The following is an 83548-nucleotide window of genomic DNA, read 5'->3' as shown; positions in this document are numbered from 1 at the left end:
CGGGCCGTGCCGCCGCGAGAACCCGAGTTTGCCCCTCGCTGGGCCCCCTCCCCCGGGGGGGTGGGCCCGACGCATGGGCATAGATTGAGACGGTGAGCGATGCACGCGTGAACCAGGAGGCAGCGACGGCCGACGTGTTCGGTGCGCGGGGAGCCCACGTCCCCGCACCCGCCACCGTGCACGATGCGCTCCCCGACACACTGCTGCGACGGGTCAAGCAGTACAGCGGACGACTGGCCACCGAGGCGGTCCATTCGATGCAGGACCAGCTCCCGTACTTCGCCGACCTCGACGCCGCCCAGCGCGCGAGCGTTCAGCTGGTCGTCCAGACGGCGGTGGTCAACTTCGTCGAGTGGATTCAGGACCCCGAGGGCAACGTCAAGTTCACCGTCCAGGCCTTCCAGGTGGTCCCGCAGGACCTCGCACGACGCATCACGCTGCTGCAGACCGTCGAGATGGTGCGCGTGGCGATGGAGTTCTTCGAGAAATGGCTCCCACTACTCGCCCGCAACGACGCTCAGCTCCGGGCGCTCACCGAATCGGTGCTGCGCTACGGCCGCGAGATCGGGTTCGCCGCCGCTTCGATCTACGCCTCGGCCGCCGAGTCGCGCGGCGCCTGGGACTCCCGCCTCGAGGCGCTCGTCGTAGACGCCGTCGTCCGCGGTGACACCGGACCGCAGCTCTCGTCCCGGGCCGCTGCCCTCAACTGGGACTCCGACGCACCGGCCACCATCATCGTCGGGACCCCGCCGCCGGAGCAGAACGTCTCGGTGCCGCTCGCCATCCACAACACCGCGAAACAGTTCGACCGGTCGGCGCTCTCGGTGGTCCAGGGCACCTTCCTGGTCGCCATCGTCAGCGGAGCCGTCAAACCCGGCGAACGGTTCGTCACCGAGTTGCTGACCCATTTCGCCGACGGTCCGGTGGTGATCGGACCGACGATGCCGAACCTGGGCAGCGCACACACGAGCGCCAGCGAGGCGATGTCCGGTATCGCGGCAGTGGTCGGCTGGCCGAACGCGCCGCGCCCGGTCCACAGTCTCGAATTGCTTCCCGAGCGCGCGCTCAATGGCGACACGGCGGCGATGGCCGCACTGAACGAGTCGTTGGTCCGTCCGCTGGCGAAGGGTGGCAGCACCCTCAACGCGACCCTCGAGGCCTATCTCGACTCTGGAGGATCGGTCGAGAGTTGCGCCCGCGTTCTGTATATCCATCCAAATACGGTTCGCTACAGACTGAAGAAAATTTCGGAAATCACAGGACGTGATCCAACTAACCCTCGCGACGGCTACGTCCTGAGGGTCGCGGCGACTGTTGGTCGATTGACACACTTCCAAAACGAAACGCACTCATTGGCCACATGAGCCACACCAGCCACAGCCCGGTTTCGACGTTTCCGCTGATCACACTCCCTGGGACACGTTTTGATAACGCATCTCAAAGTGGTGTCGAACCAGGTGTGGGTTAGATCAAGTTTGTGGGAACCCCACAAAAGGTTGCGACAAGGTTCATGGGCCTCGACACCCACAAAGTGCCCTCAGACAGTGTTCTCTGGTCACGTGCTTTCGATGCTTGCGCCCGGCCAGGGCTCACAGACACCCGGGATGCTGTCCCCGTGGTTGGAACTTGCCGGTGCCCGGGACCAACTCTCGACATGGTCGAAGCTGACCGGCCTCGATCTCGAGCGCCTCGGCACCACCGCGACCGCGGACGAGATCACCGACACCGCGGTGACCCAACCGCTGGTGGTCGCGTCGGCGCTGCTGGCGTACCAAGAACTCGCGAGACGTTCGGAACTGGCCGCCGATGCGATCGTCGCGGGCCATTCCGTCGGTGAGCTCGCCGCCGCTGCCATCACCGGTGTCATCAGCAGCGACGAGGCCGTGTCACTGGCCGCCATCCGTGGTGCCGAGATGGCCAAGGCCTGCGCACTCGAACCGACCACGATGGCCGCGGTTCTCGGCGGCGACGAATCCGCCGTCCTCGCGCGCCTCGACGAACTCGACCTCGTCCCGGCCAACCGCAACGCCGCCGGCCAGATCGTGGCGGCCGGCGCTGTGGCCGCCATCGACGAGCTCATCGCCAACCCGCCGGAAAAGGCTCGCACGCGTAAGCTCGCAGTCGCGGGAGCGTTCCATACTCGATTCATGGCCCCAGCGCAGGAGGCCGTCGCCGCGGCCGCGGCAAAGATCACGCCCGCAGACCCCAGTCGGACGCTGTTGTCCAATTTCGATGGCCAACCTGTAACGAATGGCGCCGACGCGCTGACAAGACTAGTGGGACAGGTGACGAAACCGGTCCGCTGGGACCTGTGTTCCGCGTACATGCGCGAGCAGGCCACCACTGCCGTCGTCGAGCTTCCGCCCGCGGGCACGCTCGTCGGCATTGCCAAACGAGAGTTGAAGGGCACGCCGACCCTGGCGCTGAAAATGCCCGACAACCTCGACAACATCACCGAACTTGGATAGCGGTCACGGCGACAGGCCGTGACCCCCGGAAGACCGGATCACCGGTTGTCCAATCACTCATGGGCGGGATGCTCGTGAGTGCTCCGGAGAACATCACAGAGCAAACCAAGAAGGGAACCACATCGTGGCTGCCACCCAGGAAGAACTCATCGCCGGCATCGCCGAGATCATCGAGGAAGTCACCGGCATCGAGCCGTCCGAGGTGACCATGGAGAAGTCGTTCGTCGACGACCTCGACATCGACTCGCTGTCGATGGTGGAGATCGCCGTGCAGACCGAAGACAAGTACGGCGTGAAGATCCCCGACGAGGATCTCGCCGGCCTCCGCACCGTCGGCGACGCCGTCTCCTACATCCAGAAGCTCGAGACGGAGAACCCCGAGGCTGCTGCCGCCATCCAGGCCAAGGTCGAGGCAGACAAGAACTCGTGAGCTCCCCATCCCTCCGCGAATACTCAACGCTGGGCGGGAACTTCCCGAGCGTGGTGGTCACCTCCATGGTGGCCACCACCTCGCTGGGCGAAGATCTCGACACCACGTGGAAGAAGCTGGTGGCGGGTGAGTCGGGCATCCGTGAACTGACTGATGACTTCGTCACCAAGTACGGCGACCTGCCGTGCCGCATCGGCGGTCGTCTGATCAAGGATCCGTCCGAGGAAGTGACGCGCGTCGAAGCACGCCGCATGGCCTACGTCGAGCGCATCGCACATGTCATGAGCAAGCGCCTGTGGGCCCAGGCAGGCGAGCCGGAGGTCGACCCCGACCGTCTGGCCGTCGTCTTGGGCACCGGTCAGGGTGGCGGAGATGCGATGGTCGAGGCCGTCAAGGCGATCGAACAGTCGGGCAACTACCGCAAGGTCTCGCCACTGGCCGTCTCGATGGCGATGCCGAACGGCCCGGCCGCGGTCACCGGACTCAATGTCGGTGCGCGTGCCGGTGTGATCACCCCCGTCTCGGCGTGCTCGTCGGGTGCGGAGGCCATCGCACATGCGTGGCGACACATCGTCATGGGTGACGCCGACATGGTCGTCACCGGTGGCGTCGAGGGTCACATCGACGCGATTCCGATCGCGGCGTTCTCGATGATGCGTGCGATGAGCACGCGCAACGAGGACCCTGCGGGTGCCTCACGGCCGTTCGACAAGGATCGCGACGGCTTCGTGTTCGGCGAGGGCGCGGCGATGATGATCATCGAGCGCGAAGAGCATGCCAAGGCACGGGGTGCACACATCCACGCCCGCCTGCTCGGCGCCGGTATCACCTCGGATGGCTTCCATCTGGTGGCACCGGATCCAAGCGGACAGGGGAACGCCCGTGCCATGACCCGTGCGATCCAGACGGCCGGCCTCACCAAGGCCGACATCAGTCACATCAACGCACATGCGACGTCGACTCCCATCGGCGACACGGCCGAGGCGGCGGGTATCAACGCGGCAGTCGGTCAGCATGCTGCGGTGTACGCGCCCAAGTCGGCGCTGGGGCACTCCATCGGCGCAGTCGGGGCGCTGGAGTCCGTGCTCACCATCAAGAGCGTCGAAGAGGGTGTCATCCCTCCCACGCTCAACCTGCAGAACCAGGATCCGGAGTGCGACCTCGACGTAGTTCACGGTGAAGCCCGTTATGGGCAGATCGACTACGCGTTGAACAACTCGTTCGGATTCGGTGGGCACAACGTCGCGCTCACCTTCGGTCGCTACTGATACACCACCCCGACACACAGGAGACAGCGATGACCACATTGGCTCCCATCACCGGCCATGAGGAAGCTGCGGATCCCCGTGATCCGCTGCTCCGGCTGACCAACTTCTTCGACGAAGGCACGATGTCGCTCCTGCACGCTCGCGACAAGTCGGGTGTGCAGGCCGCCATCGGCTCGGTCAACGGCGTTCGCACTGTCTCTTATTGCACCGATGGCACCGTGATGGGCGGTGCCATGGGTGTGGTGGGTTGCGCTCACATCGTGAACGCAATCGACACCGCCATCACCGAGCAGACGCCGGTCATCGGCATCTGGCATTCCGGTGGTGCCCGGCTCGCGGAGGGCGTCGAGGCGCTCCACGCGGTCGGCCAGGTCTTCGAGGCGATGGTCCGCGCCTCCGGCTACGTGCCGCAGATCTCGGTGGTCGTCGGCTTCGCCGCCGGCGGTGCCGCGTACGGACCAGCACTCACCGACGTCGTGATCATGGCCCCGGCGGGCCGCGTGTTCGTCACGGGTCCCGACGTGGTCAAGAGCGTCACCGGCGAATCCGTCGACATGGAGTCGCTCGGTGGTCCGCTCACCCACGGCAAGAAGTCGGGCGTGTGCCACATCATCGCCGACTCCGAGCCGGACGCATACTGGCGCGCACGCCGACTCGTGTCGACGTTCAGCCGGCAGGGCCACTTCAACCGGGAGCAGGCCGAGGCCGGCGACGTCGACCTCATGGCGTTGTTGCCCGAATCGAATCGTCGCGCCTACGACGTGCATCCGATCGTCGAGCAGATGCTCGACACTCAGATGGCCGCCGACGGCGAGACCGAGATCTCCACTTTCGAAGAGCTGCAGGCGAAGTGGGCTCCGAACATCGTGGTGGGATTCGGCAGGCTGTCCGGGCGCAGCGTCGGCGTCATCGCCAACAACCCGCTCCGCATGGGCGGCTGTCTGAACTCGGAGAGCGCCGAGAAGGCCGCGCGATTCGTCCGACTCTGCGACGCTTTCGGTATCCCGCTGATCGTCGTCACCGACGTCCCCGGCTACCTGCCCGGCGTCGGCCAGGAATGGAACGGCGTGGTGCGTCGCGGTGCCAAGCTGCTGCACGCCTTCGCCGAATGCACCGTTCCCCGTGTCACGCTGGTGACGCGAAAAATCTACGGCGGCGCGTACATCGCGATGAATGCGCGCGCCCTCGGCGCCACGGCGGTCTTCGCGTGGCCGGGCTCGGAGGTGGCCGTGATGGGCGCCAAGGCGGCCGTCGGCATCCTCCACAAGAAGGCGCTCGCCGCCGCACCGGACGACGAGCGGGAAGCCCTGCACGATCGTCTGACGGTCGAGCACGAGGCGATCGCCGGTGGTCTCGGCCGCGCCCAGTCGATCGGTGTGGTCGACGACGTGATCGACCCCGCGACCACCCGCAGCCGAATCGCCGAGGCGCTCGCGGCAGCACCGGCACGGCGTGGTCGTCACAAGAACATCCCGCTCTGACCTTCGGACGCGCGGCACGCGAGGCGATCTCGATACGACGCCTCGCTACGGCTCGGTGCCTACTCGATCAGCGTGAACAGGTCTCGACAGCCGTGAACCCACCGCCGGTCGAACAGGGCGCTTCCTCCGCCCGTCGACCCCTCCGCCCGTCGACCCCTCCGCCCGTCGACCCCTCCGCCGGTCGAGCAGCACGTCCCCTCCGCAGGTCGAGTAGCGGCGACGAAGGAGTCGCGTATCGAGACCTTCGACCGACACAGCACAGCAATTCGGCCCCGGCAGTTCGCTACCGGGGCCGAATCTCGTATCGGCGGTGGGTGGTACCGCCGAGGGGTCTATCCGACGCGCTGTTGGAGCCAGGTCACCTCTGCACCGGCGCCGCCCATGCGGTACGACTCCAGCGCGTCGTCCCATGCCGTGCCGAGTGCGGCCTCCAGTTCGCCGGCGAGTCCGGCGCTGTCGGGCTGGGATTCGATGAGCGCGCGCAACTGCATCTCGCCGATCATGACGTCGCCGTTCGCGCTCGTGGAGCCACGCCACAGCCCGAGGCCGGGCACGTAGCTGAAGCGCTCGCCGTCGACGCCATCGCTGGCGTTCTCGGTCACCTCGAAGCGCAACGCCGACCACTCTCGCAGCGCCGTCACCAGGCGCGCGGCAGTGCCGACCGGGCCGGCCCAGTCAACGGTGGCACGTTGCATACCGGGGTCGGCCTCTTGCGCGGACCACTTCAGGTTGGCCCGCGCATTCAGGGTCGACGACAGAGCCCACTCGACATGCGGGCATAGCGCCACCGGCGCCGAGTGGATGTACACCACTCCTGTCGTCCTGTCCGCAAACTGACTCAGATTGCGCACCTTTTCACCTCCGGTTTCGACGAGGAACGTCTTCCCCAACACACCTCGGAAACCAGATATCACACTTGTGTGGTTAATTGTGCCTCAAGTTGCCCGTGTTGCGCCAGTTTCTGGAGTGCTTTCTCAGGTTTCTCGATCACCGCGACAACTCGGCGACGACCGCGTCGTTGAAGTCGCTCCACAGCGGCTTGGCCCATGCACCGAATGCACGGTCGGTGAGCACGACACATGCCGTGGCGAGGACCGGGTCCACCCAGAGGAATGTGCCGCTCTGACCGAAGTGGCCGAAGGTCGGCGGCGAGTTCTGCGTGCCGGTCCAGTGCGGCTTCTTCTCCGCCCGGATCTCGAACCCCAGCCCCCAGTCGTTGGGGCGGTGTTTCCCGTATCCCGGGACGAAGCCGTCGAGACCAGGGAACTCCACCGACGACGCGCGAGCGGCCAGATCCGTCGACAGCAGAGTCGGCGACAGGAGTTCGGTGGCGAAGCGCCCCAGGTCGGCGGCGGTCGATCGAGCCCCGTGGCCGGCCGGCCCGGCCAACTCCGTCGACAACAGGCCGAGGGGTTCGCACACCGCCTCACCGAGGTAGTCGGCGAAAGCGATGTCGGTGACGTTCTCGACCGTCTCGGCGAGCACCTCGAATCCCGCACTCGAGTAGATGCGCTGGGTCGCCACCGGCGCCGCGACCTCGCGGCTGTCGAAGGCGAGTCCCGACGCGTGGGCGAGCAGGTGCGCGACGGTGGCCCCCGGCGGACCGGCGGCATCGTCGAGTTCGACGGCACCTTCTTCCACCGCGATGAGAACCGCCTCGGCCACAAGGAGTTTGGTGACCGAGGCGAGCTCGAAGACACGATCGGGGTCGCCGAATTGCTCGACGACCCCGTTCGCGGTGACAACTACGGCCGACACGTGGTCGACCGGCCAGTCGGCTAATGCATCAAGTGGCGACACACCGCACGACACTACCGTCCGTGATGGTCAGTGATCCTCGTCGGTGTACCGGATCACGCCGCGGATGTTCCGACCCTCGAGCATGTCCTGGTAACCCTCGTTGATCTGGTCGAGGCGGTACTGACGGGTGATCATGTCCTCGATGTTGAGCTTGCCCATGCGGTACATCGAGAGCAGCTGCGGGATGTCGAGCTTCGGGTTGGCGCCGCCGAAGATCGAGCCCTGCAGGTTCTTCTGCAGCAGGGTCAGCATCGCGAGGTTGAGGGTCACCTCGGATTCCATCATGTTGCCCATGCCGGTCAGCACGCACGTCCCGGCCTTGGCGGTGATCCCCATCCACGTGTCGACGTCCTTGCCGTGCACCTCACCCACGGTGACGATGACCTTGTGGCACATGTGCCCCTGGGTGAGCTCCGCGATACCCATCGCGGCCTCTTCGACCGACGCGAAAGTGTGCGTGGCGCCGAACTTCATCGCCTGCTCGCGCTTCCACTCCACCGGATCGATGGCGATCACGTTGCGCGCACCCGAGATCACGGCGCCCTGCAACGCGGCCGTGCCGACGCCGCCGACGCCGACGATCGCCACGTCTTCGCCGGGGCGGACGTGGCCACTGCGGGTGGACGAGCCGTAACCGGTCGGGATGCCGCATCCGCACAGGGCGGCGACCTCGAACGGGATGTCCTTGTCGATCTTCACGGCCGATGCCTCGTGGACGACCATGTACGGCGAGAAGGTGCCGAGCAGCGTCATCGGGTAGACGTCCTCGCCCTTCGCGGTGTGGATGCGGAAGGTGTTGTCCGACACTGCTTCACCCTGCAAGAGCATCGCCCCGAAGTCGCACAGGTTGGCGAGACCGGCCTTGCACGACGGACACTTGCCGCACGACGGGATGAACGACAGGACCACGTGGTCGCCGACCTCGAAGTCGGTGACGCCCTCCCCCACTTCGGCCACGACTCCGGCGCCTTCGTGTCCACCGAGGATCGGGAATCCCGCCATCGGGATTCCGCCGGTCATCAGGTGATGGTCGGAATGGCACATTCCGGCCGCTTCCATCCTGATCTTGATCTCGCTGCGCTGCGGATCGCCGATCTCGATCTCTTCGATCTCCCACGGCTTGTTGAGTTCGCGCAGCAGCGCACCCTTGGTCTTCAACTTCTCTTCCTCCACTTGTAGACACGCGTCGTCCGACGGATCGACCCCCGACAGACGCAAGACATCCTACGAGAGACCCTAGTCACTCACGGCCAAAAATGAAACGTGTTCTAGTCGCGATTTTCGCCGCCCGTGAGGGCTACGGTCAGTTCGCCAGGCCGGCGTCCTTGCTTCCGTAGGACGAACGCAGCGCCGGCTTGACCACCTTGCCGCCCGCGTTGCGGGGCAGGACGTCGACGATGACCATCTCCTTCGGATGCTTGAACCGGGCCAGATTCTCGTTGAGATACGGCTCGAGCTCGGCGAGGGTGAGGTCGTCGGTGCCCTCGGCGAGCACCACGACGGCGACCGGCACCTCTCCCCATTTCTGATCGGCACGACCGATGACCGCGGCCTCGGCGATCTTCGGGTGGCCGTACAGCGCGTTCTCCACCTCGGCGCAGTAGATGTTCTCGCCGCCGGAGATGATCATGTCCTTGGCTCGATCGACGACGTAGAGGAAACCCTCCTCATCCTCGCGCACGAGATCACCCGAATGGAACCACCCACCGTGGAATGCATCGGCCGTCCCCTGCGGGTTCTGCCAGTACCCCTTCATCATGTTCGGGCCGCGGTAGACGATCTCGCCGACGTCCCCCCGGGGAACGTCCTTCATCTCCGGGTCGACGACCCGCGCGGTCACCGCAGGCACGACCTTCCCGATCGACCCGACCTTGCGCAGAGCATCCCGGCCTTCGAGGACGCAGGTGATCGGAGACATCTCGGTCTGACCGAAGACGGCGACGTTGACGGCGTCCGGGAAGGTCTCGTTCATCGCGTTCAGGACCGTGTCCGAGGCCGGGGCCGCGCCCCAGCTGATCACCCGCAGTTTCAGATCACGCGGATTGGCCTGCTGCGCAGCGCACACCGCCTGCCACTGGGCGGGCACCAAGAAGATCGACGTCGTTCCCTCACGCTCCAGGGTGTCGAGCATGTCGTTCGGGTCGAATGCACCGAGCGGGTGGATCACCGACAGCGCGCCCATGTAGATCAACGGGGTCATGGCACCGAGGCCGGCGATGTGGAACATCGGGGCCACACAGGCACCGATGTCGTCGCGCGAGGTCTGCAGCGCCTGTAGGCAGGTCACCGCCTGCGCCTGCAGGTTGGTGTGGGTCAGCATGGCGCCCTTGGGTTTTCCCGTGGTGCCTGACGTGTACATGATCAGCGACACGGTGTCCTCCGGGATGTCGATCTCCGGCAGATCCGACGAATCCTCGGCCACCAACGCCTCGAAATCCAGGTGGGCATCGTTCTCGGTACCGCCGGCGACGACGATCGACTCGATGGCACCGGTCGAGGCGCTGACCGCATCCGCCAGCGGTGCCAGCATCGACTCGGTGACGATGTGCTTCGCTCCGCTGTCGGTCACCAGGAACGCGATCTCCGCCGGGCTCATCCGGATGTTGACCGGCACGGGGATCGCGCCGATCAGGTTGGCGCCGAGCACCGCCTCGACGTACTCGGCGCGGTTCAACATGAGGATCAGGATGCGGTCCCCGAACTGCACTCCCCGTCGACTGAGCGCCGCGGCGAATCCGCGCGCCCGCTCATCGAGCTCGGCCCATGTGGTGACCGTGCCCTGGAACTTGAGAGCGGGCCGGTCGGGCGTCATGAACGCGTGCCTACGCACCTGGTTGTTCCAATGGTTTCGGCGCGAGCGCAACGGTTCAGTCGTCAGGTCGCGGCCGGGATCGATCGCGGCGGTCATGGGTGTCTCCTGTCCTGTGACGCTGTGGCGGTCACGGTTTCGGTTCGGGTGTGGTCGGTCGAAGGGCGATCCGGCAGACACCGCCGAGGGACGCCGATCAACGCTTGGCGCCGGCGAAAGCCGCCATCGCCGCCTGGAACTCGGCGGACTGGAGCAGGGTCGTCTGCCCCTCGAGCTCGCGGTCGAGCGCCTCGTCGAAATCGGCCATCGTGTGGGCGTCGAGTGCTGCCTTGGTCAGTCGCAGCGCGCTCGACGACGATCCGGCCAGCTTCGCCACCGCCTTCCCGACGGTGGCATCGAGAGTCGCCCGATCGGCGACCACCTTGGTGATCAGGCCGGCGTCGAATGCCTCTGTGGCGGGGAGCTTCTCGCCGAGCAGAGCCATCGCGTTCGCCCTGGCCCGCCCCACCGCTGCGGCCACCGACATGGAGGCCCCGCCGTCGGGCATCAGACCGATGTTGATGAAGGCCAGCAAGAAGTAGGAGCGTTCGGTCGCGTAGATCAGGTCGGAGGCCAAGGCCAGCGAGGCGCCGATTCCGGCGGCCGGACCGTCCACGACGGCCACGACCGGCACCCCCACCCCGCGGACGGCGCGTGCAAGGTCCGATCCCGACGAGATGACACCGCGGGCCTGCGTCGCGTCGAGACCACCACCCGGCCCCCCGGCCGCCTCGGCGATGTCGATGACGTCGGCGCCGGTACTGAAACTCCCACCGACGCCCTCGATCACCACGACACGGACATCCTCACGCGTCGACCATTGGTCGAACGCGTCGATGATGGTGCGACTCGCCGCCCCGTTCAGCGCATTCATCCGATGCGGCCGGTCGATCTCGATCCGGGCCACCCCTCGGTCATCCACACTGACCCGGATCTCGTCCGCACCTGCCGCATTGTCGCTCACGCCGTCTTGCCCCTCACTCGTTCCCGACCCCCTGGGGCCCGTTCGTCGACCACACTACTACCACGGTGCGATCCAGATCACGAGAATACTCATTAACTTATCCTCGCGGAAGATGCCGTTTTACTGGCATTTATCGCCTCGAGGGCCGAATCGCCGTGGTGAACATCAACTCCGACTATGCTCGCACGACATGACCGCCCAGCCGTCCCCACCGGCGACACCCCAGACCGACCGTGCGCGCCGTCGCCGGCCGGCCGACCGGCGCGACGTCATCCTGCGGTCGGCGGCCAAGGCCTTCAGCGCGAACGGCTATCACGCGGTCCGCCTCGACGACATCGCCGACGCCGCCGGGATCTCCGCACCCGCGCTTTATCGCCATTTCCCGAACAAATATGCGCTCTTCGCGGAGACCGCGCGGAATCTCGCCGACGCGCTCGCCGACGCCACCGGATCGATCCCACATGACCCGAACCGTCCCGAGGTGGAACTGCGTGGACTGCTCGCGGCGCTCACCGGCGCGTCGATCGACAACCGCCGCACCGGCGGTCTCTATCACTGGGAGGCCGACTATCTCCACACCGACGACGCCCGATATGTGCGGTCGATCGTCATCGCCCAGCATCGACGGATCCGTGACGCACTGCGCCGGGCGCGGCCTTGCCTCGACGCCGAGTCGGCCGATCTGATCACCGCGGCGATGACGAGTGTCGTCGCCAGCCCGGCCACCCACCGTGCGGCGTTGCCGGCACGCCAGATCGGCGATCTGATCACCGGGGCGGCCATGTCGCTGAGCGATGCCGACCTGCCCACTCGGCCCGACGCCGACACCGGCCCACCTCCGGCCGGCTTGTCACCGACGGCCAAACGCGAGGTGCTCCTCATCGAGGCGATGAAACTCTTCGCGGCACAGAGCTTTCGCGAGGTTACGATCGACGACATCGCACGCGCCGCCGACCTGCCCTCGTCCGGGGTATATCGCCATTTCGAGAGCAAAGCGGCGATTCTGCAGGCCGCGTTCTGGCGGACCTCCGACCGGGTCACCGCCTTGATCGCGGACGCACTGTCGTCGTCGAGTACGCCCCGGGAGGCCATCGTCTCCCTGGTGACCCGGTACGTGGATCTGTGCTGCACCAACACCGCGATGTTGTCGGTGTATGTCTCCGAGATCGGCAACGTGCCGCCCGCCCAGCGGACCGAATTGCGCAATCAACAACGCATCAACGTCGAGGAATGGGCTGCGTGGCTCACCCGGGAGCGGCCCGAACTCAACGCCGTCGCGGCCCGATTCCTCGTCCAGGCCGCACTCAATGTCACCATCGATCTCACCCGCCTGAACCGCCGGCCGACGCCCGAGCGGATCTCCGCACTCGGGCTCCGACTGCTGCTCGGCGGTGTCGGGTCACACGGTGTGGAGGCGGACTCGTTGGCGTCAGACGGTGTCGAGGTCGGCGAGTAGCCACCGACCGTCTCGCCGTTCCAGGGTCACCTTGACCCTGGACTGGTAGGGGATCCCCTCGGGCACTTCCGCACTCACCCTTGGCGACGTCACCGTCTGGTCCAAGGTCACCAACACGACGGCCTTGCCGTCCGAGATGGATTGCAGCCCCGCCTCTTTGGATTCCGCGCGTGAGGTCCCCCGGGCGGCGGCATTACCGCGACGGGCATCTTGGGACGAGATGATGTAGGACTTGGCGAACTCCGGCGTGGCAATGTCGTCTATCCGCCGGTCGAGGTCGCCGTAGTTCGCCGGATCGTAGGTGGCCACCACCGCCGCATAGCGCTTCGCCGAGTCCATCGCGTCCTGACGAGCGACCTCCGCCGGCCCGCTCGCATCCGCGCGTCGGTCGGCCTGCTGCGCCGCGTACGCGAAATAGGCCGTGGTCACGGCCAGCACGACGACCAACACAGACAAGCCGATGACCAGCATGCGTGAGCGTCGGGGCATCGTCGTCCGTCGCGGTCGGGCCACCACCCGGCCGGGTCTCCGGTCGACCGCTGCCGGACCGGACCCGTCCTCCGCGTCTGCGGCGATGTCCGCCGATTCACTGGCGCCTGACCCGTCCGCAGTCCGCCGACCCCGCCGCCGTGAGTCACGCTCTGCCTTCTGCCGGGCTTCCTCCCGAAGCCGTTCCCGGTTGGTGCGATTGACGGCCAGGAAGCCGTCGCCGTCGAGCGGGGTCACCTCGCCTGGCTCACGCGCGTCGTCGCGCGGTGGGTCGACCACCGCGTCGGCGTCGCTCTCGGCCGACGTCGGCCGCTGGGACTTTGGCATGCGACCAATGTAGCGACTCGATTCGGCGCTCCGGTCACGCCTATCAGATATATGTGCGCTACCTTGAGGGTCGGCACAGAACTGAGAAACCGGGTTCGGCTCCGAGGTCCGTTACTCGGCGCGGTCCCATCGACCGGCTACGGTGGCACGAATGAGACCCAGCGCGACATCCTCGCAGAGCCCTGCGGGCACCGAGCGTTCCGCGCCCGCACAACGCCTGCGACGTCGACCGCAACTGTCCGAAGAGGTGGCCACCCACCTTCGGGAACAGATCATGACGGCCGCCATCCGCCCGGGTGACTATGTCCGGATGGACGAGACGGCGGAACGTCTCGGCGTGAGTGTGACCCCTGTGCGCGAGGCCCTGCTGACGTTGCGCGGCGAGGGCATGGTGAACCTCGCGCCACACCGCGGCTACATCGTTGCCGAACTCAGCCGGACCGACGTGGACGATCTGTTCTGGCTGCAGGGTGAGATCGCGGTGAAGCTCGCACTGCGTACGGCCGACGCGATCACCCCGGATCAGATCGTCGAACTCGAGCGTCACAACCAACAACTCCGCGAAGCACTGGAACTCGACGACGGAGAGCAGGTGGCGCTCGCCGAGTTCGGGTTCCACCGGGCACACAACCTGGTGGCCGCCGGCGGCAAGCTCGCCTGGTTCCTGCTGAGCGCGACCCGCTACACGCCGTCACAGCTGTATGCCACCGATCCCGAGTGGGGCAAAGTGGCCGTCGATTCGCACGCGAAACTCATCGAGGCCTACCGCGTCGGCGATCGCGACCAGATCGTCGAGCAGACGCGCCGCCAATTCACCGACGGCGCAACCAGGCTCACCCGGCATCTGGAGAAGACCGGCATCTGGGACGACCCGTCGTAGACTCGCCGGTCGCACCGGGCCGCCGCGATGCACCGCTCCGGGTCGGGTAGTGTTGGCTCGTGGCGCCGCCCAGGGCGGGGCTGGTCACCCCCGACGACCAGCTCCGCCCTGGGCGGCGCTGATACGTTGCGGGACCTGGCGGTCACAGACTGCCGAGGTCGGATGACACCCACTGCTCGACGCGCAACACCACCTTGGTCTGGGCACCGTGGTTCTCCCATGCGAAGTCGACGTAACCCGCAACCTTCTCGGCAGGCAGATAACGGGCCGCCATCTCGGTGAGCTCCGCGCGCGTCCCGTCCGTGTAGCTCTCGATGTCTCCCGAGACCGACACGTACCGGATCGTCGGTTCCAGCGTCTCGACCATGAGGCTGCAGCGCCCCGCCTCCCGGATGAGCGCAAGCTTGCGCGATGACGTCCCGGTGAGGAGCCACACAGATCCCCCGGGCACGTACTGGTACCAGATCGGGACCACGAGGGGCGCACGGTCGGGGCCCGCCTCGGCGGCCAAAGCGGCGATATGGGGCTCGGCCAGGAACAATTCTCGTTCGGATGTGGTGAGTGCCATGGCGCCACGGTAAACCGCTGCCACGACAAGAACGCCCGCCACCGCATTACTGCAGGTGACGGGCGTTCTGTTGCTCCCCCAACTGGACTCGAACCAGTAACCGTTCGATTAACAGTCGAATGCTCTGCCAATTGAGCTATGGGGGATTGTGCTCGAACCGAGTGCTGACTTTAGCGCATGGACACTCCCGACAACAAAACGCCTGCATCGGTACCTCCGCGGCGAGTACGGGCACGACATCATCGACGAATCCGGGCGACCGGATTCAGACAGGAATGCTTCTGCCATGCCATCGATTGTCGACAGAATTGTGGCGTCTGCGGATCTTCTGTGTGTCGGTCGGTTGTCGTCGATGTCTGATCACTCGCCATCTTCAGATCTCTCGCAGTCCAACGGCGCCGCGTCCCGAACCGCCGCGATGGCCCACACGGACGGCGACGCCGGAGCCCGTCTCCCGCGTGCGGTAATGTGCACCGGCGGGTACGCCGTTGCCCCGGGGCGGTAGCTCAGTCGGTTAGAGCCGCGGACTCATAATCCGCTGGTCGTGGGTTCGAGCCCCACCCGCCCCACTCCCCCGGTTCGATCGGCGCGCCCGCCCCTGGCCCGCCCCCGGCCCATGTCCCGTGCCACCGCAGCGTCCCGACGGCCCGGGCACCAGCAGTCGACCGTGCCCACCGACGCAATCTTCCCCGCCGCCAGTCGCAGAGTACGCAAAATCACTGCGGGAGAGTATAGTTCGCCACACTAACGGTTTCCCAGGTTCCGCTGCGGCGGCAGCAACTTGCATCGATCGACGGCAATCGCCATCGAATCTCGGTGCGATGGAACATAGTTCGCGATGCTAACCGAAGCGACCCCAGGGTTAGCGATCGTTCGGTCGCTCGCGGCAGCATACTCAACATGCATAGGCGCCTCACGAGGTACCACTCGTACCGTGAATGCAGCTGTACTGCAGTCAAATACCACACCAGTTGGGAGCCGCCGGGAACGTTCGTTCGACTTGGCAACCGGCACAACCGGACCGCGACTCGGCCAATGGGATGAATTCTCACCTCGGGCGCAGCACATCGCGGTATCGTCTCGACATCATCTCGACGTGATTTCGACGCAGCGCCCGCTCATCGCCACCCACAGAGCATCCGTTCCCCACACCCCGGCGGTGCCCCCGATGTCACGTATCCACTCCTCGAACCGAAACCAATTGTCCTCTCCGCTGTCCGGTGAGTACACCGCGTCCACGCCCGGCCGCCTGCCGTCCGGCCGTCGTCGGTTGCTGGAGCATCCCGCCGCGATGGCGATCGGTACGGTCGGGGTGACCGTGGCCATCGCGCTGACGCCTGCGGCGACCGCCGTCGCCGACTCGTTTCCCACCGAGTCCGGCGCGACGTTCAACCTGTTCATCCCGGGCACGTGGGAGACGAGTGAATCGGCGGATCCGTCGACGCCCATCGGGGCGCTGAAACCCATCGCCGACCGCCTTCGCCACGACCATGGCGATTCCGCGGTCGTCTACTTCCTGCCGTATGTCGCGCGGGCCTTCGACAACGGCGAGAGCTATGGCACCAGCAAGGCGACCGCACTCGAGAATGCCGGCACGGTCTTACGGGACTACGCGTCACAGCATCCCGGCGCCAGGTTCACGATCACCGGCTACAGCCAGGGCGCCGACGCGGCGGGCGATCTCGCCTCGGCGATCGGGAATGAGCTCGGTCCCATTGCCGCCGGTGCCGTGCTCGCCGTCGCCTTGTTGGCAGACCCACGCGCAGGCACCGCGGGTGAAACCGTCGTCGGTCCGCGCGAAGACGGGATCGGGATCGCCGATCCACGCCCGGCGGGCATGGGCAGCCTGATGGGGCGGGTCTCGGCCATCTGCGCCCCCGACGACCTCTACTGCTCCATCGACAAGGCCCAGAACCCGCTACTCGGCCAGCTCGGCACGGTGCTGGGCAAGACGCCGGCCGACGCGGAGGCCGCGGTGAAGAAAGCGGCCACCGCGACGACGGTCCTCGCGTCCGTCGACATCCCGGGCATCATCGATGGGCTGACCGCGCTCCCGCGCGACGTCGCGACCGGCGACCTACGGTCGGCCCACGCTCTCGCCGGAACCCTCAACAATCGACTCCGGCCACTCGTGACCCTCGCCTCGATGATCGACTTCACCGAGGTCTCCACGACATTGGCATTGATCCCGGACGAGACCGGCCTGACCAAAGCAGCCTCGCTGCTCGCCGCCGCGCTCGCGCATGTCGACTTCCAGCGGACCGCCGATCTGGTGGGCAGGCGCCAGGAGATCACCTGGTCAGGGGTGGGGGCGGTGGCCACCCGAGCCGGTGCGAGAACCTTGCCGACCACCGGCACCACACCGTCTGATGTCCGGCAGGTCGCCCGCGAACTCGCTGTCCTCTCCAGCAGCATCGTCACGGTTCGCCCGCGCACCGGCGCGGAGGTGGATGCGGTCTCCCCAGACCTGCGGGGCATGGCGACCGCGGTCACCGGGATCGTCGCGAAACGCGCGATCACCGACCCGGCGACGGTGGTCACGGACGCGGTCAGCGCCGGCACGTTCTACGCATCCGACAGCCACGTGCGCTACGGATCCCTCGTCGTCGACGCCGAGGGGCGTGACGCGATCGACTGGTTCGGGACGTGGCTCTCGGACAGCATCTCCCGGGCCTCGTGAGACGCGGACGAAACCGTCGCATCGATCGCACCAGGTGATCCCGACGTATCGACCTGCCCCGATCCGGACAGGTGCCCGCAAACTTCTCCAAATCGCCGGATCCAAATCGCCGGAGTATGGAGGGAGGGAGGGCGACTCGAGTGGCGTGGGCGCTGCTCGCGACCCTCAGCCCACGTCGACGCTGGGGTCGACGGCCTGCTCGAGCAGGCTGCGCCGGTAGGCCTCCAGCGCCACCAGATCACCGAAGACGGCGTTGTAGCCATCCGGGTCCTCGCCCGGCGCCATCCGCCGCAGCTTGGACTTGATATCGGCGATCTGCGCGCCGACCCACACCTCTTGCAGGCGTGCCATCACGCTGGAGATGTAGCGCGGGATGTTGTTCTCGCTCACCGGCATCGACTCGACGGCGAGCTCGGTGACCAGCGGTCCCACGAGGAGGTCGTCGATCGAGTTGTGCACCGCGTCGACCCATTCGGCTCCGCCCATGCCCGAGGCGGCGCCGCCGAGTGAGATCATCGCGGTCCGGATCATGGCATAGGCCGGTTCGGTGAAACACTGCACCGGTAGCGAGTCGAAGACAGTGCCTGCGATCGCCGGATACTGTAGTGCGGCCTTGAGTGCCTCGCGTTGCGGCCACAGCCGCGGATCGGTGGGCAGCGGACGCGGTGTCAGGGGTGCCGAGGCCGCCTCCGGGCGCTGGCGCCGCATCGAGGTCACCCGATCGCCCCGGCCGGTTGCGCGGGTGTGTCGCGCACCCTCCTCCCGAACCCGGGACAACACCTGGCCGACGTCTTCCCACCCGACCCAGCCCGCCAGTTGCCGGGCGTACTCGTCCCGCAACGCGATGTCCTTGATGCGCGCGACCACCGGCACGGCGTCCCGCAGGGCGTGCACGCGTCCCTCGGCGGTGTCGAGGTCATGCTCGGACAGCAACGCCTTGATCGCGAACTCGAACATCGGCACCCGCCGGGCGATCAGATCGCGGACCGCCGGGTCACCGCTGCGCTGACGGAGTTCGCACGGATCCATCCCGTCCGGGGCGACCGCCACGAACGTCTGGCCGGCGATACTCTGCTCCCCCTCGAAAGCCTTGAGGGCAGCAGCCTTTCCGGCTTCGTCACCGTCGAAGGTATAGATGACCTCGCCGCGGAAGTACGAGTCGTCCATCATCAGCCGGCGCAGGAGCGCAAGGTGATCCTCACCGAAGGCCGTCCCACACGACGCGACCGCGGTCGTCACCCCCGACAGATGCATCGCCATCACGTCGGTATAGCCCTCGACGATGACCACCTGATGCCCCTTGGCGATGTTCTTCTTCGCGTGATCGAGACCGAAGAGTACCTGAGACTTCTTGTACAGCATGGTCTCCGGCGTGTTCATGTACTTGCCGAGATTGTCGTCGTCGAACAATTTGCGGGCACCGAAGCCGATGATGTCGCCACCGAGGTTGCGGATCGGCCACAGCAGGCGTCGGTGGAACCGATCGATCGGCCCCTTGCGCCCCTGCTTCGCCAACCCGGCGGCTTCGAGCTCGGAGAACTCGAAACCCTGGGACAGAAGGGTTTTGGTCATCGTGTCCCAGCCGGCCGGGGCGTAACCGCATCCGAAGGCGGTCGCGGTGGCGGCGTCGAAGTCCCGTTCGGTCAGATAGTCGCGGGCCTTCTGGGCCTCCGGCGACTGCAGTTGCTCGGCGTAGAACCGCTGGGCCGCCGCGTTGGCCGCGACGAGCCGCGCCCGGGTACCGCGATCCCGGACCACGGTGGTGCCGCCGCCCTCGAAGTGGATCTGATACCCGATCCGGTCGGCGAGCTGTTGCACCGCCTCGACAAAGCTGACGTGTTCCTGCTTCTGCAGGAAGCTGTAGACATCACCACCCTCACCGCAGCCGAAGCAGTGGAAGTGCCCATGATTGGGACGCACGTGGAACGACGGCGTCTTCTCGTCGTGGAACGGGCAGAGGCCCTTGAGGCTGTCGGCGCCCGCTCGGCGCAACGCCACGTAGTCGCCGACGATCTCCTCGATATTCGTCTGCTCACGGATCGCCGTGATGTCACGATCGGGGATTCGGCCTGGCACGCGGACCAGTGTAGTGACTGCACGTCGGGAACCGGCAGCCACACGTCCGGCGTCAGCCCAGATGCGCCTGCGCGCCCGAGTTCTGTCGGTCGGTGCGCTCCAGTCGGCCCTCCGTCATCGAGGCGATCTGATCGACGATGACGCGCAGACGGGCGTCATCGTCGGCGGCCTCATGCCAGGACGGCACGAAGATCGGGTCCAGCCCGCCGGGGGCGGCCGCGGTCAGCCAGCCGGCCACCCGATGGATGCGCTCACGCTGACGCTGCTGATGGGCCTTGTGACGGCTGTTGGAGAAGATGAACCGCAACGCCAGGGTCTTGAGGATCGCCACCTCGGCGGCCACCAGCGGTGAGACCGTGAGGTCGGCGTCGTAACGGGCGACCGAGCGACCGCCCACCGCCGCCCGCGTCCCGGTGATCGCCGCGGACGCGAACCGGCCGATGAGCTCGCTCGTCAGCCGTTTGAGCGCGACGGCGCTGTTCAGGCTGCCGTCGTACACACCGGCTTGGCCGACGATCTCCATTCGCGACAGGCGTTGCGCTGCGTCGATGAGCGCACCGGCCTCGAGTCCGGCGAATTCTTTCACCCCGATGTCGGCGAGCGCCCGCTGATCGGACGCATCGGCGAGCGTGCGCAGATCGATGCGGTTGGCGATCACGCCGTCCTCCAGGTCATGCACGGAGTAGGCGACGTCGTCGGACCAGTCCATGACCTGGGCCTCGACGCACTGACGGCCGGACGGGGCGTCGAGCCGAATCCAGTCCAGGGCGTCCGCGTCGTCGTCGTAGGCACCGAACTTGGTCCCCGGCGCGCTGCGGGTCCACGGGTATTTCAACGTGGCGTCGAGCGATGCCCTGGTCAGATTCAACCCGGCACTGCGGCCGTTCTCGTCGAGGAGCTTCGGTTCCAGGCGCGTGAGGATGCGCAGATTCTGGGCGTTGCCCTCGAAACCGCCGATCGCCGCAGCGACCTCGTCGAGAGCCCGCTCACCGTTGTGCCCGTAGGGCGGATGACCGATGTCATGGGCAAGTCCCGCCAGTTCGACGAGATCGGGTTCGCAGCCGAGCCCGATCGCGATCCCCCGCCCGATCTGCCCCACCTCGAGCGAGTGGGTCAGGCGGGTCCTCGGGGTGTCACCCTCACGCGGCCCGACGACCTGCGTCTTGTCCGCCAGCCGACGCAGGGCGGCCGAGTGCAACACCCGGGCCCGGTCGCGAGCGAAGTCGCTGCGATGGTCGGTCCGGGTTCCGGGCAGGCTCGCGACCTTCGGCGCCTCCGGCACGATCCGTTCGACGGCCTCGTCCCGGTAATCCGCCGTGGGCGGTATCGCGGCCGAACGGCCGGTGGGCGGTGCGCTAGTCAAGCACCCATCCCCGGGCGACCGCGAAGTCGGTGATGCGCTGTCGGATCGCCACGATCTGAGCGGCGGTCAGGTCGTCGGACGAGTCGAGCAGCAACTCGGTGACCTCTTCGGTGAACGATGCCGCGTCGAGTGTGCCGCCACTGCGCGGCTTGCGTGAGCGGTCCCGGTCCCGGTCCCGGTCGCGGTCCCGGTCACCGCCGTGCGGACGACCGTGATCGTGGCTGTCGCGACGATGCGGCCGGCCCGCCGGGGCGTCGTCGACCGGTGCCGACTCGGTCACCGCGACGTTGACCGCCTTGGTCCCGCGGTCGGTCTCCTCGATGTCGAACGCGACCTTCGCGCCCGGCTTCAGGGCGTTCTCGTCGATGTCGATGTCGTTGATGTGCAGGAAGACGTCGGCACCGCCCGCATCCGGTGCGAGAAATCCGAAGCCCCGATTCGCGTCGTAATGGACGACTTTGCCGTTGACGGTCACTGCTGCACTCACTCTCCTCGCCGCACACAGCTCCGGACCCCATGCCCGGGCGTGCGACAACTCCACAATCAACTATGACAGAAATACGCAGGTCGCACGTTGCGACAACGACCTCGACCGCTGGTCGGGTGACCTCACCGAGGGATCACGCGCCGAGGAGCTTGCCGCCCAGGAACTCCACCACTTTGTCGAGCGCGACGCGCTCCTGGCTCATGGTGTCGCGTTCGCGCACGGTGACCGCCTGGTCGTCGAGAGTGTCGAAGTCCACGGTCACGCAGAACGGTGTGCCGATCTCGTCCTGTCGGCGGTACCGCTTACCGATGCCCTGCGCATCGTCGAACTCGACATTCCAGTGCTTGCGCAGCTCCGCGGCAAGATCCTTGGCCTTCGGCGACAGCTTCTCGTTGCGGGAGAGCGGCAGAACCGCGACCTTGACCGGCGCGAGTCGCCGATCGAGGCGCAACACCGTGCGGGTGTCGGTGCCGCCCTTGGCGTTCGGCACCTCTTCCTCGGTGTACGCGTCGCACAGGAATGCCATCAGCGAGCGGGTGAGGCCCGCAGCGGGCTCGATGACGTATGGCGTGTAGCGCTCGCCGGAGGCCTGATCGAAGAACGACAGATCCTCGCCGGAGTGCTTGCTGTGGGTCGACAGGTCGAAATCGGTGCGGTTGGCGACGCCCTCGAGCTCACCCCATGGATTCCCGGAGAAGCCGAACTTGTACTCGACGTCGACGGTGCGTTTGGAATAGTGCGAGAGCTTGTCCTTGGGATGGTCGAAGAGTCGCAGGTTCTCCGGGTCGATCCCGAGGTCGACATACCAGTCGTACCGCTGGTCGATCCAGTACTGATGCCAGTCCTCGTCCTCGCCCGGCTTGACGAAGTACTCCATCTCCATCTGTTCGAACTCGCGCGTCCGGAAGATGAAGTTGCCGGGGGTGATCTCGTTGCGGAAGCTCTTGCCGATCTGGGCGATACCGAACGGCGGCTTCTTGCGCGCGGTGGTCATCACGTTCTTGAAGTTCACGAAGATGCCCTGCGCGGTCTCGGGCCGCAGATAGTGCAGGCCCTCCTGGTCGTCCACCGGGCCGAGGTAGGTCTTCATCAGACCGCTGAAGGCCTTGGGCTCGGTCCACTTGCCGGGCTGGCCGGTGTCCGGGTCGTTGATGTCGGCGAGGCCGTTGGCCGGTGGGCGGCCATGCTTGATCTCGTAGGCCTCCAGAAGGTGATCGGCACGGTAGCGCTTGTGGGTGTAAAGCGACTCCACGAGCGGGTCGGTGAACACCTCGACGTGACCCGACGCCTCCCACACGCGCCGCGGCAGGATGACCGCCGAGTCGAGCCCGACGATGTCGTCGCGGCCGGTGACCATGCCGCGCCACCACTGCCTCTTGATGTTCTCCTTGACCTCGACGCCGAGCGGGCCGTAGTCCCACGCGGAGCGGGTTCCGCCGTAGATCTCACCGCTCGGGAACACCAGGCCACGACGCTTGGCGAGGTTGACGACGGCTTCGACGCGGTTGGACTGGGCGGCCACGGTTAACTGATCTCCAACGACTAGGGGTTCGATACGGTGACGCGGCCATTCCGTCGGAACACAGAACGGCAGCCCTTACAGGGTAGCCACAGAGGTGCCGGTCGTCGGAATCGTCACCCCTCTCCGATCGTGCGCGCCGGCGTCACAGCCGCTCCGAGGGCACCGGAGGGCCGCGCTCGGTCCACTCTCGCCACCCCAAATGAAAACGACTTCCTTTAGTATGGAGGGCGATGGACTCCCAGGATCGAGATTGCGCAGCCACCACCTCCGACCGCCGTGTCGTCGGCGCGGTCGAGTGCGCGGCCGCCGGCGACCTCCTGCGGGCCCTGGCATCGCCCACCCGCATTGCCATCGTCCTGCTCCTGCGCGAACGCCCGCAGTGTGTGCACGAGATCGTCGGCGCTCTGGAGGTCAGCCAGCCACTGGTGAGCCAGCATCTCCGCGTCCTCAAGGATGCCGGTGTGGTGCGCGGCCACCGGACGGGTCGGGAGATCGTCTACGAACTCGTCGATCACCACCTCGCCCACATCGTCACCGACGCGCTGGCGCACGCGATGGAGGTCCCCGATGACTCGGCGGCCGAGATCATTCCCGATGACGCGGGCACGGTCCTGGACGCGGGCACGGTGGCCGAATGACCGCCGGTCCGGACCGCCCGGTGACCGGCGTCCGGTCGACCAGGCAGCGAGCGGCGATCGCCGACGCGCTCGCCGCCGGTGACGACTTCGTCTCCGCGCAGGAACTCCACGATCAACTCAAGGCCCGCGGAGAGTCGATCGGGCTGACCACCGTGTACCGAAATCTGCAGGCATTGAGCCAGTCCGGGCAGATCGACGTGCTGTGGGACGGTTCGGGCGAGACGCGGTATCGCCACTGCTCGTCCGGACATCATCACCACCTCGTGTGCCGTCGCTGCGGTACGACGGTGGAGGTGCAGGCGGAGCCCGTCGAGAAGTGGGCCGCGAGTGTGGCCGCACGGCACGGTTTCACCGACATCAACCACACCGTCGAGATCTTCGGCTATTGCGCCGATTGCCGGGCGGCGAACTGACTGCCGTTCACCGCTGTCGACCCACGGGGAGCGAGCCCGCAAGCGCTGCCGGGCCGGCGAGCGCTGCGAAGGGCTAGGCGCCCGAGAGACGGCGAGCGATGTCGGCTCCCGCCGACAACACGATGTGCAGCACCGTCAGCAGCGGGACGTCGTCGAGGGTCCCGGCCGGGAACGTGTAGTACTGCAGCACATCGGTGGTCACACCCTCCGGGTCGGATCTGCGCAATGCACCGAAACTCAGACGGGCGTCGGCGCCTTCCACGTCGTCGCGGAGTGCGGACGTGTTCGGCAGGTTGACCGCGACCAGTTGGGTCATGGTGAGCACGTCGAGTCCGTCCGCGAGGGTCAGGACGCGCAACGACGCACGGGTCGGACCCACCTGCACGATCACCGAATCCGCATCCCCGTCACCGACGTCACCGATCTCACCGACGAGGCGGGCCACCCGGGTCGGAAGGTCTTCGGATCCCGATGCGACGTCGCTCATGTCGGCATCACGCCGCCGAATCGTCGGTCCCGCGACGCGTATTCGAGACACGCCGCCCACAGGTCACGACGATCGAAGTCGGGAAAGAGCTTCTCCTGATACACCATCTCGGCGTACGCGGACTGCCACAGCAAGAAGTTCGAGATCCGCTGTTCGCCGGACGGGCGCAGGAAGAGGTCGACGTCGGGCATGTCGGGCTCGTCGAGATAACGGGCGAAGGACGCCTCGGTGATCCGATCCGGATCGATCTCACCGGCCGCGGCACGGCGGGCGATTTCCTTTGCCGCATCAGCGATCTCGGCGCGGCCGCCGTAGTTGACGCACATCGTGAGGTTCATCACGGTGTTGTCCCTCGTCATCTCCTCGGCAACCTCGAGTTCGCGGATCACACTGCGCCACAAGCGCGGTCGGCGGCCGGCCCAGCGCACCCGGACGCCCATCTCGTGCATCTCGTCACGCCGACGGCGGATCACGTCACGGTTGAAGCCCATCAGGAAACGGACCTCTTCTGGGCTGCGCGACCAGTTCTCCGTCGAGAACGCGTACGCGGACAGCCAGGTGACGCCGAGTTCGATACATCCGCAGACGGTGTCCATCAGGACCGCCTCGCCTTGCTTGTGCCCTTCGGTGCGGGGCAGTCCTCGGTCCTGCGCCCAGCGGCCGTTGCCGTCCATCACCAGGGCCACGTGCTGCGGTATCAGCTCGGGCTGAATCCGTGGTGGCCGCGCGCCGCTCGGGTGCGGGTCGGGTGGGCGTATGGGGGTGCGGTCTGCTCGTGGTTCCGGTGCGGCCTGTCGTTTCCCGGATCGCGAGCCGGGTCGTAACGCCATCAACCGTCTCCTCTCACGCGGTGTCCACCAGCCTATGAGGTGCTTCGCGTTCGATGAGCGGCAGGGTTCGCAACTGACGTTCGAGATGCCACTGCAGGTGGGCGGCGGTCAGCCCGCTCGCCTGGCGCTGCATCGACGAAGTGGCCTCGGCGGTGTGTTCCCACTGGCCACGGAACAGGGCATCCATCAGGTCGAGCACCCCTGGTGACGGGGTGGCCGATCCGGGTGGCCGACAGTGGATGCACACCGCACCACCGGCCGCCACATGGAACGCCCGATGTGGTCCCGGCTGCGTACAGCGGGCGCACACGTCGAGCGTCGGCATCCATCCCGCGCAGTGCATCGCGCGCAGCAGGTAGGCATCGAGGATGAGTTGGTTGGCGCGGCGGTGTTCGGCGAGTGCCTCCAGGGCGCCGACCGTGAGTCGGTGCAACTGCGCGGCCGGTGCGCGCTCCTCACCGGCCAACCGCTCCGCGGTCTCCAGCACCGCGCACGCCGTGGTGTATCGGCCGTAGTCGGCCACGATGGCATCGGCGAAGGCATGGAGGGTGTGCACCTGGGTCACGACGTCGAGGTTGCGGCCGGGATAGAGATGCACGTCGACATGAGCGAAGGGCTCGAGCCGGGCACCGAACTTCGAGCGGGTCCGACGGACGCCCTTGGCCACGGCACGCACCAGGCCGTGGTCCTGGGTGAGCAGCGTGATGATGCGGTCGGCCTCGCCCAGCTTGTGCTGGCGAAGCACCACGGCCTCATCCCGATAGAACCTCACTGGGACATTGTTCCACCGGGCACCGACAGCACCCCACTACGACATGCGTCCAGGGTCCTCTGGTGCCTGTGTGACCTCTGGTGTCTTAGACGCGGCCGGCGGGCCGGGCGCCTCGGGAGGCCGCGGCGATTCATGACCACCCACCGCGGCGACGTGTGCGGGGGACGGTGTGGTGATCGAGGCGGGTCCATCGCCGTCGACCAGCCTGCGCAGCCGCGGCGACAATGTCATCCCGCCGGGGAACCTGTGCCAGCCCTTGCGGTCGTAGAGCTTGGTGCCGCCCAGACCGAGCAGTACACCCACCAGCAGACCGATCGCGCACTGGATGATCGACCGGCCCAGTCCGGCGTCGAGATCCGCGTCGAAATAGAGGATGGCGCGACTACCGAGATAGACCAGGTGCATCGGTTCCACCGCGGCGATCCAGGCGAACAGTCGCGGACTCGCCTCCAGCGGCACCGTGCCACCCGACGACGGGAGACCGAGGATCACGAAGAACACCAGGTTCAGGATGAGACCGGGATTGCCGAACACCGCCATCATCGAACTCGCCGACACCCCGACCGCGGTGATCACCAGCACCGAGAACATCCACAATGCGAACGCATTCGGCAACGACGTACCGACCGCCGTACATACCGCGATGAACAGTGCCGACTGGATCACCGCGACGAGCACCATGATGGTCCACTTGGTCGCGAGCGTTCCCCAGCGAGAGATCGCGAGCCGCTGTCGGAGCTGATAGAACGGGCCGTATTCGATGGGCGTCTGACCGAGGATGCCGTCGACCACGACACTCACCATCATCGCGCCGGTGAACCCTGCCAGGATGAGCAACAACGTGAAGTAGAACGCGGACAACCCGTTTCCGGATCCGTCGGGCAACGGGGTGGGCTCGACGATCCGTACATCCACCGGATTGGACAATGCCAGTTGGGCGGCCCCCGAGAACGACACGTCGGCCTTGACCAGGCTCTGTCGGACGGTGTCCACGAGGCGTTCGCCGACCTGGGCGTTGACCTGCTCCGACATCTCGTCGGCGAAGGTCGTGGTGACCGCCGACGCAAAGGTTCCGGAGCCGCGGTTGATGAACACGTCGATCGCCATCGGGTCGGGTTTGGCCTCGAGCACCGCGGCCCGGCCGAGACTCACCGCGCGATTCGTGAAGTTGGGGCCGATCACCACCACGCCGTAGGCCTTGCCGGAGTTCAGTCGGTTGAGGGCGGTGGTCCGGTCGACCTTCTCCACCGCGATCCCACTCTTGGCCGCCGTCGAGATCACCCCTTCGGCGACCTGGTCGCCGAAGTTCTGTTTCGTGGTACCGCCATCCGGGTTGTCGACGTCACCGCCGCGATCCTCATTGACGAGAGCGATCGGGAAATCGTGCAGGTTGCGCTGCGGGTCCGCGACCGCGCCCATGTAGAGCGCCGCCATGAACGACATGATCACGACGACGAGCAACAGCGGTGCCAGCCAGAATCGCGGTGAACGCAGGACACCGGCGATCGTGGTCCCCGCCGCCGCATCGTGTTCGGGTGCCGCGTGGTCGGCGGCGGAGTATACGGAGACCTCGCGCCCGCCGGGCCCGCTCGGGTCCGCCTCGACGCCTGTTTCGTGCCGCCCCATCCGAACTCCCTCTCGACTCATTCGCACCGACGGCGGGCCGCAGGCGTCAGAAGCCCATGCGCCCCAATTGCTTCGGGTCCCGTTGCCAGTCCTTGGCCACCTTCACATGCAGATCCAGGTACACCCTGGTGCCGAGCAGCTTCTCGATCTGTCCTCGCGCGACGGTGCCGACCTCTTTCAGCCGGGCACCTCGATGGCCGATGATGATGCCCTTCTGGCTGTCCCGCTCGACGTAGAGGATGGCGTGCACATCGACCATCGACGGCCCCTGCCCCTCCTTGTCCTCCTCACGCGGGATGATCTCCTCGATCACCACGGCGAGGGAGTGCGGGAGCTCGTCGCGGACACCCTCGAGGGCCGCCTCGCGGATGAATTCCGCCATCAGCACCTCCTCGGGTTCATCGGTGAGCTCACCGTCGGGGTAGAACGCGGGGCCGGGTTCCATCTGGCCGACCAGCACGTCGGTCAGGATGTCGAGTTGGGCACCCGACCTCGCCGACACCGGGACCACCTCGGAGGTGGGGCCGAGCAGTTCGGACAACGCGACGAGTTGCGCGGCGACGCGATCCCGGGTGACGCGGTCGATCTTGGTGACCACGCCCAGCACCGTGGTGCGCGGGGCCATCTGCCGGACCTGCGACACGATCCAGCGGTCGCCCGGCCCGATCGCCTCGTCGGCCGGGATGCACACGCCGATCACGTCGACCTCCGAGTAGGTGTCCCGGACGAGGTCGTTGAGTCGCTGGCCGAGCAGTGTCCGAGGCCGGTGCAGACCTGGGGTGTCGACCAGGATCAACTGGGCGTCGTCGCGATTGACGATCCCCCTGATGGTGTGCCGGGTGGTCTGCGGCCGGTTCGAGGTGATCGCGATCTTCTCGCCGACGAGAGCGTTGGTGAGGGTGGATTTTCCGGTGTTCGGCCGACCGACGAAGCAGACGAATCCCGACCGGAACCCGGTCATCGGTGCGCGTCCTGACGGCCGGTCGGTGTCCCCGACAGATCCGTGTGCACCGCGTACGCGTCCGAGCCGAACTCGGCGAGGGTTGCCAGGCCAGGGTCGTCGGGGGCGCCGTTCACCAGGACGGCCGCCTCGAAGGCCTGGGCGCCGCTGGACAGCGCACTCGCGAGGGCGACCTGGAGGCCGGACAGTGTCAACGTCTCGGCGGCCACGGGCGCGCCGGCATAGGTTCGGCCGTCGGCGTCGCGGACGGCGGCCGCCGACGAGCTCTCGGCGCGGGCGAGTGCGCCCCGCGCCAAGACGACCAGCTTCTGATCCTCGTCGGACAACTCGGGCTTTCCGCTCGACGGTCCGGTCACGTTCGGTCCTCGCTCCTGGTGTCACCCGTTGTGTCGTCGCCGTGTCGTCGGACCTGCTCCCGGACCTGTGAACGCCCACGGCTGGACATCGAGTATTCCGCACCGCGGTCGGATTCGGCCGGATCGGACGTGGGCATGTCGGTGTCATCGCGGTCACCCTCGGCCGACATGTCGCCGGCCTCGGGGTGGTCGACCCGGCTGACCAGCAGGGTGGTGATGCGCTGGCGGCCTCGCCGGTTCGGGCCGCCCTCGGCGACGAGCAGCAGCCCGTTCGACTCGACCCGGGCACCCGGCAGCGGCACCCGGCCGAGTTCGAGGCCGAGCAACCCGCCGACGGTCTCGATCTCGTCGTCGTCGATGTCGAGGCCGAAGAGTTCGCCCAGGTCCTCCACGGGCAGTCGCGCCGACACCCGATAGGACCCGCCTTCGAGTTCTTCGATCGGCGCCACCTCATCGGTGTCGTACTCGTCGGTGATCTCACCGACGATCTCCTCGAGGACGTCCTCGATGGTCACCAGCCCCGCGATCCCGCCGTACTCGTCAACGAGCAGTGCCATGTGGTTGCGTGTGCGCTGCATGTCCGCCAGGACCTTGTCCAGCGGTTTGGAATCCGGGATGAACTCGGCTTCGCGCATGAAGTCGTGCACGTGCGCAGACGTCGAACGGCCTCCTTCGGCGACGAGGTCCTTGAGATAGACGACGCCGACGATGTCGTCGGGGTTCTCCCCGATCACCGGGATGCGCGAATGTCCGGACCGCACCGCGAGATTCATCGCCTGGGCCGCGGTCTTGTCCTGCTCGATCCAGATCATCTCCGGTCGGGGCACCATGATCTCGCGAGCGTTGGTGTCGCCGAGGTCGAAGACCGACTGGATCATCCGGCGCTCGTCCGCCGCCACCACACCGCTGGCCTCGGCGAGATCCACGACCTCGCGAAGTTCCACCTCGGTGGCGAAGGGCCCGTTGCGAAATCCCTTGCCGGGCGTCACGGCGTTGCCGACCATGATGAGCAGTCGGGTCAGTGGTTTGAGCAGCAATCCGATGCCCTGCAAGACGATCGCCGACGACAGCGCGATCGTGTACGCGTGCTGCCGACCGAGGGTTCGCGGCCCGACGCCGACGGCGACGAACGACACCACCGCCATCCCGACGATCGCCGCGAACAGACCCCAGCCGACGCCGAGCCAGTCGGTCAGCACGAGGGCCATCAGGGCGACCGCCGCCGTCTCCGAGATGACCCGCATCAGCACGGCGAGGCCCACATAGGTGGCCCGCCCGTGCAACACCGCGATCAGGCGCACCGCACCGGCGCGCTGCTCCTTCGCCATGTCCTCGACGCGCGCCATGGACACCGTGGTGATGGCCGCGTCGACGGCGGCGAACAGTCCACCGACCGGGATCAGCACGAGTGCCGCCACGACGAACCAGACGTCGTCGGGCACCGTCACTCGTCCTCGGCCTGAATGTTCTCGGGCCGGGCGGTCTCGGCGAAGCCGATGTTGGTCAGCAACTGGGTGTCCCGATCGGACTGTCGCTGTTGCTGCGCCCGGCGATGCCGCGCCGCGTAGAAATCCTCGAGGATTCGGTTCTGGAGGCCGAACATCTCTTTTTCCTCATCCGGCTCGGCGTGATCATAGCCCAGCAGATGAAGCACTCCGTGGATCGTCAGCATCGACAGCTCGTGCTCGAACGAGCGCCGCGCCGACTTCGCCTGCTGAGCGGCGAACGCCGGGCACAACACGATGTCACCGAGGATCGCCGGCCCCGGTTCCGCGGCATCCGGCCGCCCACCCGGGACCAGCTCGTCCATCGGGAAGCTCATCACGTCTGTCGGGCCGGGCAGATCCATCCATTGCATGTGCATGTCGGCCATCGTGTCCTCGTCGACACAGACCACCGAGAGTTCCGCGGCCGGATGGACGTCCATCGCGGTGATGGCGAAGCGTGCCGACTCGATGATCAGGTCCCCGGGGACCTCGACACCCGATTCGTTGGCCAGTTCGATGCTCATGAGCGACGTCCGTGCGAGGCGGCCCGACGAGCCGCCCGGTTGCCCTGCAGGTTGTCTGCGTCGCGCAGTCGCCCGCCGACGCGCGAGTTCTCCTCGGCCCGTCCGTATGCGTCGACGATGTCCGCCACCAACCGGTGTCGGACCACGTCCGCGCTGGTGAGGTGCGAGAAGTGGATGTCGTCGATACCGTCGAGAATCCGTGTCGCCGCGGTGAGTCCGCTCTGTGCCCCACCTGGGAGATCGACCTGGGTGGTGTCGCCGGTGACGACGACCTTGGACCCGAAACCCAGTCGGGTGAGGAACATCTTCATCTGTTCGCCCGTGGTGTTCTGGGCCTCGTCGAGGATGATGAAGGCGTCATTGAGCGTGTTGTGTGTCAGCAGGAAGTCCTCGGTGACATACAACGAATCCTCGGCGGCGACCTTGATGCAGACCGCCTCCTCGGTACCCACCGATTCGATGCTCTCGATGTAGCGCTTGGGTGCTTTGGAGCCGTCCGCGCCATACCGCGCGGCCTTGCGGCCGAGCCTGAAGGGTGCAACGCCCTCCGGGAGTCGGATGTCGAGCACGTGGGCGTCATGGCGGTACAGCACTTCGCGCCCACGTGCATTGCCCGGGGTCCGTCCCTCTGCAGCACGCGTGCGTGTGTAGACGATGCCGCCGAGCGATTGAACGAGGAACATCACATCGTCACGGAGCTGGTCGGACACGGTCGTGTACTGGACGCGGCAGGTACGCGCTGCCTGACCGACCGGACCGCCGTCGGTGTCGAGGAGACCCTGCAGTACCGCCAGCCGTACCTCAGCGGAGTTGAGAAGGTACTGCTTCGGCACGAACTTCGTCGACGACTTGGTGCCCCAGAGTCCCGTCGCACGCATCGCACCGGTCACGGGATTCTCGATGGTGATCACCTCGCCCGGTGTGGTGATCCGGTTGAGCACATAGTCGATCTCGGTCTTGCGCCGCGCGCGAATGCCTGGCACGGCGTCCACCAGTGCGTCGACCAGCTCCGGGTCTTTGGTCGTGAAGGACGGCGTCGTCATGCCGGCCATGCACCCATCGCCCAGCATCAACCCGAGCGCGTAGGGGTCGAACGGCACCGGCTGGGCATCGAAGGCCACCGGCGCAGCCAGCAGCGGCAGCTCGTAGCGGTGGTAATGCGCCGCGCGCAGATTCCCGATCATCTCCTTGGCAGCCAGCACCCGCGGGCCCTTGCCACGGCGACGATCCGACCGCGTGTAGACCGACCAGAGGTGGTCGGTCGAGCTCAGAGTCGACGCGCCGTCCTGGGTGGTGACCCGCACGATGTCCTTGAAACCCTGTGGGTAGACGCCGAGCACTTCGGTGGGTGTGCCGTCCGAACCGATGACCGCGTCACCGACCTGCAAATCGCCGATGGGCCGGAAACCTTCCGGAGTGAGTACTCGGGTCGACAAGGGCTGTGCCCGCCCGCGCATATATGCGAGCGGCGCGACCTCGATGACCCCGGCCGCCATCAGCTTCGGGATCGACTCCGGATCCATCATGTCGTGAAGCGCGTCGTAGAGCGGTCGCAGATATGGGTCGATCTTCTCGCTGAGCGTGCCGGGCAGGAAGCCGAGCCGCTCCCCCGCCTCGACCGCGGGCCGGGTCAGGATGATGCGGTTGACCGACTTCGACTGCAGGGCCTGGACGGCCTTCGCCATCCCCAGATAGGTCTTGCCGGTACCGGCCGGACCCAGGCCGAACACGATCGTGTTGTTGTCGATCGCGTCGACATACTTCTTCTGGTTCAGGGTCTTCGGCCGGATCGTCTTGCCCCGTCGCGACAAGATGTCGAGCGACAGCACGTCAGCGGGCGATTCCGCGGTTCCCTCGGAGAGCATGGAGACGCTGTGCCGGACGAGGTCGGGCGTCAGGGGGGTGCCGCGACCGACCAGATCGACGAGTTCGGCGACGACCCGCTCGGATGCCGCGACGTCGGCGGGCACACCGGTCAGGGTGACCTGGTTGCCACGCACGTGGATGTCTGCCGGCAGCAGCTGTTCGAGGGTGCGGAGGTTGACGTCACTGGTCCCGAGCAGCCCGAACACCACCTCGGGAGAGATTTCCACGTTGGAGGTGACAGATCGACCCGCAAGAGTCCGACTGGTCGGCGCGCTCAGGTCGGGGTTGTCGTCACTCACGTATGCAATCACTCCTAGGGGGTCGTGGCGGCGCATCGGTACGCCGGGATGTAGCCAGTCTAACGCGATTGAACCGTGCACCAGCAGGCAATATTCCGGCGGGCCGCGCAAGGCACCTGCCCGTCCCTCAGTGGGAGTGTGATTGCCAGTCCGCGGCCTGTCGGGCGGCGATCCCGACGAGCCGGTCGAACCCGAAATTGAAGTCGAGCGTGTGGGTGTCGAGTAACGGCAACTGGTTGATCGGCTGTGGGCGGACCATCCGAATGTGGTACTCGCGGATCCCGTACACCTCATCGCAGCTACCGACCCCGCGCCCGCGGCCGGTCGTCCAGGTCGACGACGACGTCGGCCAGGCCTCTGGAAACCAGGTATAGGCATACAAGCCCGCGCCGAACCCGGGCGGGAACGGCTCACTCGGCACCGTGATGCCGACCGGCGCGTGGTCGCCGCTCACCACCGCCGGGTCCGTGCACGCGACCTGGTATTGCGGCCCGTTCGGCAATCCCGCCGACCGCGACAAGACATCGAGCGTGCTGTTGCCCAGCAACGACACCGGCGGGTAGACGATGTTCGACGAATACGCCATCACACACCCGTACTCGCCCCGGCGAGTACACACCGGAATGTGGCGGAAGTCCCCGCCCACCGCACTGCCTCGCGCGGTGGTCACATCGGCGCCCATCAGGAACGCGCCGGCGACGCGGCGACGCAGCACCGGCCGGGGATCGACTTCCTCGCGGATCAGCTTGCGAAGCTGGAAAGCGCCCTGCGAGTCGGCGATGAAGATCACGCCTCGGTTGCCCGCCTGAGCGAGATACTCCCGCCAGGCGTTGCGGACATCGCGATAGGCGATCCTGAACGGTTCGGCGAGGCCGAGATTGGTGGGGACCGCAGCCGGTAAGGACACCTGCCGGTAGACGGGCGCGAACATACGACACGTCCGGTTGAATCGTGCCCCGTGTATTTTGCCGGCCGCCTGGATCTCGGGCGACGCAACGAGATCCGCGTTGAGCGCGAGCGAGTTCGTCGCGGTCCCATACACGTAAAAGCAATCCACCGGCTTCGCGGATTCGGCGACGGGCGCCGGCGCGGTGACCCGACCGGTCAGCAAATCGGTGGTGTCCTGAGGGATATCGCACGGATCCGATGCCATGGCCGGACTGCACAGCCACTTGGTGGGCGGGGACGGCGCGGCGACGGCCGTGGATTCGGCACCGAACACGAGCGAGAGTGACGCGGCCGCGACACCGACCGCGACGAGCAACCGACCGACCGACCCGGACCTGAGGCGATGCATCGCGACCTCCCAGGGCCGGACCGGATACTGACCTCGTACGCAAGGCCGTCGCGCTCACCTCCGTCGCGCTACAGCTGGACTGTCCGCGACTTTCTCAAGATATGCCGTTGGCGACCACCAGAAACGTGAACCAGGTAATCAGATGCCCAGCAGCCGCACGGTGTGCCGGGTGGAGGCGCTTCGCGGATCGACGAACGCGTCGTGCCCCTCCCCCGGGACCACGACCAGTTCGGCCGATTGACCCCTGGCGGTCACCGCGTCGACGTACCGCCGGCTCGACTCGACGGGGATCGCCGTGTCGTCCTCCGCGTGGAGAGCGACGACATGCGCAGGGAACGGCTTTTGCGCGATGGGTGATGCCTCGCGGTATCGATGCGGGATCTCGGCATACGGGCGGCCCATCAGGCCCCGGATCGACGGACGCTCGGCGCCGGACTCCAGGTCCAGTGCCGCCGATTGCGCGATCACCGTGCTGATCTGACACGAATCGGTGTGTGCCCCCAGCTGTGCGACCGACCACACGGCCAGCTGTCCGCCCGCGGAATGCCCGACCACGGCCACCGAGCCCCAGTCCACCTGTGCCGACATCTCCGCCGGCAAAGCGGCGCGAACAGGACCGTCGAGTGCCTGCAGCGCGGCGACCACGTCACGGCCGCTGTTCGGCCAGCCGCCGCCGTTCTCGCCGACGCGCCGGTACTCGACGTTCCACACGACGGCGCCGCGCTCGGCGAACTGCCGTGCGATCGCGGTCTCGATGGTCAGGCCGAACTCGGTGGTCCAGTAGCCCCCGTGCACCAGAACCACCGCACGCACGGGGTCAGTCGGCCCGACTCCACTGACAGGGTGATAGACGTGCCCGAATTGCGATGGTGCACTTCCATATTCGACCTTGACGCGGTGCGCCCGACACTTCTTCACCTGCGTGCTCGCCTCAACGACGTGCCCACCGATCCGTCAGCACACCGACCGCGCCGAGCGCCACTGCGGCCGCACTCGACGTCCTCAACACCTCTGGTCCGAGGATCACCGAGGCCGCGCCGAGTGCCGAGAGGTCGGCGATCTCGATGTCGTCGAGGCCGCCCTCAGGACCGATCACCAGGACCAGTTCGGTCGCGTCCGCCAGCGGTAGCTCACGCAGGGGCGTCACACCGTGTTCGTGCAGGACCGCGACCAGACCGCCCGCGGCGACGACGTCGGCACATCTCGCCCGGATGTCGGTGGTCGACGCCAACGGGGCGATCTCGGGAATCCAGGCCCGACGGCTCTGTTTGGCAGCCGCCGACGCGGCGGCGGACCACTTCGCGTGGCCCTTCTCCGACTTCCCCGTCCAACGGGCTACGCACCGGGCGGCCTGCCACGGCACGATCCGATCGGCGCCCGCCTCGGTCGCCAGATCGACGGCGAGCTCCGAACGCTCGGACTTGGGCAATGCCTGCACCACCGTGACACGTGGCCTAGGCGGCTCGGCATATCCGTAGGTGTGCGCCCTCGCCACCAGGGTGTCCTTCGCGGTGATCGCGCTCACCTCACACGATGCGGTGGAGCCGCGTCCGTCCCCGACGGTGACCTCCTCACCGACCGCCACGCGTGCCACGGTCACCGCGTGTCGGCCCTCCGGACCGGACAGGGTCACGTCGGAGCCCACACGTGGCACCTCGTCGACCCAGAACAGCGGCGGACTCACCCACGGGCTCCGGTCGTCAACGCCCGGCGAAGGCGTTGCGCAGCCGGGAGAACAATCCGCCCGCTGCCGCACCGGTCGCCGTCGTGACCACCTCGACGCGATCGTCGGATGCGTCGCGGAAGGTGGTCAGGGCCTCGGTCTGGGCCGCATCGAGTTTCGTCGGCACCACGACGTCGAGGTGAGCGTGCAGAGTGCCGCGCACCCCGGTGTTCAGGTGCGGCATGCCCTGGCCCTTCACCTTGACCACCTGCCCGGGCTGGGTGCCCGCAGCGATGGTGATGCGAGCGGTGCCGTCGAGGATGGTGTCGATGTCGATCGAGCCGCCGAGGGCCGCGTCGACGATCGGCACCCGGATGGTGCAGTGCAGGTCATCCTTGTCGCGGATGAACACGTCGTTCGGGCGCTCACTGACCTCGACGTACAGGTCACCGGCAGGTCCGCCGCCCGCGCCTATCTCACCTTGCCCGGAAAGGCGGACCCGCATCCCGCTCTCGATCCCGGCCGGGATCTTGACCGTCATCGTCCGGCGGGAACGCACGCGCCCGTCGCCACCGCACTTGCGACAGGGGTCCGGGATCACCTCGCCGACGCCGTGGCAGGTCGGGCATTCGCGAACGGTCATCACCTGACCGAGGAACGACCGCTGGACCGCCTGGATCTCGCCGGCGCCGTTGCACGTGTCGCAGCTGATCGGCTTCGAATCGCCGTGCGTCCCGGAGCCCTTGCAGAGGTCACAGAGGATCGCGGTGTCGACGGTGATCTCCTTGTTGACCCCGGCGGCGCACTCCTCGAGGTCGAGTTCCACGGCCACCAGAGCAGGCTCACCCGGCTGCACCCGGCTGCGCGGGCCTCGACCGGACCCGAATCCGCCGCCGCCGAAACCACCGCTGGATCCGAAGAACGCCTCGAAGACGTCACCGAGACCGCCGCTGCCGCCGAATCCCCCGCCGAAGCCGCCCGCACCCGGACCGGCCAGCGGATCTCCGCCCGCGTCCACGATGCGGCGCTTCTCGGGATCGGTCAGCACCTCGTAGGCGGTGCTGACCTCCTTGAAACGCTCTTCCTCACCCGGATTCACATCGGGGTGCAGTTCCCGCGCCTTCTTGCGATATGCGCGCTTGATCTCCTGGTCGGTGGCGCCTTTGGCGACACCCAGGATTCCGTAGTAGTCACGTGCCACGGTCGTCTCGGTCCTCTATCTCACACTTGGTCTGCTGATGGTCGGCGTCTGCGGTCGTGGCCGGCTGTCGGCATCTCTGTCGGACCGGGGCCGCATGGTGGCGGCCACACAGGTCAGCGATCGGCCAAGACCTCGCCTACGTACTTGGCAACGGCCGCGACCGACGCGATTGTTCCCGGATAGTCCATGCGTGTGGGGCCGACCACTCCGACGCCGCCGAACACCGTGCCCGATGCACCGTACCCTGTCGAGACAACCGAGGTACCACGCAGGTTCTCGGTCTGGGTCTCCTCTCCGATCTGGACTGTGACCCCTCCCATCCGTTGGGTGGTGGCGAGCAGCTTCAGCACCACGACCTGCTCCTCGAGGGCGTCGAGCACCGAGTCCATCCCGCCGACGACCGGTGTGAAATCCGCCGCGGCGCGGGCCAGATTCGACGTGCCACCCAGCACCAGACGGTCGTCGCCGCGTTCCACCAGTGTCTCGACGAGCACCGTGGCCACGTTGATCACCACGTCGCGGATGTCATCGGGCGCCTCGTTCGCCACCTCGGCAACCGCGGCCGATGCCGCCTCGAGCCGCTTCCCGTAGAGAGCCGCGGAGAACATGTCACGCAACCGCACGAAATCGTCTTCGACGAGGTCGTCGCTGAGCGCCACCATCCGCTGCTCGACGCGACCGGTGTCGGTGATCACCACCAACAACAACCGGGACGGCGACAACGACACCACCTCGAGATGCCGCACCGTGGCCGTCGACAGCACCGGGTACTGGATGACCGCCACCTGTCGCGTCAACTGGGCGAGCAGTTTGACCGAGCGTCGTAGCACGTCGTCGAGATCCACACCGGAATCGAGGACCGACAGGATGGCGCGACGCTCGGCTGCCGACAGGGGCTTGACCTCACTGATCCGGTCCACGAACATCCGGTAACCCTTGTCGGTCGGCACACGTCCGGAACTCGTATGGGGCTGGGCGATGTACCCCTCGGCTTCGAGGACCGCCATGTCGTTGCGCACGGTGGCGCTCGACACCCCGAGCTGATGGCGATCGACGATCGCCTTGGAACCGATGGGTTCCTGCGATTCGACGAAATCCGTCACGATCGCGCGCAGGATCTCGAATCGACGATCATCAGTACTCGACACGCGACACTCCTCCCGGCACAGCACTCTGCCATACAGTAGGTGACGTCCATCTTACGAACCGTGGCGCGAAACTCGCTCAAACAGTTTTTTCGCGCCTGGCCGTGCGCCGGTGACCATCACCGTGCCGGCGAATCTTCAGAAAGTTCCGGGATGATCTTCAAGGGGGTGCGGGAGGGTAAGCCCTATCCCGACCACGGATTGTCGGCGCGCGGATGGGCGAAGATCCCGCCCCGGCAGTTCCGCCTGAACGAGCTGACCACGGTCACCACGGTGCTCGCCCTCGACCGGCTCCTCAGTGAGGACTCCACGTTCTACGGCGACCTGTTCTCCCACGTTGTCCGATGGCACGGAGAGCTCTATCTCGAAGACGGACTGCACCGGGCCGTACGGTCCGCGCTGCGGAACCGTCACATCATCCACGCCCGGATGCTCGACCTCGACGCGCTCGATCTCGACCTCGATCCCGGGGCAGCGCCGGTGGAGGACCAGGTGGACACGGCGGAGCTCCCATCCCCGGGACGGGAGTCGGCCGGCGGCATGCACCGGCGCGGCGCACGCAGTACCGGCTGGACGGTCCCGGTGGCGGGCCGGCAGCCTCCCGAATGGTGAGACCACGGTCGATTTCGGCCGGCCGTCAGCCGGCGACCAGGATCTCGCGCACCACACGGTCGGCAAGCAATCGGCCCGCGTCGGTGAGCACGAGCCGGGCACCGACGCTGCCCACGTGTTCGAGCAGTCCGTCGTCGATGAACTCTGCCGCCCGCTGATATTCACCTGCGGTGAGTTCGTCGACCCCCAGCCCGTCGCGGCAACGCGCCTTGAGCATCACCGCTTCGAGATGTCGGTCCTCCGACGTGAGGATCTCGTGTCCACCGATCGGGAGCTGTTCGGCGGCAAGTGAATCCGCATACCGTGCCGGATGTTTGAGGTTCCACCACCGCACGCCGTTCACGTGCGAGTGGGCGCCCGGTCCGATTCCCCACCAGTCGTGGCTGTACCAGTACGCCAGGTTGTGCCGGCATTCCGCGGCGCGCGACCGCGACCAGTTCGACACCTCGTACCAGTCGAAACCCGCCGTCGACAGCCGGTCGTCGAGAATGCGGTACCGGTCGGCGAGGACGTCATCGTCGGGGGCAGGTAACTCGCCGCGCCGAATGCGCCGGGCCAGAGCGGTGCCGTCCTCGATGATCAGGGCGTACGCGGAGACGTGGTCCACCTCGGTCGAGAGGACGGCATCCAGACTCGAGTGCAGGTCGTCGTCGGTCTCTCCCGGCGTGCCGTAGATCAGGTCGAGATTGATGTGGTCGAACCCCGCAGCGGTCGCCTCGCGGGCTGCGGCGACCGCACGGCCCGGCGTATGCGTGCGATCCAGGGTTGCCAGCACGTGCGGAGCGGCGGACTGCATACCGAGGGAGATGCGGTTGAACCCTGCCCCGAGCAGCCCCTCGAAGAATTCCGGCGACGTCGATTCCGGGTTGGACTCGGTGGTCACCTCGGCATCGTCGGCGAGATCGAAGTACTCGGTCACCGAGCTCAGCAGCCTCGACAAACCCGCCGCACCCAACAGCGACGGGGTACCCCCGCCGACAAAGACCGTCGAGATCGGTCGAGTCGGGTTCATCAGTCGCGCAGCACTTCTCAGCTCGCGGTCGACGGCCTCCTGCCAGGATTCCGGCGACGACGAACTCCCCAGCTCGCCCGCTGTGTACGTGTTGAAGTCGCAGTATCCGCAGCGCGTCGCACAGAACGGAACGTGCAGATACAGGCCGAGCGGCGTCGCGGCGTCGACCGCGCCACACGCGGCACCTACGACGCCATCGGTGCCCGATTCCATCTCGACCTTCACTCCTCCATCATGCTCGCCCGGCACGGTGTGACCGTGACCACGCCAGAAACCGGACCACGTCAGGAACCGGACCACGTCAGAACCGGACCACGCCGATCGGCCGCCGGCGATGCCTCCGGACAGCGGGAATACCTCCCGCCCCGAGCGCCTTGACTTCTAGGAGCAGACCTCCCGACAGGGCTTTCCCTCATCGTGAGGGAAAATAACCCCAAGTAGACGAGGCAAGGGGCAGCGTGGCACTATGAACGGCGTGACTTCCTCAGGGGTGTGGCTCGCAGCCCGACGCCACATCGATCTCAAGCGCGTCTGCAGCGCATTCTGTCGTCCTTAGACGACGTGCTCACTGTCTCCTGACGACAGGTCGGCCCCGAGAAGTCCCCGCTCAGCCGCGGGTATGCCAGCACGTTTCCAGCCCACTTCCATGTGAATGCTGACGCTTGCTGCGTCGGCTCAGGAGACTTCATGACGTCCACCACCGACGATCTTTCCGTGACCACCTCGAATGCGGCCACAGAGCCCGCTGCGAAGGATGACGCCGCCGGATCGAAGCCCGCAACGCCTGCAGGCAACCGGCCGGCCCGCGGCGAGCGCCCGGCCCGCAAGGCCCGGCCGACCAAGCGTCGCGCGGAAGGCCAGTGGAAGCTCGGTTACCGCGAGCCACTGAATCCCAACGAGCAGATCAAGAAGGACGACAACCCGCTCAACGTGCGCGCCCGGATCGAGAACATCTACGCCAAGCAGGGGTTCGAGTCGATCGACAAGCAGGACCTGCGCGGCCGGATGCGCTGGTGGGGCCTGTACACCCAGCGCGCCGAAGGCTACGACGGCACCTGGACCGGCGACGAGAACATCGACATCCTCGAAGACAGCCACTTCATGATGCGCATCCGCTGTGATGCGGGCGCGCTCGATGTGGCGCAGCTGAGGACCCTGGGCCAGATCTCGACCGAGTTCGCCCGGGACACCGCCGATCTGTCCAACCGAGAGAACGTCCAATATCACTGGATTCGCATCGAGGACGTCCCGACCATCTGGGAACGCATCGAAGGTGTCGGACTCAAGACGACCGAGGCGTGCGGCGACTGCCCGCGCGTGGTGCTCGGCTCCCCGCTCGCCGGTGATGCGGTGGACGAGGTCCTCGATCCCACCCCGGCGATCGACGAGATCGTGCGTCGCTACATCGGTAACCCGGAGTATTCGAACCTGCCGCGCAAGTTCAAGACGGCCATCTCCGGACTGCAGGACGTTTCGCACGAGACCAACGACGTCGCTTTCATCGGCGTGAACCACCCCGAACACGGACCGGGTCTGGATCTCTGGGTGGGCGGTGGCCTGTCCACCAACCCGATGCTCGCGCAGCGGGTCGGTGCGTGGATTCCGCTCGACGAGGTACCCGACGTGTGGGAGGGCGTGGTCGCGATCTTCCGCGACTACGGCTACCGCCGGTTGCGTGCCAAGGCACGCCTGAAGTTCCTCATCAAGGACTGGGGCATCGAGAAGTTCCGTCAGGTCCTCGAGGACGAGTATCTGGGCCGCAAGCTGATCGACGGCCCGGCCCCCGAAACACTCACCCGTCCCCGCGACCACGTCGGCGTCCAGCGCCTGAAGAACGGGCTCAACTCCGTCGGGTTCGCTGCCGTCGCCGGTCGTGTCTCCGGCACGATCCTCACCGCCATCGCCGACGCCGCCGAGCGTGTCGGTTCCGACCGCATCCGCTTCACGCCGTACCAGAAGCTGGTCGTCCTCGACGTTCCCGACGACAAGGTGGAGCAGATCATCGAGGAGGTCGGCGCACTGGGCCTGTCCGCCCGGCCGTCGAACTGGCATCAGAACCTGATGGCCTGCAGCGGCATCGAGTTCTGCAAGCTGTCGTTCACCGAAACGCGCAAGCGTTCCCAGAAGTTGGTGCCCGAGCTCGAAGAGCGCCTGGCCGACATCAATTCCCATCTCGACCTCCCGATCACCGTCAACATCAATGGCTGCCCCAATTCCTGCGCACGCTCGCAGGTGGCCGACATCGGCTTCAAGGGTCAGCTCGTCGAGGACGAGAACGGCGACCAGACCGACGGGTTCCAGGTCCACCTCGGCGGAAGCCTCGGCCAGGATGCCGGTTTCGGCCGCAAACTGCGGCAACACAAGGTCCTGTCCACCGAACTCGGTGACTATATCGACCGCGTGGTGCGCAACTTCGTGGATCAGAAAGAAGACGGAGAACGGTTCGCCCAGTGGGCCGTTCGCGCGGATGAGGAGGCCTTGCGATGAGCACGCCCACCACCGCGACGGGTCGCCGCCACACCGAAGACGAGTTGCGTGCCATCGCCGAGGCGGGCGCGCGCGACCTCGGGGCGGACGCGACCCCCGAGGAACTGCTGCGCTGGACCGCGGAGACCTTCGGTGACAACTTCGTCGTCGCCTCCAACATGCAGGACGCGGCGCTCGTCGATCTCGCCAGCAAGAATGTCGACACCGACCAACTGCACGGCGAGAAGCTCAAGGTGCTCTTCCTCGACACCGGCTATCACTTCGCCGAGACCATCGGCACCCGCGATGCCGTCGAGCAGGTCTACGGCGTCGAGATGGTCAACCTGACTCCAGAGCACAGCGTCGCCGAGCAGGACGAACTGTTGGGTCGCAACCTGTTCGCCCGCGACCCGGGTGAGTGCTGCCGCCTGCGCAAGGTCGTCCCGCTCAAGTCCGGTCTCTCGCAGTACGACGCCTGGATCACCGGCATCCGCCGAGTGGAGGCGCCGACCCGTGCGAATGCACCGCTCATCTCCTTCGACGAGGGATTCGGGCTGGTGAAGATCAACCCGATCGCCGCGTGGTCGGACGAGACGATGCAGGACTACATCGACACCAACGGGGTGCTCGTCAACCCGCTGGTCGACGACGGCTATCCGTCGATCGGCTGCGCCCCGTGCACAGCCAAACCCGAACCCGGATCCGATCCGCGCAGTGGCCGTTGGGCCGGTCGCGCCAAGACAGAATGTGGGCTCCACGCATGACCATCGCCGACGCCACCGCGACCAGCGCCTCCGCGGTCGAGGCCGACACCGACGACTTCACCACCCTCGACGCTCTCGAGTCCGAGGCCATCCACATCTTCCGTGAGGTGGCCGGTGAGTTCGAGCGGCCGGTGATCCTGTTCTCCGGCGGCAAGGACTCCACGGTGCTGCTGCACCTGGCGCTCAAGGCCTTCTGGCCTGCTCCCCTACCGTTCTCGCTGCTGCACGTGGACACCGGCCACAACCTGACCGAGGTGCTGGAGTTCCGCGACCAGGTGGTCGAGCGGCACGGGCTGCGCCTGCACGTGGCGAAGGTGGAGGACTACCTCGCCGACGGTCGGCTCACCGAACGCCCGGACGGCGTGCGCAACCCGTTGCAGACCATCCCGCTGCTCGACGCGATCACCGAGAACCGCTTCGACGCGGTCTTCGGCGGCGGACGTCGCGACGAGGAGCGGTCGCGGGCCAAAGAGCGGATCTTCTCCCTGCGCAACGCCTTCGGTCAATGGGATCCGAAGCGGCAGCGCCCAGAGCTGTGGAATCTCTACAACGGTCGACACGCGCCGGGTGAGCATGTCCGCGTGTTCCCGCTGTCGAACTGGACCGAGCTCGACATCTGGCGCTACATCGGCCGCGAGCAGGTGCTGCTGCCGCAGATCTACTACGCGCACGAGCGCGACGTGTTCCTGCGCGACGGCATGTGGATGACCTCCGGTTCGTGGGGCGGTCCGCGCGAGGGCGAGACCGTCGAGCGCCGCAGGGTCCGCTACCGGACCGTCGGTGACGGATCGTCGACCGGCGCCGTGCTCTCCGACGCCGCCGACAACGACGCTGTGCTGGCCGAGGTGGCCGCCTCCCGACTCACCGAGCGCGGTGCGACCCGCGGCGACGACCGGGTCTCCGAGGCCGCGATGGAAGACCGCAAACGCGAAGGATACTTCTGATGTCACATGCTCCCGACCTTCTCCGCATCGCGACCGCGGGCAGCGTCGACGACGGCAAGTCGACGCTCGTCGGCCGGCTGCTCTACGACACCAAATCGGTTCTCGCCGATCAGATCGACGCCGTCACCAAGGCGTCGGTGGACCGTGGCCTCGAGGGTCCCGACCTCTCGCTGCTCGTCGACGGCCTGCGCGCCGAGCGCGAGCAGGGCATCACGATCGACGTGGCCTACCGCTACTTCGCCACGCCGGCACGGTCATTCGTGCTCGCCGACACCCCGGGCCACGTGCAGTACACCCGGAACACGGTTTCCGGCGCGTCGACCGCCCAGCTGGTGATCCTGCTCGTCGACGCACGCAATGGTGTGGTCGCCCAGACCCGTCGTCACACCGCGGTGATGGCCCTCCTCGGCGTGCCCCAGCTCGTGTTGGCGGTCAACAAGATCGACCTGGTCGACGACCAGGAGGCAGCCTTCGCGCAGATCTCCGCCGAGTTCGGCGAACTCACGCGCTCGTTGGGATGGTCGCCGGAGCAGGTGACCGCCATCCCGGTCTCGGCACTGAACGGCGACAACGTCGCCACGCGGTCCGAGAACACGCCGTACTACGACGGTCCCGCGCTGATCGAGCATCTCGAGACGGTCCCGAATGTGGCCGATACCCGGCCGGTCGGGCTGCGCTTCCCCGTCCAGTACGTGATCCGTCCGCGTACCCCCGAGTATCCCGATTACCGTGGCTACGCGGGGCAGATCGCGGCCGGGCGCGTCTCGGTCGGTGACGAGGTCGTCATCCTGCCCTCCGGTGTCCGCAGCACGGTCCGCCAGATCGATACGGCCGACGGCGAATTCACCACCGCCCACACCGGGCGCAGCGTGACGCTGTTGCTCGACGATGACGTGGACGTGTCGCGCGGCGACCTGATCGCTGCCGTCGCGGATGCGCCGGAGCCTGCCCAGCAGTTCACCGCCACGGTCTGCTGGCTCGCCGAGAAGCCACTGCGGCCGGGCTCCCGGTTGCTGCTCAAACATGGCACCAGGACCACCCAGGCGATCGTCGGTGGACTCGAGGTGTTGTTCGATGAGCAGACGCTCGCGCTCATCGACGCCCCCGACACGGTGGAGCTGAACCAGATCGGCCGGATCGCGATCCAGACCGCGGAACCGATCGCGCCGGACGACTACCAGGTCAACCGGGAGTCGGGCAGCTTCCTGCTGATCGATCCGCAGGGCGGGAACACCCTCGGCGCCGGCCTCGTCGGCGATGCCCTGGCGAATCTCCACCTGTCGGCGACGCCCGAACTCGTCTGAGACCGTTGAGGATTCGATTCCGGTGACCCCTACCCTGCTGCTGGTCGCACACGGCAGTCGCGACGCGCGCTTCCCGGCGACGGCCGGCCGCGTGCGCGACGCCGTCGCGACCGCGCTGGCGGGTGTCGACGTACGACTGGCCTACCTCGACCTGAACGCACCGCTGGTCGGCGATGCGCTCGACGAGATCGCCGGGGATTGTGTGGTGGTGCCGCTGCTCTTCGCGGCCGGCTATCACCAGAAGATCGATCTTCCCGCGATCATCGCCGAGCACCATCGGCGTGATCGGATGGTGATCCGATCCGAGGTCATCGGAACGTCCCCGCTGGCGAATGCGCTGGCCGACCGGCTGTCCGAGGCCGGATTGGACGAACCTGCCGGTCGGCGCACCGGTATCATCCTGAGTGCCGTCGGATCATCGGATCCGGACGCCGATCGTCACGTCCGACGCCGGGCCATCGAGCTGTCCACCGTGCTGAACCGTCCGGTGGAGGTGGTGTTCGCCACCAAACTCGGGCCACGAGAACAGCAGCTGCGCAACGCGGTACGCCGACTCCGCACCGCCGGAGCGGATCGCATCGCGGTGAGTCCCTACTTCCTGTCCGCCGGACTGCTCACCGAACGGGTCGAGGCCGCGCTCGATGCCCACGCACCGGGCGCCCTGGTCGCCGGGCCGCTGGGCGCCCACCGCGACATCGTCGATGCGGTGTGCCACCACTACTGGACCGCGGCCTCCACCCGTACGGCACGAGCTCAGGAGTCGTGCGCACACGATTCACCCACTCGCGATTCACCCACTCACGATTCACTCAGCGCGGCCACCTTCGTCGCTCGGGCGTAGATCGCCTCTCCCGCCTGCAGATTGAGCGCGTTGGCATCGCCTCGCGTGATCTGTGCCAGGAACTCGTCACCGGTGGTGGCCGCGATCAATTCGACCCGGGTCTCGAATCCGAGATGGACCACCCGCTGCACCGTCGCCTTGATCACACCGGTGTCGAGCGAGGCATCCGCCGCCGGCAGCGCCAGTTCCGGATTGCGGCCGATCCGGATGTCGTGCGGACGCACCAGCTCACCGTTGAGGCGCACGGTGGATCCGAGGAACGACGCCACGAACTCGTTGGCCGGACGGTCGTAGAGATCGTCCGGTGCACCCACCTGCTCGATCCGACCCTTGTTGAGCACGGCGATCCGGTCGCTCACGTCGAGCGCCTCCTGCTGATCGTGCGTCACCAGGACGGTGGTGACGTTGACGTCCTCGTGTAACCGCCGCAACCACTTTCGTAGATCCTCGCGGACCTTCGCGTCCAGGGCACCGAACGGCTCGTCGAGGAGCAGGACCTGTGGGTCCACCGCCAATGCACGGGCCAACGCCATGCGCTGACGCTGGCCTCCCGAGAGCTGCGACGGGAAGCGCCGCTGGAACACGGTGAGTCCCACGATGTCGAGCAGCTCGTCGACCTTGGCGTCGATCTGTGCCTTGGGCCGCTTGCGGATCTTGAGCCCGAACGCGATGTTGTCGCGCACGGTCAGATGTTTGAAGGCCGCATAGTGCTGGAACACGAATCCGATGTCGCGCTTCTGCGGCGCCGCCCCCGACACGTCGTTCCCACTGATGATGACGGTGCCCGAGTCGAGACTGTCCAGACCGGCGATGGCCCGCAGGAGGGTGGATTTGCCGGAGCCCGACGGTCCGAGCAACGAGGTCAACGATCCTTCCGGAATGTCGATCGACACGTCGTCGAGTGCCGCGAAGTCGCCGTACCGTTTGTTCGCGCCGATAACCGAGATGGACATGTCAGATGCCTTTCTTGCGCTGCACGACTTGCTGGGCATCGATGGATGCCGGACCGTGGGGAACGGTGAGGTCGGGTTCGACGTCGGCCTCGGTGCTGCCGGTGTAGGTTTCGCTCGCATCGGCGTAGCGACCCTTTGCCCGTCGTTCGACCAGCGTCATCGCCACCAGGACGAGGATGGCCACCAGCATCAACAGCGTCGCCGCGGCGTAGGCACCGAATTCGTTGTAGTCATCGGTGTAACGCGAGTTCACCAAGAGCGTCAGGGTCTGCGAGATACCCGGGAAGTTCGACGACACCATCGTCACCGCGCCGTATTCGCCGAGTGCGCGGGCGATCGTCAGGACGATGCCGTAAGTCAGTCCCCAGCGGATGGCGGGCAACGTGATCCGGCTGAAGGTCTGCCACCCGTTGGCGCCCAGCGTCGCCGCCGCCTGCTCCTGCTCGGTACCGATCTCACGTAGCACCGGCTCCACTTCGCGCACCACGAACGGCAGGGTGACGAACAAGGTGGCCAGCACCAGGCCGGGGAATCCGAAGATGATGCGGAATCCGGTGCTTTCGATCCCGCCGAACCATCCCCCGTAGCCCCACAGCAGGATCAGCGCAACACCCGCCACCACCGGGGAGACCGCGAACGGGAGGTCCACCACGGCCTGGAGGAAGCCCTTCCCCGGGAACCGGCCGCGGACGAGGGCGAGTGCGGTCACGATACCGAAGATCACGTTGAGCGGCACCACGATCACGACGATGAGCAGGCTCAACTGGAGAGCGGCGATGGCGGCCGGGGTGGTGATCCACTCCCAGAACTGACCCAGGCCGTGCTCGAACGACCGCCAGAAGATGAGCCCCACCGGCACGACGAGCAGGATGAACACGTAGAGAAGCGCGATGGTGCGCAACGTGTATCGCGTGGTTCTGGAGACCTTCATCGATCCTGCTCCTCTCGCACGGACTGGCGGCGGCCGATGATCCGCAGGACGAGCAGCGCGACGAACGCGATCACCAGGAGCATCACCGACACGGCCGCGGCGTTGACCGGCTCGTCGACCTCGATCTGCTGCTGGATGTATTGCGACGCCACCTGGGTGTCACCGGGGATGTTGCCGCCGATCAGGACCACCGAGCCGAACTCGCCGATCGCACGGGTGAAGGCGAGGCCGGCGCCCGTCAGGATGGCGGGCAACAACGCAGGCATGATGATCTTGGTCCAGATGATCCAGTTGCCCGCACCCAGCACCGCCGCGGCCTCCTCGACGTCGGTGTCGAGCTCGATGAGCACCGGCTGGACCTGCCGCACCACGAACGGCAGGGTGACGAAGGTCAGCGCGACCACCAGGGCCGGCTTCGTCGCATTGAGCTGGATGTCGATCGGACTGTTCGGACCGTAGAGGGACAGCAGCACCAGGCTGGCCACGATCGTCGGCAACGCAAAGGGCAGATCGATGATCGCATTGACGAATCCCTTGCCCGGGAACTCGTCTCGTACCAGTACCCAGGCGATCAACGTACCGAACACGACGTTGATGAGCGCGACGATCACGGAGACCAGGACGGTGATCCACAGCGCGTCGAGCGCGTTCGGGTCGGTGACCGCATCCCAGAACCCGCCCCAGCCGTCGGTGAAGGCCTGCGCCGTGATCGCCGCGATCGGCAGCAGGACGATCACGCTGAGCCACAGCCAGGCGACACCGACCCCGGCGGGCGACACCCCGCTGAACGTCCGGTTTCGCCCGAGGAACCCTCCTGGCGGGGTGGAGTCAACCGTCTGCGTACTCATTGCCGGCCTCCCGCGTTGTAGATCTCGGTGATCGCGCCCTTCGACCCGAACAGTGCCGAGTCGACTGCCTTCCATCCGGTCAGGTCCTTGCCGTCGTTCTCTGCCGCAGTACCCTCCCCGAGCACGGCTCCGACCTCGTTGATCGTCCAGAGCTTCGCGATGTCGCCGGGGAACAGGTCGCGTGTCCGCGCGACCACGTCCGGCAGCACGGGACGGAACCCCTCCTGCGCCCAGAGTTGTTGGGCTGCGGGTGTGAAGAGATAGTCGACGAACGACGTGGCGGCTTCCTTGTCGGTGGAGGTGTTGACGACGGCGACCGGGTTCTCGATCTTGAAGGTCTGCGGCGGGAGGAGGTAGTCGACCTGTTCGTCGGCCGGCACCGACGAGTTGGCCCGGTTGAGCATGATCGCCTCGTTCTCATAGCTGATCAGGACATCACCCTGCCCCTGCTCGAACGCGGTTGTCGCCTCGCGGCCGGACTTGGGCACCACCGTGATGTGGTCCCGGACGAGTTCGCTGACGTAGTCGAGACCCGCCTGGGAATTGCGGCCACCATCGCTCTTCGCGGCGTACGGGGCGAGCAGGTTCCACTTCGCCGATCCCGAACTGCCCGGATTGGGCGTGACGACCTGCACTCCCGGCTTGAGGAGATCGTCCCAGTCGCGGATGTGCTTCGGGTTGCCCTTGCGCACCACGAGGGCCACCACCGAACCGAACGGAGTGCTGTTGTCGGGTGCCTGCTTCTTCCAGTCCTCGTCGACGACCCCCTCTTTCACCAGACGGGTGATGTCGGGCTCCACCGAGAAGTTGACGACGTCGGCCGGCACCCGCCGGGCCACCTTGCGGGACTGGTCGCCCGAGGCGCCATAGGACTGGGAGAAACCGATGTCGTGGCCTGCGTCGGTGTCCCGGAACGCGGGGATGATGACGTCGAAGCCGGGCTTGGGCACGGCGTACGCCACGAGGTTCACATGCCGACTGCCACTCGAGATGTCCGCCCCTCCGGGTACGTCCGTCGAGCCGGCTCCACACGCCGTCACACTGGTGATGGCCATGAGTGTGACAGCCGCCACCACGGCGCTTCGCCAACTCCGCACAACCACGGATCTCGCCACGCAATCCTCCCGGGCTCACACGCCTCCACCGGGATCACCGAGCCCTCGCCCGTCCGCCCCCGGCACAACCTTGGACGCGTAAACGCTAGCAATGCCGTTTCGGTGTCCTGCGCATGTCAGGTGGATGATTTGGGGTGCGCGGTTCGCTGTGCTAGCGGGTGAGCACCCACGCGAGGACCACCAGCACGATCAGTGCGATCAGTGCGAGGGTCACACGGGACCGGATCATGGTCTAGAGCCCCTTCCCGTCGTCATCGGCGAACCGCCTGCGGTCGAGGACATCGGAGACCGTATCGACCAGCAGATTGAGGGCCGCGGCGATCAGGACGGCCAACGGGATGACGACGACGAGGGTCACCAGCAGCTGCGGGACGAAGGACAGTCCGGTCAGCCACTCCTCGACGCTGTCCCACCAGGCACTCACCGATGTCATCGTTCACCTCTTCCCGCAGTTCGCCCGAATCGGACACCGATCGAGAGTTTCGATCAGTCTGAATAAAACGCCCGACAGTCCGGTCGCCGGTCGAGTGGCGACAACAGGGGCCGATCGCAATGATATAGCCATGACCGTCCCGGCAGACGCCGCCGTCACCGCACTGCCGACCGCGACCGCATCGCACGGGCCGGGTTCGACTCTCATCGAGCCGGAGGCGAAGGCGTTCTCGCCGGCCACGGCGGCCCACAATGCGTTCCCGCCCATCGGGGACTATGCCTTTCTCTCCGACACCGAGCCTGATCGCCCGGAACGGGTCCATCGAGTGGATGTGTGTGCCCCGGCCGGATTCGCCGAGTGTGTTCGGCGCCATCCTCGATCGCAGCGCCGGCCATTTCCGACTGGCGCCGTACGGCGTGAACGTCCCGGTCGACCGTCGCTACCTGCCTCACGTTGAAGGGTCTCACCTACTCCCCGACCGGTGCCCTGCTCGCGGCCGCCACCACTTCGCTCCCGGAAATCCCTGGTGGCGAACGCAACTGGGACTACCGCTACGCATGGGTGCGCGACTCGACGTTCGCGCTGTGGGGTCTCTACACGCTCGGTCTCGACCGTGAGGCGGACGACTTCTTCTCGTTCATCGCCGACGTGTCCGGCGTGACAAATTCCCAACACCACCCGCTGCAGGTGATGTACGGGGTCGGTGGCGAACGCACCCTCGAGGAGGAGGAACTCCACCACCTCTCGGGCTACGACGGCGCACGACCGGTCCGCATCGGCAACGGCGCGTACAACCAAGCGCAACATGACATCTGGGGAACCGTGCTCGACTCGGTGTATCTCAACACCAAGTCCAGCGAGGCAGTTCCCGAGACGTTGTGGCCGGTGTTGAAGGCACAGGTCGAGGAGGCGGTGAAGAACTGGCACAAGCCGGACCGCGGGATCTGGGAGGTGCGTGGCGAGCCCAAGCATTTCACCTCGTCGAAGGCCATGTGCTGGGTGGCACTCGATCGTGGTTCCCGCCTTGCCGCTGCACGGCGAGAGGTCCTACGCCAGGCAATGGGCCGAGATCGCCGACGAGATCCGCGACGACATACTCGGCCACGGTGTCAACGCGCGCGGCGTCTTCACCCAGCGCTACGGCGACGACGCACTCGACGCCTCCCTGCTCCTCGTGCCGCTGCTGCGCTTCCTGCCCTCCGACGACCACCGGGTCCGCAACACCGTGCTGGCCATCGCCGACGAACTGACCGAGAACGGACTGGTCCTGAGATACCGCGTGGAGGAGACCGACGACGGGCTGTCCGGCGAAGAGGGCACCTTCACCATCTGTTCGTTCTGGTTGGTGTCGGCGCTCGTGGAGATCGGCGAGTTGTCGCGCGCCAAGGCGCTCTGCGAACTTCTGCTCTCCTACGCCAGCCCGCTGAAGCTCTACGCCGAGGAGATCGACGCCAAGACCGGACAGCACCTCGGCAACTTCCCGCAGGCATTCACCCATCTCGCACTCATCAACGCGGTCACGCATGTGATCCGCGCCGAGGAGGCGGCGAGTCACGGGACCTTCCAGCCCGCACACCACTGACGGCCGGGCGGCACAATCGGGTCCGAGGGATCAGCGGGTCACTTGGGTACGCCGCCCACGAGATGGTCGAAGGCGACCTGGACATGGATGCGCAGACTGTCGACCAGGCAGTCGTCGTCGGCGTAGAACGCGGGGCTGTGATTCATCGCCATACCCCGCCCGCCCTCGACCGGCGCCAGTGATGTGCCGGCGAACTGCGTGTCCTGGGTACCGAAGTTCAGGTACGCGCCACCGAATGCACGGGTGAACTCCGACATGTCGTCATAGCCGAGCATCCCGGGCATCTCCACCAGACGGTCGGGACCGATCACCCGCTTCACCGTCGGCAGGATCGCGTCGATCCACTCCTCGGTGTTGGCCAGCGGCGGCACGTACTGCAGGTATTCGACCGTGGCACTCGCCCCGTAAGCCGCAGCGTGATGCTCGGCCATGCGGCGGAGGTTGTCCTGCACGGTGCCCATGGAGGCCTCGTCGAGGCAGCGGATGGTGCCCCACAGCGTGACCCGCTCACCGATGATGTTGAACCGCCCGACGTCCTCGACGTGACCGATCGACACCGTCACCGCTTCGGTGGCCGGTACCTGGCGGTACAGCTGACCTGCGCCGGAGATGATGTCGGCGACCGCAGGCATCGGATCGATACCGGCCCAGGGCATCGAACCGTGTACCTGCTTGGCCACCACCTCGATCTTCACCAGGCACGACGCCGCGTACTGGTTGCCGATGCCATAGCCGACGACGCCTTTGGGCAGTGGGGCGACGTGCATGCCGAACATCATCGTCGGGCGCAGGTCGGTGAATGCGCCGGCGTCGATCATGGCCTTGGCCCCGCCCGCCTCGTCGATCGGCGGCCCTTCCTCGGCCGGCTGGAACACGAACATCACCGTCCCGGGCAGGTCCTCACGAACCGACGCGAGCACGTCCGCCGCGCCCAGCACGGTCGATGTGTGGCAGTCGTGTCCGCATGCGTGGGCCACCGGGAACGGACCGCCCGGATACTCGCTGTCGACGACCGTGGATGCGAACTCGACTCCGGAGGCCTCGGCGACCGGCAGTGCGTCCATGTCGGCGCGTAGACCCGCGACGCGATCTCCCTTGCGACCACCGCGCAGGACGCCGACCACACCGTGCCCGGCGATGCCCGTGTGCACCTCGTCGAGCCCGGCCTGTCGCAGCCGATCCGCGACCAGCGCCGACGTCTTGACCTCGCGGTTCGACAGCTCGGGATGGGAATGGAGGTGGTGGCGCGTCTGGATCAGTTCGCCCAGTGCGTCTCGCGCCCTCTCGTCCAGCAGTTTCCTCGTGGCGGCAACATCATCGGCACCCATCGCACCATTGTCGCCGATCAGATGCCGGGACGTGATCAAACAGCGCTATCCGGCGACCGCTCCCAGTCCCCGGCGGACCAGCAGCGGACCGATCTCGGGTCGGCGGCCGATCAGTTTCTCGTGTGCGACAAGCGGATCGACGCTGTCGCCTCGGGAGAGGGTGGCCTCGGCAAACCGCTGCCCGTTGCTGCGTTGCAGACCACCTTCGGTGAGAAACCACTGCTCGGTCTCGGCGTCGAGTACCTCAGACCAGATGTAGGAGTAATAGCCGGCCGAGTACCCACCGCCGAAGATGTGATTGAAGTAGGCGCTGCGATACCGCGGCGGGATGAGATCGCCGACGAAGCCGGCCGACCGTAGCGCCGCGCGTTCGAACGCCTCGACGTCGTCGATGCTGTCGTCGGCGGTGATGCGGTGCCAGGCGAGGTCGAGAACCGCGGCGGCCAGATATTCGATCGTGCCGTGAGCGGTCTCGGTGTTCGCCGACTCGCGCGCCGCTTCGGCCAGCTCCGTGGGGATCGGGTCCCCGGTCTCGTGATGACGTGCGTAGTGCGACAAGACGTCCGGGTGCAGCGCCCACATCTCGTTGACCTGCGACGGAAACTCGACGAAGTCGCGCGGGACCGACGTCCCCGACTGCGACGGATAGTCGACCGCCGACAACAGGCCGTGCAGAGCGTGACCGAATTCGTGGAACAGGGTGGTGAGCTGATCCATCGTGAGCAGGCACGGCTTGTCGTCGTCCGGCTTGGTCAGATTGAGGACGTTCACGACCACCGGCTGGGTGGACAGCACCGTCGACTGGTCGACGATGTTGTTCATCCACGCGCCACCCCGCTTCGACGGCCGTGCGTAGTAGTCGCCGAGGAACAGACCGATGCTTCGGCCGTTGTCGCTGAACACCTCCCAGATCCGGACATCGGGGTGATAACCGGCCAGGTCGAGCCGTTCGGTGAATCGCAGTCCGTACAGCTCGCCCGCGGCATGGAACACGCCTCGGTCCAGGACCATGTTCAGCTCACAGTAGTTCGCGAAGTCGTCCAGTGGTACAGCCGATTTCGATCGTCGGTCTCGTTCCAGCCAGAAGGTGAGATCGGCGGGTCCGATGTGGTGGTCGGCCAATTGCGTCAGCCTCGTCAGCTCTCGGCCGCCGGCCCGCATCGCGGATTCGGTCAGCTCGCCGAGCAAGGCGGTGACCGATGCCGGGCCCGGTGCGGTCTCCTCCGCGATGACGTATTCGGCGTGATCGGTGTACCCGAGCAGCCGAGCGCGCCGGGCACGCAGACCCACGATCTCCAGGACCAGTTCCCGCGTGTCATCGCCGTTGGCGCGGGAGCAGCGGCGCACCGAGGCGTCGAAGACCCGTTGCCGCACAGCGGGATCGGTTAACGAGGTGAGCACCGATTGACTCGTCGGCAATTCCAGCGTGATCAGATATCCGGCGTCGTGTCCCGCGTCCGCGGCGGCCCGACGGGCCGCCCGGATCTCCCCGTCCGACAACCCGTCGAGCTCGGCCTCGTTGTCGATCAGCACTGCTGAGGCATTGGTGTCGTCGAGGATCCTCTGCGAGAACGTCGTGGTCAACCAGGCCAGCCGCGACGAGATCTGCCGCATCTGCTCCTGATCGTCGGAACCGAGGCCTGCGCCGGCACGGACCGATTCGCGGTATCGCTTGGCCAACAGTCGTTCCTGCGCCTCGGTCAGTGCCAGGTCATCCCGGCGCTCGTAAAGATCGGCGATCCGCGTGAACAGGCGGCCGTCCATCGCGATGGTGTTGGCGTGATCGGTGAGTAGCGTCGAGAGCTTCTGGGAGATCTCGTTGCGCACCGGATTCGTGTCCGGCCCGACCAGATTGAAGAACACCCCGCTCGCTCGCGCCAGATCGCGACCGGATAGTTCGAGTGCCTCGACCGTGTTGTGGAACGTGGCCGGGCGCGGGTCGTCGGCGATCGACTCGACCTCGGCGATCTGGGTCGCCATCGCCTCGGTGAAGGCGGGAAGGAAATCACCGTCGTTGATCGACGCGAAGTCGGGCAGGCCATGCGGCAGTGTGCTCTCGGCGAGAACCGGGTTGACCTCGCGACGATTCATCAGACTATTTCCCCTTCGGTTTGTCTCCGCCGGCATCAGTGGACAGGGCTGCGACGAAGGCCTCCTGCGGGACATCGACACGGCCGATCGTCTTCATCCGCTTCTTGCCTTCCTTCTGCTTCTCGAGCAGTTTGCGCTTACGGCTGATGTCACCGCCGTAGCACTTGGCGAGCACGTCCTTGCGGATCGCCCGGATGTTCTCGCGCGCAATGATCTTCGACCCGATCGCGGCCTGGATCGGCACCTCGTACTGCTGGCGGGGGATGAGTTCCTTCAGCTTGGTCGCCATCTTGTTGCCGTAGGTGTAGGCGCCGTCGCGGTGCACGATGGCGCTGAAGGCGTCGACCGCCTCGCCCTGCAGCAGGATGTCGACCTTCACCAGGTCGGCCTCCTGCTCCCCCGACTCCTCGTAGTCGAGGCTCGCGTACCCGCGGGTCCGCGACTTGAGAGCATCGAAGAAGTCGAAGATGATCTCCGCCATCGGCAAGGTGTAGCGCAACTCGACGCGGCTCTCCGACAGGTAGTCCATCCCGCCGAGTTCACCACGCCGCGTTTGGCACAGTTCCATGATGGTGCCCACGAACTCGCTCGGCGCGATGATCGTCATCTTCACGATGGGCTCGTAGATGTGCTTGGCCTTGCCCGCAGGCCAGTCCGACGGGTTGGTGACAGTGATCTCCGCACCGTCCTCCATGATCACGCGGTACACGACATTCGGTGCCGTGGAGATCAGATCGAGGTCGAACTCCCGCTCGAGTCGTTCGCGGGTGATCTCCATGTGCAGCAGGCCGAGGAATCCGCAGCGGAAGCCGAAGCCGAGCGCCACCGACGTCTCCGGCTCGAACGTGAGCGCGGCATCGTTGAGCTGCAACTTCTCGAGGGCCTCACGCAACACCGGATAGTCCGATCCATCCACCGGGTAGAGCCCCGAGTAGACCATCGGCCGCGGCTCGCGGTATCCGGTCAGGGCCTGCTGGGCACCGTTGCGCGCGGTGGTGACCGTGTCGCCGACCTTCGACTGGCGCACGTCCTTCACGCCGGTGATCAGGTAGCCGACCTCACCGACGCCGAGGCCCTTCGACGGTTTCGGCTCCGGGGACACGATGCCGACCTCGAGCAGTTCGTGTGTCGCGCCGGTCGACATCATCAGGACCTTCTCGCGTGGGACGACGCGACCATCGACGACTCGCACGTAGGTGACCACGCCGCGATAGGTGTCATAGACCGAGTCGAAGATCATCGCGCGTGCCGGTGCGTCGGCGTCACCGGTCGGCGCCGGGATCTCGTCGATCACCTTGTCGAGGAGGGCACCGACACCCTCGCCGGTCTTGCCCGAGACACGCAGGACGTCATCGGCCTCACAGCCGATGATGTGGGCGATCTCGGCGGCATAGCGATCGGGATCGGCGGCGGGGAGATCGATCTTGTTCAGCACCGGGATGATGGTGAGGTCGTTCTCCATCGCGAGGTAGAGGTTCGCGAGGGTCTGCGCCTCGATGCCCTGGGCGGCGTCGACCAGCAGGACCGCCCCTTCGCAGGCCTCCAGAGCGCGTGACACCTCGTAGGTGAAGTCGACGTGGCCAGGAGTGTCGATCAGGTGCAGCACGTAGTCGGTGGACGAGCCGTCGGCATCGGTGACACTCCACGGCAGACGCACGTTCTGCGCCTTGATGGTGATGCCCCGCTCACGCTCGATGTCCATCCGGTCGAGGTATTGCGCGCGCATCGCTCGTTCCTCGACCACGCCGGTGAGCTGCAGCATCCGGTCGGCCAGGGTGGATTTTCCGTGGTCGATGTGGGCGATGATGCAGAAGTTCCGGATCCGCGCAGGGTCGGTGAAGGTGGTGTCGGCGAAGTTGGGAATCGAACTGCTCCTCGGAACGTGCGTGGCATGGGTCGCGGTCGGTGCGGCCGCATCTGTACACCAGTTTCTCATGCCTGACCGTGCTGTCGACGTGGACGCTCGCCGCTACCGTGAGGGACATGGCCTCGAGCACCCCTGAGACGACGTCCCATGACACCGACGGCGTGGTCGCCGAGGTGTCTCGTCCAGCCGGTCCGAGCCGCGGCGTGGCAGTTCTCGCGCACGGCGCCGGCGGCAATCGTCACGCGGTGATCCTGCGGGCGATCGCCGCCGAACTCTGCACCCACGGGCTCGTCGTCGCCCGCATCGACCTCCCGTATCGGCAGCGGAGACCCAAGGGACCGCCGAGTCCGTCCACGGCTGCCGCCGACCGTGACGGCATCGTGGCAGCCTGCGCCGCCTTTCGCGAGGAGTCCGCCGGCCCCCTGATCGTCGGCGGTCACTCGTATGGCGGCCGACAGGCATCGATGGCCGTCGCCGAGAATCCCGACCTCGCCGACGGCCTGTTGCTCAGCTCGTACCCACTGCACCCACCGGGCAAGCCCGAGCGGCTCCGAACCGAGCATCTCCCCTCGATCACCGTGCCCACCGTGATCGTCCACGGGAGCACGGATCCGTTCGCGACCCCCGACGAACTCACCGCGGCCGTCGCACTGATCCCGGCACCCGTGCGGGTCGTCGAGATCGACAAGGTCGGACACAACCTGAACCCCGACCGGAAGCCGACCGCCGCACTGACGGCCGAAGCGGTCACCGAAATCTTTTTCGCCCCGGAGCCGACATGACCGCCGACAGCGAGGCCGGCGGGGCGCAGAGTCCGCCGCCCGGGCATCCGACACACGAGTTGGCCCGGCAGATCCTCTACTCGCCCGACCTCGACGGTGCGGCCGATCCGGGTGAGATCGTCTGGACCTGGGTCCCCTTCGAAGACGACGCGGACAAGGGCAAGGACCGCCCGGTACTGGTCGTCGGACGCGACATCGACGACGCCGACCGTTCCCACCTGCTCGGCCTCATGCTCTCCAGCAAGGACTGGCACCGCGAGGACTCGGACTGGATCTCGGTCGGGACGGGGGTGTGGGATTCCTGGCACCGCGAGAGCTTCGTCCGCCTCGACCGCGTTCTGATGGTCGCCGAGCACGGCATCCGCCGCGAGGGGGCGATCCTCGACCAGGATCGTTTCGAGATCGTCGCCGCACGGCTGCGCACCGATTTCGGCTGGCGGTGAGACCACGTGTCGCTCGCTCCTCAAGACAGCACACCGCCCATCGCGGTCCCTGAGGAACAGCGCCGGCGGGGTGTCACTAAGGGCGCCCTCCTCCGGTCACCGCCGGTGTTCACGCCAGTCGCGTGATCTCCACGACGACGTCGAGATCTGTTGCCCCGCCGCCGGTGTAGATGCCTTTCAGCGGCGACACGTCGGAGTAGTCACGGCCGACGCCGACCGAGACATGTTGTTCGCTGATACCGGTGTTGTTGGTCGGGTCGTATCCCCACCAGCCGCCGGTCCACGCCTCGATCCACGCATGGCTCTGTCCCTCGACGGTCGTGTCGATCGTCGCGTTCGGCTTCGGGTGCAGATATCCCGACACGTAGCGGGCTGGAATCCCCAGACTGCGCAGCATCAACAAGGTCAGGTGCGCGTAGTCCTGACACACGCCCTTACGCTCGTTCCAGGCATCGACGGCAGTGGTGTGCACACCGGTGGTACCTGGGACGTACTCCATCTCCTCGTGCACATACCGACACACCGCCTCTACGGCGTCTTCGGGATCGAGACCCTTCGCCAATCGGTTTGCCGCAGAATATAGTTGACGGTTCTTGCAGACGTATGTGGTGTACGAGAGCATCTCGTCGTAGCGATCCGCGACGTAACCACCGCGTATCTCGTCCCAGGTGACCTTCTCGGAGGGACGTTCTCCCGCTTCGGTTTCCACCACCGACATACCCGACACCTCGAGCTCCTCGTGCGGAGCGTGCAGATCGAAGGCGGTCACCGCGCTACCCCAGTAATCGGTGTACCGATAGGACCGGGTGGCGGGCACCGTCTCCACCCGGTTCACGATGACGTTCTGCCGGTTGTCACTGCGCGGGGTGAGGCGCGCCTCGTTGTAGGACGACGTGACCGGGCTCTTGTAGGCGAATCCGGTGGAATGGACGACGCGCAGACGCCAGCTCACAGCTCACTCTCCTCGATGACATGATCTTCGGCATCGCTGACCCGGGCGTCCGCCCACGACACGTAGGGCGACACGTGGAAATACTGTGCGGTGACCGCCTCGTTCACCTCACGACAGGTGTCTTGGAGGTCGATCAGACGATCTTGCAGGTCGTCGAGCAGCTTGCCCGGCTCGAGGAACTCGAGGGAGCTACGCGCCCGCCCGAGCAACAGGAGGGCCTCCACCTGGGCACCCACCCGGCTCGGACGTTTCTCCAGCTCGACCAGATTGCTCTCCGCCACGCGCAGAGCATGGAACACCGACCGCGGGAAGAGCCGATCGACCAGCATGAACTCGACGATGTTCTCTGCGTTGAGGACGCCACGGTAGGTACGCAGGAACGTGTCGTGGGCGCCCGCGGACACCAGGACGCTCACCCACGCCGGCGAGCTGACCCGGTCCCCCGCACGCGACAGCAGCATTCGGATGGTCATGTCGACCCGTTCCACCGACCGCCCGAGGAGCAGGTAGCGGTAGCCGTCGTCGTGACTGAGGGTCGCGTCGGCGAGGCCCGCGAACATCGCGGCCCGATTCTTCACGTACGACAGGAACTCGTGCGGTCCGAGGCGCCGGGCACGTCGTTCGGCATCCCCGAGTCCGTTGTAGGTGGTGTTGAGACACTCCCACATCTCGCTGGACGTCACTTCTCGTGCACCGCGGGCGTTCTCGCGTGCCGAGCGGATCAGATCGATGATCGACCCGACCGAATCCTTGTCGTAGGCGACGCGTTCGGTGAGGGTCCACACGTCGAGTGGGTCGTCGGTGTCGGGTGTTTCCAGACCCAGCACCTGGATGACCAGGCGAGCCTGACGGTCCACGTCCACCGTCGCGTCCTCGAGGAGTTGGTGGATCGCGACGTCGAGGATCCGGGCCATGTCGTCGGCGCGTTCGACGTACCGGCCGATCCAATACAACGATTCGGCGTTGCGGGCCAGCATCATTCGAGCCCACCCCGCGTAGCGCCGATGCCCTGATGCCGCGTCGCGGATTCTTGTCCCTGCTGCTGTTGCTGGGATTGGGTGTGCAGCGGGTCCGGCGCACTCTCGGCCGGCCGAGCGGCGGCCACACCGCTGGCGTCGACGACCTTCGCCCCCGAGAGTTCCCGTTCCTCCGACGACCGGGACGACGCGAGCACCCAGGTGTCCTTGGAGCCGCCACCCTGGCTGGAGTTGACCACCAGCGAGCCCTCCGGCAGGGCGACGCGGGTGAGCCCGCCCGGCAGCACCCAGACGGATTCACCGTCGTTGACCGCGAACGGCCGCAGGTCGACATGGCGGGGCCGGACGTCACCGTCGATCTTGGTGGGCACGGTCGAGAGCTGCACCACGGGCTGCGCGATCCAGCCGCGGGGATCGTTGCGGACCTTGCGCGCCAGGGTGTCGAGTTCCGCCTTGGTGGCGTCCGGACCGAACACGATGCCGTAGCCGCCGGAGCCCTCGACTGGCTTGATCACCAGTTCGTCGATGCGGTCGAGGACTTCCTCGCGTTCGTCGTCGAGCCAGCACCGCAGCGTGTCGACGTTCATCAGTGACGGCTTCTCGCCGAGGTAGTACTCGATGATCTCCGGTACGTAGGTGTAGATGAGCTTGTCGTCGCCGACGCCGTTGCCGACCGCGCTCGAGATCACCACGTTGCCGGCCCGAGCGGCGTTCAGCAGCCCGGCGACCCCGAGCATCGAATCCGGCCGGAACTGCATCGGATCGAGGAAGTCGTCGTCGATACGGCGGTAGATGACATCGACCCGCTGCTCTCCCTCGGTGGTCCGCATATAGACGATGTTGTCGCGGCAGAACAGATCTCGTCCCTCGACGAGTTCCACACCCATCAGGCGGGCCAACAGCGAATGCTCGAAGTAGGCAGAGTTCGCGACGCCCGGCGTGAGCACCACGATGTTGGGGTCGGCCTCGTTGAAGGCCGCCGAGGCACGCAGCGCACGCAGGAGGTGACTCGGGTAGTCGGCCACCGCGCGGACCCGATGTGACGAGAACAGATCCGGGAACACGCGCGCCATGGTTCGTCGGTTCTCCATCACATAGGAGACGCCGGACGGCGAACGAAGATTGTCCTCGAGGACCCGGAAGTCACCGTTCTCATCCCGGATCAGGTCGATGCCCGCAACGTGGATACGAACTCCGTTGGGTGGCCGGATGTTTGCGGCCTGCCGGTGAAAGTGCTCGCACGAGTGGACAAGGCGTTTGGGAAGGACGCCGTCCCGAAGGATCTCCTGCTCGCCGTAGATGTCGTCGAGGAAGAGTTCGAGCGCTTGCACCCGCTGGGTGATCCCGGCCTCCAACTTTGTCCATTCCGTCGCCGAAATGACCCGTGGCACAACGTCGAGCGGGAAAGGCCGTTCTTTGCCGGACAGCGAGAACGTGACGCCCTGGTCGATAAAGGCGCGACCGAGCGCGTCCACGCGGACGTCGAGATCGGCGCGGTCATACTCGGCCATCGCCTTGTAGATGCCACGGTAAGGCGCCCGAACCTCACCGTCGGCGTCGAACATCTCGTCGAAAGCCTTGCCGTACGGGCCTTTCGAGTATCCGGTGAAGATCGTGTCGTCGATCGCCTTCGGTTCCCGCACAACAGTCTTCGCGCGCTTGGCGGTGGCACCCGACTCGCGCGCCCGCCCCTTGGCGGCGGGCGCCGCCTTACCGTCGCCACGGGTACCGCCGGACTTGGCACCCTTGGTCGTTCCGGTTGCGTTCGACTTGCGGGAGGCGGCCTTGGTGGCGGCTCGCTTGGTGGACGCTGAGGACGTCGACGCGGGACTCATAACTTGACATGGTGCTACAAAAACGCGGATTCGGCATGACGGTTCGACACGCCAGGCTCACAGCGAGCGGCGAACTCCCAGTGCGCGCCGCCGAATCCGGCGCACGATGTTCATCGCGCGGGTCTTCCATCTCGGGCCGACCGCGGGCAGCGGCGCCACCTTGACCATCTCGGCCATCGTGTCGAGGGCGACGTCGAGGACGTCCTGGGCCGCCGGCGGCCGCTCGTCGCCGGCAACCTCTGAGCTCACCGCCAGATCACCGAGCTCACCCGAGACGTGATAGCCGGCTGATCGCACCTCGCCGATCATCTCGTCGGCGGTGTGCGCAACCCAGGTCCGCTGATCAGCGGTGAGACCACGCGGAAGTCCCCGGGCACCGCGAAACAGGATCTCGCCGATCACCTGCCCCTTGATGACCCGCTCGTATCGCTGCCACGCCACCTCAGACGGCTGCAGGCGATGGTTGAGCTGACGCAGGAAGTCGGCCTGGGCAGCCGACAGCGACGAGTTGAGACTCGGCACCGGGATCGTGAGTGCTTCGGGGTCCACTTCGAGCACCCGAAGAAATCGTTCCCACAGACCGTCGCCGGGCGTGTCGCGCTGCGCGGGCACGGTCACCACGTGCACCCGCTCCGGCCCGACCGCGCGAGCCCAATCAGAGAGGATCCGGATGTAGTCCTGGAACTCCCAGAACGGTTCCTCGACGCCGCCGTCGGTCGGCGCGACGAATCCTGGAAGGGCCGGACCGGAGGTGTGTACCGAGGCCAGGAACTCGTCGAAGGTCGCCTGTCGCTGGTTCTTGATATTCTCCTGCCAGACTGACGGCAGCTGTCGCGCCAGGTCACGCACCGTGGCGATCACGTGCACCTCGTCGGCGAAAGAAAGATCGTCCATCAGTCTCGCGATATGCTCCGGCGTCGCCGTCGCGTAGAGCTCGTGAGACAGCAGCGAGGTCTGCGGCCACGCCTTGATCTGCGCGAGCAACGTCGGCCACTTGCGCGCGAAGGCCGGATCCACCCAGTCGAGGTAGCGCTCAGGCTGCAGATGAACCGCGGCGTGAAAGTGATCGGAGATGACGTCACCCGGATACAGGAGGCCGGACGACCGCATGGCCAGGTCACGGTTGCGCCAGAGCCGGTCCTGAAGATGCGTGGTTCCCGTCTTGGGCAGGCCGATGTGTACGTAGACAACAGACATGATGGGTTGAAGCCTAGTTGGTGGAAAACCTTGCGCATCGTCTGGCGATGGGGTGCCCGGCCGCGCCGGCAGTCGCGATTTGGGTGCTGTGGAGCTCGACTGGTAACGTAGACCGCTGTCGCAGTGTCGGCAGGATCATCCCGATCCGGACCGGTCCGAACTGCTCAGGCGCGACACGCTCGCCGCCGAAACAGAACAACGAGTACCAACCCGAACCAAAGAGGTATACACGCGTGGCAAATATCAAGTCGCAGGTCAAGCGCATCCGCACCAACGAGGCGAGCCGTCAGCGCAACCAGGCTGTGCGCTCGTCGCTGCGGACCGCGATCCGTCAGTTCCGTGCGGCTGCCGACGCCGGCGACAAGAACAAGGCCGCCGAGCTCGCCGCCGATGCAGGCAAGAGGCTCGACAAGGCCGCTTCGAAGGGCGTCATCCACGCCAACCAGGCCGCCAACAAGAAGTCGGCGATGGCGCTGGCAGTCAACAAGCTCTGACCTGCCCCCAACAGCTGTAGCCAATTCTTCACGGCTCACCCCGGTGACATTCACGCGGTCACCGGGGTGAGTTGCGTCCTGTCAGTCCCGTCGGCTGCGTTCGCGAGCAGGACGTAGATCCGCGACCGCCGCGACCGCGTGCTCGAGACTGAAGTCCGCGTCCGCTGCCTGTCCTTTGACGTCGCCGTTGAGCTGGGCGACCACGACGATCGCCGACGCGATCGAGGTGGAGTCCCAGGCCCGGGCCTGCGCCTGCACTTTCTTCACCCGCCGTGGCGGCATGCCCAATTCCGATGCGGCCGCGTACTGGTCCATCGACCCCATCGCCCGCACGCGGGCGATCGCATGCACCGCCTCCGCGAGGGCATCGGCCAGCAGCACTCGAGGCACCCCGTGATGCTCGGCCCACGCCAACGACTCCAGTGCGCCCGCCCGATCGCCGGTGACCGCCTTGTCGGCGACCTCGAAACCCGTGATCTCCGGGCGGCCCTGGTAGTAGAGCCGTACCGCGTCCACGGTGACCTTGCCGCCGGTGTCGGCCACCAGCTGGCTGCAGGCCGCCGCGAGTTCCCGCAATTCGGAACCGACCCCCTCGACGACCTGCTCGACGACGTCGTTGCTGACTTTCGCACCGACTCGCCGGAACTCGTCACGGACGAAATCGATGCGCTCGGATGGCCATTTGGGACCGGCGCAGTCGTGCTCGACCGCACCCGCCTTCTTCAGTGCCGGCACCATCGACTTGGCACGGCCACCACCGGTGTGGGCGACCATCAAGGTGATGCCCTCGGGGAGCTCCTTGGCCGCCTCGCTGATGAGCGCCGCGGGCTCCTTGCCGGCCTCGGCGGCCGACTCGACCACCACGATGCGATCCTCCGCGAACAACGATGGGCTGAGCAGTTCGGCGAGCTCGTGCTCGGTCACGTCGCCCGCCCGGACCCGCGTGACCGGGATGTCACCACCGGTGGCCGCGGACCGTTCGGCGACCACCGCCGTGATCACCCGGCCCGTCAAGAAGTCGTCGTCCCCGAGCAGCAGGTGCAGGCGTTGCGTCACGGCGACCATCGTGCCAGACCCGCCCGACATCGCGGCCACGACCGGGCACCCGCGCATCGAGTTCACGGCGACGCGTCGCCAGATTTGCCAGGTGGTGCAGCACGAAGACGACCAGGGCGAGGCCGCTCGCCACGACAATCGCGCCGACGAGGCCCGACGGCACCGGGACGGCAGCCCAGGACCACCTCCCGAGCACCCGGGCACACATCAACATCCACCACAACTCCGGTCCCAGACCTCGGATGACCAACTCGGCACAGCCCGCGCCGAACCCGTCCGGCCCGCCGATGGCACCGACCACGGCGGCCGCCGTTCCGACTACGCCGACAAGGCCGACCACCGGGACGACCAGGATGTTGGCCAGTAGCCCGACGATGCTGAATCGCCCGCTGAGCACCGCGATGACCGGCGCGGTGGCCAGCTGGGCGGCCACCGCCATCGCCACGAGTTCGGCCAGCATCGGCGGAACACGCCGATCTCGCAACCAATCTCGCAACCCACCGGACCAGAGCACCAACCCTGCGGTGGCCAGTACCGACAACGCAAACCCCGGCGCGACGGCCAATTCCGGCCACCACAGCAGCCCGACCACGGTTGCCGCGCCGAGGGCAGGCATCGCCTGGGCCCGCCGTGACCCGACCAGTGCCAGCAGCCCGACCATGCCCATCATCGCCGCCCGCAACACGCTCGGCGACGGGCGGACGAGGATCACGAAACCCACCAGGACGATCGTCCCCACCACCGCCGTGACCCACGGCGACGCGCCCAGCGATCGGATTCCGACTATGGCTGCCCCGCAGACGATTGCGAAATTGCTGCCGGACACGGCAAGCAAGTGGGTCAATCCGGCCGCCCGAAAGTCGTCGCGCACCTCCGCGCCGAGCATGCTCGTGTCCCCGAGGACCAGCCCCGGCAACAGACCCGAGGCATCCGGGCCGAGTGCGCGCGCCGACAGCACCCTCAGCCGTTGCCGGATCTCGCCCGCCATACGCTGGTGCGGTGGCGGGCGACCGACCAGTCGCGGCTCGGACACCGCTGACAGCCGTGCTGCCATCAGGTCGTGACCTCGAGGCGGGCTGATGCGCACCAAAGCCGAAACATGCTGTCCTGGAATGACTTCCGCCCAGTCATCGGCCGCACCGGTCAGCTCGGCGCCGATACGGCGACAGTCGCGACCGGCGACCGCGTGCACGTCGACGCGGACCCGGACCCGCGCTCCGGGATCGAGGGTCACCGGGTCGTCGCGGATCGTGACCGTGACCCGGGCCTTCCCGTCGATGTGCGACAACGGATGCGCCGCACGCGCATCGAGACGAATCGCGAGGGCCCCTGCCGTCACCGCCGCCAGACCGCAGATCACCACCGCGAATGACACCGCCGCCCAGCTCGCCCACCCGAGTCGGACCGACGCCGCCGCGCTCACGCATCCGGCGCCTCCGGCCATCACGATCATCCACAGGGAATCCGACCTGCCGAACAGCCCGATCAAACTGACCAGCCACACGACCACTGCGGGTACGACCAACCGGTAGTCGCCGGCGGGAATGAGCCCGCCCGCCATCGACCGGCGCGTCACACGGTGACCAGGTCGCGCAGCTTCGCGAGACGGGCCGGACCGATGCCGTCGACCTCGCCGAGTTGCTCGACCGAGGCGAACTGCCCGTGGGTGTCACGCCATCCGATGATGGCCTTGGCCGTCACCGGGCCCACCCCGGGCAGCTCGTCGAGCTGTGCCTCCGTCGCCGTGTTCAGATTCACCTTGCCCGTTGTGCCGCCCGTCGGGCCCGAGGTTGCCGGTCCGCCACTCCCCGCGGACGGCGGGTCTGCTGCACCGGCAGCACCGGACGGCCCGACGACGGCGCTGCGCATGGACATCCGTCCACCGCTGCCGGCATAGCCGACCAGGATCTGGTCACCATCGTTCAGCCGCTGAGCCAGGTTGAGAGACAAGAGATCTGCACCCTGGCGGGCACCGCCGGCCCGGTCGATGGCATCGGCGACGCGCGCCTGCCCGCGCAGCCGGACGAGGCCGGGACGATGCACGAGGCCGACGACGCTGACCACGAGGTCCTCGGCGGCAGGCGGCGGCACAACCGACGCGGCCGGCGCCGCCGCCGAACCGGTCGGCCCGGCCGCAGTCGGAAAGGCAACGGGTGTCGTCGCGTCCTCGGACCCGCCCCCTAGCAAAGTGAACCCGGCCACCGCACACGCGACGATCCCGACCAGGATCAGGGCGATCGCGGCGGGCGGTGCGACGGCAAACCGCCGCCGCGGGCCCGCCTCGTCCAGCTCGTCCGGATCGGGTTCGCCGAAACTGTCCCCGACGATCATCCGGGATCGCGGGCGCTCTTCCGGCGGAACGGGATCCAGCCAGGTGGGCACCGCCGCGACCCCCCACGGGCTGTCCACCGCACCGGTGTCGACCGGCTGGTCGATGGGAGCGGGGGCGCCCGGGCCGACGTCGGCCGCAGGGTCGGGAGCGGAATCCCAGACGGCTGAGACGTCGACGTCAGGAGCATGCGGTGGCGCGAGCTGCTCAACGGGAGGCGGCGACAGCCGGTCCAGCGCGGAGCGGGAGCGGCGAGCGCCCCGGTGCTCGACCGCAGGCGCACCGGAGGAGGGTCGTCGCGCAGAGGTGCTCATGACCGATGAGCCTAGGGACCGACACCGCCGATGACGGCCGCCAACGGGCCGGTCGACCCGATCTGTGGATGGATTCGGATCTGTGAATGGCCTGCGGCGTCGGTCTTCTCAGACCTCGACGGGATCGAGGCCCGTGGCGATCGCCACCCCGATGGCCCCGGGGCCAACATGGCAGCCGAGGATCGGCCCGAGGTCGACGATGAGTTCCGACGTCACGACCCGTAGCCGCTCGGTCAGTTGGTCGGCCAGTTCTCGTGCCAACTCGGGGGCCGCACTGTGCTGGACGCCGAGAGTCACCGGCCTGCCGTCGGCCGACTCGACGGCCGCATCGACCATCTTGGTGAGCGCCTTGGAGAAGGTGCGGTGGCGCTCCTTGAGCGTGAGGATTCCGTCGACCATGTGCAGGATCGGCTTGATCGAGAGCGCCGAGCCCAACATCTTGCTGGCCGCACTGATCCGGCCGCTCTGGCGGAGGTTGTCGAGCTGGTGAACGCAGATCATCGAGTCGACAGTGGCGGCCTGCCGGATCGCCGACTCGTACACGCGGTCCCGATCGGCGCCGGAGGCCGCGGCCTGGGCGGCACCGATCGCGGTGAAGCCGACGGCGAGGCCCACCGACCTGGCGTCGACGACCCGCACCTGTCCGGGAAACTTCTCGGCCGCCAACCGGCCGGCACCCCAGGTGCCCGACAGCCTGCGTGACATGTGGACCGCCACCACACCGTCGCCGTCGCTCGCGGCCAATGCTTCCTCGTAGGCGATCCCGAGGTCGTGCGGATTGGCGCCGGAGGTCGTCACGCCTGGCGTGGAGATGATGTCGTCGGGGATGTCGTCGACGCCCTCGAGGTAGTCGGTGCCGTCGAGTTCGAGGTGAAGCGGTACCTGCCGGATGCCGTAGTGATCGGTGACGGCGTGCGGCAACCGCGACGATGAATCGGTGACGACGACGACTGGCACGCGTCTACGTTAGCCGGTCGCCTCCCGACCGGCCGCGCGCCGGTCGAGGACGTCGCCGACCACCGGCACCACGACGTCGGCGATGCCCCGATGACACTCGTATCCCCAGTGGATCCCGTCCGGATTCATCTCGTCGCTCATGCCGCCACCGACCGGAAAGAACCCATCCCGGGTGACCGGGTAGAAGTCGGCGGTCGGCAGATCGTGCGCGCCCGCCCATTCGGCCATCGCGGCCGTGGTGGGGATGCGGCCACTGTGCACGTAGCCGTAATACGGACTCCGATGCGTGGGAGGCAGGCACACCACGATCGGCAGATCCGGTCGGAGGTGAGTCAGCGCGGCGCGGATCTTCTCCAGGTATTCGACCGTCACCGTGGGAGGCAGGGCCACCGGCCAACCGACCGTGGACAACCGCGGTTGCAGCCACTGGTATCCGTCCCGGACGACCTGCCGCAACCGGTTCGGACGGACATACCGGATCTGTTCTCGGACCGCGGTCGGCAGCGGCGAGGGAAGACTGTCCATCCCGCCGAACGCCAGGACCACGACGTCGGCGCCCGGTACCGCGGCCCAGATGTTCGGGTCCTGGGTCAGCGCCCACCACACGTCACGGCTCGTCCAGCCGATCCGCCCGAACAGCCGTACCTCGCGGTCGCAGGCCGCACCGACGAGATTCGGCCAGATCTTCGGATCGTCGGCGGCCAGCCCGCCCGACGGGCCGTAATAGGCCAACGAGTCGGACAGGATCAGGACCGTGCCTTCGGAACGTCCGGACGACGCCACCGGGAAGGTCATTGGACGGCCGCGTCGGCGCTCTCGGCCGACGCGTTCCAGACATCGAGCCGCCAGTGTGGCGGGCTACCCGGGACACCGTGACCCGACAGTTGCACCCAGCTGGTGTTGGCGAGCCCGCCGAACACCGGCCACGACGTCTCCGGGAGGTCGAGGAGCGCCGCGGTCAGTGCGGCGATGACGCCGCCATGGGCCACGAGCACGACCGGGGCCTCCGGATTGTCGCCGGTCCCCCATTCGTCGAGATCGGAGACCAGCTCCGCCACGAGCGGCACGGCCCGCCGCGCGACGTCGATCCGGCTCTCGCCGTTCGGCGGACGCCAACCGGCGTCGTCGCGCCAGATCCGCCGCGCACCCGGCATGACGTCGTCGACCTCGTGGTGGGTCATCCCCTGCCAATCGCCGAGGTGGGTCTCACGCAGCCGCTCATCGGTGTCGACCGACAGCCCGGTGCTCCGCGCGAGCGCTTCGGCGGTGTCCCGGGCGCGCGCGAGATCCGACGACCTGATGAGCATCGGGGCACGCTTGGCGAGCACCTCCGCCGCGGCAGCTGCCTGCCGGACCCCGAGGGCCGAGAGGTCGGTGTCGAGTTGCCCCTGCATGCGGCTGGTGGCGTTGTATTCGGTCTGGCCGTGCCGCAACAGGATGAGGCGCCGCACCACGGGTGTCAGTCGCTCGACCGCGGTGTCGTGCGAATCGGGTCCCCCGCTCATCCCAGGCCGTCCACCTCGATGATCGGGCAGTCCTGCCACAGCCGCTCGAGCGCATAGAACTGTCGCTCGTCGCTGTGCTGGATGTGCACCACGATGTCGGCGTAGTCGATCAGCGCCCAGCGTCCCTCGCGCGTGCCCTCACGACGTACCGGCTTGTACCCGGCCTCGCGGAGTTTGTCCTCGACCTCGTCCACGATCGATGTCACCTGCCGCTCGCTGTCGGCAGAGGCGATCACGAAGATGTCGGTGATGACGAGCTGTTCGGAGACGTCGATGACGGTGACGTCATGCGCGAGTTTGTCGGCGGCGGCGAATGCCGCGACCTTGGCCATCTCCAGCGCTTCGGCTGTGGCAGTCACGGGTGTCCTTCCATCGGAGGTTTCGGGGCGGTCGCAACCGATCGGTCGCACCAGATCGATCAGGGAGCAGAAACGCCCGGCGAGGATGCCCTCGGTGAACGGTACAGCTTGCGTTTGGCGATGTACTGGACCACACCGTCGGGAACCAGATACCAGACGGGTCTTCCGCGGGCTGCGCGGGCGCGGCACTCGGTCGACGAGATCGCCAGCGCCGGGATCTCGAGCATCTGCAGGGTGTCCGGGGGCAGCGCCTCGAGGTGTTGCGCGAGGTGCATGGCGTGGAGTTCATACCCGGGCCTGCTCACGCCGACGAAGTTGGCGAGTTCGAAGAGTTCCTCCCAGTCCTGCCAGGACAGGATCGACTCGAGCGCATCGGCTCCGGTGATGAAGTAGAGCTCTGCTTCCGGATGCATGCTGCGCAGGTCACGCAGTGTGTCGACGGTGTAGGTATCACCGTCACGTTCGATGTCGACACGACTCACCGTGAACCGGGGATTGGAGGCGGTGGCGATCACCGTCATCAGGTAGCGGTCCTCGGCCGGGCTCACCGCACGTGCCTGCTCGGCTTTCACCACCGCGGCGTCCTCGGCGAGTTTCTGCCACGGCCGACCGGTCGGCACAAAGATGACCTCGTCGAGGGAGAAGCGATGCGCGACCTCGCTGGCCGCCACGAGGTGGCCGTTGTGGATCGGATCGAATGTGCCACCCATGATGCCGATACGGCGTGCACGCGGCTGCTGTTGCAACGGGCGGTCGGTGGCCATGAGGTGTGAGTTTACGCGGTCGGCCCCGGGTGTCCGCCCGGCCCGGGGCCGATCACACCGGGAGCAGATCGGCGATCGCCCGGCCGAGCTGGGTCGCGTTCCGGCATTCGAACATCTCGATGATCTCCGCGTATTCGATGGCCGCGGAGTCACCGGTGCCCCAATTGCGCTCCGCCTCGGGATTGAGCCAGTACGCGTGCCGGGCACGGTCGGTGAGTTCACGCAGCGCGCCGAGATGCGGGTCGTGATAGTTGGTCCGCCCGTCACCGAGGATCAGCAACGCACCGCGATGGGTGAGCGACTCGCCGTACTCCTCGACGAACCCGCGCAGCATGTTGCCGTAGTCGGAATGGCCGTCCCGAGTGCTGATCCGCGCTGTGGTGATCATCCGGTGCATGCTCGCACCGAAGTCCTCGTCGTCTGCGCCGCGGTCGAAGAAGTCGGTGACCTCGTCGACCGTGTCCACGAACGCGAACACTCGCACTTTCGAGAATTGTTGGCGCAGTGCGTAAACCAGCCTCAGAGTGAACTGCGAGAAGCCGGCGACCGAGCCCGAGACGTCGCAGATGACAACGAGTTCCGGCCGGCCGGGCCGCGGCTTGCGATGGCTCAGCTCGATCGGTACTCCCCCCGTGGACATCGAGGCGCGGAGCGTCTTGCGGACATCGACGGCACCGCGGTGGGATCGGCGACGACGGATCTCCAGCTTCGCGGCGAGCAATCGCGCGAGCGGCTGGATGGTCCGTCGGATCTCGGCGAGATCCTGCGCGCCCGCGCTGAGGAAGTTGATGTTCTCGGGCAGCGGCGGCACCGCGTAGTCGGCGACCCGTTCGCGTCCGTTGCGCCCCGCCATCCGACGTTGCGTCTCCGCCTCGATGGCGGCCCGGAGCTCCCCGGCCCGGGCGCGGGCGGCGCGACGGTAGAGGGGTTCGGTGCCGGGGCGGTCGCCGCCCGAGCCGTCCTCGTCTCCCCCGCCGGCCATGGCCGCCGCGATCCGCGCGATCAGGGTCTGCGGGTTGACCGTCGACAGCGCCTGATAAGCCGAGAACGCCTCGCCACGCGTGGAGTCATAGCGGCCGAGCCGATCGACGATGAGCGCGATCATCTGGTCGAGCCGGCCGTCCGCATCGGCCGAGTCGTCGGCGAGCATGTCGGCGACCATCTCGCGCATCGTCTCCACGTCGATCTCCCCGTCCAGTGTGCGCGGCAGGTCGGTCACCGCGGTCCGCGCGCCGGTGCCAAGGGGGAACCAGAGGTCGAAGATCGTGTCGAAGACCCTGCGGTGCATCTGGTCACTGATCAACGTGGTCGCCAGCCCCTCACGGAGACTGCGCCGGTCGAGGAGGTCGAGCACCTCCATCGCCTGCGCGGCGTCGATGAGAGACGACGGCCCGACGATCATTCCGCGTCGGCGCAACTCGTCGACGAACCCGGTGAGGTGGGAGATCATCGGCACCTCATCGGTGCCCGCGGCACCCGACACGGCGGACCCGTCGGTCGACATCAGCCCAGCTTGAGTTCTTTGAGGGCCGTCTTCAGGTCCGGTCGGTGCTTGAGCACCACTCCCAGGGTGCGGGCGATGAGGCCGTCGTCGAGTTTGCCGCCGCCGGAACCACTCGACTCGCCGGCGCCCAGCGCGAGCAGGGTGTTGGCCCAGTCGATGGTCTCCGCCACCGACGGCTTCTTCCGGATGTCGAGGGTGCGCAACACACCGACGACACGTACCAGTTCGGCGGCCAGCGCATCCGACAGGCCCGGCACTCGCGAGGCCAGGATCTCCCGCTCACGGACGGCGTCCGGGAAGTCGATGTAGAGGTAGAGGCAGCGACGTTTGAGCGCCTCCGACAGGTCCCGGGTCGCGTTCGACGTCAGGATCACCACCGGCCGCCGGGTCGCGGCCACAGTGCCCATCTCCGGGATGGTCACCGCGAAATCGCTCAGCACCTCCAGGAGCAGGCCCTCCATGTCGACGTCGGCCTTGTCGACCTCGTCGATGAGCAGCACCGTCGGTTCCGATCGCGAGATCGCCTTCAGCAACGGCCTGGGCAACAGGAACTCATCGGAGAAGATGTCGGCCTTCGCCTCGTCCCATTCGCGACTACCGGTCGCCTGGATGTGCAGGATCTGCTTGGCGTGGTTCCACTCGTAGAGAGCGCGTGCCTCGTCGATGCCCTCATAGCACTGTAGGCGAATGAACTCCGCATCCGTCGCCTGCGAGATCGCTCGCGCCAGTTCGGTTTTACCCACACCGGCCGGACCTTCGACGAGCAACGGCTTGCCCAGCCGGTCGGCGAGATAGGTGGATGTGGCGGTGGCGTCGTCGGCGAGGTAACCGGTCGACCGCAGCCGCGAGACCACGTCGGCGACGTCGCCGAACGACGGAACGGTGGCCGGACCGCCGCCGGCCGCGGTGGTTGCGTCGCCCATCATGCGGACCGGATGTGGCCGTCGCCCCAGACGATCCACTTGGTCGAGGTCAGCTCGGGCAAACCCATCGGCCCCCGCGCGTGGAGTTTCTGGGTCGAGATCCCGATCTCCGCACCGAAGCCGAACTGTTCTCCGTCGGTGAATGCGGTGGAGGCGTTGACCATCACCGCTGCCGCGTCGACGCGGGAGGTGAACTCGCGGGCGGCCGCGAGGTCCGTGGTCACGATCGCCTCGGTGTGGCCCGTGCCGTAGGTGTCGATGTGCGCGACTGCGGCGTCGAGTCCGTCGACGATCTTCATCGCCACGTCCATCGACAGGTATTCCTCGGACCAATCGGTCTCGGTGGCCGGCTCCATCCCCGGCTCGTCACCGTGGATGACCACTCCTTGCGCCTGCAGTGCCTGCCTGATCTTCGGCAGCGCGTCGCCCGCGACGGCCTTGTCGATGAGCACGGTCTCGGCGGTGTTGCAGACGCTGGGGCGGCGCGTCTTGGAGTTCAGGATGATCCGGGTCGCGACATCGACATCGGCGAGCGCGTGGACGTAGACGTGGCAGTTGCCGGTGCCGGTCTCGATCGTCGGGACCGTGGCGTTGGCGACGACCGCGTTGATGAGTCCGGCCCCACCGCGCGGGATCACCACGTCGACCAGACCGCGTGCGCGGATCAGGGCGGTGACGCTGGCGCGATCCTCACTGGGCAGCAACGCGACCGCGTCGGCACTCACACCCTTACCGCGCAGCACCTCCCGCAGGACGCGCACCAGCTCGGCGTTCGAATCGGCAGCCGACGACGAGCCGCGCAACAGCATTGCGTTGCCCGATTTGAAAGCGATCCCGAAGGCGTCGACGGTGACATTCGGACGCGCCTCGTACACCATCCCGACCACACCGAGCGGAACTCGCACCTGCCGCAGTTCGAGACCGTTCGGAAGCGTGTTACCGGAGACGACCTCGCCGATCGGGTCGGGCAGCACGGCCACCTGTCGGAGACCGTCGGCGATGCCGGTGATCCGTTCCGGGGTCAGGCGTAGACGATCGATCAGGTTCGCCTCGGTGTCGTCGTTCTCGGCACGGACGACGTCGGCGGCGTTGGCGGCGAGGATGGCCTCGCTGTCGGCCTCGATCGCCTCTGCGGCGGCGAGCAGGATCTCGTTCTTGGCCGCGGTGGTCAGGCCGGCCAGCGTCCTCGACGCGACCCTGGCCGCCTTGGCCAGCCCCCTGACGACCTTCTCTATGTCGGCCGTCTCCACGCCCGGTACGGCGGTGGGTGCACTCATGGATTCCTCGACTTCACGTGCGGAATTATGTCGCTCACCAGACTAACGCGGTAGATATTGCAAACGTAGCCTCGGGTGGCCGGCCTTGTCTTCTCCGTCAATTCCGAAATCCCGAACGTCGACGTCATCGACGTCATCGGGGTCGCGTTCGCCCGCGCCACGACGAACGGGATGTTGGAGACGCCGCTCTCGGTCTCGGTGTCGAGGCTCAGGATCGTGGTCCGTTCGATGTCCACGCCACTGTTGATGGAGTTCATCATGTCCGACACCTGCTGATGTCGAACGAAGCATTGTCGCCCTGGAACGGGGAATCGATCCTTGTCATGAGGCGGCCTTTCGTCGAGATGGTCGCCTCCCCGGCGAAGCCGTACTCAGCACTGCTGCAGGGCTTTTCGTAGTGTTGTGGCCGACGACGCATCAAGTAGCAGGTGGTAGGTGGACGCCACGGTCACGAACTGGATTGAATACTGGCACCGGAATCCTTTGTTCGGCGGCATCCATCGACCCGGTTCCTGATCCGACTTGGTCAGATTCGACGCCGCGTCCACGGCCACGAGATTGGCGGGGTCGTTGGCCAGATTCATGCGCGTCGCCGGCGACCACGACCACGCCCCCATGTCCCAGGCGTAGGCCAGCGGCACGATGTGGTCGATCTGGACCGCCCCGGCGCGACGGTCGCGCCGGAACACGATGAACTCACCCGTGTAGGGACTACGGAACTCGCCCGCAACAACGGCTCGCGGACAGGACGACACCGCAGCTCGGCGCGTGTCGGTCAGGTCGCGGGCGAGGACGTCGTTGCGGGTGTCGCATCCGTTGAATCCTCCCGCGGCCGCCGTGGCATCGGTCCACGCGGAGCCGAATGCTTCGCGCTGGTAATCCTCTCGCGACGGACGTTGCGCGAGTACCGAAACACCAGCCAGTGCCCGCCGTGCGCGATCGGCATGCTCGCCCACGGCAGGATCCGACGTCGATCGATCGCTCTGTGCCACGGCCCCGATCGCCACGATCAGTGCACTCAGGACGCATCCGCAGAGGATCAGCCACCAGCGCAGCGGCCACTCGCCCAGGAACGTCATGGTCATTGGACGTCGCGGCGGACCCCCGCGTTCCATCGGCGCACGGATCAAATCCTCGCCGAAATCTGGATCACGGACGCCGGCTGTCCGGAATCAGTCCTAGCGTGGCCGTCATGAACCTGGTATCGATCCGAATCATCACCCGATCCGTCAACCGACTCGTCACCTTCTACGAAGTGGTGACCGCATCGCCGGCCCGTTGGGCCACAACCGATTTCGCAGAGATCGTCACTTCGGCAGGAACCCTCGCCATCGGCAGTGAACGTACCGCCGCACTCTTCGCCGCCGGCTCCGTCGAGCCCGCGACGAACCGATCCGTGATCATCGAGTTCCGCGTCGATGACGTGGATGCCGAGTACCGGCGTCTGGCCGGTCAGGTCGGCGAGGTGGTCCAGGAGCCGACCACGATGCCGTGGGGCAACCGATCGGCTCTGGTACGCGATCCGGACGGCAATCTGGTCAACCTCTTCACCCCGGTCACCAGTGATGCGTTGGCTCGCCAGGACGGGTGATCCTGCGGCCGGACGCCTCCGGGCGCCGCGAAACGCTATGACTTGTCGAGGTATTTGACCTTGTTCGGCACGAGGATCGCGTCGACGAGATCGGCCAGCGGACGGTGATCGGCCAACGGCAGATCCGCTCCCACGATCTCCTCGGCGAGATCGCGTGCGTCGGCGATGACGTCACTGTCACCCAACAGCGACAGGAAGCGCAGCGACGAGGTGCCGCCCGACTGTAGCGATCCGAGGACGTCACCCTCGCGTCGCTGTTCGAGATCGACTCGCGCGAGCTCGAATCCGTCGGTCGACCCCTCGACCGCGCGCAGCCGCTGCATCGCCTGCGACACCTGCGGGGCCGACGTCATCAAGAGACACAGGCCGGCGTGGCCACCACGACCGACGCGGCCGCGCAGCTGGTGCAACTGACTGACCCCGAACCGCTCGGCGTCCACGATGACCATCATCGTGGCGTTCGGCACGTCGACGCCGACCTCGATGACGGTTGTCGACACCACCACGTCGACCTCGCCGCGACCGAACGCGTCCATCACCGCGTTCTTCTCGTCCGCGGGCAGACGCCCGTGGAGCATCTCGATCCGATGGGCCCCGAGCGGGCCGGCCAGCAGCTCCGCATATTGATCGACCACCGACGTGCTCTTCGGCGCCTGCCCGTCGTCGTCACGCCGTGACTTCTTGTCATCGACATCGTCGCCGATGCGGGAGCAGACCACGTAGACCTGCCGGCCCTCGGTGATCTCCTCGGCGGCTCGAGCCCACGCGCGGTCGACCCAGGCCTCGTTGCCCATCGGGACCACCGACGTGCTGATCGGTTGCCGTCCCCGGGGCAGCTCGGTCAGCGTCGAGGTCTCCAGGTCGCCGAAGACCGTCATCGCCACGGTCCGCGGGATCGGGGTGGCGGTCATCACCAGGAAATGCGGCATCAGCCCGTCTTTTCCCTTGGCACGCAATACATCGCGCTGTTCGACGCCGAACCGGTGCTGTTCGTCGACCACCACCATCCCCAGATCGAAGAAGGTGACGTTCTCCTCCAGTAGCGCATGGGTTCCGATCACGATGCCCGCGGTACCCGTCACCACGTCGAGGAGCGTCTGCCGCTTGCCGGCGGTCTTCATCGAACCGGTCAGCAAGGCGATCGTGGTGGCCCCCTCGGCGGCGGTCAGCTCACCCGCCTCGGCGAGGTCGCCGAGCATCGTCCGGATGGTGCGATGGTGCTGGGCCGCAAGGACCTCGGTGGGCGCCAGGATCGCGCACTGATGGCCGTTGTCGACGACCCGCAGCATGGCCAGCAGTGAGACGAGCGTCTTTCCGGACCCGACCTCGCCCTGCAGCAGCCGGCTCATCGGTGCTTCTCGTCCGAGTTCCTCGGCGATCTCGGCGACAACCGTGCGCTGTCCGTCGGTCAGCGTGAACGGCAAGCGTTCGAGCAGCCGGTCCTCGAGTCCGCCGGGCACATGCGGAGAGGGCGGAGCGCTCTCGCCCCGCCCGGCGACCCGCCGTTGCGCGAGTACGGTCTGGATGGCCAGCGCCTCGTCGAACTTCAGACGGGCACGCGCCGCGTCGATGTCGTCCTCGGTGTCGGGCAGATGAATCCGGCGCAAGGCGTCGCCGGTGCCGATCAGACCGCGGTCGGAGCGTTGGTCCGGGCCGAGCGCATCGTCGGTGTTCGCACTGCTCTCCATCGCCGCCAGGATCCGGCGGATCGCACCCCAGATGTCCCAGGTCTGGATATCCTTGGTCGCCGGGTAGATCGGCACAATGGGGCGGTCGAACGCGGCCGGGTCCACGTCGCCACCGGTGATCTCGGCCTCGACGGCGTACATCTCCGAGAGCATGGCGGAGCCCACCACGCGGTCGACCTCGGGATCGCCGTCGGGGAGGACGGCCCATTCCGGATGCGACAGTTGGACCTTGCCCTGGAAGGTCTTCACCTTGCCGGCCATCATCACCCGTGCGCCGGATTTGAGCTGGTGCTGAATGAACTTGGCGTTGAAGAAGTTCGCCTCGTAGGCGTGGCTGCCGTCGGTGACCGCGACTTTGAGGAACTGACCATGACGCTTGCGCATCTGGATCATCCGCGAGCCGGTGATCCGGCCGACGATGGTCACCCACTCGTCGTTCTCGGGCAGTTCGTCGTTGGACAGCTGGCCGTGGCGGACATATCGGCGCGGTGCGTACCGCAGCAACTCCCCCACGGTCGACACCGACAGGGATGCGAGCTTGGTGGCGGTCTTCGGGTCGAGCGCCACGTCGAGCGCGTCGGACATCGCAACCACTATTCGACCCCCACCTGGATCAACTGGTCCGACTGTCCCGTCTGGTAGACCGCGAGTTCCACACCTGGGTAGCTCCGCCGCATCTGGACACCGATCGCATCGAGGGCCGCGTCGTCGACGTCGGCCCCGGCCATCACCGTGACCATCTCGCCACCGGTGGTCAGCATCAGGTCGATCAACGCGGTGGCGGCCCCAGTCTGGTCGGGTGCGATGACCAGGACATCGGAGCCGATCAGCCCCAACACATCACCGACCTCGCAGGTACCCGCGAGCGTCATCATCTTGGCTCGGGCACGGACCAGCGAACCCCAGCGCGTCGCGGCCGCCGCCTCCGCCATCGCATAGGTGTCCGCGTCCGGCGATTCGGCGTCGTCGTGCACCGCCAATGCCGAAAGGCATTGCACCATGGACGATGTCGGGAGATGAACGACCGTCCGCTGAGTCGATCGCGTCGCCGCGGTCACCGTGACCAGATCCTGCGACGCGAGTTTCCCGTTGGCCATCACCACCACATGTGCGCTGTCGGTCGCCCGGATCGCCTCGACCAACGCCTCCGGGGTGAGCCCGTCGTCGGCGCGCAGCACGGCGGCGCCGGCCTCGCCGAACAGCTCGGCGGACCCCTCGCCGGTGACCACGGCGACCACCGCCCGCTTGTGCCGGGGCGGCGGCTCGGCGGTGTCGGTCCGGGCTCTGATCGCGTCGAGCGCGAAACAGCTGATCCGAATATCCGACACGGCACCCCGCGTGACGCCTGCCTCGACAGCCTTGCCGGGGTCACAGGTGTGGACGTGGACCGAGAAGCGCTCGCCGTCGCCGGCGGAGCTGTCCCCGACGATCACCACGGCATCGCCGAGATCGTTCAGGGTCTCGCGCAACGAGCCGATCTGATCACCGGCAGCACCGTCGAGGAAATACATCACCTCGAAATCCATGTCGCTGCCACCGGAACACGCATCGTTGCCCTGATGGCCCGGCTCGCCCCCGCCGGTGAGGATGCCGCGGTAACGGCGGCGGCGCTGGGCCACACCGGTGAGGACCGCGACCATCGCGTCGGCGAGCGCCAGGAATCCGCGACCGCCGGCGTCGACCACTCCCGCGCTCGCCAACTCCGGCAATTGCTCCGGTGTTCGCTCCAACGCGTCGGCACAGTCGTCGGCCACCGCCCGGGCCAGGTCACCTGCCGACTCCGAAACATGCGCGGCCGCAGTCTCGGCGCCCACCCGGATCACGGTCAGGACCGTACCCTCCCGGGGCTCGCTGACCGCCCGCACCGCGGCGAGCGAACCCAAGCGGAGGCCGGCCGCCCACAGGTGGTTGAACGTCATGTGCGATCCGTCCGGCGACAGCTCGGCGGCGTCGGAGAGCCCGACCAGGATCTGGGAGAGGATGATGCCGGAGTTGCCCCGCGCCTGGGCCACCGCGCCGTCGGCCATCGCGTGGGCCACCGCCCCGATCGTCGTGTCCTCCGGCACCAGATCGGCCGCATCGGCCGCGGCCCGCATGGTGAAGAGCATGTTGCTGCCGGTGTCCGAGTCGGGGATCGGGAAGACGTTCAGGTCGTTGATCTCGCCACGCAGCGCCTCCAGGCCGTCGACCGCCGCGTGCGCCCAGTCCCGCAAGAGCTGCGGATTCATCGTCCGGGTGCTGACACCGTCGAACGCCGACTCCATGAAACCCCTTACCGTTGGCCGTGGCGAAGGCCGCCCGTTGGATGTGTTCGAGGTTACTCGCGCGGGCCGACAGCGGCGTAGGGTGACCAGGCGTGGGAGGGTGCCCACACCGGTCTGGACAGAGTGGATTTGTCCGCGCCGGGCCGGTGCGGCTATTCTTGCAGGGTTGCCTTGCTGCAGTACCGGTCGACGCCGAGTCGCCGACCGTGGGACGAGCGGGCAGAACACGACCACTTTCATCAACACAAGGGAGTTCGACGATGGCTGCCGTCTGCGATATCTGCGGCAAGGGACCGGGCTTCGGCAAGTCGGTTTCGCACTCGCACCGGCGCACGAACCGCCGGTGGAACCCGAACATTCAGTCGGTGCGCGTCGAGGTCGCGCCGGGGAACCGCAAGCGTAAGAACGTGTGCACCTCCTGCCTGAAGGCGGGCAAGACCGCACGCGTCTGATCGTCGGGCGGCGACGCCCACATCGATCGATCCGATCTTCACGCTGAACCCGACTCCCGAGCGAGCATTCGCTCGCCCTGGGAGTCGGGTCTTCTGCGTTCGGAGATAGAGTCTCGATCCATGACCGCACAGCCTGCCTCCGCGCCTACTGCTCCCCCCGTCCACCAAGACGGATCCGTCCTCACCATCGCCGTCTCCACCCCGGCTGCGGGGACTTCGCTCGCCGACGACGCCCTGGCCCTCGGCACGCCCGCCCTGCACGAGGTGGCGCGCGGCGAGCGTGAGGTCGGCGCGATCCTCCTCGTCGGCACGGGCGCGAACTTCTGCGCGGGTGGCAACGTCCGCGCATTCGCCTCCGCCGAGCATCGCCCGACGTATCTGCGCGGTCTCGCCGACAACTTCCATGCGTTCGTCAATGCCCTCTATGCCGCGAACCGACCGGTCGTCGCGGCCGTCAAGGGCTGGGCCGCCGGAGCCGGCATGAGCCTCGCCCTGCATGCCGACGTCGCGATCGGCGGCTCGGCGACCCGACTGCGGCCCGCTTACCGTGGCATCGGCCTGTCGCCAGACGGCGGCCTCACCTGGACGCTGCCGCGGATCGTCGGACCGGCGCGCGCCCGGCACATCATCCTGACCGACCAGGTGATCGACGCCGACCAGGCGCTCTCCTGGGGACTTCTGTCCGACGTGGTCGCCGACGACGAGGTCGAATCCGCGGCCCGCGCGGCCGCGGAGAAGATCGCGGCCGGCCCCTGGCAGGCGAACGCGGCCGCACGGGCCCTGCTCACCCAGTCGGCGACGCGATCGCTGGGCGATCAGCTGTACGCCGAGGCCGAGTCGATCTCCGGGCTGTCGGGGTCGCCCGAAGGCATCGAGGGCGTCGACGCCTTCGTCGGGAAACGCTCCCCCGACTTCGGAGCGGCGCGCACCTCCTGACCCGTCCCGCTGCTCAGGCGGGCAACCGCCAGTCGACCGGATCGGCGCCGAGTTCCTCGAGTGCCTCGTTGGCCCGGCTGAACGGCCGGGAACCGAAGAACCCTCGACTCGCCGACAACGGGGACGGGTGCGCGGACTCGATCACCGGGACGTCGGGTAGCCATTGTTTGAGGCTGCCCGCGTCCCGGCCCCACAGGATGGCGACCAGCGGCTCGGCGTCCCGCGCGACGAGCGCCTTGATGGCGCACTCGGTCACCTGCTCCCACCCCTTGCCCCGGTGCGACGCAGGCTCGCCGGGCGACACGGTGAGCACTCGGTTCAGCAGCAGCACACCCGATTTGGCCCACGGCGTGAGATCGCCGTTGGCCGGCATCGGGTAACCGAGGTCCTCGTTGTACTCGCGGTAGATGTTCGCCAGGGACCGTGGGACAGGTGAGACGTCCTGAGCCACCGAGAAGCTCAGCCCGACGGCGTGGCCGGGAGTCGGGTACGGGTCCTGGCCCACTATCAGCACCCGGACGTCGTCGAACGGCTGAGTGAAGGCTCGCAACACATTTGCGCCCGCGGGGAGATAGCCGCGGCCGGCAGCGTTCTCTTCGCGCAGGAACTGTCCCATCGCCGAGATGACCGGCTCCACCGGCGCCAGGGCCGCCGCCCAACCGGGATCGATCAACTCCGACAACGGTTTCGACGAGGACCCTGCCCCGCCGGCGGTCACCCGATCCTCCGCAACGCGTCACGGAAGTACTTGCCGTTCTGGAAGTACATCTCCACGTTGAGGTCCACGTGCCCCTCCGGGACCTCGTATCCCGCACGGATCTTCGCGGGCACCCCGAGCGCCATCGACCTCTCCGGGACCGCGAACTTGAACGGCACCACCGCGCCCGCCCCGACGACGGCACCCGACCCGATCGTCGAACCGTTCAGGACGACCGAACCCGACGCGATCAGGCAGTGGTCGCCGATCGTCGCACCCTCGATGTGCGCGTTGTGACCGACCACGCATTCGTCGCCGATCACCGTCGCGTCGATCGGGGTGCAGTGAATGATGGTGCCGTCCTGGATGTTGGTCCGGCGACCGATCGTGATGGTCCCCGAATCGCCACGCAGGACGGCGCCGGGCCAGACCGAGACGCCGTCGGCGAGCGTCACGTCGCCTATCACCGTGGCATCCGGATGGATGTAG

77 protein-coding genes, 2 tRNA genes and 1 pseudogene (1 of these 80 cut by a window edge) are annotated in these 83548 nt (G+C 67.0%); 25 read left to right on the top strand and 55 right to left on the bottom strand.

Features of this window, described 5'->3' with window-relative positions; translation table 11 throughout:
• Positions 1–92: 92 nt before the first annotated feature.
• The 5 genes from ACPXCG_RS10500 to ACPXCG_RS10480 all read left to right on the top strand — a co-directional run bounded on the left by ACPXCG_RS10500 (position 93) and on the right by ACPXCG_RS10480 (position 5647).
• On the top strand, positions 93–1364 hold the full coding sequence (locus ACPXCG_RS10500; protein ID WP_425791739.1) for a PucR family transcriptional regulator: 1272 nt from the start codon (positions 93–95) through the stop codon (positions 1362–1364).
• A 195-nt stretch (positions 1365–1559) separates the two neighbouring features.
• Positions 1560–2468, top strand: a complete 909-nt coding sequence (locus ACPXCG_RS10495; protein WP_425791737.1) for an ACP S-malonyltransferase — start codon at positions 1560–1562, stop codon at positions 2466–2468.
• A gap of 124 nt (positions 2469–2592) precedes the next feature.
• Entirely contained in the window at positions 2593–2898 is a 306-nt protein-coding gene (gene acpM, locus ACPXCG_RS10490) for a meromycolate extension acyl carrier protein AcpM (RefSeq protein ID WP_425791735.1), read from the top strand.
• Positions 2895–4166: a KasA/KasB family beta-ketoacyl-ACP synthase gene (locus ACPXCG_RS10485; protein ID WP_425791733.1), complete on the top strand. Its 1272-nt coding sequence runs from the start codon at positions 2895–2897 to the stop codon at positions 4164–4166. The genes acpM and ACPXCG_RS10485 overlap by 4 nt, the downstream gene beginning before the upstream one ends.
• Before the next feature lie 29 nt (positions 4167–4195).
• Positions 4196–5647: an acyl-CoA carboxylase subunit beta gene (locus ACPXCG_RS10480; RefSeq protein WP_425791732.1), complete on the top strand. Its 1452-nt coding sequence runs from the start codon at positions 4196–4198 to the stop codon at positions 5645–5647.
• A gap of 332 nt (positions 5648–5979) precedes the next feature.
• Here the strand turns inward: ACPXCG_RS10480 and ACPXCG_RS10475 are convergent, their stop codons facing one another.
• The 5 genes from ACPXCG_RS10475 to ACPXCG_RS10455 all read right to left on the bottom strand — a co-directional run bounded on the left by ACPXCG_RS10475 (position 5980) and on the right by ACPXCG_RS10455 (position 11259).
• Positions 5980–6498, bottom strand: coding sequence for a DUF3145 domain-containing protein (locus tag ACPXCG_RS10475; RefSeq protein WP_425791730.1), 519 nt, complete (start codon positions 6496–6498; stop codon positions 5980–5982).
• A gap of 136 nt (positions 6499–6634) precedes the next feature.
• Positions 6635–7447: a serine hydrolase domain-containing protein gene (locus tag ACPXCG_RS10470; RefSeq protein WP_425791728.1), complete on the bottom strand. Its 813-nt coding sequence runs from the start codon at positions 7445–7447 to the stop codon at positions 6635–6637.
• Between the two features lie 27 nt (positions 7448–7474).
• The gene (locus ACPXCG_RS10465; RefSeq protein ID WP_425792098.1) at positions 7475–8605 is read right to left on the bottom strand and encodes an NDMA-dependent alcohol dehydrogenase; all 1131 of its coding nucleotides are present in this window, start codon (positions 8603–8605) and stop codon (positions 7475–7477) included.
• Positions 8606–8750: 145 nt separating this feature from the next.
• Positions 8751–10355, bottom strand: a complete 1605-nt coding sequence (fadD5, locus tag ACPXCG_RS10460; RefSeq protein ID WP_425791726.1) for a fatty-acid--CoA ligase FadD5 — start codon at positions 10353–10355, stop codon at positions 8751–8753.
• A 97-nt stretch (positions 10356–10452) separates the two neighbouring features.
• Positions 10453–11259, bottom strand: a complete 807-nt coding sequence (locus ACPXCG_RS10455) for an enoyl-CoA hydratase-related protein (RefSeq protein ID WP_425791724.1) — start codon at positions 11257–11259, stop codon at positions 10453–10455.
• A 190-nt stretch (positions 11260–11449) separates the two neighbouring features.
• Between ACPXCG_RS10455 and ACPXCG_RS10450 the strand changes: the two genes are divergently transcribed.
• A complete protein-coding gene (locus ACPXCG_RS10450; RefSeq protein ID WP_425791722.1) occupies positions 11450–12715 on the top strand; it encodes a TetR/AcrR family transcriptional regulator in 1266 nt (421 codons plus the stop codon).
• Here ACPXCG_RS10450 and ACPXCG_RS10445 read toward each other — a convergent pair.
• Positions 12689–13531 (bottom strand): hypothetical protein, encoded by an 843-nt coding sequence (locus ACPXCG_RS10445; protein ID WP_425791720.1) that lies wholly within the window; start codon positions 13529–13531, stop codon positions 12689–12691. The genes ACPXCG_RS10450 and ACPXCG_RS10445 overlap by 27 nt on opposite strands.
• Positions 13532–13682: 151 nt before the next feature.
• Here ACPXCG_RS10445 and ACPXCG_RS10440 point away from each other — a divergent pair, with 151 nt between their 5' ends.
• On the top strand, positions 13683–14411 hold the full coding sequence (locus tag ACPXCG_RS10440; RefSeq protein ID WP_425791718.1) for a GntR family transcriptional regulator: 729 nt from the start codon (positions 13683–13685) through the stop codon (positions 14409–14411).
• Positions 14412–14553: 142 nt separating this feature from the next.
• Here ACPXCG_RS10440 and ACPXCG_RS10435 read toward each other — a convergent pair whose 3' ends face one another.
• Together ACPXCG_RS10435 and ACPXCG_RS10430 are read right to left on the bottom strand one after the other, a co-directional pair.
• A complete protein-coding gene (locus ACPXCG_RS10435; RefSeq protein WP_425791716.1) occupies positions 14554–14979 on the bottom strand; it encodes a pyridoxamine 5'-phosphate oxidase family protein in 426 nt (141 codons plus the stop codon).
• Positions 14980–15052: 73 nt separating this feature from the next.
• Positions 15053–15125: transfer RNA gene (locus tag ACPXCG_RS10430), tRNA-Asn, on the bottom strand.
• A gap of 349 nt (positions 15126–15474) precedes the next feature.
• Here ACPXCG_RS10430 and ACPXCG_RS10425 point away from each other — a divergent pair.
• Together ACPXCG_RS10425 and ACPXCG_RS10420 are read left to right on the top strand one after the other, a co-directional pair.
• Positions 15475–15548, top strand: a tRNA-Ile gene (locus ACPXCG_RS10425).
• Between the two features lie 599 nt (positions 15549–16147).
• Positions 16148–17659, top strand: a complete 1512-nt coding sequence (locus ACPXCG_RS10420) for a cutinase family protein (protein ID WP_425791714.1) — start codon at positions 16148–16150, stop codon at positions 17657–17659.
• A gap of 165 nt (positions 17660–17824) precedes the next feature.
• On the opposite strand, the gene dnaG is transcribed toward ACPXCG_RS10420, so the two are convergent.
• The 4 genes from dnaG to ACPXCG_RS10400 all read right to left on the bottom strand — a co-directional run bounded on the left by dnaG (position 17825) and on the right by ACPXCG_RS10400 (position 23107).
• Complete coding sequence (dnaG, locus tag ACPXCG_RS10415) at positions 17825–19735, bottom strand: DNA primase (protein WP_425791712.1); 1911 nt, start codon at positions 19733–19735, stop codon at positions 17825–17827.
• Between the two features lie 52 nt (positions 19736–19787).
• Complete coding sequence (locus tag ACPXCG_RS10410; protein ID WP_425791710.1) at positions 19788–21098, bottom strand: deoxyguanosinetriphosphate triphosphohydrolase; 1311 nt, start codon at positions 21096–21098, stop codon at positions 19788–19790.
• Positions 21091–21573: a cold-shock protein gene (locus ACPXCG_RS10405; RefSeq protein WP_425792097.1), complete on the bottom strand. Its 483-nt coding sequence runs from the start codon at positions 21571–21573 to the stop codon at positions 21091–21093. Before ACPXCG_RS10405 ends, ACPXCG_RS10410 begins: the two co-directional genes overlap by 8 nt.
• Before the next feature lie 145 nt (positions 21574–21718).
• On the bottom strand, positions 21719–23107 hold the full coding sequence (locus tag ACPXCG_RS10400) for a glycine--tRNA ligase (protein WP_425791708.1): 1389 nt from the start codon (positions 23105–23107) through the stop codon (positions 21719–21721).
• 230 nt (positions 23108–23337) lie between these two features.
• On the opposite strand from ACPXCG_RS10400, the gene ACPXCG_RS10395 reads away from it, so the two are divergent.
• Positions 23338–23745 (top strand): ArsR/SmtB family transcription factor, encoded by a 408-nt coding sequence (locus ACPXCG_RS10395; RefSeq protein ID WP_425791706.1) that lies wholly within the window; start codon positions 23338–23340, stop codon positions 23743–23745.
• Entirely contained in the window at positions 23742–24158 is a 417-nt protein-coding gene (locus ACPXCG_RS10390; protein WP_425791703.1) for a Fur family transcriptional regulator, read from the top strand. Before ACPXCG_RS10395 ends, ACPXCG_RS10390 begins: the two co-directional genes overlap by 4 nt.
• Positions 24159–24231: 73 nt before the next feature.
• On the opposite strand, the gene ACPXCG_RS10385 is transcribed toward ACPXCG_RS10390, so the two are convergent.
• The 14 genes from ACPXCG_RS10385 to hrcA form a co-directional block, all read right to left on the bottom strand.
• Positions 24232–24645: a hypothetical protein gene (locus ACPXCG_RS10385; protein WP_425791701.1), complete on the bottom strand. Its 414-nt coding sequence runs from the start codon at positions 24643–24645 to the stop codon at positions 24232–24234.
• Positions 24642–25475 (bottom strand): isoprenyl transferase, encoded by an 834-nt coding sequence (locus ACPXCG_RS10380; protein WP_425791699.1) that lies wholly within the window; start codon positions 25473–25475, stop codon positions 24642–24644. The genes ACPXCG_RS10385 and ACPXCG_RS10380 overlap by 4 nt, the downstream gene beginning before the upstream one ends.
• Before the next feature lie 13 nt (positions 25476–25488).
• Positions 25489–26247, bottom strand: a complete 759-nt coding sequence (recO, locus tag ACPXCG_RS10375; protein ID WP_164309156.1) for a DNA repair protein RecO — start codon at positions 26245–26247, stop codon at positions 25489–25491.
• Between the two features lie 36 nt (positions 26248–26283).
• Entirely contained in the window at positions 26284–27873 is a 1590-nt protein-coding gene (locus ACPXCG_RS10370) for a YhgE/Pip domain-containing protein (RefSeq protein WP_425791697.1), read from the bottom strand.
• Positions 27874–27919: 46 nt separating this feature from the next.
• Positions 27920–28834, bottom strand: a complete 915-nt coding sequence (gene era / locus ACPXCG_RS10365; protein WP_425791695.1) for a GTPase Era — start codon at positions 28832–28834, stop codon at positions 27920–27922.
• Positions 28831–29190 carry a cytidine deaminase gene (locus ACPXCG_RS10360; RefSeq protein ID WP_425791693.1) on the bottom strand — a complete coding sequence of 120 codons (360 nt, stop codon included), beginning with the start codon at positions 29188–29190 and terminating at the stop codon, positions 28831–28833. The genes era and ACPXCG_RS10360 overlap by 4 nt, the downstream gene beginning before the upstream one ends.
• Positions 29187–30632, bottom strand: coding sequence for a hemolysin family protein (locus ACPXCG_RS10355; RefSeq protein ID WP_425791691.1), 1446 nt, complete (start codon positions 30630–30632; stop codon positions 29187–29189). Before ACPXCG_RS10355 ends, ACPXCG_RS10360 begins: the two co-directional genes overlap by 4 nt.
• A gap of 2 nt (positions 30633–30634) precedes the next feature.
• Positions 30635–31201 (bottom strand): rRNA maturation RNase YbeY, encoded by a 567-nt coding sequence (gene ybeY, locus ACPXCG_RS10350; RefSeq protein WP_425791689.1) that lies wholly within the window; start codon positions 31199–31201, stop codon positions 30635–30637.
• Positions 31198–33366, bottom strand: coding sequence for a PhoH family protein (locus ACPXCG_RS10345; protein ID WP_425791687.1), 2169 nt, complete (start codon positions 33364–33366; stop codon positions 31198–31200). Before ACPXCG_RS10345 ends, ybeY begins: the two co-directional genes overlap by 4 nt.
• A gap of 127 nt (positions 33367–33493) precedes the next feature.
• On the bottom strand, positions 33494–34663 hold the full coding sequence (locus ACPXCG_RS10340) for a DUF3089 domain-containing protein (protein WP_425791685.1): 1170 nt from the start codon (positions 34661–34663) through the stop codon (positions 33494–33496).
• A 138-nt stretch (positions 34664–34801) separates the two neighbouring features.
• Entirely contained in the window at positions 34802–35581 is a 780-nt protein-coding gene (locus ACPXCG_RS10335; RefSeq protein WP_425791683.1) for an alpha/beta hydrolase family protein, read from the bottom strand.
• 13 nt (positions 35582–35594) lie between these two features.
• Positions 35595–36347 carry a 16S rRNA (uracil(1498)-N(3))-methyltransferase gene (locus ACPXCG_RS10330; protein WP_425791681.1) on the bottom strand — a complete coding sequence of 251 codons (753 nt, stop codon included), beginning with the start codon at positions 36345–36347 and terminating at the stop codon, positions 35595–35597.
• Between the two features lie 16 nt (positions 36348–36363).
• Positions 36364–37527 (bottom strand): molecular chaperone DnaJ, encoded by a 1164-nt coding sequence (dnaJ, locus tag ACPXCG_RS10325; protein WP_267629392.1) that lies wholly within the window; start codon positions 37525–37527, stop codon positions 36364–36366.
• 113 nt (positions 37528–37640) lie between these two features.
• Positions 37641–38675 (bottom strand): heat-inducible transcriptional repressor HrcA, encoded by a 1035-nt coding sequence (gene hrcA / locus ACPXCG_RS10320; RefSeq protein ID WP_425791679.1) that lies wholly within the window; start codon positions 38673–38675, stop codon positions 37641–37643.
• A 150-nt stretch (positions 38676–38825) separates the two neighbouring features.
• On the opposite strand from hrcA, the gene ACPXCG_RS10315 reads away from it, so the two are divergent.
• Positions 38826–39284: a type II toxin-antitoxin system VapB family antitoxin gene (locus tag ACPXCG_RS10315; protein ID WP_425791677.1), complete on the top strand. Its 459-nt coding sequence runs from the start codon at positions 38826–38828 to the stop codon at positions 39282–39284.
• A 25-nt stretch (positions 39285–39309) separates the two neighbouring features.
• On the opposite strand, the gene hemW is transcribed toward ACPXCG_RS10315, so the two are convergent.
• Positions 39310–40521: a radical SAM family heme chaperone HemW gene (hemW, locus tag ACPXCG_RS10310; RefSeq protein WP_425791675.1), complete on the bottom strand. Its 1212-nt coding sequence runs from the start codon at positions 40519–40521 to the stop codon at positions 39310–39312.
• 462 nt (positions 40522–40983) lie between these two features.
• Between hemW and ACPXCG_RS10305 the strand changes: the two genes are divergently transcribed.
• From ACPXCG_RS10305 to ACPXCG_RS10285, 5 genes are read left to right on the top strand one after another with little or no spacing between them, the layout of a single operon-like run.
• A complete protein-coding gene (locus tag ACPXCG_RS10305; RefSeq protein ID WP_425791673.1) occupies positions 40984–42783 on the top strand; it encodes a nitrite/sulfite reductase in 1800 nt (599 codons plus the stop codon).
• Positions 42780–43526, top strand: coding sequence for a phosphoadenylyl-sulfate reductase (locus tag ACPXCG_RS10300; protein WP_425791671.1), 747 nt, complete (start codon positions 42780–42782; stop codon positions 43524–43526). Before ACPXCG_RS10305 ends, ACPXCG_RS10300 begins: the two co-directional genes overlap by 4 nt.
• Entirely contained in the window at positions 43523–44470 is a 948-nt protein-coding gene (gene cysD, locus ACPXCG_RS10295; protein WP_425791669.1) for a sulfate adenylyltransferase subunit CysD, read from the top strand. The genes ACPXCG_RS10300 and cysD overlap by 4 nt, the downstream gene beginning before the upstream one ends.
• Positions 44470–45774, top strand: coding sequence for a sulfate adenylyltransferase subunit 1 (locus ACPXCG_RS10290; RefSeq protein WP_425791667.1), 1305 nt, complete (start codon positions 44470–44472; stop codon positions 45772–45774). Before cysD ends, ACPXCG_RS10290 begins: the two co-directional genes overlap by 1 nt.
• Positions 45775–45796: 22 nt before the next feature.
• Complete coding sequence (locus ACPXCG_RS10285) at positions 45797–46615, top strand: sirohydrochlorin chelatase (protein ID WP_425791665.1); 819 nt, start codon at positions 45797–45799, stop codon at positions 46613–46615.
• Here ACPXCG_RS10285 and ACPXCG_RS10280 read toward each other — a convergent pair.
• The 5 genes from ACPXCG_RS10280 to ACPXCG_RS10260 form a co-directional block, all read right to left on the bottom strand.
• Positions 46573–47568, bottom strand: coding sequence for a sulfate/molybdate ABC transporter ATP-binding protein (locus ACPXCG_RS10280; protein WP_425791663.1), 996 nt, complete (start codon positions 47566–47568; stop codon positions 46573–46575). The genes ACPXCG_RS10285 and ACPXCG_RS10280 overlap by 43 nt on opposite strands.
• A gap of 1 nt (position 47569) precedes the next feature.
• Positions 47570–48499 carry a sulfate ABC transporter permease subunit CysW gene (cysW, locus tag ACPXCG_RS10275; RefSeq protein ID WP_425791661.1) on the bottom strand — a complete coding sequence of 310 codons (930 nt, stop codon included), beginning with the start codon at positions 48497–48499 and terminating at the stop codon, positions 47570–47572.
• The gene (gene cysT, locus ACPXCG_RS10270; protein WP_425791659.1) at positions 48496–49347 is read right to left on the bottom strand and encodes a sulfate ABC transporter permease subunit CysT; all 852 of its coding nucleotides are present in this window, start codon (positions 49345–49347) and stop codon (positions 48496–48498) included. The genes cysW and cysT overlap by 4 nt, the downstream gene beginning before the upstream one ends.
• On the bottom strand, positions 49344–50402 hold the full coding sequence (locus ACPXCG_RS10265; RefSeq protein WP_425791657.1) for a sulfate ABC transporter substrate-binding protein: 1059 nt from the start codon (positions 50400–50402) through the stop codon (positions 49344–49346). Before ACPXCG_RS10265 ends, cysT begins: the two co-directional genes overlap by 4 nt.
• 292 nt (positions 50403–50694) lie before the next feature.
• A complete protein-coding gene (locus ACPXCG_RS10260) occupies positions 50695–50895 on the bottom strand; it encodes a hypothetical protein (RefSeq protein ID WP_425791655.1) in 201 nt (66 codons plus the stop codon).
• A gap of 130 nt (positions 50896–51025) precedes the next feature.
• Between ACPXCG_RS10260 and ACPXCG_RS10255 the strand changes: the two are divergent.
• A pseudogene (locus tag ACPXCG_RS10255) lies at positions 51026–52477 on the top strand (glycoside hydrolase family 15 protein).
• A gap of 38 nt (positions 52478–52515) precedes the next feature.
• Here ACPXCG_RS10255 and ACPXCG_RS10250 read toward each other — a convergent pair.
• The 3 genes from ACPXCG_RS10250 to lepA are packed head-to-tail and all read right to left on the bottom strand — an operon-like array spanning position 52516 to position 57832.
• Positions 52516–53805, bottom strand: coding sequence for a M20 metallopeptidase family protein (locus tag ACPXCG_RS10250; RefSeq protein ID WP_425791653.1), 1290 nt, complete (start codon positions 53803–53805; stop codon positions 52516–52518).
• 45 nt (positions 53806–53850) lie between these two features.
• Positions 53851–55896, bottom strand: a complete 2046-nt coding sequence (locus ACPXCG_RS10245) for a M3 family metallopeptidase (RefSeq protein ID WP_425791651.1) — start codon at positions 55894–55896, stop codon at positions 53851–53853.
• Positions 55897–55900: 4 nt separating this feature from the next.
• Complete coding sequence (lepA, locus tag ACPXCG_RS10240) at positions 55901–57832, bottom strand: translation elongation factor 4 (RefSeq protein WP_425791649.1); 1932 nt, start codon at positions 57830–57832, stop codon at positions 55901–55903.
• Positions 57833–57879: 47 nt separating this feature from the next.
• Between lepA and ACPXCG_RS10235 the strand changes: the two genes are divergently transcribed.
• Positions 57880–58545: an alpha/beta fold hydrolase gene (locus tag ACPXCG_RS10235; protein WP_425791647.1), complete on the top strand. Its 666-nt coding sequence runs from the start codon at positions 57880–57882 to the stop codon at positions 58543–58545.
• Positions 58542–58988 carry a type II toxin-antitoxin system PemK/MazF family toxin gene (locus tag ACPXCG_RS10230; protein WP_425791645.1) on the top strand — a complete coding sequence of 149 codons (447 nt, stop codon included), beginning with the start codon at positions 58542–58544 and terminating at the stop codon, positions 58986–58988. The genes ACPXCG_RS10235 and ACPXCG_RS10230 overlap by 4 nt, the downstream gene beginning before the upstream one ends.
• Before the next feature lie 109 nt (positions 58989–59097).
• Here the strand turns inward: ACPXCG_RS10230 and ACPXCG_RS10225 are convergent, their stop codons facing one another.
• Genes ACPXCG_RS10225 through ACPXCG_RS10210 form a run of 4 tightly spaced genes read right to left on the bottom strand, consistent with a single transcriptional unit; the run spans position 59098 to position 63949 of the window.
• A complete protein-coding gene (locus tag ACPXCG_RS10225; protein ID WP_425791643.1) occupies positions 59098–59940 on the bottom strand; it encodes a transglutaminase family protein in 843 nt (280 codons plus the stop codon).
• Positions 59937–60920 (bottom strand): alpha-E domain-containing protein, encoded by a 984-nt coding sequence (locus ACPXCG_RS10220; protein WP_267629410.1) that lies wholly within the window; start codon positions 60918–60920, stop codon positions 59937–59939. The genes ACPXCG_RS10225 and ACPXCG_RS10220 overlap by 4 nt, the downstream gene beginning before the upstream one ends.
• On the bottom strand, positions 60917–62752 hold the full coding sequence (locus ACPXCG_RS10215; RefSeq protein ID WP_425791641.1) for a circularly permuted type 2 ATP-grasp protein: 1836 nt from the start codon (positions 62750–62752) through the stop codon (positions 60917–60919). Before ACPXCG_RS10215 ends, ACPXCG_RS10220 begins: the two co-directional genes overlap by 4 nt.
• Before the next feature lie 57 nt (positions 62753–62809).
• Entirely contained in the window at positions 62810–63949 is a 1140-nt protein-coding gene (locus tag ACPXCG_RS10210; RefSeq protein WP_425791639.1) for a sulfotransferase family protein, read from the bottom strand.
• A gap of 233 nt (positions 63950–64182) precedes the next feature.
• Here ACPXCG_RS10210 and rpsT point away from each other — a divergent pair, with 233 nt between their 5' ends.
• Positions 64183–64443, top strand: a complete 261-nt coding sequence (gene rpsT / locus ACPXCG_RS10205; RefSeq protein ID WP_425791637.1) for a 30S ribosomal protein S20 — start codon at positions 64183–64185, stop codon at positions 64441–64443.
• Positions 64444–64524: 81 nt separating this feature from the next.
• On the opposite strand, the gene holA is transcribed toward rpsT, so the two are convergent.
• From holA to ACPXCG_RS10150, 11 genes are all read right to left on the bottom strand, one after another.
• Positions 64525–65508 carry a DNA polymerase III subunit delta gene (gene holA / locus ACPXCG_RS10200; RefSeq protein WP_425791635.1) on the bottom strand — a complete coding sequence of 328 codons (984 nt, stop codon included), beginning with the start codon at positions 65506–65508 and terminating at the stop codon, positions 64525–64527.
• Positions 65399–67075 (bottom strand): ComEC/Rec2 family competence protein, encoded by a 1677-nt coding sequence (locus ACPXCG_RS10195; RefSeq protein ID WP_425791634.1) that lies wholly within the window; start codon positions 67073–67075, stop codon positions 65399–65401. Before ACPXCG_RS10195 ends, holA begins: the two co-directional genes overlap by 110 nt.
• Positions 67072–68142, bottom strand: a complete 1071-nt coding sequence (locus ACPXCG_RS10190; protein ID WP_425791632.1) for a helix-hairpin-helix domain-containing protein — start codon at positions 68140–68142, stop codon at positions 67072–67074. Before ACPXCG_RS10190 ends, ACPXCG_RS10195 begins: the two co-directional genes overlap by 4 nt.
• 108 nt (positions 68143–68250) lie before the next feature.
• Entirely contained in the window at positions 68251–69099 is an 849-nt protein-coding gene (locus ACPXCG_RS10185; RefSeq protein ID WP_425791630.1) for a DegV family protein, read from the bottom strand.
• Between the two features lie 9 nt (positions 69100–69108).
• Entirely contained in the window at positions 69109–69894 is a 786-nt protein-coding gene (gene octT, locus ACPXCG_RS10180; protein WP_425791628.1) for a diglucosylglycerate octanoyltransferase, read from the bottom strand.
• Positions 69891–70604 (bottom strand): histidine phosphatase family protein, encoded by a 714-nt coding sequence (locus tag ACPXCG_RS10175; protein WP_425791627.1) that lies wholly within the window; start codon positions 70602–70604, stop codon positions 69891–69893. The genes octT and ACPXCG_RS10175 overlap by 4 nt, the downstream gene beginning before the upstream one ends.
• Entirely contained in the window at positions 70601–70963 is a 363-nt protein-coding gene (gene rsfS / locus ACPXCG_RS10170; protein ID WP_425791625.1) for a ribosome silencing factor, read from the bottom strand. Before rsfS ends, ACPXCG_RS10175 begins: the two co-directional genes overlap by 4 nt.
• A 59-nt stretch (positions 70964–71022) precedes the next feature.
• On the bottom strand, positions 71023–71727 hold the full coding sequence (gene nadD / locus ACPXCG_RS10165) for a nicotinate-nucleotide adenylyltransferase (RefSeq protein WP_425791623.1): 705 nt from the start codon (positions 71725–71727) through the stop codon (positions 71023–71025).
• A gap of 52 nt (positions 71728–71779) precedes the next feature.
• Positions 71780–73231, bottom strand: coding sequence for a vWA domain-containing protein (locus tag ACPXCG_RS10160; protein ID WP_425791621.1), 1452 nt, complete (start codon positions 73229–73231; stop codon positions 71780–71782).
• Complete coding sequence (locus ACPXCG_RS10155) at positions 73231–74154, bottom strand: AAA family ATPase (protein ID WP_425791619.1); 924 nt, start codon at positions 74152–74154, stop codon at positions 73231–73233. The genes ACPXCG_RS10160 and ACPXCG_RS10155 overlap by 1 nt, the downstream gene beginning before the upstream one ends.
• Positions 74154–75431, bottom strand: coding sequence for a glutamate-5-semialdehyde dehydrogenase (locus ACPXCG_RS10150; protein ID WP_425791617.1), 1278 nt, complete (start codon positions 75429–75431; stop codon positions 74154–74156). Before ACPXCG_RS10150 ends, ACPXCG_RS10155 begins: the two co-directional genes overlap by 1 nt.
• A gap of 75 nt (positions 75432–75506) precedes the next feature.
• Between ACPXCG_RS10150 and ACPXCG_RS10145 the strand changes: the two genes are divergently transcribed.
• A complete protein-coding gene (locus tag ACPXCG_RS10145) occupies positions 75507–75707 on the top strand; it encodes a hypothetical protein (protein ID WP_425791615.1) in 201 nt (66 codons plus the stop codon).
• 95 nt (positions 75708–75802) lie between these two features.
• On the opposite strand, the gene ACPXCG_RS10140 is transcribed toward ACPXCG_RS10145, so the two are convergent.
• Positions 75803–76516: an HNH endonuclease family protein gene (locus tag ACPXCG_RS10140; RefSeq protein ID WP_425791613.1), complete on the bottom strand. Its 714-nt coding sequence runs from the start codon at positions 76514–76516 to the stop codon at positions 75803–75805.
• Between the two features lie 107 nt (positions 76517–76623).
• On the opposite strand from ACPXCG_RS10140, the gene ACPXCG_RS10135 reads away from it, so the two are divergent.
• On the top strand, positions 76624–77022 hold the full coding sequence (locus tag ACPXCG_RS10135) for a VOC family protein (protein WP_425791611.1): 399 nt from the start codon (positions 76624–76626) through the stop codon (positions 77020–77022).
• A 35-nt stretch (positions 77023–77057) separates the two neighbouring features.
• On the opposite strand, the gene recG is transcribed toward ACPXCG_RS10135, so the two are convergent.
• Both recG and ACPXCG_RS10125 read right to left on the bottom strand, forming a co-directional pair.
• Positions 77058–79295: an ATP-dependent DNA helicase RecG gene (gene recG / locus ACPXCG_RS10130; RefSeq protein ID WP_425791609.1), complete on the bottom strand. Its 2238-nt coding sequence runs from the start codon at positions 79293–79295 to the stop codon at positions 77058–77060.
• A gap of 8 nt (positions 79296–79303) precedes the next feature.
• Entirely contained in the window at positions 79304–80974 is a 1671-nt protein-coding gene (locus ACPXCG_RS10125; RefSeq protein WP_425791607.1) for a DAK2 domain-containing protein, read from the bottom strand.
• 260 nt (positions 80975–81234) lie between these two features.
• On the opposite strand from ACPXCG_RS10125, the gene rpmB reads away from it, so the two are divergent.
• The gene (gene rpmB / locus ACPXCG_RS10120) at positions 81235–81426 is read left to right on the top strand and encodes a 50S ribosomal protein L28 (RefSeq protein ID WP_124706538.1); all 192 of its coding nucleotides are present in this window, start codon (positions 81235–81237) and stop codon (positions 81424–81426) included.
• A gap of 120 nt (positions 81427–81546) precedes the next feature.
• Positions 81547–82362, top strand: coding sequence for an enoyl-CoA hydratase/isomerase family protein (locus tag ACPXCG_RS10115; protein ID WP_425791605.1), 816 nt, complete (start codon positions 81547–81549; stop codon positions 82360–82362).
• Positions 82363–82375: 13 nt separating this feature from the next.
• Here the strand turns inward: ACPXCG_RS10115 and ACPXCG_RS10110 are convergent, their stop codons facing one another.
• On the bottom strand, positions 82376–83080 hold the full coding sequence (locus ACPXCG_RS10110; RefSeq protein WP_425791603.1) for a uracil-DNA glycosylase: 705 nt from the start codon (positions 83078–83080) through the stop codon (positions 82376–82378).
• Positions 83077–83548, bottom strand: the 3' portion of a protein-coding gene (locus ACPXCG_RS10105) for a gamma carbonic anhydrase family protein (RefSeq protein WP_425791601.1). 50 nt of this gene lie beyond the right edge of the window; 472 of the gene's 522 nt are visible here — the last part of the coding sequence; its start codon lies off the right edge, out of view; the stop codon is at positions 83077–83079. The genes ACPXCG_RS10110 and ACPXCG_RS10105 overlap by 4 nt, the downstream gene beginning before the upstream one ends.

The organism is Gordonia sp. DT218 (genome assembly GCF_049847105.1).
Lineage (GTDB): Bacteria > Actinomycetota > Actinomycetes > Mycobacteriales > Mycobacteriaceae > Gordonia.
The sequence above is the reverse complement of the archived record's forward strand: the minus strand, read 5'-3'. Positions and strand labels throughout refer to the sequence as shown.

Bases quoted from the DNA above. Each gene is read 5' to 3' on its own strand.
- ACPXCG_RS10480 (WP_425791732.1), top strand. From the start codon at position 4,196: ATGACCACATTGGCTCCCATCACCGGCCATGAGGAAGCTGCGGATCCC.
- fadD5 (WP_425791726.1), bottom strand. From the start codon at position 10,355: ATGACCGCCGCGATCGATCCCGGCCGCGACCTGACGACTGAACCGTTG.
- ACPXCG_RS10450 (WP_425791722.1), top strand. From the start codon at position 11,450: ATGACCGCCCAGCCGTCCCCACCGGCGACACCCCAGACCGACCGTGCG.
- ACPXCG_RS10445 (WP_425791720.1), bottom strand. From the start codon at position 13,531: ATGCCAAAGTCCCAGCGGCCGACGTCGGCCGAGAGCGACGCCGACGCG.
- ACPXCG_RS10440 (WP_425791718.1), top strand. From the start codon at position 13,683: ATGAGACCCAGCGCGACATCCTCGCAGAGCCCTGCGGGCACCGAGCGT.
- ACPXCG_RS10435 (WP_425791716.1), bottom strand. From the start codon at position 14,979: ATGGCACTCACCACATCCGAACGAGAATTGTTCCTGGCCGAGCCCCAT.
- ACPXCG_RS10420 (WP_425791714.1), top strand. From the start codon at position 16,148: ATGTCACGTATCCACTCCTCGAACCGAAACCAATTGTCCTCTCCGCTG.
- ACPXCG_RS10395 (WP_425791706.1), top strand. From the start codon at position 23,338: ATGGACTCCCAGGATCGAGATTGCGCAGCCACCACCTCCGACCGCCGT.
- ACPXCG_RS10390 (WP_425791703.1), top strand. From the start codon at position 23,742: ATGACCGCCGGTCCGGACCGCCCGGTGACCGGCGTCCGGTCGACCAGG.
- ACPXCG_RS10385 (WP_425791701.1), bottom strand. From the start codon at position 24,645: ATGAGCGACGTCGCATCGGGATCCGAAGACCTTCCGACCCGGGTGGCC.
- ACPXCG_RS10380 (WP_425791699.1), bottom strand. From the start codon at position 25,475: ATGGCGTTACGACCCGGCTCGCGATCCGGGAAACGACAGGCCGCACCG.
- ACPXCG_RS10370 (WP_425791697.1), bottom strand. From the start codon at position 27,873: ATGGGGCGGCACGAAACAGGCGTCGAGGCGGACCCGAGCGGGCCCGGC.
- era (WP_425791695.1), bottom strand. From the start codon at position 28,834: ATGACCGGGTTCCGGTCGGGATTCGTCTGCTTCGTCGGTCGGCCGAAC.
- ybeY (WP_425791689.1), bottom strand. From the start codon at position 31,201: ATGAGCATCGAACTGGCCAACGAATCGGGTGTCGAGGTCCCCGGGGAC.
- ACPXCG_RS10340 (WP_425791685.1), bottom strand. From the start codon at position 34,663: ATGCATCGCCTCAGGTCCGGGTCGGTCGGTCGGTTGCTCGTCGCGGTC.
- ACPXCG_RS10315 (WP_425791677.1), top strand. From the start codon at position 38,826: ATGATCTTCAAGGGGGTGCGGGAGGGTAAGCCCTATCCCGACCACGGA.
- ACPXCG_RS10305 (WP_425791673.1), top strand. From the start codon at position 40,984: ATGACGTCCACCACCGACGATCTTTCCGTGACCACCTCGAATGCGGCC.
- ACPXCG_RS10300 (WP_425791671.1), top strand. From the start codon at position 42,780: ATGAGCACGCCCACCACCGCGACGGGTCGCCGCCACACCGAAGACGAG.
- cysD (WP_425791669.1), top strand. From the start codon at position 43,523: ATGACCATCGCCGACGCCACCGCGACCAGCGCCTCCGCGGTCGAGGCC.
- ACPXCG_RS10290 (WP_425791667.1), top strand. From the start codon at position 44,470: ATGTCACATGCTCCCGACCTTCTCCGCATCGCGACCGCGGGCAGCGTC.
- ACPXCG_RS10280 (WP_425791663.1), bottom strand. From the start codon at position 47,568: ATGTCCATCTCGGTTATCGGCGCGAACAAACGGTACGGCGACTTCGCG.
- cysW (WP_425791661.1), bottom strand. From the start codon at position 48,499: ATGAAGGTCTCCAGAACCACGCGATACACGTTGCGCACCATCGCGCTT.
- cysT (WP_425791659.1), bottom strand. From the start codon at position 49,347: ATGAGTACGCAGACGGTTGACTCCACCCCGCCAGGAGGGTTCCTCGGG.
- ACPXCG_RS10265 (WP_425791657.1), bottom strand. From the start codon at position 50,402: ATGGCCATCACCAGTGTGACGGCGTGTGGAGCCGGCTCGACGGACGTA.
- ACPXCG_RS10260 (WP_425791655.1), bottom strand. From the start codon at position 50,895: ATGACATCGGTGAGTGCCTGGTGGGACAGCGTCGAGGAGTGGCTGACC.
- ACPXCG_RS10250 (WP_425791653.1), bottom strand. From the start codon at position 53,805: ATGGGTGCCGATGATGTTGCCGCCACGAGGAAACTGCTGGACGAGAGG.
- ACPXCG_RS10245 (WP_425791651.1), bottom strand. From the start codon at position 55,896: ATGAATCGTCGCGAGGTCAACCCGGTTCTCGCCGAGAGCACACTGCCG.
- lepA (WP_425791649.1), bottom strand. From the start codon at position 57,832: ATGAGAAACTGGTGTACAGATGCGGCCGCACCGACCGCGACCCATGCC.
- ACPXCG_RS10235 (WP_425791647.1), top strand. From the start codon at position 57,880: ATGGCCTCGAGCACCCCTGAGACGACGTCCCATGACACCGACGGCGTG.
- ACPXCG_RS10230 (WP_425791645.1), top strand. From the start codon at position 58,542: ATGACCGCCGACAGCGAGGCCGGCGGGGCGCAGAGTCCGCCGCCCGGG.
- ACPXCG_RS10220 (WP_267629410.1), bottom strand. From the start codon at position 60,920: ATGATGCTGGCCCGCAACGCCGAATCGTTGTATTGGATCGGCCGGTAC.
- ACPXCG_RS10215 (WP_425791641.1), bottom strand. From the start codon at position 62,752: ATGAGTCCCGCGTCGACGTCCTCAGCGTCCACCAAGCGAGCCGCCACC.
- ACPXCG_RS10210 (WP_425791639.1), bottom strand. From the start codon at position 63,949: ATGTCTGTTGTCTACGTACACATCGGCCTGCCCAAGACGGGAACCACG.
- holA (WP_425791635.1), bottom strand. From the start codon at position 65,508: ATGGTCGCCGTGACGCAACGCCTGCACCTGCTGCTCGGGGACGACGAC.
- ACPXCG_RS10190 (WP_425791632.1), bottom strand. From the start codon at position 68,142: ATGAGCACCTCTGCGCGACGACCCTCCTCCGGTGCGCCTGCGGTCGAG.
- octT (WP_425791628.1), bottom strand. From the start codon at position 69,894: ATGACCTTCCCGGTGGCGTCGTCCGGACGTTCCGAAGGCACGGTCCTG.
- ACPXCG_RS10175 (WP_425791627.1), bottom strand. From the start codon at position 70,604: ATGAGCGGGGGACCCGATTCGCACGACACCGCGGTCGAGCGACTGACA.
- nadD (WP_425791623.1), bottom strand. From the start codon at position 71,727: ATGGCCACCGACCGCCCGTTGCAACAGCAGCCGCGTGCACGCCGTATC.
- ACPXCG_RS10160 (WP_425791621.1), bottom strand. From the start codon at position 73,231: ATGTCGACCGACGGGTCCGCCGTGTCGGGTGCCGCGGGCACCGATGAG.
- ACPXCG_RS10155 (WP_425791619.1), bottom strand. From the start codon at position 74,154: ATGGGCGACGCAACCACCGCGGCCGGCGGCGGTCCGGCCACCGTTCCG.
- ACPXCG_RS10150 (WP_425791617.1), bottom strand. From the start codon at position 75,431: ATGAGTGCACCCACCGCCGTACCGGGCGTGGAGACGGCCGACATAGAG.
- ACPXCG_RS10140 (WP_425791613.1), bottom strand. From the start codon at position 76,516: ATGACCATGACGTTCCTGGGCGAGTGGCCGCTGCGCTGGTGGCTGATC.
- ACPXCG_RS10135 (WP_425791611.1), top strand. From the start codon at position 76,624: ATGAACCTGGTATCGATCCGAATCATCACCCGATCCGTCAACCGACTC.
- recG (WP_425791609.1), bottom strand. From the start codon at position 79,295: ATGTCCGACGCGCTCGACGTGGCGCTCGACCCGAAGACCGCCACCAAG.
- ACPXCG_RS10125 (WP_425791607.1), bottom strand. From the start codon at position 80,974: ATGGAGTCGGCGTTCGACGGTGTCAGCACCCGGACGATGAATCCGCAG.
- rpmB (WP_124706538.1), top strand. From the start codon at position 81,235: ATGGCTGCCGTCTGCGATATCTGCGGCAAGGGACCGGGCTTCGGCAAG.
- ACPXCG_RS10115 (WP_425791605.1), top strand. From the start codon at position 81,547: ATGACCGCACAGCCTGCCTCCGCGCCTACTGCTCCCCCCGTCCACCAA.